Source organism: Methanomassiliicoccales archaeon, from assembly GCA_013415695.1.
Taxonomy (GTDB): Archaea; Thermoplasmatota; Thermoplasmata; order Methanomassiliicoccales; family JAAEEP01; genus JAAEEP01.
The window spans coordinates 1-109001 of sequence record JAAEEP010000006.1; the positions used below are offsets into that span (position 1 = coordinate 1).

A 109001-nucleotide genomic window follows, 5' to 3' on the forward strand; every position below is an offset into this window, starting at 1 on the left:
GCGGATCGATTCCGGTTGATCCTGCCGGCGGCCACCGCTATTGGAATCCGATTAAGACATGCGAGTCGAGAGTCTTCGGGACTCGGCAGACTGCTCAGTAACACGTGGATAACATGCCCTTAGGTGGGGGATAACCTCGGGAAACTGAGAATAATACCCCATAGATCTAGGATACTGGAATGCTTCTAGGTCGAAAGCTCCGGCGCCTAAGGATTGGTCTGCGGCCTATCAGGTTGTAGTGGGTGTAACGGACCCACTAGCCAGTGACGGGTATGGGCCTTGGGAGAGGGAGCCCAGAGATGGACTCTGAGACACGAGTCCAGGCCCTACGGGGCGCAGCAGTCGCGAAAACTTCACAATGGGGGAAACCCCGATGAGGGGATTCCAAGTGCCAGCACACAGTGTTGGCTGTTCTCTCGTCTAAAAAGCGGGAGGAGTAAGGGCCGGGTAAGACGGGTGCCAGCCGCCGCGGTAATACCCGCGGCCCGAGTGGTGGTCGATTTTATTGAGCCTAAAACGTCCGTAGCCGGCCTAGTAAATCCTTGGGTAAATCGGCCAGCTTAACTGTCCGAATTCCGAGGAGACTGCTAGGCTTGGGACCGGGAGAGGTCAGAGGTACTTCTGGGGTAGGGGTAAAATCCTGTAATCCTGGAAGGACCACCGGTGGCGAAGGCGTCTGACTAGAACGGATCCGACGGTGAGGGACGAAGCCCTGGGGCGCAAACGGGATTAGATACCCCGGTAGTCCAGGGTGTAAACGCTGCGGGCTTGGTGTTGGGGGTCCTTTGGGGGCGCCCAGTGCCGGAGAGAAGTTGTTAAGCCTGCTGCTTGGGGAGTACGTCCGCAAGGATGAAACTTAAAGGAATTGGCGGGGGAGCACCGCAACGGGAGGAGCGTGCGGTTCAATTGGATTCAACGCCGGAAAACTCACCAGGAGCGACGGTTACATGAAGGCCAGGCTGATGACCTTGCCTGATTTTCCGAGAGGTGGTGCATGGCCGTCGTCAGTTCGTACCGTAAGGCGTTCTCTTAAGTGAGATAACGAACGAGACCCTCACCATTAGTTGCTAGTGGCCCCTCCGGGGGACGCGCACACTAATGGAACCGCTGGCGCTAAGTCAGAGGAAGGAGAGGTCAACGGTAGGTCCGTATGCCCCGAATCTCCTGGGCTACACGCGCGCTACAAAGGGCGGGACAATGGGCTCCAACACCGAAAGGTGAAGGCAATCCCGAAACCCGTCCGTAGTTCGGATTGAGGGCTGTAACTCGCCCTCATGAAGCTGGATTCCGTAGTAATCGCGAGTCAACATCTCGCGGTGAATATGCCCCTGCTCCTTGCACACACCGCCCGTCAAACCACCCGAGTTGGGTTTCAGTGAGGGTGCCTCTCTTTGGGGCGCTCGAACTGAGATTCAGCAAGGAGGGTTAAGTCGTAACAAGGTATCTGTAGGGGAACCTGCAGATGGATCACCTCCTACGCAAGGGGGGCTTCGGCCCCCCTAATAAAATTCCAATTCCATGTGGTATGCCAGGCACCAAAATGCACATCGAACGTCCATTCATTTTCATAGACACTCTGGCATTTCCACCTCTGCAATCTATGAACAATACTGAAATATCCCAAAACCTCAATTGCTTGGACCGTAACTATTCTTGAGGAATGGTTTGGAGGAGAGATCTTGTTGACTGGGAAAGGCGCGACCAAGGCATTGATCGCACTGCTAATAGCCGCTGTGGTGATTTCTTCTGGGTGTCTCTCGAGTTCTGATCGAGATGAAACCGGGGACTCAATTTTCACCTCGGCGATGAACGAGTATCTTAAAGCCAACTACCGAACCGCTTCCGCACTCTTCGAGGATGCAAGCCAAGCATATTCCCTGGAAGGAGAGGTGACCAGATCCATTCGGGCCACAAATTGGAAATTCATCTGCCAGCGAATGACGCTGGAGTTCCCCTTCACCAGGGCCGAGGCTGAAGTCCTGCTGGAAGAGGCTTTTCCCAACATGCCTCGAGAAACGCGGAACGCCTGGCTTGATAACGATTCGACGGAGAAGCTGATCTCAGATGGAGAGGTTCTGTACTACGAGCAGTTCATCCAGAACATCAGATTCCGGAACCTTGAATTGATAAGGGAGATGATGGAAGGGATCGGGCACACGCCCATATACGATTCGGAGGCCATCAGGAACATTGTCTGGAATGCCACCCCTTTACATGAAGGTCCCTACCTGAATCCTATCCAATTCCACGGATGGGGAAATCTATCGGTTCCCAGAGATGAACTTCCTGAGAACGGAACCCTGGAACTCTGGATACCGCATCCGGTGACCACCTCAAGTCAGGTCAATGTGAAAATCGTTTCAATAGAGCCATGGGAGTACATCGTCCATCAGCCGGACGTTTACGCGGACCTAGGTCTGGCCTACTTGGAGATACCCCTAAACGAGATAAAGGGAGACCTTGAGGTCACCATCGAGTTCACATTCACCGAGTATGAGATGCGATTCAGCGTAGATCCCGAAGAAGTGGGAGAATACGATGAGGGATCGTCCGAGTACATCCACTACACTCGCACTTCTGAGAACATTGTCGTAGATCAAGAAATCAGAGAACTGGCGCTTTCGATCGTGGGTAACGAGACGAATCCATACCTGCAGGCCCAGAAGATCTACTGGTACGTCGTCGACAATATACCATACAGTCTCGTACCACACCTCTATCTGTCGACCGCGGGAATCCCGGAATCACAATACGTTCATGAGATGGGACATGGAGACTGCGGCGCCCAGAGCTCCTATTTCTGCGCTCTTTGCAGATCCATAGGCATTCCAGCCAGGGACATTGGGGGCAACCAACTGGTTCCGGGAACTGCCGGTAACCACTTCTGGGCGGAGTTCTTAGTACCGAATTATGGTTGGGTTCCAGCGGATGTTACCATTGCCGAGATCGCTGACTGGTCGTTTGATGCCACCGATGAAGAGAGGACTACTTTCAAGGAGTTCTACTTCGACAACCTCGATCCCTACAGGTTCATCATACAGAAGGACTTCGACATTCCGATGAACCCGGACCCTGTTAACGCCATCCTGTTCAGAACAGTGCATCAGGCACCATCGGCGGTCTGCTTGACCTCTCAGACTGATGTTGAACTGACAATGTACTATCATTGGGAATTCGATATCGACCCTATCGGAGGGGAGTATACTCAGTAGGCTTTCACAGATCGATCCATTGTGATTTGACCGATTTCGATGCGAACCATACCTCAAGGTTTAGAACCTTGTTACCCAGTGTTGAGGCAACCTTGAAATATGATTGAACGCTATCGGAGATTCCCGTGAATGCGATGAAATATATCTTTGTCACGGGAGGTGTGCTTTCCGGATTGGGAAAGGGCATCACTGCTTCTTCTATCGGGCGACTTCTGAAATCCAGAGGTCTGAAGGTCACTGCCATAAAGATCGACCCCTACCTGAATATTGATGCGGGCACGATGAACCCCTTCGAACACGGAGAGGTATTTGTCCTGGAGGATGGCGGTGAGGTCGATCTGGACCTGGGTAACTACGAGAGATTCCTGAATGTGAACCTTACCAGCGATCACAATATCACCACAGGCAAGGTCTACCAATCGGTCATCGAGAAAGAGAGGCAGGGAGAGTTCTTGGGGAAGACCGTTCAGATCATCCCCCATATCACCAATGAGATCAAGGGTCAGATCGAGTCTGTGGCTGATGGCTCCGGGGCGGATGTGTGCATCGTGGAGCTCGGTGGTACGGTAGGAGACATCGAGAGTATGCCCTTCCTCGAGGCAGTAAGGCAGATGAAGACCGAGCTGGGCAAGGGGGAGAACTGTGTTTTCATACACACCACTCTGGTTCCTGTCCTTGGAACAGTTGGTGAGCAGAAAACCAAACCTACACAGCACTCCGTGAAGGAGCTCAGGTCCATTGGTATCCAGCCAGACATCATCGTCGCCAGAGGCACCAAACCGATCGATTACTCCATCAAGCGGAAGATATCGCTGTTCTGTGACGTTCCATTGGAGGCGGTAATATCTGCTCCGGATGCTAGATCCATATACGAGGTCCCCTTGATTCTTGAAGAACAGGGCCTGACCGAATTCCTCATCAAGAAGCTCAATCTCAAAGCCTTCCAGAAGGATCTGGATGAATGGAAGGCTTTTCTTGAAAGAGTGATAAACCCTCCGAATACTATCACGATCGCCTGCGTCGGCAAGTATACACATCTGGCAGATTCGTACATCAGTCACAAGGAGGCCTTCAACCATGCTGGAGCCGAGGCTGGTACGACCGTGGAGATAGTGTTCTTTGACTCGGAGGATTTCGAAAGCGAGGGGATACCCCATGGACTTGGTGAGGTGAACGGCATCCTTATCCCAGGGGGCTTCGGTGAACGAGGTATAGAAGGAAAGATCATGGCATCCCGGTTCGCGAGGGAGAAAGAGATACCTTTCCTCGGCGTCTGTCTTGGGTTCCAGATCGCGACCATTAGCATTGCCAGAGACCTGCTGGATCTGGAAGGAGCACATTCCACGGAGTTCAATCCCTCCACGAGACATCCTGTCGTTGATCTGCTACCAGAGCAGAGGGTGGTCAAGAAAATGGGAGCGACCATGAGATTGGGAGCTCAGCCAGTTATCCTTGATGAGAATAGCCTGGCCCAACAAGTTTACGATAAGAACCTGATAATGGAGAGACACCGCCACCGGTACGAGGTCAACCCCAAGTACATTGAGCAGTTCGAATCGAGCGGTTGGCGCTTTAGCGGTCGCTCGCCCGACGGCATACGAATGGAGATCGGGGAGCTTGAAGATCATCCATTCTTCGTCGCCTCGCAGTTCCATCCCGAATTCAAATCCAGGCCTGAGAGGCCTTCACCCCTCCATCTAGCACTGGTCAGAGCCGCTCTGGAGCACAAGACCCACTGAGCTTGGAAGGTAACTGAGGGAAGCTTTATAAGAGGGAAGGTGTTTGAGAGCCTGATACGATGGCGGAAGACGATTACCTCGCATTACTAGAGAAGGCAAAGGACGAGTTGCCAGATACCATAGAGAAGCACGAGAGGTTCAACGTTCCTGAGGTGGACGTGTTACAGGAGGGAAAGCAGACCGTCATCAGGAATTTCGGGGACATAGTGGAAGCCCTAAGGCGGGATCCCGAACATCTACTTCACTTCCTTCTGCGAGAGCTCGGAGCACCCGGATTCATCGAGGGTCGGAGGGTCATAATCAAGGCTAAAATCTCACCGAGCCAGGTTACCGACAGGATAAACAGCTACACCGAGACATGGGTGATCTGCTCGGAGTGCGGCAGGCCTGATACTCACATCAACAAGGAGGGACGGATCCTGGTCCTCGAGTGCGAGGCGTGCGGCGCCCACAGACCGGTCCATGTGAGCAAGACGATACGCCCACTGGAGACCAAAGGGGTGAAAGCTGGTGAGACCTATGAGCTGGTCATCGAGGACGTTGGAAAGAAGGGAGATGGACTGGCCAAGCGTGGCAACGTGGTCATCTATGTGCCTGGTACCATCAAAGGATCCCGAGTAAAGGTCAAGGTGGAGAAGGTAGACGGAAACATCGCCTTCGGAAAGATCTCAAACGAGTGATCCCAACCAAGAGGTTGATTACAATTCTCAGTTACGATTATCTAGTTCCTTTCTCATGGCATAGCTGATGAGGGACAAGCTCCCCATTATCGGGACCGCATTCATTTTTCTGTTCATTCAGTTCGCAGCCCTCACCCTGGCTCCGCTGTTTCCTGCAGAATACCAAGCCTTCGAGGACGCTGACAACCCGGTGAATCCACTTGTCTACATCGTGATGATCCTGCTTATCACCGGGATCGTGCTCATCCTCATCAAGTACGGAAAGGGTCGCATAATCCAGGCTATATTCCTCACATCGGTCTTCATCACCATATTCATCATGTTCATTCCCCTCATCTATCTGGTTTTCCCTAACGTGAACGCCGCCCTTCTCGGTTCTTTGGCGATGGCAGTTGCCATGGTGTCAGCCCTCATCATTCATCCTGAATGGTACGTGATCGATATCGTGGGAATAACAGTGGCGGCTGGAGTAACCGCGATACTTGGGATGTCCTTGGGAATACTTCCGGCAATGATCTTCCTCATCGTACTGGCATTGTATGACGCCATCTCGGTCTACAAGACCAAACACATGCTCACTCTAGCTGAGGGGGTGTCGCCTCTCGGACTCCCGGTTCTGTTCGTAGTACCGAAGAAGGGAGGATTCAAGATGGATTCACTGAAGGGCAAGAACATCACGGCCGAGGGGGAGGAAAGGGAAGCGGTTTTCATGGGCTTAGGTGATTCGGTGATCCCTGGAATATTGGTGGTATCGGCATTCATGTTCCTGCCAAGTTCATCAGGTTCCATGGACTTCCCAAACCTGATCGTGGCGCTGGGAACGATCATCGGAAGCTTCATCGGTTACCTTCTACTGATGAGGCTGGTCTACAGGGGAAAACCTCAGGCTGGCCTCCCTCTCCTGAATGGTGGGGCGCTTCTGGGTTTCGCCCTCACCTATATCATCGTGTTCCAGGAATTGAGCCTAGGGATCATATGAGCTTAGAAAGAATCATAACCGGTAACGCATTTCAGATTCTTGATCTAAAATGAGATTCCTGGTTCTCACCGACATTCACATGAGGGATAGGGTCATTGGATGGGCGAACGGGCTGGTAGAGACACACGACGCCGATGCCCTGATGGTTCTCGGGGACATTACTCAATTTGGGCCTCCGGAATGGGCCGGAGAGTTCCTCTCGGCATTCGAAGTACCGATCTACGCGGTACATGGCAATTGCGACCCACCGCTGGTCCTTGGTTGGATCGAGAAGACTGCGGTGTCATTGCACAAGGCCAAAATCCAGCTGGAAGGGGAGACCTTGATTGGTCTTGGGGGCTCCAATCCTACCATCTTCGACACTCCGAACGAGCAGAGCGAGGTTGAGATCTACGAGTCACTTCTACCTATCATGGAGAAGGGGGCGATAATGGTTACTCACTGCCCACCATATGGCATCAACGACAAGACACGTCACGGTCATCACGCCGGCAGCCATTCTCTTCTCAGGATCTCAAATGAGTTCAGACCCAAGGCTTGGCTGGCTGGACACATTCATGAGGCCAGAGGAATCGTGGAGGTGGATGGCACCAAGTATATGAATCCCGGAGCCGCCAAGGACGGCTTCTCGGGCCTCTTAGAGATAGGTGGATCGATAGTCATGGAACTCCTGGATCGAGTGGATTGAAACGGGCTTTATGCCAACTTCATAAATCCCACTTGGCACAAACCTTTTATATCACTCCTCTTTTCTCTCCTCCAGAGGATTGACATGGCACTCTGGCAGGGAAAGTCACGACGGAAGGCCACTGGTGGTAGGCGCCGCCCTCAGAGGAAGAAGAGACGCTTCGAAATCGGAAGGGAGATGCAGTTCACCTTCGTGGGAGCGGAGAGGCACAAGATGTACCGAACCAAGGGTGGCAACAGGAAGGTCCGCATGCTCAGCGCAGAATACGCGAACGTGGTGGATCCTAATGATAATTCGGTCAAGAAGGTCAAGATCCTGACTGTGAGGGAGAACCCTGCCAACCCCAACTACGTCCAGAGAAACATTATCAATAAGGGTGCCAAGATCCAGACGGACGCTGGGATGGCAAGAGTTACTTCAAGGCCAGGTCAGGACGGTACCGTGAACGCTGTGCTCATAGAGTGAGCACCAGTATTTTATATTCATTTTCTAATCGGTGTACCATGGCCCTTGATGAGGAGACAGCATGGGTCGTTTGGCCCGAATACTTTGATGCTAAAAGGAGCAGGTCTCAGGGTCGAAAGGTGAGCAAGAAGCTCGCAATCCCCAACCCAACCACGGAGGCCATTGCTAAGGTCCTGATCCGTATGGAGATGGATTTCAGGATCGAGGAAGACAAGTCTTACCCTGGTAATTGGCACCATCACAAAGGAAGGATTCTGGTCGAGAACTCGCTCCCAAAGACCGAGCTCATTCAGGAGATAGCCGAGAAACTCGCCCGGGACTAGCGGTCCTGGGGTGTCTCAACTTCCTCCACCAACTTCTTTCCGGCGGATACACTATCAACTGAGTGTATGACAGCCCCGGATTCAGCGATCGCTTGCTGAATCACGTCGAAGTCGATGGCATTGCCCTCGATGGTTATTTTGATTGACTCGGTTTCCTGATCCACCTCGTCAAGTGTGAGATTGACCCCTGAAACTCCTTCGAGCACGCTAAGACGTGTCGATAACTCCACTATGGAAGGATGGTGGGGCTTCAGGACATCCAGAACTAAACGCTTGATATCGCTCAAGGTACTTACCTATCCGTTCCTTCAGATTGATGAACGTGTATAAAATCATTTTCCGTGAAGTCCCAGACAAAGGGAAAGGTTATGGTATCCCGAGTCGATTTTGAATTGATGATGCCTTTCAGCGAGGTCAGGGTCTTGGATATCAACTCGGAATACTTGGGCGTCACCCCGGAGTACATGATGGAAGAGGCGGGGAAGGGAGTGGCCCAGTTGGTTAGAGAGCTTGCCGGGGAAGGTAGCAGTATTGGTATGATCTGCGGTACAGGTAACAATGCTGGTGATGCTTTCGTCGCTGCCAGGTATCTCAGCGACATCATGGAAGTGACAGTCGTTCTTGCCCGTCCATCTGAGAGGATAAGGACCGAGCTGGCCTTGAAGAACTACGAGAGAGTCCGTGACCTCTCGGTGGAGCCGGATGAGGTGGACTTTTCGACCTTCGACCTACTGGTCGATGCTCTATATGGAACCGGCATGAAGGGAGAGGTCAACGAGCCTTACAGGACACTCATAACCCGGATCAACGAGTTCGAAAAGACTGTCCTATCTATTGACGTGCCGTCGGGCTTGGAGGCCGACATCAAGGTAATTCCTGATTATACAATCACATTCCACGAACTCAAGGAAGGCATGACTGAGGACGACTGCGGCAAGATCGTGGTACATGACATCGGCATTCCGCCTGAGGCCAAGGAGTTCGTCGGGCCTGGGGAATTCATCTATTACCCTTTGCCTGAGGAGGAATCCTATAGGGGAGACAACGGTAAGGTGCTCATAGTCAGTGGAGGGTTCTTCCCTGGAGCGACAACCCTAGCTGGCCTTTCTTCGTACCGTATAGGTGTTGATCTGGTGCACATCGCCGCCCCCCTTTTGGCTTACGGCCCCATTGCTGGGCACTCGCCCAACTTCATTGTTCATAGGCTCAGTTCACCTGAGCTGGCGATGGAGGATGTCCCGATCGTGAAGGAGCTTATTGAAAAGGTCGACTCAGTCCTACTCGGTACGGGTCTCTGCGAATCCGAATCCAGCCAGAGGGTCATCCTGAGAATATTGGAGGATTGCGAGACGCCGATGGTGGTGAACGCTGATAATCTCGAGACAATAGGGAAAGATCTCTCTATCCTGGAAGACAAGACTGGAGTTCTCACCGTTCATCATCCTGGATTCAAAGCCATCACCGGTCGATTGCCTGGAGGCGATGTGGATTTCGACAAGTCCTCGGTAAAGGATTTCGCAAAGGAGATTGACTTCACGGTGATCCTGAAGGGAAGGGTGGACATAATCTCCGATGGCAAGAGGGTCCGGAGAAACAGGACCGGGAACCCTTCGATGAGTGTCGGTGGCACGGGGGATACGTTGGCTGGCATAATGGTGGGTCTACTAGCAAAGGGTGTAGAGCCTTTCGATGCTGCGAGGATCGCCTCATTCACGAACGGTTACGCCGGGGATATGGCATTCGAATCGCATGGCTTTGGGATGATGGCAAGCGATCTGGTTGAGAAGATACCCGATGTGCTCAAAATCTGCCTTGAGAAGGTTTTATAAGACCATCACCCAATTGAAACCATGTGATAGTGGCTATCATTTCGGATGTCCACTCCAATGTCGTGGCGCTTGAGGCGGTTCTGGAAGATATCGATACTCTTGGGGCCGATAGGATATTCTGCGCCGGGGATATAGTCGGCTACTATCCATTCCCCAATGAGACTATAGACCTTCTAAAGGAATGGAATGTGACCGCAATACAAGGGAACCACGACAGGGCGGTGATCCACTTCAATACCGTGGGAATGAATAGACTGGCTGCCGATGCGGCCAGATGGACCTCTGAAAACATCATCGCTGAGAATGTGGACTACCTCAAGTCTCTCAGATCAAACCTGAGGACCAAGGTCAATAGACGCATCATCGCGATGTACCACGGCTCACCCAGGGACGATGACGAATACCTTTACGAGATTGATACGGGACCGGAGCTGATTGAGATGTGCGCATGCGATTTCATGATATCTGGTCATACCCACATCCCATTCGTCCGGAAGTTCACCGACGGTACCCTCATAAACCCTGGATCAGTTGGACAACCCAGAGATGGCGATAGGAAGGCCAGCTATGCGATCTTGGATACAGAGCACGGCGATGTGACGATATGCAGAAAGTCATACAATATCGATAAGGTCTTCCGCAAGGTCAACGAGGTGGGTCTACCCCATTTTCTGGCTGAAAGACTGGAGTACGGTTTCTGAGCGTTTATCCCACAGCATAAAATATCGCCGAGGTGGTGTAGGGAGTTATGGATCCTCAGCCTCCTGCCATTCCCATCATTGATTATCCAATACTGAGGCTTGAGGGCATTCTCTGCGCTGGTGATCTCCACATAGGTATCGAAGCCGAGTACTCGGACAAGGGCATTCACCTGCCAAGCCTCACCCATAGAATGGAGCAGGAGCTCCTGGAGGTCAGGGAGAACGAGAAGGAGCTGATCCTTCTAGGGGACATAAAGCACATGGTCCCCGGGTCGACCCGTCAGGAACAAACGGAGGTCCCCAGGTTCCTCATGAGGGTGGGAGACAGCTTCGATGAGGTACACCTTGTGAGGGGCAATCACGATGGAGGCATCGAGGAGTTCCTTCCAGAAAGGGGGGTGAAGGTCCATTCATCGACGGGGTTCCGGGTAGGCGATGTTGGCTTCGTGCACGGGCATACTTGGCCCTCGAACGAGGTCATGGCCTCGAGCCTTCTAGTAATGGCTCACACCCATCCTGCCATCATGTTCAAGGATAACCTCGGACGGACGACCACCGAACCCTGCTGGCTTCGCTGCGGGTTCAAGGAGAACAACGGTCGCTATGTTGAGCTACCAGACGAATTGATAGTGATGCCCGCACTCAATCGCAGCATGGGCGGTTCACCTGTCAACCTCGAAGGGAAGAAATTGCTAGGACCTCTGCTCCAGAGCGATCTGGTGGACCTTGACAATGCCCGCGTCTACCTCTTGGACGGCATTTTCCTGGGCAGGTTGAAGGATCTTCGGCTTCAGCGGTCGAAGTAAATGCTCTTGCAGGTAGCGCTCAGCGGAATTCCCATTACAATCTGGGAGTCCATCATTCCAGTCTGCTTCGCCGCCACTCCTATCCGGTACATCACCCGGTTATCGACATTCATGAGCGAAGCGGTCTTGACCGCCGATCCGATCGCGATGCCAAGGTCGAGAACCCTGTAGACACAATTGGGCCCTTCAAAGTCTATGGTCTTCTCCTGCTTGTTGAATTCCTTGCAGTCGAAACCGCAGGCGCCGCAGTTCAGACCTAGGGCTGGATGATCCCTGAGGCCCAGGAGCAGCGCTGCATCCGATTTCAGGATGTTGTTTCCATCGCGTTCGAAGTGGGGGGCTTCCCTTTCCTTCGCGAGTTCGAGCATCCTCTCACCCAGCATCTTAAGATCATCCCCGTCAACGACCTTGATGTCGATAAAGTCCTTGCCCATGGCCTTCGGCGCCGTCCGGGCTGAAATGGCCATAAGCTCGGCCACCAACTTGACTGCATCCTCCATGTAGTTCACCTTTCGCACAAATGAGCAGGCGGCTTCATATCGCTTTCGCTGGGGGTTAGAGAAAAAATGAAAAGGGGAAGAAAGGGGTTTTAGAAGTTCTTGACGACCTTGTACACCGAGCCATCGACCTTGCGGATGACGGCCTTGATCGGCATCTCGCCCGGCAGGGTGTGAGTGGCGCAGGAGTTGCACGGGTCGTACGCCCTGTATGCCATCTCCACCATGTTCAGGAGTCCTGGTGAGACCATCCAGTTTTTTATCAGAGCGCTGGCGGCCTTCTTCACCGACATGTTGATCGGGCCGTTGTTGTTGGTCGTGCCCACGATAAGGTTCACATCGGTGGTGATGCCGTTGGGGTCCGACTTGTAGTGGTGTATGAGCACTCCCCTTGGAGCCTCTATGCAACCAATACCTTCATCGGGCTTCTCGGTCACCGGAGCGCGGATGTCCTTGTTTGTGATCTGCGGGTCCTGTGCCAGCTCAAGCAGTTTCTCCGAAGCGTACAGAAGCTCTATGAGCCTCGCCCAATGAAATGCCTGGGTGAAGTGAATAGGTCCCTTCACGCCGAGATCCCTGAAGACCCCGAAGTAGTTCTCGAACTGCTCCTGGGCAAGCGGGGTTGTGAATCCCTTTGAGGCGTTCAGCCTTGCAAGCGGGGCAGAGCGGTAGATACCTGAGTCCGCTCCGTCCACCAATCCCTTGAACCCGATCTTCTTCATGAAGGGGAACTTCTCGTAGCTCCAGGGGTACACCGCTTCGGCGATGTAGTCCAGGTAGTTGTCAGGGTGGAACTTGAATATCTCCTCTCCAGAGGGGTTCACGACCCTCAGCTCGCCATCGTAGAAGTTGATCTTGTCATCCTTGTCCACCAGACTGATGTAGTTGGTCTCGTGGTAAAAGATATCGGGGTTGGTGATTATGGCCATGTAATCCTCGTTCTTCAGGACCACATCGCTCAGAACGTTCAATGAGAACTTGGAGAATTCCACCATCTCGGTGGCCCAATCCTCGATCTGCTTGCGCTCGTCCTCGTTGAGTCCTTTGGTCATGCCACCGGGCATGCCGCAGACGGGGTGGGTCGCCTTTCCACCAAGCATTTCCTGGATCTTCTGCGCCCGGGATCTGTTCTTAATGACCTCTGCACCGATGTCCACTCCCACGGCTCCAACCACCCCGATGATGTTCCTCTGGGCAACGGGTGCCGCTGGCCCCAGAACGAAGTCCGGTGCCGCCAGAGCGTAGAAGTGCGCAATGTGGCTGTGGACGTAGTGGGCCTGGTAGAACAGCTCCCTAAGCTTGTGACCGGTTTCCGTAGGCTCGACGTTATAGACGCCATCAAGCGCCTTGGTCGAAGCTATGTGATGGGCGCCAGGGCACACCCCGCAAAGCCTTGAGGTGATCTTGTTGAGCTCTTCAACCGATCTGCCGATGCAGAATCGCTCGAATCCCCTCAGTTCAGGGATCTGCCAGTAAGCGTTCTCAACATTGCCGTCGTCGTTGAGGAAGATCTCTATCTTCCCGTGACCCTCGAGCCTGGTTAGAGGATCGACAGTGATCCTCTTGGACTCGGACTTGGTTGGTGTATCGAAAATCTCGGGGCTCATGCCTTCGACCTCCTCTTCTCACGGACCGCCCGTTTAATCAGACCCACTGGCATAGTGTACTCATAGAAGGTACCCAGCGGGTCCTTGATATGGGACATCAGCTCCACGATCTGCTCCTCGGAGAGTTTGGTCTCCGACTCGTCGACCTTGAAAATCGAGGCAAGGGCCGAGAGCATGCTGCCTCCGTGGTCCAGTGCCGCACTGGTAGGCCCAAAGCAGCCCCTGCAGGGTTGGCTCACGTTGACGCACTTCGCCCCGCATCCCGCCCTAGTGGCCGGGCCCATGCATATGATGCCCTGATCCAGCAGGCAGAGTTCGGGATCGATCTCATCTAGCTCGTGTGGAAGGTAGACCCTCTCGAGCTTCCTGTACTCCTTCTTTCGGCCGCACTCATCGCACAGGGTCTTCTCCGAGGCGATGACCGCTCCCTTTGGAGGAAGTGGTGCGCCCTCCTTCACATGCTTCTCCACCGCGTCAAGGAATTCGTTGATCCTGTCAACGGTCGGAGGACAGCCTGGCATGAAGTAATCTACTTCAACAAAGTCCTCGAGCGTCTTCACGGTGTCATACATCTCAGGGAGTTCCAGATCGCCCTCAGGGGCGTGGTACTCGACCAGGGGGAGTATTCCTTCAGGATTGTCCATCGATGGCGTCTTGTTGTAGACATAGTCCATGATGTCGTCCGCATAGGTGATGTTGGCCAGTCCAGGTATGCCGCCGAAGCAGGCACATGAACCGAAGGCCACCATGATCTTTGACTTCTGTCTGAGCAGCTTGGCCACGTACTCGTTCTCGCTGTTCCTGATGGCGCCGTTGAACAATGTGGCGGTTATATAACCGTCAGGCAGGGCCTCCACATCCTTCAATTTAGTGTCCACCGCAATCGGCCAAAACACAATGTCGGCTAGTTCCGCGACACCAAGGATACGCTCATCTATGTCGAGTAGTGCGACGTCGCAGCCGCCGCAGCTGGCCGCCCAGTACTGTGCTATCTTAATTTTGTCGCTCATTCATCTCACCTCCGAGCGGATCACTCCTCCTTGATGGGGTTCGGGCCGATATCCTTGATGGTCTCGGTGAACTCCACCATCGTCTTCTGGAACTTCTCGCCCTCTGAAGCGGAAATCCACTCAAGTCTAAGTCTTTCTGGATCAAATCCGTACTGTTCCAACAGCATCCTGAGTAGCGCTATCCTTCTCCTGGTACGGTAGTTCCCGCCAATATAGTGGCAGTCTGCGGGGTGGCACCCAGCCACCAGCACACCGTCAGCACCCTTAGCGAAAGCCTCCAGGACGAACTCAACGTCTACCCTGGCGGAGCACATGGTACGGATTACCAGAAAGTTGGGGGGCATCTGCAATCTGCTGACCCCCGCAAGGTCCGCGCCGGCGTAGGAGCACCAGTTGCAACAGAAGACCAATATCCTGGGCTCCCACGCATCCTGCTCCTGTGCGGCCACGGCTGTTTGTGTGCTCATGTTCAGTCACCTCCCTCAAGAGCCGCGTCGATCATTGCGATCATCTGTTCGGTCTTGAAGCCGCGCTGTTCCATGGCCGCGGACGGGCAGGCCGCAACACAGCAACCGCAGCCCTTGCACAGACCTTCGTTGATCACCGCTATCTTCTCATCCTCCTTGCCTTGGACATTGACGATCTCGATGGCCTTATACTCGCACTGGCCTTCGCAGATGCCACAGCCGTCGCAGAGGTCCTCGTTGACAGCCGCGATTATACCCTCGGTCTCCAAAGTGTCCTTGGAGATCACGGTCATGGCCCTAGCGGCCGCACCTGCAGCCTGAGCGATGGTCTCATCGACGAACTTAGGCCAATGTGCCAAACCGGCCAGGTAAATACCCTCGGTGGCGAAGTCCACCGGCCTGAGCTTCATGTGAGCCTCCAGGAAGAATCCGTCCTTGGAGTTGGGGACCTTCAGCATCATTGCCAAGGCCTCATTCTCGTGAAGCGGTCTTATTCCGGTGCTCAGCACCACCATGTCCGTTGGTACCGAGATGTCCTCATCGAGGATGATGTCGTGTCCCGTGACGACCAGCTTGTCGCCCTCCTTTGTCACCTCAGGCATCTCGGTGTCCTTGATGCGGATGAACTTGACTCCAAGCTCGCTCGCCTCCTTGTAGAGGTCCTCGCGGAACCCGTAGGTCCGGATGTCCCTGAAGAAGACATACACCTCTGTGTCGAGGTTCTGCTTCTTCACGTTCACCGCGTTGTTCATGGCGCTGGAACAGCAGATGCGGCTGCACATCGGGTTATCCTCGGTGCGGGAGCCGACACACTGTATCATGACAACGGTCTTGGCATCCAGAGGCTTCTCGGCCAGGTTCTTGGCCAGCTGACGCTGGGTGACCACGCGGTCATCCTCACCGTAGAAGTACTCGGTGGGCTTGTATTCCTCAGCTCCGGTCGCGACCACTATCGCTCCAGTGTCGATCTCGCCCTGAGTGGTGGTCACCTTGAAGTTGCCCACGAACCCGTTGACGTCCTGGACCTTGGTGTTCAGGTGCACGGTGATCTTGTCACTCGCCATGACCTTGGAGATCAGTCCATCCACGACCTCTGGCCCAGTCTTGCCGTCTTGGCGGATGTAGACCTGCTTGAGGTTTCCTCCCAGAGAGTCCGTCTGCTCAAGGAGATCCACCGGGAATCCCTGAGCCGCGAACTCAAGAGCCGCGGTCATTCCAGCCAGGCCGCCTCCGATGACGAGGGCGGACTGGTTGACGGGGAGCTCTGACTTGGTCAGGGGCTCCAACAGTCGAACCTTGGCAACGGCCATTCGGACAAGGTCCTTGGCCTTCTTGGTCGCCTTCTCGGGCTCGTGCATGTGAATCCAGGAGCACTGGTCACGGATGTTGGCCAGCTCGAACAGGTATGGGTTGAGTCCGGCCTCCTTGATGGTGTTCTGGAACAAAGGCTCATGCGTTCTTGGTGTGCAGGAGGCGACCAGGACCCTGTTCAGGTTGTGCTCCTTGATCATGTCCTTGATCTTCTCCTGAGTGTCGGCCGAGCATGTGTAGAGGTTCTCCTCAACGTACACTACATTGGGCAGGGACTTGCAGTATTCCACTACCTCAGGTACTTTGACCACGCCTCCGATGTTGATTCCGCAGTGGCAGATGAACGCCCCGATACGGGCTTCCTCCTCCGAAATATCGATCTCATCGGGGTATGTCTTAACGGTAGCCAGCTTGCCCCTCTCACTGGAGATGATCGCAGCTGCCTTTGCCGCTGCACCGGACGCCTCCGCCACGCTCGTTGGAATGTCCTTGGGCGCTCCGAAAGCACCAGTGACGAAGATGCCGTCCTTGGTCGTGGACAGCGGATCCCAAACGGTCGTCGAGCAGAAGCCGTGCTTGTTCAGGGCGAAACCAATGCGCTTGCTCATTGTCTTGGCGTCCCTTGGGGGACAGAGGCCGACAGAAAGGACAACCATGTCGAACTCCTCCCTGTGGATCTCTGTACCCTGGGAATAGCTGACGACGAGATTCTTGGTTATTGGGTCCTCCTCCACGCTAGCCGCACGCGTTCCGCGGTAAATGGTTATCCCATATTCCTCCTCAGCGCGCTTGCGGTAGTCCTCGAACTCCTTTCCGACCGCTCTCACATCCATGAAGAAGATGTGCGGTTCCAGTCCCTCCGTGTGTTCACCTGCAATGATCGCCTCCTTGATAGCGTACATGCAGCAGACGGACGAACAGTAGGTGTTACCCACCTTCTCGTCCCTTGAACCTACACACTGCAGGAACGCGACCTTCCTAGGTATCTCACCGTCAGATGGACGGAGCACTAGACCGAAGTAGGGGCCCGTTGCAGACAGCATTCTCTCGAACTCTATGCTGGTCACCACGTTCTTGAACTCCCCATAGCCGTACTCCTTCTTCTGCGTGGCGTCGAACTCGTCGAATCCGGTTGCAAGGATCACTGCGCCCACGCTGATCTCCAAGGCCTCGTCCTTGGCCTCATAGACCACCGCTTTAGCGCGGCATTCCTCCGCACAGATTCCACAGCCGATGCACTTGTCCTTGTCTATAGCGTAGACCAGAGGCACGGCTTGAGGATACATGACGTAGATTGCCTTCCTCTTCTTCATGTACTCGTTGTACTCGTCGGTGGTCTCCACTGGACACTTCTCCGCGCAGACTCCGCAGCCGGTACACTTGTCGAGGTCAACTCTTAGCGTCCTCTTCTTGAGGGTGACCAGGTAGTCGCCTGGCTTGCCGTTGATTATCTGTACCTCAGCGTTATTTATTATCTCTATATTGTGATGTCTTCCAGCGGCGACGAGCTTGGGCGCCATGATGCACATGGAGCAGTCGTTGGTAGGGAATGTCTTGTCCAGCTGGGCCATTACGCCTCCGATGCTGGGTTTCTTCTCAACCATGTAGACTTTGAAGCCAGAGTCCGCTAGATCCAGTGCGGTCTGGACGCCGGAAATACCGCCTCCGACGACCATCACCGCTCCTACCTTCTCAGACATTTCAGGCACCTCCTATCAAGATGGCCTTGTACCGCGGGGTCATGTCATCGATGCGGTCAAGTGCCAGAAGGTTCTTGGACCTCAGTGAGACAACATGCTCCAGCGTTTCCTCGGTGGACTTCCCTATATCCTTGGCGATCTCCTTCACTGAGAAAGCCTCGGTCTTGGTTAGCTGGAGAATAAGGCTCCGCAGGTACTCGTCCTCGGTAGCATTCTCCATCATTTTGTCGAATTCTCCACAGTCTAGGACATCACCATACACGTTGCCCTTTTCAGTCAGTTTGATATCCTTGCCGTTCAGCACCCTTAGCCTGAAGTATTTGGCTGCTTCCGTGGCCGCTTCCAGACGATCCATGAGCTTGTCATCTTTTCCCACGGGTGAAGGTCCCATCTCCTTGAGCTGGTTGACGAAGTCAGTAACCACGTTGGCGAACTTCTCACCTTCCGAGGCTGAGACCCATTCCAACCTGACCCGGTTTGGATCCATTCCCGAGAGCTCGACGAGTTTCTTCATCATGGCTACGCGCTTCTCGGTGTAGTAATTGCCACTTATGTAATGGCAGTCGCCAATGTGACAGCCTGTTATCATCACGCCGTCCGCCCCTTCCTTCAGCAATTCCAGGACGATATGCGGAGAGATTCTGGTACTGCACATTACCCTTACTGGCCTGATGTTGGTGGGATATTGATACCTGCTCACTCCCGCCAGGTCAGCACCGGCGTAAGAACACCAGTTGCAAAGGAACGCCACGATCTTTGGCTCGAAATCACTCATAGTAGCACCTCTTGAAGGGCTGCCTTTGCCTCTGCAAGCAACTGCTCGTCGGTATAGTGTGACATCATGATCGCGCCCTCTGGACATGTCGCTCCACAGCAGCCACATCCCTTGCACGCCGCCACTATGACCTCAGCGATGTCGTCCTCGTTCTTCCTTATCGCGGAATAAGGACAGACCTCGATGCAGGTTCCGCAGCCAGTGCAGATGTCCTCCTGGACGAAAGCTGTGAGTGTCTCGGGCTGGACAAATCCTCTGGCAAGTGGTATGGCTGCTCTGGATGCTGCGGCCAGACCCTGGGAAACTGCTTCTGGGATGTCGGCTGGACCACGACAGGTGCCTGCCAAATAGATACCATCGGTAGCGAAGTCAACGGGCCTTAGCTTGACATGTGCCTCCAAGAAGAATCCCTCCTGTCCAATGGGGACCTTCAGCATCTTGGAGAGAACGGTAGAATCGGGTTGACCGATGAGAGGAGTTGACAGAACTACCATGTCCACCGGCATCTTCCTCTGCAGCTGCAGGGTCTCGTGCCAGTAATCGACGACCAGCTTTCCGTCCTCGAGCGAGACCTTTGGCATGTTCTTAGGAGTGTATCTGACGAAGCGAATGTGCTTCTCCCTCGCCTTGTTGAAGTTCAGCTCGTGCTCAACACCATAGGACATGATGTCACGGTTGAATATGGCGATGTCCAGCTTCTCCTTTCGAGCTTCCGGGGCTTCCTCGCCCTCCTCTTCGCGGCCTCCTCTGCGACCACGGCGCCTGCTGCGCCTGCGTTCCAACACCTCTTCTGGCGCCTTCTTCTCCACGGGGACGGTCTCGACCGCTTTTCCCTCTTCGTCTTCAAGGCCCAGCATGTTCTTCCAGTTATCCGCAAGGTTGATCGCGTTCTTGATGGCAACGTTACAGCAGATCCTTGAGCAGTAGGTCTTGTCCTGCCCCCTCGATCCAACGCACTGGATGAAAGCAATGCTGCTCATCTTGGGGAGTTTCTTGTTCTTTGCGAGAATCTCGAACTCGGTCAGCGTGACCACGTTGTCGTACATCTCGTAGCCGTAGAACCCCTCGGGCAGGTACTCAAGAGCGCCGGTGGCCATCACAATGGTACCGACCTTCTTGGAGACCTGACCATCCTTTGTGTCGATCGTGATGTCGTAGTTACCAATGAAACCTTCAGCGGTCAGCATCTCTGAGTTGAGGTGAAGATCGATGTTCCTGTGTTCCTTGACCTTCGAGATAATAGGCTGGAGTGCCTCTATAGGATCCTGTCGCCCTTGCCAGAGACATCCTAGGTTCCTCACGAAACCCCCGAGTTCCGCTTCCCGCTCGACCAAGGTGACCGGGAATCCCATGTCCGCGAGGGAGATGGCTGCAGACATGCCTGCAACGCCACCACCGATGACGAGTGCCGAAGGCTCGACCTCGATGCGCGCCTCTTCTTGAGGCTTCAGAAGTCTAGCCCTGGCAACTCCCATCCGAACCAGTTCTTCGGCTTTCACGGTTGCCTTGTCCTTCTCCTTCATGTGCACCCAGGAGCAATGCTCCCTGAGGTTGACGAAGGTGAACAGGTACTTGTTCAGTCCCGCGGACTCACAGGTGCTCTGGAACAGCGGCGCATGCGTTCTTGGAGTGCATGAAGCCACGACGACCCTGTTCAGATTGTGCTCCTTGATAGCATCTCTTATTGTCGCCAGGCCGTCCTCGGCACAGGTGTAGAGGTTGTTCGTGACAAAAACCACGTCGGGCAGGGTCTTGGTATACTCGGTCACTGCGGGGACATCAACGAATCCGCCGATGTTGGTCCCACAATGGCAAATGAACACTCCTATTCTGATCTCCTCATCGCTCATGCAAACATCCTCCTACCCTCAACCAAAGCTTCCACCGCCTTGGCAGCAGCGGCCGAGCCCATGGCTACAGATTCTGGGATGTCAACAGGGCCAGCGCAATAACCCGCCAGGTAAACCCCTGGACGAGTTGATTCGACGGGCTGGAAAGTCCCTTCCTTCACCCTGAAGAAGCCGAACTTATCGAGATCCACGCCTATCGACTGGGCCAGCTTAGCGTTCTTATCAGTTGGCACCAGGGTTGTCGCGAGGACAACCATATCGAACTCCTTCTGTTGTGACTTGCCGCCAACGTCGTAGGAGACGATGGGGTTTCCATTATCGGTTTCTCCCTGGACAGTGGCATCAGAATTTATGTACTCGACGTTGTAGTCGGCCTTGGCCCTCTCGACATACTCGTTGAATCCCTTGGCACAGGCCCTCATATCCTTGTAGAATATGGTGGTCTTGATTCCCTCAATGTGCTCGCTAGCCAGCATAGCTTCCTTGGTGGCGTGCATGCAGCATACGGCGCAGCAGTAGGGGTGACCGGTCTGTATGTTCCTCGATCCAACGCACTGGATGAACGCGATGCGATCGGGTTCCTTGCCGTCGGATCTCCTCTGGATGTGTCCGTGGGTCGGTCCTGCGGCGTTGATTATGCGCTCGTACTCCATGGCTGTGAATACATTCGCATATCGTCCATAACCGTACTCCGTCGAGGTGGACGGATTCCAGACATCGAAACCTGTGGCTACAACCACCGCCCCGACATCGAACTCCAGCATGACATCGTTCATCTCGTAGTCGATCGCTTCCCTCTTGCAGACCTTCTTGCAGACCCCGCACTTTCCTTCCTTGAGGTACCTGCAGTTCTCAGGGTCTATGATCGCCGCTCTGGGAACAGCCTGCATGAAGGGCATATAGATGGCCCTCCTTGTCGACAAACCTTGCTCCCACTCATTGGGTATATTCTTCGTGGGGCACTTTTCCAAGCATTCTCCACACCCCGTACATTTGTATTCATCAACGTATCTAGCCTTCTTCAGTACCCTGACATTGAATTTGCCCTTCTCACCTTCGAGGCCGACCAATTCAGAACAGGTCATCACGTTAATGTTGGGGTGTCCATAGCAATCAGCCATCTTCGGGGCGAGTATACAGATCGAGCAGTCATTGGTGGGGAAGGTCTTGTCCAGCTGTGCCATTCGGCCACCTATGCTGGGCTCCTTTTCCACCAGGTGCACGATGACTCCCTTGTCCGCTAGGTCCAAGGAGGCCTGTATGCCCGCGATGCCGCCGCCAATTACCAGCACCGTTTTTTCCATTTTTCTTTCCTCCGTCCAGTAAAACCACAGTATTTTCTTTTGGAAAGTGGATTCTTTTCCACGTCATGGGTACCTGGTGCCTGACCGCTTCAACGATCATTTGCACGCACTTAAGGTACCCATCCTGAAAATGGCTCCTACTCCCCTCCCTCGAAGATCCCTGAAAGATCTCCAGATTTTTTCAATTCCACAGTCTTAACCTTGAATTTCTTCTTGTCCAGGACTTCCCTCTTGTATCTTTGACAATTGGGATAGGTGCATGGATCGCACTGCTTCTCTGAACAAGCCAGTTCAACAAACATGTACCATTGTCGGTACCCATCCTTGCTTACAGGTGGACCCTCTACCTCAAACGCTTTGGTGGTCACTTTGGGCTTCTCTGTCAAACGAACGTAACGCTGACAGTCTGGATAAGTGCATGGGTTGCACTTGAAGTCCTTGCAGGAGAGTTCCACCATTAGATATCTCTTGTCCGGATTATCCATTTCTTCGGTCGCCGTCTCAATCACCTCACTTCATATGTTCTGCCACGAAGTTGCTGAAATCCTTTACTTTAATATCAATCTTCTCTCTCTCAATGGGCATTTTTTCCATCGAAAGCAGACAGTTGTAATGTATCACGCACTTGGGACAAAAGGCCAACATCGTTTCCGCTCCTGTCTGCTTGGCCTCGAGCAGCCTCATCATCTGGAGCTGTCTTGAGGCTTCGTTGCAGTTGGTGAACGCATTGACCCCGCAGCACAAGGCTTTCTCCTGAGAGCTAGCCATCTCAACAAACTCGACCCCCATGGCGTCGAGCAGATCCCTTGGCGTATCGTAGATGCCAGCGTGCCTCCCCAACCGACAGGAGTCGTGGTAGGTGACCGTTTCATCGGTCTCCTTGAACTCCAGCTTCCCCTCGTCTATCAGATTCATGAGGAACTCGGAGATATGCAGAATCTCAAAGTCCAAGTCTCCCAGGAACCCCTGATAGTCGATGTTGAAGGTTCTGAAACCTTCTGGGCATGAAAAGACCACTTTCTTTGCTCCGGTCTCCTTGATCATTTCCACGTTCTGCTCCATCAGGTCAATGAAGCCTACCTCATCCCCAGACCACAGCTGATCATGACCGCAACAGACCTCCTTATTGGACACTACCGGTTCGATTCCCGCGGCGTTCATTATCCTCACCACGTTCGCGGGGATCTCCTTCAGTTCGGGTGCCTTATCGTTGAAAAGGATACCGAGTTGGTAGGCGCAGCCCGTGAAGTAGTAGACATCGCCCTTATCACTCACCTTTAGATCATCTGTGAGCCATGCGAGCCGGTTCTGCTTCTGTCCCATACCTGTGATCCTCTGCATGGTCTGGACCGCCCCTGCCTCCGAGCAAACGGGAACATTGCCCATTCCCACTGCCTCTACCCTCATCCTCTGGATGAAGCCGGAGAAATCCACCTCATAGGGGCACATGTCGTTGCAGATCTCACAGGTTATGCATGACCATATGTCCTTGTCACGCTTGATCTCCGATTCCAGACCCTCCTGGGCCTTGACCACTATCAATCTAGGGGCGAAATCGGAATTAATATTCGCTACTGGACAAAGGCTGGTGCACTTACCGCACTCCACGCAGTCGAAGGCTCCAGTTTCTTCGATGAACTCCTCGATCTTGGTCATTAGATCACCTCCTTCAAGGGGCTTGGACCGAGTTCCTCCAACTCTTTGGTGAAATTATTCATGGTATCGGCGAATTTGGTACCTTCCCCCGCGGAAATCCACTCCAGCCTCAATCTCCTGCTGTCCACGCCAAGAACGTCAAGAAGCTCCTTGGTCATTTCAACTCTCACTTTTGCCTTCTCGTTGCCCGCGATGTAATGACAGTCACCTATGTGGCACCCAGCCACCAGCACACCATCCGCCCCCAATTCAAAGGCTTTCAGAATGAACTGCGGTTCCAGTCTTCCACTGCACATCACCTTAATGATCCTAGCACTGGGAGGATACTGCAGTCTGCTGACCCCCGCAAGGTCCGCGCCGGCGTAGGAGCACCAATTGCAGCAGAAGGCCACGATCCTCGGTTCGAAGGCAGTCAATATCTCACCCCCTCTAGGCAGGACTCGACCATTGCAAGTATCTGCTCGTTGGTGAAATGTTTGCTGATGATAGCCCCGTTGCAGCATGTCACTGCACATGTACCGCATCCTTTGCAGAGCGCGGGGTTGATGCTGGCCTTGAAAACTCCTGGCTCAACTTCCTGCACTGTGATGGCGGAGAACTCACAGACTGCCTCGCATCTAGCGCAGCCCCGACATTTCACCTCCTCCACATAGCTTATTGTGGCCTCACCCTCCACGGTGTCCTTGGATATCACCATTATTGATCTTGATGCGGCTCCCGCCGCCTGGGCGATGCTCTCGTCCGCGAGCTTAGGCCAATGGGCAAGGCCTGCAAGGAACACCCCCTCGGTGGCGAAGTCCACCGGCCTGAGCTTCATGTGAGCCTCCAGGAAAAAGCCATCCTTGCTAAGGGGAACTTTGAGCATCTTCGCCAATTCCTCGTTGTCGGGATTGGGCTTAATGCCTGTGGAGAGTACCACCATATCCGGTTGTACCGACACCTTGTCCCCAAGAATCACATCCTGGGCGGAAATATCGATGATGCCTCCATCCACCGTCATGTCTGGCATGGTGTCGTCCGGCATCCTTATGAACTTCACGCCAAGCTCGCCTGCCTCCCTGTAGAGATCTTCCTTGAAGCCGTAGGTCCGGATGTCTTTGTAGAACATGTATACCTCGGCCTCAGGGTTGGCCTTCTTGATGCTGATCGCATTGTTCATGGCAGTCGAGCAGCAGATGCGGCTGCACATCGGATTATCCTTAGTGCGGGAGCCAACACACTGGATCATGACCACATTCTTGGCCTCGAGAGGTTTCTCGGCCATCATCTCTGCCAACTCCAGCTGTGTGACCACGCGGTCATCCTCACCGTAGAAGTACTCGGTGGGCTGGTATTCCTGTGCTCCCGTGGTCAGTATTATCGTGCCTGCCTCAATCTCTTCCTCCGGAAGTGATATCCTAAAGTTGCCCACGAAACCCGAGATGTTCTCAATCTCAGCGTTCAGATGTACGGTAATCTTCTCGTTTCTAGAGATCTTAGCAATGAGCTCATCGGATACCTGCTTGCCGGTCTTTCCATCCTTGTAAATGTGGACCCGCTTCAGATTGCCTCCAAGGCCATCCGATCTTTCGATGATGTCCACATCGAAGCCTTGGGCGGCGATCTCGAGGGCGGTAATCATCCCAGAGAGGCCACCTCCAATGATGGCGGCTGAGTGATAGACTTCAAGTTTAGTCCTCTCCAAAGGTGAGATGAGCCTTGCCTTCGCCACCGCCATTCTCACAAGGTCCTTGGCTTTCTCCGTGGCTTTCTTTGGCTCGTGAGAGTGCACCCATGAGCATTGGTCGCGTATGTTGGCCATCTCGAAGAGATACGGGTTCAGGCCGGCTTCCCTGATGGTACTCTGGAATAGAGTCTCGTGAGTCCTCGGTGTGCATGATGCCACGATCACCCTGTTGAGGTTGTTCACATTGATCATCCTCTTGATGATCTCCTGAGTATCCTGGGAGCAGGTGTACAGGTTCGCCTCGGCGTGAACGACATTTGGCAGGGTCTTTGCATACTCCACCACCTCCGGGACGTTGATCACCCCGCCGATGTTGATGCCGCAGTGGCATACGAACACCCCTATTCTGGGCTCTTGAGTCCTTATGTCGACCTCATGAGGATACTCCTTTGGTTTGGCAAGTGTATTCCTCCTATCCGAAATGATTGCCGATGCCTTAACCGCTGCTCCCGAAGCCTCGGCCACCGTGGTCGGGATGTCCATGGGAGCAGCGAATGACCCGCTTACGAATATGCCCTCCTTGGATGTACTCAGCGGATCCCAAGCACCGGTTTCACAGAAGCCGTACTTGTTCAGCTCAATGCCGAAGACCTCCTGCAATTTCCCGGCGCTGTTCGAAGGGCAGAGACCTACCGAAAGGACTGCCATTTCGAACTCTTCCTCGTAAACATCGCCCCCTTCGCTGTACCTGACGATAATGTTCTTGGTCTCAGGGTCTTCCTCGAGAGAGGCCACCCTAACTCCCCGGTGAATAATAACGCCACGTTCAAGCTCAGCGCGCTTGCGGTAGTCCTCGAACTCCTTTCCGACCGCTCTCACATCCATGAAGAAGATGTGCGGTTCCAGTCCCTTGGCGTGTTCCCCAGCGATGATGGCCTGCTTGAGCGCGTACATGCAGCAGACTGATGAGCAGTAGGTGTTTCCTACCTTCTCATCCCTGGACCCAACGCATTGCAAGAACGCTATCTTGGAGGGTATGTCACCATCTGAAGGTCTAAGCACATGCCCGAGATATGGGCCAGTGGCGCTGAGAATCCTTTCAAATTCTATGCTGCTCACCACATTCAGGTATTCTCCATAGCCATACTCCTTCTTCACCGAAGGCTCAAATTCCTCCGAACCAGGCGAAAGAATGATAGAACCCACCTCGACCGCTACGGACCTGTCCGCCAGCTCGAAATCGATGGCTCCGGTATTGCATGAGAGCTTGCAGGCACCGCACCCTATGCAGAGTTCGGGATCAATGCTGTATACCAGGGGAACCGCTTGAAGGTAAAGCACAGATATCGCTTTCCTCCTCATGAGCCCCTCGTTGAACTCATCTACGTACTCGACGGGACAGTTCTCTGCACAGGTTCCGCAGCCTATGCATTTCTCTGGGTTGACCTTGGGTACCCTCTGTTTGAGCGTCACCTTGAAATTTCCGGGCTCACCCTCGCATTTTTCAAGATCCGCATTGTTTATTATTGTGATGTTGTGATGCCTTCCCGCCTGCACGAGTTTTGGGGCGAGTATGCACATCGCGCAATCGTTGGTGGGGAAGGTCTTGTCCAGCTGGGCCATCACGCCCCCGATGCTTGGCTTCTTCTCCACCAAGTAGACTCTGAAGCCTGAGTCGGCAAGATCCAGGGCTGACTGTATTCCAGAGATGCCGCCCCCGACGACCATTACTGCGCCGATCTTTTCGCCCATCTCAGGCACCTCCCCTCAACAGAGCCTTGTATTTCGGTGTAGGGCCCTCAATGGAGTCCATGCCTATGAGATTCCTCGACCTCAGAACGACTACTTGCTTCAGTATTTCTTGAGGGGGAGCACCTATCTCTTCCGCCAATTCCTTTACTGAGAGGGGATTGGTCTTAGTCAATTGGAGGATAAGATTTCTTTCATAGTCCTCCTTTACCACCACTTCGGTCAGCTCATCCAGTTCATCAACGTTGATGAGGTCGCCGTAGACATTCCCTCTCTGAGTAAGATCCAATTCCTTGCCGCTGAGAAGCCTCAGCCTGTACTCTCGGGCAGTCCCAATAGCGGCGTCGAGCTTCACTTGAAGCTCCTCATTGTCCTTGACCGGGGATGGTCCAAGCTTCTTCAGGTACTTGACGAAATCGTCGACAACCTCGGCGAACCTCTCGCCTTCCGAGGCTGAGACAGGTTCTAACCTCAGCCTCCCTGGGTCAAGACCAACGAATTCCATCAACTGCCATGCCATCTCCACCCTCTTCTGCGTGTATATGTGAGCGGAGAGATTGCAGCAGTCCTCGATGTGACAACCCCCGATCAACACCCCATCAGCTCCCTCGCTGAACACTTCGAGGATTATGTGAGCGGTAATCCTGGTGCTGCAAAGCACCCTGATAGAGCGTATATTGGTTGAATACTGGAAATGACTCACGCCTGCCAGGTCAGCACCGGCATAGGCGCAGAAGTTGCATAGGAAACCAATGATCTTTGGTTCAAAGTTGCTCACTCCATCACCTCCTTGAGGGCCACACAGGCCTCGGCCAGGAGCTGAGAATCTGTGTAATGCATGAGGACGATTGCCCCCACTGGGCAGGCTGCTCCGCAGGAGCCGCACCCCTTGCATAGGGCAGGGTTCACAGACGCTTTCAGAGCACCTGTGGAGTCTTCTTTCATATCTACCGCACTGAAAGCACAGACCTCCTGGCAAATGCCGCAAGCCCTGCACTTCAATTCATCGATCACTGGAACCGGGGCCATCCCCTCTAACTCGCTCTTCGCGATTATGGTCATGGCCTTCGAAGCAACGGCCGCGCCCTGGGCGATGCTCTCGTTGGCAAGCTTCGGCCAATGGGCAAGACCTGCCATGTAAATACCTTCAGTGGAAAATTCCACAGGTCTTAACTTCATATGAGCCTCCTGGAAGAAGCCATCTTTGCTAAGGTGAATCTTTAGCATCCTTGCCAGCTTGCTCGAATCTTCCCTGGGTCTAATACCAGTGGAAAGGACCAAGAGGTCCGCATTGACAACCACCTCATCTCCGAGAATGAAGTCATTGGCGCTGACCAATAATCTACCATCTTCCATCTTGACCTCAGGCATTTCGGCATCAGGCATCCTTATGAACTTCACACCCAACTCGCAAGCTTCCCGATAGAGATCCTCCCTGAGGCCGTAGGTCCTTATGTCCTTACAGAAAACAAAGACATTTGAACCTGGGTTGCTCCTCATTACATTAATTGCATTGTTCATAGCTGTCGTGCAGCAGATACAGCTGCACATCGGATTGTCCTCGGTCCGGGAGCCAACACACTGGATCATGACCACATTCTTGGCCTCGAGAGGTTTCTCGGCCATCATCTCTGCCAACTCCAGCTGTGTGACCACACGGTCATCCTCGCCGTAGAAGTATTCCTGTGGTTGATACTCCTCAGCGCCTGTGGCCACAATGATGGCCCCAGCCTTTATCGGTCCACCATTGGTATTGAGCACGAAGTTGCCCACGAAACCCGCTACTTCCTCTATCTCTGTCTCAAGATGGACGGTCACCCTATCATTTGACATGACTCTGGAAATCATCTCATCCGCAGCTTCCCTTCCGGTTTTGCCGTCTTGCTTAAAAAGCACTCTATTCAAATGACCTCCAAGCCTGTCTGATCTCTCGATCAGATCGACCTCGTAGCCATTACTGGCGATCTCCAGGGCGGATGTCATTCCGGCGAGACCGCCTCCTATGACCGTGACGGAATGGCCAATTGGGAATGTGGGTGTTGTCAAAGGCTCAACCAGTCTTACCTTGGCCACTGCCATCTTAACCAGATCATTTGCCTTAGCGGTGGCCTTTCTCTTCTCATTCATGTGAACCCACGAGCATTGATCGCGTATGTTTGCCATCTCCAGGAGATACTGGTTCAGGCCAGCTTCCCTGATGCAATTCTGGAATAGCAGTTCGTGTGTCCTTGGAGAACACGAAGCGATCACTATCCTGTTCAATCTGTGTTCTTCGATCTTCTCCTTCATCAATTCAAGTGCGTCCTGTGAGCACGCATAAAGGAAGTCGGAAACGCTGATCACATCGGGCAGTTCCTTCGTGGCCTGTACAACCTTCTTCACATTGACCACACCACCGATGTTTCTACCACAGTGACATACGAATACCCCTATTCTGGGCTTCTCACCCTGCACATCCTTTTCTGAGGGGTAGTCCTTTCGAAGGATGGAGACTTTCTCCCGTTCGGTGACGGTCGAAAGCGCTTTAGAAGCTGTTCCAGACGCCTCAGCGACAGAGGCTGGTATGTCCTTTGGTGCTGAGAAGGTCCCACACACGTAGATACCATCCCTGGAAGTGGATAAAGGATCCCAGACGCTTGTGGAGCAGAATCCGTCCTTGTTGAGCTCGACGCCGAAAACCTTGGAGATTTCCCCGGCCGATGTGGTAGGGCAGACACCCACTGACAGAACCACAAGATCGAAGGTCTCCTCGACCAGTCTTTCACCATCGCTGTAGTGAACAATAAGGTTCTCGTCGTCATCCTCATCAATGGAGGCGACTCGAGTCCCTCGATGGATCACAACTCCTTCTTCCTGCTCCGCCCGGATACGATAGTCCTCGAACTCCTTGCCAACCGTCCTTACGTCCATGAAGAATATGTGCGGCTCCACCTTATTGAGGCGGTTCTTGGCGATCATGGCTGCCTTGAGTGCATGCATGCAACAGACAGATGAACAGTAGGTGTTTCCTACCTTATCATCTCTGGAACCCACACATTGGAGGAATGCAATTCTATTTGGCGCCTTCTTGTCAGATGGCCTTAGTAATTGGCCTTCATAGGGTCCAGCAGTGCTGAGGATCCTTTCAAATTCTCTGCTCGACACAACATTCTTGAAGAACTCATAGCCGTACTCCGTCTTCATTGAGGCATTGCATTCATCAAAACCAGGACAGAGTATCACTGAGTTGACTTCGAACTCGATCTCCTCGTCCTCCATATCAAAATTGATGGCGTCGTACTCACAGACCTTTGCGCATATTCCGCACTTCCCCTGTGTCAGATATAGACAGGTCTCTGGATCTATGACCGCGGTCTTCGGAACCGCTTGTGGAAATGGAATATATATCGCCTTTCTCGTAGATAGTCCAAGTTCCCAGTAATCTAGGACTCCTTTCACAGGACACTTCTCAATGCAGTCCCCACGACCCATGCATTTTTCCTGATCGATGTATGTGGCCTTCCTGAGAACCTTCACCTTGAAGTCTCCCTTGTCGCCCTCAAGCCCAATCACCTTGGAATGGGTTAGAACATTGATGTTTGGATGGCCATAGCAGTCAACCATTTTCGGAGCCAGTATGCATATCGAGTAATCATTAGTTGGGAAAGTCTTGTCCAATTGGGCCATCTTCCCACCAATGCTTGGATCTTCTTCTACCAGATACACTTTGACACCGACCTCGGCTAGGTCTAATGCCGCTTGAATTCCTGCTATTCCTCCACCAACAACAAGTACTGAGTTAGGCTCGTTGTCGGTCAAGCTCTTCCTCCCTTTTCTGCAATCTAGGTCCTCCCTGATTTCGTCCCAATAGCCCAATTGTGAGGGTCATGATGTTGAATCTCGCCCTCCCGTCTCAGATGGATGATGCTTCGTAAGAAGGCAAAATCCATCCGATAAGGTTTTAAAAGCCCATTTTTAAATTCCCAAAAAAGAACGAAGCTTCGTAGACATGTTGAAAGGAGCGACCTCCGGCTAGAGCGTGTGTCGTTTTCCCAACACGAGCCAGAGTTGAGTTTTCTCGTGGTCTCCATTCTCATTCCTCGACTCTTCGACTGGTCCTTGGAAGCTTGCCCAAAGGTCGAATTCCTCAGAAGGAATACGATTATGTCAGCAGTTCCGTCCAATTCCCATCACACCATAACCATCCTTACGATAAGCGGCAATGTTGGAACCGTGGGGCTTCCGTTGACATCTTCAAATTCCCGACTGGATATTAACCCAAAAGGGGATTCGATTTTCATAGGTGAAGCGTAACTCGGCTATTTGATATTTACTCCGAACTAGTTTCAGATTTTCATCCCGTATATTTTATTTCTCGTTTTCAAGCAACGAATATTTTCTATTAATTACACAATTGTTATGATATTCGTAATCATAAAGATAAAAATCAAGAAATCAAAGATTCGAATCAAGAATAAAACATAGGTGATGATTGATGATGTTTCTTGCTTTTTTCGAAATCATTTGCCCTTGACCTCGGATCTGATTTCTTGAAATGCGTATCAATCATATGTAATATGAAAAACGTAGAAAGAGATTTAATTCAAATAACCCTGCCGTTCCCTGTGATCATTCTCCTGGTTACCGCAACGGTTCTCGGGGCAATGGCCGCTGTGACGATCATCAGTCTAAGGAGTTACATGAATTCCAAGGAAGGATGCGACCAGGGGTCAATGGTCCCAAAACTCGACGGTATCACAAAGATCATTTGGAGGGGCAGGATCAGTAATCAAAGGCCAAGGGTGTTGGTAAACGGGCCCGAGGTGAAATCCCAAGTCTGCCAGATCTGTCTGGGAAGGATCAAAGAGGGTTCAAACCATCTGGAGTGTAATTGCGGCAGAACTTTTCACATCATCTGCCTCTCGCGCACGGGCTTCTGCCCTTATTGTCATGAACCCTATGAGAACCTGATACCTCAAACGGGAAACATTCAATCATTTCTGACATGCCCCCTATGTGGCATCAATCTAGAACCAGGATCAAGAAGATGTGAATGTGGTGCAATATTCCAGGAGGAAGGAGTTGACTTCTGCTGCCCCATCTGCGGGACCCATATCTCCGAGGAAAACACAGTCTGTCCCTATTGCGGGGAGATATTCGATTGCTATCGTCTCATCAATTGCCCTGTCTGCGGACTTATGATCGATGAGGATACAGAGGTCTGCGATTGCGGGGCGGTCCTTATTGATCGCTGCCCTGGGTGTGATGCCCCCCTGGGAGCGGAGGATAGGTACTGCATAAGTTGTGGCGCAGAATTCGAGTTCATTTGAATACCCTTCCTGAGCATTGTGGCGAAGAGAATGGATTTAAGTATTTCCAACCGTATTCGCCAACCCGAATTCTAAACATCTGGGATGGGAAATCATGAAATCCATCATTGACAGGGCATTGGAGGCTCACGAGGAATCTGTGGACGAAGAGGGAATTGAGCAACCTGGCCTTCCTATGGAGTCAGACGAAGAGCTAAGGAAGCTGGTAGAGTCTCTTCAGGTGAGCATAACAATCATGGGTTGCGGAGGTGGCGGTTCAAACACCATCCGCAGGATCAACGAAGCGGGAATAATAGGCGCCACGCTAGTAGCTGCAAACAGTGATGCCAAGCACCTACTTTCCATTCAGGCACCGAACAAGATACTTCTAGGCAGGACGATCACAAGAGGGCTTGGAGCAGGGGCGCAGCCGGACGTAGGTAGAAGAGCCACTGACGAGGCCAGAACTGACATCATGAGATTCATCCAGAACCAGGACATCGTGTTCATCACCGCGGGAATGGGCGGCGGTACGGGAACTGGCTCCGCTCCCTACGTTGCAGAGCTTTCCAAACGAACCAGCAGGCTTGTGATGGGTATTGTCACTCTCCCTTTCAGGGCTGAGGGGAAACTAAGAAGGGAAAATGCCCTCAGAGGTCTGGACCTCATGAAAGAATTCTGCGATACCACCATTGTTGTGGAGAACGACAAGTTGTTGGAACTGGTGCCGAAGCTCCCAATCGAAGCCGCTTTCAGGGTAGCTGATGAGGTTTTAATGCAGTCCATCAAGGGCATAACCGAGATCATCACCAAGCCCGCACTGGTCAATGTCGACTTCAACGACATGATGACCATCATGGAGAACGGCGGCGTGGCAATGATAGGTATCGGTGAATCAGATTCCAGCAATGGAAGGGTGGAGGAAGCGGTGTCAGAGGCCATGTCTTCACCACTCCTGGGTGACATCGATGTGAAATCAGCGAAAGGCGCGTTGATCCGTGTTGTTGGTGGACCTGATATGACCGTTTCCGAGGCGGAGAAGGCTGCCAGGCTCATAGGAGATCAGATCAACCCGATGTCAAGGATCATCTGGGGATGCGCTGTGGAGCCAGAGGTTGAGGGCACTATCAAGGTGCTGGTGGTCATCACAGGCGTAAAGTCACCCCAGTTCATAGAAAAAGGTACTATCCTTTAAGACCGGTGAATAGAGGACATGGTAGTCAAGGACAAGAGGGGTAGAAGGCGGTACATTGCCTTCGTCCTAACCCAAGGTGGCCCGATTACTAAGAGCGGGCTCATCACGCTCCTGAGGGAAGCATCCAGAGAGTATAGGATTGAAGAACCGAGGGTGATCGAATTCGATGGGACGAAGGGCATAGTGAGATGCGGCCACCTTCTAAAGGAAGAGACTCTGGCGATCCTCGGTTCCTTCAGTGAACGAAAGGATGGCATTGAGGTCAAGACATTGAGCACTTCGGGGACGTTGAGGAAACTGAGAGAGCAATACTTCAATTCAGAAAATTGACGAACCAGTTGCTAGCTGCTCTATCCATGGCATTACTTGGACAGGATAACGGGGGCTAATGCACCCTAGGAACTCAATCCAGCTACCCCACCGCAAGTAGCTGAGTCATTTTCTTTTATGTAAACCATGGACCTAATCTGGATTTCATTCAACCTCGTGATTAATAATATATAGCTAGTAAAGTAGATATTAACAATGTTCACAACACGAATGATACCTTCTTGTAATGGAGGAACGAAGGAATGGCACAAAGCAAGGAAGGGACGATAGCGATCTATATTTGCTCTGAACAGGACAAAATGTGTGATTTCATTGATCTTGAAAGCATCAGGGATATGCTCCTCCGTGAGAAGGACGTGGTCGATGTTCTCATACATCACCAACTCTGTGCCGTGGATGAGATCATCAAGATCGTGGAGAGATATCGAGAGCACAAGCCTGAGAGAGTCCTGTTGGGTTGCTGCCAGACCGCAACAAGTGAACGATTAAGGGAGTCATTGATAGAAGCTGGCCTGAACAAGTACCTCTATGAGAGGGTGAACCTCAAGGAGCTTGTCATGCTAGTCCATATAGACAGGGAGAGGTCGACTAGAAGGGCAAAATCCCTGCTGCTGAGCGGTTTGGCCCGCTTGCGGCGGGCCAAGCCGTTGGATGATATTGTCATGCCCATACGGGACAGCGTCCTCATCATTGGAGGCGGCATAGCCGGAATGGCATCCGCGAAGGCCATTGCTGACGAGGGTTTCAAGGTCTATCTGGTGGAGAAGGAAAAACGACTTGGAGGGAGAGCGTATCAACTATCTACCACCTTCCCAACCCATGAATGCGGAATATGCTGCATGAGGTACTGCAAGGAGTGTGTTCTTACTCCAAAGATACCAGAAATCGCAACACATCCTAATATCGAGGTTATGCTGAATAGTAATGTCACGCATATATCTGGGCGCTTTGGAGAGAGGCATATCGAGGTTGAATCGAATGGTGACATGCAAGAATTCGATGTTGGGATCATCATAGTGGCGACTGGCTCCAAAACCTTCGACCCCATTTCACTCCCAGAGTACAATTACGATAGGTTGGAGAATGTGGTGACCTCCATGGAGTTCTGCGACATCATGGCCAAAGCAAGCACCGCAGATTTCAGAAGGCCTTCCGACAACAAGATTCCCAAGGTTGTGAACTTCGTACTCTGCGTAGGATCCCGCGACTGCCATCGAGCCAACAACTACTGCTCCATAGTATGCTGCACATACGCGATCGGTTCGGCCAAGGAGTTTAAATTGGCCCACCCGGAGACAGAAGTCTACATACACTTCATCGATCTCAGAGGCCCATACAGGGGGTTCGAAACACTTCTTCTCGAGGCCAGGGAAGCAGGCGTGATATTCATCAGGGGACGTGTGGCAGAGATAATCGATGATGACGGCGAGATACTGCTCAGGGTGGAGGATGCAGACGCTGGAGAGCTCTTGAACATCCATAGCGATCTCGTGATCCTCGCCGTGGGTCAGGAGCCAAGCGTTGGTTCGGAGGAGCTGGGGAAGATGCTCCGACTGCAGGTTGACATTGACGGATTCTTGAAGGACTTCAACCCGATGTATCCTGAGGAGATTAGGAAGGGGATCTATGTGGTGGGTTGTGCCCAGGGTCCCAAGGGAATAAGATACTCCATCGACGACGCTAAGAGGACAGCATTCGAAGTCATTAACCTCCTGAACAAGGGTGAGATATCAATTGATAATCTTGTCGCTGAGGTCAATGAGCATACCTGCCGTGGGTGCGGTCGATGCGTGGAGAACTGTCCCTTCGAAGCCGTTGAGCTGGTGGAAAAGGGTGACGAGAAGATCGCCCAAGTCGATGAAATGGTCTGCGAAGGATGTGGTATCTGCTCGGTGGTCTGCTGCAACAAATCGATAACCATGAGACATTATACGAGAGACAGCCTGCTTTCCCAGGTTCGCTCGGTGATCAAGGAGGTCAGCTAATGGAGGGGGAGGCTTTCGATCCGGTCGTGGTCACATTCGCCTGCAACTGGTGCGGTTATCCCGCAGCGAGATTGACCGGAGTTCAGAACATCGATTATCCATCGGGAATCAAGATCGTTCGGGTGATGTGTACTGGGAGGGTCGATCCGGCCATGATAATGAAGGCCTTCGAGTACGGCGCGGACGGTGTGGCCCTCGTCGGTTGCCGCATGGACGAGTGCCACTTCCTTGAGGGAAACAAGAAGGCCAAAGAGAGAGTGGAAGCGATAAAGAAGATCCTCGATTACATCGGTCTTGATGGGGGTCGTCTGGAAGCTGAGTGGTTGGCCGCAGCCGAGACAAAGAAATTCGCAAAGCTCACTAACGACCTCGTCTCGAAGATAAAGGAACTCGGTCCAAACCCCATTCCGCGAATCGGTGAGATGGGTGAGGAGGAGGCTGTCTTCGACAAGGACGCGATCGATGATATTATCTCGAGCACCAGCGCCCACGACTGCGTGGAGTGCGGTAAGTGCACTAGCGTATGCCCGGTGGCCAGGTTCGATGAGGAGTTCGCTCCCAGGAGAATAGTGCTTCGAGCCCTTGAGGGAGTGTCCGACAAACTTGCCGAAGACAAGGACATATGGTCCTGCATCACCTGCGAGATGTGCAATGCTATGTGCCCCTACGAGGTCGATTACTCCGAGTTCATCAGGAGAATGAGATCGGAGGCCGTGCTGTTAGGGGGAAGGCATGATTCGATAATCAAGGAATGCCCCCAAGGTGGGATGCTGCAGAGCATGATGAGGATCATGGCATATACCGAGAAGCAGAATAGGCTCTCCTGGATACCTGAGGATGTGAGGATCCAGACAACGGGAGATGTCTTCTACTTCACAGGTTGTCTTCCCCACATGGACTTGGTGTTCAGAGACCGGGAATTGGACCTTACCCAGACCGCAGTGAGCGCTATCAAGCTTCTGAACCACGCTGGTATCGAGCCCGTGGTGAGCAACAACGAGGTCTGCTGTGGTCACGATCTCAATTGGGTAGGTGATGAGGATAGTTTCGAGCTGCTGATGAACAAGAACATCGAGGCCATTAAGGAGAGTGGGGCAAAGACGGTGGTCTTCACCTGCCCCGAGGGACTTAGAACCTTCGATATTGATTACAGGGACATACTTGGGGATCTGGATTTCGAAGTGATGCACATCTCGGAGTTCCTTCTGGAGCTTGCGGATGAAGGCGATATCGACCTCTCCTCGGACAACAGTGGAACAGTGACCCTTCACGAGTCCTGTAGGCTGGGCAGGCATCTGGGCATCTACGATCCGCCGCGAGAGCTACTGGAAAGAGCGGGGATCGAGATCAAGGAAATGGAGAACGTAAGGGACAAGGCCATCTGTTGTGGTGTCAGCTCTTTCGTGGCATGCAGCGAATCGGCTCAAAAAATGCAGCTCGAGAGAATAATGGAGGCCAAGAGGACTGAAGCAGAGACCCTTCTGACAGTCTGCCCCAAGTGCAGGATACACCTGAGCTGCGCGATCTCAAAGGAGATCCCTTGTGACCGCGAGTTGGTGGACATTCCTATCGAGGATTATACTGTGTACCTTGCTAGGCACTTGAACCTATGATGGACGAGGATTAGGACATCATGAGTTTAGAGACCCGTGAGAATTCACAATCCCTCCTCCAACCCTTTGTTCTAGGGAAATGTTCAACAATGATGTTATTCAATCAAATTGGAAATTCAGAAAGAATCGAATGACCCGATCGAACTCAATTGCTGCCCTTTTATTTGTGAAATAGTTGAGCGAAAACTCGGTCAATGGGATGCATCCCAGAGGGATGTCGAGACAATAGCTATATATTTAAGTAGTTGTTTAGGCAGATAGCGTAGCGAAGCCTATATGTGTAATTAATAAGGAGTGATGAAATGCAGCCAGGACAGATGGCATACGACAGGGCCATAACCGTCTTCTCACCTGATGGAAGGTTGTTCCAGGTTGAATACGCTAGAGAGGCGGTGAAGAGGGGTACCACGACTGTCGGCCTCAAATTCAAGGACGGCGTGGTCCTGATCGTAGACAAGAGAATTGCCAGTCGCCTTATGGAACCTAAATCCATTGAGAAGATATTCCGCATCGATGAGCATATTGGATGCGCCACTTCAGGATTGGTGGCCGATGCAAGGATCCTCGTAGACCAGGCCAGGGTGATCGCCCAAATAAGCAAGATCACCTATGACGAAAAGATGGGAGTGGAGGCCTTGGTAAAAAGGATCTGTGATTTCAAGCAGAACTACACGCAGTACGGTGGAGTTCGTCCTTTTGGCACGGCACTATTAGTGGCCGGAGTGGATGAACAAGGCGAGCACCTTTTCGAGACCGATCCAAGCGGCGCCCTCGTATCATACAAGGCAGGGAGCATTGGTGCTGGCCGAAACTCGGTCATGGAGGTCTTCGAGGAGGACTATCAGGAGAACATAGAGATGGAAGAGGCCATACTTCTCGGTCTAAAGGCTCTTCTGAAGGCGACCGATGAGGACAAGCTCAACCCTAAGGCGGTAGAGATCGGCATCGTGAGGAGAGACGAGAACTTCAGGCAGCTTGAGGAGTCTGAGGTAGAGTCCTACATCTCGAAGCTCGGCTCAGAATAAGGTGAAAATGGTCAGCATAGAGGACGCGATCATAGCCAGGTTGGACACACACGGTGAGACCTTCGAGGTGCTCATCGATCCTGATGTGGCTAGGGCATTGCGTGAGGGGGAGGATGTAAACCTCTCTGAACACATGGCCATCGAGGAGATATTTAGAGACTCCAAGAAGGGTGACCGAGCCTCCGATGAGAAGATGATGGAGATTTTCGGGACTTCTGATGTGCTAGCGGTGGCCAGAGAAATCATACTGAATGGAGATGTTCAGCTAACCACCGAACAAAGAAGGGAGATGCTGGAGGTGAAGCGGAGGCGCATCATCAACGAGATCGCCCGCAACGCGATCAACCCCCAGAACAATACTCCCCACCCCCCTCAGAGGATTGAACTTGCGATGGAGGAGGCAAAGGTTCACATTGATCCCTTCAAGTCGGTCGATGCCCAGGTCCCTATCGTGCTCAGTAAACTCCGACCGATAATTCCAATTCGATTCGAGAAGTCGAAAATCGCCGTGAAGTTACACGGTGATGACTACGGGCGTTGCTACGAGGACATAATCTTCTTCGGGACCATCCTGAAGGAGGAGTGGCAACCCAGCGGAGACTGGATAGGTGTGGTGGAGATACCAGCAGGCACGAGGGACGAATTCATCAGCAAGCTCAAGAATAAGACCAAAGGGAGTGTGGAGACCAAACTCCTGACCTGATCGCGACCAATGTTAAAATGAGGTTTACTCATGACTAATGATAATATGAACAGGGAGGTCCAGAGGCCCGTGAGGGAATTAGTTGTCCCCGGTGACCTACTGGACACAGGAAAGCTCAAGGCGGGCAATGGGACCTACGTCGTGGATGGGAACATCTACGCGTCCCAGCTAGGCATAAAGAGTGTTCGATCCAATTATGTGAACGTGATCCCCCTTGGAGGGAGATACATCCCCCATCAAGGAGACACAGTGATAGGCAAGGTAATCGATCTGGGACCATCCAACTGGCTGGTGGACATCAACTCCCCCTACCCGGCGCCCCTACATGTAAACGAGGTGCCCTGGAGGGTGGAGTTCGGGGACACGGCTAGATACCTCAATGTGGGTGATGTGCTTCTTTCCAAGATACTGATAGTGGACGAGACAAAAAGGGTGCAGGTCACCATGAAGGAGCCCGGACTTAGGAAGCTCCAGGGTGGCCAGATAATCGAGATCACCCACAGCAAGGTTCCCAGGGTAATCGGCAAGGGTGGATCAATGATCCAGATGATCAAGAGCTACACGAATTGCAGGATCTTCGTGGGCCAGAATGGTAGAATCTGGTTGGATGGGGAAATCGACAACATCGTGTACGCAATAAGGGCCATAAAGATGATAGAGGAAGAGGCCCAGACCATGAGACTCACCGAGAGAGTGAAGGAATATCTGGAATCCGTTTTTGGTTCTGAATGATTTGGTGATTTAAATGGGTGGAAATTCGGATATTAAAATGATAGATGAGAACGGGCTTAGACTTGATGGTAGAAAATTCAACGAGCTCAGACCTATTAAGATTGAAGCGGGCGTCCTCAAGAGAGCAGACGGCTCCGCCTACGTTGAGTGGGGCAAGAACAAGGTTATGGCGGCTGTCTATGGACCAAGGGAGTGTCATCCCAGGCACCTTCAGGATCCCGCCAAGGGACTGGTAAGATGCAAGTACAACATGATCGCATTCTCAGTCTCAGATCGAAAGAGACCGGGGCCTGACAGAAGGTCTGTGGAGATATCAAAGATAATCTCTGAGGCTCTGGAATACGTGGTTTTCACGGAGCATTTCCCTAGGACCTCTATCGACGTGTATGTCGAGGTCTTGCAAGCCAACGCGGGCACGAGATGTGCTGGCCTTACGGCTGCATCTGTAGCGTTGGCCGATGCGGGCATTCCGATGAGAGACATAGTTCCCTCAGTGGCAGTGGGAAAAGTCAACGATACCGTTATTCTGGATCTCAACAAAGAGGAGGACAACTTCGGGCAGGCGGATGTCCCCATGGCCATCATGCCCCGTACCGGCGAGGTCTTACTCCTGCAGATGGATGGTCATATGACATACGATGAGCTTCAGCAAGCCATTGACATGGGATTTGAGGCTTCACAGACCATCTACGAGCTCCAGAAAGACGCGCTCAGGCGCAGATACGCGGTGGAAGATGTTGCTGATGACGATGAGAACGGAGAGGAGGAGTAGAAATGGCACGCTCTATCATATCGGACATCAAAAGGGATCACATTCACAAGCTGATAGCCAAGGGCAAGCGCATCGACGGTCGTTCTTGGGATGAGTTCAGGGAGATCAGCATAGAGACCAACTTCGGCGAGAACGCCGAGGGCTCTGCCCGCGTGAAGTTGGGCAACACGGATGTGCTGGTTGGAGTCAAGATGGACCTTGGAACACCCTTCCCGGATACACCTGACAAGGGAGTGCTCACGACCAGCGCCGAGCTTATTCCACTTGCTTCGCCCTCATTCGAACCAGGTCCCCCGGACGAGAACGCGATCGAGCTCGCCAGGGTCGTGGACAGGGGAATAAGGGAGAGTGGCATGATCGATGTCAAGTCTCTATGCGTGACCGAGGGTGAACAGGTCTGGATTTGCTTCCTGGACATTTATGTCCTGGACTTTGATGGCAACCTTTTCGACGCCTGCATGCTAGGAGCAGTGGCGGCTCTGAAGTCTGCAATGGTACCGGCTTCCAGGCACGACAAGGGAGATGATTACCCGCTTCCTACAACCTGCACGCCCATCTCTTGCACCGCAGTACAAATCGAAAACTCTTTATTGCTCGATCCGACTCTCGACGAAGAAAAGGTCGCTGCGGCTCGTCTCACCGTGACCACTGACGAGAACGGTGACATTAGGGCCATGCAGAAGGGCCTAATGGGGTCCCTTACCCGCGATCAGATAACGACCATAATTGAGACATCCCAAAGATTGGGAAATGAACTTAGGAAGCTCATTGGGTGAGCGAAATGGCAAAGAGAACTGCGAAGGTAGGAAGTGCTGGAAAGTTCGGACCTAGGTACGGTGTCCGTGTCAGAAAGAGGGTAAGAGACATAGGCAATGTCAAGAGCGGGCCGCACGAGTGCCCCAACTGCCACCACCGGAGCGTGAAGCGCGTCTCCGTTGGAATTTGGGAGTGCAGGCATTGCGAGACAAAGTTCGCCGCGTCCGCCTACAACCCCAAGACAGTACGCCTTGTGGGTGCCGAGAGAAAGACCAGAGGAGGCGCCTGAATTGTATAAGTGCGGGAAATGTGAAAGGCCCATCCGCTCCAACGTGAACACTGTGGGGATGCAGTGCGAGAACTGTTCATCCAAGATATTCTACAAGGAGCGGCCAAATGTCAAGAAGGTAATCACGGGTAGATGAGTCGATGCCCTCGGCAGAGCTCAGCGTTGACTCCAAGATCCCCGAGACCCTGCTAAGAGCCCTAGGGCCTGAGCTGGGGAGGGATATTCCCAAGACAAATGTGGACGGCCGCATAGAGAACGGCCGTCTGGTGCTGAGCATCGAGGCGACGGACATATCGGCCCTAAGGGCCGCCCTAAACTCGTACCTCAGGTGGATAAAGATCACCAAGGACATGATCGAAATCGCAGGTGGATGATATGAACGAGATAAGTCCCAAACTCCAGAATCAGATCGCACAGTTCCAGCAGCTCCAGCAGCAGCTTCAGACGATCCTATCACAGAAATTGCAGATGGAAGCCCAACTCCGAGAGGTTGAGAATACCCTTGAGGAGCTCGGCAAGGTGACGGACGATGCCCCCATTTACAAGAATGTGGGTTCACTCCTGATCAAGGCCACCGACAAGGATTCTGTGGTCAAGGAGATCGAGGATGACAAGGAGACCCTAGAGGTCCGTGTCAAGACCCTGAACCGACAGGAAAAGCAGATGAGGGAGCGCTACCAGTCTATGCAGGACCAGCTCCAGAAGGCTCTCGGCGGTGCAGGTGCTCCTCCTGGTATGAACTGAGACCGGAACGGCTCAAACATCTTACCTTCCTTTTCATGATTTTCTATTGAAAGGCCCCGGTGCTGAACGGTTCGAAGTAGTACGAAAGGCGATTCTTCGCTGACCGCTTCCGACATAACTTCATCCGTTCAATTATATAGAGTTAAAGAGAATCTCTATCAAGGGAGAACAATGGCACTAGAGGATCTTCTACCCTGGATAATACTGGGAATAGTGGTCATTATTGTGGTTGTAGTCATCCTCTACTTTGTTGGGATCTACAACCGTTTTCAAAGCCTCAAGAACTCTTCAGAGGCTACCTTGGGACAGATCAGGGTGGCTATGAAGAAGAGATTGGATATGATCGATCAGCTCTTGGGAGCGGTGAAGAGCTACGCTAAGTTCGAAAAGGAGACCCTGGAGAAGGTGACTGCCATGAGAGCCATGGTGGCCACGGCGGACGCTGGTGACCTCAACGAGATAGAGAGAGAATCACGTTCCCTTCTAGGAAGGCTCTTCGCCGTCGCGGAGGCATATCCAGATCTCAAGACGAACACGACAGTTATGGACCTGATGGGTGCTGTCAGGAGCGTGGAGGAGGAGATTGCCCGGCAGAGGTACACTTACAACAACATCTCACAGCAGTTCAACACTATGAGGGATGTCATTCCATCGAACATCATAGCCAACATGTTAGGATTTGAGAAGCTCGACTACCTTGAATTTGAAGAAGAGATTGAGACTCCACCTAAGATCGAGTTCTGAAGGGAAATCAATTGATTGAGAAGAGGCAGCTGGCAATACTGTTGGTGGTGACATTCGCCATTTCGTTGGCGGGGGTTGGTCTCACCTCACTGATACCGCCTGCGCTTGAAGGTGACCTGGTCATTGACGAATACGGGGCGTCATTCAGTGAGAATGGATCGCTGATCGAATCTTACGCATACGAAGTGAAGAACTCAGGACAGTACCGGATGCTCTTTCGTTACTGGGAAGAGGAGCTCTCCCTCACCAACCTAGACCGCCCATACATCGAGTTCTTGAACATGGCGATACCTTCAGGGTCGATTGGATACATCAAGGACCATAACGGGGAGGTCACCCTCTTTGGGTCGAGCGATCCTTCGATAAGATGGACCATCCAGAACCTTGCGTTCAACAATGAAGTGGGAATATTTGATCCGGGTTATTTCCAGGCCGGCACCTATTCAGTAGAGTACAGCTACATGCTCCATCCCACCATCGAGTATGATGACCAGTATGCCCACCTCAACATTCGACTTCTGGATGAGCACATACCCTTCCGGACCCTTACCATAGAATATCCAAGCCATTATGTTCAGGACGTGTTTCCTCATCCCCCAAGTCTCAGCGTCAAGGAGAGCGGGGGAGAGGTCGTTCTATCTGGGAGCCTGGGCGGTAATGAGGGTCTTGGAATCGAACTGCTTCTCTCCCTGGAGGCCGTTGACGAGATGAGCGGTTATCCGACGTTCGTTGAGGACGTTAGGGGAAAGACGGTGGCGGCAAACCCCTGGTACGACATACTCCCTTACTACGCCGCATGGATTCTTTATCCCCTGTCAATCGCACTTGTCATTCTAACCCCATTTCTATTCCTGGTGATCTACTACATCTTCGGACGGGAGAAGTCATTCACGGTCCCCGAATACCTAAGCTTCACCCCTAATCCCAAAATGAAACCCTGGGCGGTGAATCTGCTGTTCAAGAAAGATCCCATGGTATTCGACCAAGATGGTTACTACGCCACTCTGCTTGACCTGCACAGGAAGAAGTTGATAACCATCACAGAGACGGCGGATGGTCAGGGAGTGAGGATCAAACTGAACAATAATGCATCTGATGATTCCTATGAGCAGAGGGTCCTCGACTTTCTCCAGGATGTTTCCCAGGAAGGAGTGGTCGATTCAGAGGAAATCAAGTATCTGGCGACCATCGCAAAGAGCAATCATTACGCCGAATCAAGGATACTCCGCTATCAGAGTGTGCTCTCCGATGTCACCAGGAAATCCGATCCTGTGCTCATCGATAAGTATGTGGTAAATGGCAGGAAGCATGTGATCCCCCTTCTGGCGGTCGGGGTAATCATGCTAATCGCATCAATCGTGGTCATTGCGCTGATACCTCCCCAGATCGGACTCCTGATTCCGGCCATAGTATTATGGATATTCATGATAGTCCAAACCGGAATTGCGTTGTCATTCCCTTCAACTCTCTTCGGACACTGGAAGGGAGATGGTTACAAGGAGAAGCTGGAGTGGAGCGCTTTCTCCTATTTCCTTACCGATCTCGCATTGATCAAACAGTACGCCCCCTCCGACATCTCAATGTGGGGAGAATGGTTAGTGTACGGTACAGCGCTAGGGGTGGGTGACAAGGTGGAAAAGGTGATGAAGGACCTGAACATCAGCACTCCCGAAGCTGGAGTTCCCCTAGGAGTAAGGGCCGTATTTGTGCCAATATTCTTCTACTCCCCGGCCTCCCCTGGAGGATTAGCGGGTGGATTTGGCGGGGGAGGATTTGGCGGGGGAGGAGGATTCGGAGGCGGCGGAGTGGGAGGAAGATAGCACCCCTCCACAGCATCCAGAGAAGAAGGTGCTGAATTTAGAAACCTGGAAGGGGTTTCATTCGATTGAATCCACCAATAGGACAGGAAGTGATGCAGAGGGAGCACTGCTCCTTGGTGAATCTTGTTATTCGATTGACCGTCTCCTCCTGCATGATCACCATGTTATCATCGGGATCGAACTCTGCGATGCATTTGCTACGGTCGAAGATCGCCCTGTCCAGAGCCCCGGTGGGGCATTCCCTTATGCAAACAGTGCACATGTTGCACAGCTCGATATTCAATGGAGCATCGACCTCCACATCGATATCCGCGAAGACCGCCGTGAACCGCAACCGTGGTCCCCACTCCCGATTGAGTACGAGGTTGTTCTCACCAAGTAACCCGAGGCCTCCAGCAACAGCCGCCCGTTTGAGGTCGATCTTATGCCACGAATCGGTGAACTCCAAAGGCTCTGCCCTTATTCCCTTCTCTCTTAGATCCCAAGCTAACTTCCTAGCCTTGTTCTCGAGCACCTCGTAAATCCACTTGCTCCATCTTTCCTTACCAGCAATATTCGCCTTGAAGGTGAACTCGGTGGACTCATCCGGAGTGACCATTCCAAGTACGATGACCCTGGAAAAATCTGTGTTGGCATCGATATCAGACGGATCGACGATCGCGGTCATGTCAAAGCCGACTTCGATACCAAGATCCCTTATCCAATCTGGAGGCACGCTATATGAATTTGGATCGATTTCGATAATACTTTGCCATCGACTAGTTAATTCTATAACATCAATATGAGAATGTAATAGCGGTAGTTGGGAATAACTTGTAACTCAGGCAAATAGGCACCATATTCAATGGTTTGAGAGATACACCTAAGGATTGGAATGAGGTAGAATCAAGGCTGGACTTTGATGATGATTGCTAGTATGGATTGTCAATTTTTTAAATATAGGTTTCCCAAGCACCCATGGAGATGCTGCCAACCACCTTCATCTGCATCAACTCCTCATGGAACTTGATGCACTCGGTGCTGTTCTTGAGTCTTTTGTCAAGATTTTCCTTCTCGGCCCAGCTTTCAAACTCAACTACTTGCACGATCGCTCCTGAGACATTACCAAAAGTCTGAGAGTAGAGATTCATCGATTTGATTTCTTTAAATAGCTCCGGGTTCTTCCTCATGTATTCGAGGAATTCCTTCCATAGCTGCTTGTGTTCAATATCGTATTCTGGTTTGACCACCCATGTCTCCACCATTGACACGCTCATTTTCAATCCCCCATTTACTTAGCATTCATTCTAATCCTGAGGATTTGTATATTGCTGCTTCTACCAAGATCTCTCCACTGCTTCGAGGTTCTGAATTATCCGAATGAGATACTCTTCCAATTCATTCCTTTCCTCCATGGAGAACCCCTCATAGAATAATTCGGTCATATCCTTCGATACATCCATATAGTCACGTCTGAGGTTCTGTGCCTTGTCTCCAAGAGATAGGAGTACTGCCCTACGATCGCCATGTGATCTTCGTCTCATCACCAGACCGTCCTCCTCCATCCGATCTAGCATGCTGGTCAGTGTAGAAGGGCTGAGAGAAGCCCTCTCCGCGAGTTGCTGTATTGGTATGTCATCTTCCTTCAGAAGCACAAATAGTATCCTTCCTTGCCCAGAATTGATTGGGATCCCCCTCTCCACCAACAGGTGATTGAATACCCTTCCCGATAACTGGTGTGCCTTTGAGAGTAGGAAGCCTCCCTGACTTGGCATTTGGGTCATCTCAACCTCACTTCGAACTTGCGAGGAGTCGCCCATCCCCTGGCGAGCGTAGGTTTCATTGATATGACCGTGTAATCGGGGTCCTCCGCTCCCTTAGGGTAGTACCTTTCCCACCAGTCCACCCAGAGACGATGCTTGAATTCTTTATCATCCACAATCTCAGCCGTGCCGCTGAGCTGTACTCCGTTGGACTCTCCGGGTTTGCAGTAGTATACCGAAATCCTGGGATCATTTCTGATCTCCTCGACCTTCCTGGAAGAGGTGTTGGTTGAGACTGTAATGGTAATATCATCGGGATCCTGATTGAGGAATGATAGTGTGGGGAACTGCTTCTCGTTCCGTAGGTTGAACATCGCCCGTATTTGAGGGTGACCGTCTGCACCTTTTGTAGCGAGGTACATGATCTCGGCCTCCCTTAGAAGCCGAGTTATCAATTCCATAAGCTCGTTGTCGAGCATATCATCAATAAATACTATATAAAATATTACTATATAGTAATTTCTTTTCATTCTTCAAAAAACTGCAAATAGTTGGGTTTCGTTCTGGAAACCATCATGCTCCAGTCAATCTCTTCCAAGCTCGAAAAGGGCAGGAAGCTCATACTCATCCACGGAAATGCAGACCCCGATGCACTGGGATGTGCCTATGCTATCGCAAAGGCTTTCCCAGAAGGAGATATCGTGGCACCTGGTGGCCTGGACAGAATATCAAAGATCATCACTGACAAGCTAGGGATTGAAGTAGGTGAGAATGCAGATTTCTCTGATTATGATCTGGTTGTAGTCGTTGACACCTCATCCCCCGACCAGCTTGAGAATCTCAGCGATGTCCCTCTGGGTAGTGTAATAATAGATCATCATGCCCGTACCGAAAAGTGGAATGGTTGCGTCTATTACTGCGATGAATCGAAACGGAGCTGTGCAGAGATCGTTCTCGAGCTGGTCCGAATCGATGGAAAGGAACTGGATAGGGATGTTGGCCTAGTCTTACTCGCTGGAATGATCACCGATAGCGGTCACTTCAGGTACGCGAACCAAGAACTGTTGACCACCTTCGCCGAGTTATTGAGGGAAAACGAACTGGAGATCGACGAGGTATTCGCACTTACCGATATGGAGCAGGTCATATCAGAGAGGATAGCCCAGCTGAAGGGCGGTCAGAGACTCAAATTTGATAGGATAGGGCGATACATAGTGGCGATCTCCCATGGTTCATCCTTCGAAAGCTCCGTCTCAAAATCGCTGTTGTCACTTGGCGCAGACGTGGCGTTCGTAGGTTCCCAGCGCGAAGATCGGTTCAGAGTAAGCGCAAGGGCCAGGCAGGAGATGGTAAGGATGGGATTGCACCTTGGAAGAATGTTGGAGGATATCGGTTTCGAGACCTCCAACGATGGTGGAGGACATCCCGGAGCTGCTGGTCTTATCGGGGAAGGTGATGTTGAAGCAATGCTCAACATGTGCATGAGGCGCACGATGGACTTCTTTAGAAAGATCAGAGATTCAGAACCTATCAGGAATTGAGAAAGATAAAAGAAATGGGATCGAGGAAGATCACTTGTCTAGGATCTCCCTGATCTTTTCCAGGTTCTCCGGGTGTTTTTCGAAGAACTCCCGCACGGGAGCGAGCATCTCCACAAGGGCGGAGGAGGTCCCGTTCTTGAGGTCCATTGGATGCAGTTGTCCTGCTACGTATGATTCCTCGAGTGCCGAATAGCTCTCAAAGACCAAGGGACCGCCGAACTTCTCCGGACGATCGATCTTCAGGAAGTCCATTCTTTGGAATATTATGAAACGGCAAATATCCAGTATTGGATTTCCCTCTGCCTCTGGAGGGCAGAATGCCTTCTTTATCTTCCTCCTGATGTCCTCGGGAGAGTCGTGAATCATGATCCCACTGTCGGGGTCGCTCTTGGACATCTTGGCTGCAAGAGGATCCATTCGATCACCTCCCTTGAGCCCCGATAACAAGGGCGTATGCAACGCTACTGGCTTCTTCCAGCCGAGTTTATCAGCGGCTTCCCTGGCCAGCATGTGCGCCCTTCTCTGATCCATGCCTGCGTAGGCCACATCAACATCCAGGGCAAAAATGTCAGCCGCCTGCATCAGGGGATACATGACCTTGGAGGTGTCCACCTCGGCCTCATCACCCTCTCTTCCCATGATGGTCATGGCTCTCTTCACCCTGGATAGGGTTGAGTTCTTCCCGATGCTGATGACCTTAGACCAATAATCGATGTTATCCATTAGTTCAAAGGCATAGACGAAATTGACCTTGTCCCTGGGCACACCGAGTGCCTCGAAACAGTCCTCCATATACCTGGCACATATCCTGATGGTGCCGATGTTTCCACCGAGCTTGTCGTTGATATAGGCGTGCCAGTCTGCGAAGAACACCGTGAAGTCGAATCCTGCGTCGACGAAGTCTCTCACCTTGTTGGATATGATAACCCAGCCAAGGTGCACCAGGCCCGAAGGCTCGAAACCGACGTAGCCCTTCGGTCGGTCGTTTGTCTCCAAGAGCTTCCTCAGCTCTTCCGGGGTAACGACCTCCTCGGCATTCCTGGTCAGTAGGTCAAATCGTTCCTCTGAGTCCATGGAAATCAAGGTCGAATCACCAGCCGCTTATTAAATACTTCTGGGAATTAAGAGGAAGATCGTTCATATTCTCCGAAAAGCCGAATCAGAGTTATGATGATTCTAATATGAATCACTTAATCATTATTATACATATGTATAGTAATTTTGATTCATATTATACATATATCTATTCTAATAATACATTATATACAATTATAGTGTTTAACAACCTTTAAGTAGATATTTGTTTATAAACTAATTCATGTCTCCAATAAATGTCTATCAAAATGGAATTGTTGATTCACAGTATTCCATTTTTATGGGCTTCGAGTGTACAAATATAGGAGAATATTCGGTGTCATTAGTCAAATATTATTCTCCAAGAAGGCAGAAATCGATTGAGATTGGGGCAAGTACCAACTCCCCTGATTCATCTCCGGAATGCTTTCCCCTAGCACTCATCAGGAGGCACAGCGAGGGGTCAAGACCTCGTGACATAAACGGCTCATCGAGCTACAAACACCAATGGGACGGTCGTCAAACACCACACCTTTCTGACGCGACCGTCCCTTCACCCAGTATGATCAACTGCGCCTACGGAGAGTTGGGTCTTCAGGTGCGCACACGCTCTAAGAAAGGTAAAGTGAGGTGAATAAGAAGTGAGGAAAACGACGCTGGTTCTAGTGGCAATCCTATTGGTAGGAGTGTTCCTCTTCATTCCATCGACAGTCATGGCAGCCGATCCCTCGGGAGCGGAAACCATCGCCACGGAGGGAGAAGGAATTGCTCTCGACTTCATCTGGATACTGCTATGTGCTTTCTTGGTCTTCAGCATGCACGCCGGGTTCGCAATGTTGGAATCCGGATTCTCCAGATCGAAGAACGTGACCAATGTGCTTATGAAGAACATCATGGCCTTTTCTGTAGGCACTATCTCGTTCTTCGTCGTTGGATATGTCTTTCTAATGGGCACTGATTTCGCTGGCTTTTTCGGCACGGACGGATTCATGCTGCTAGGGGACTTCTACGATGTCAACACGTTGCTGCTGTGGTTCTTCATGCTTGTCTTCGCCGCTACCTCCGCCACAATCGTGAGTGGGGCTATCGCGGAGAGGACTAAATTCAGCACATTCATCATAGTAACTGTTGCGATTACCGCTGTCATCTATCCCATATACGGACATTGGATCTGGGGCGGTGGGTGGCTCTCTTCGGCAAATTTCCTTGTAGATCTGGGTGGCGGCTATGGGGCTCTCGATTTTGCGGGATCTGGTGTAGTCCACGCGGTGGGCGGTTTCATCGCCCTCGCGGGCTGTCTGATCATTGGTCCGAGGATAGGGAAGTACAGCTCTGACGGAAAACCAAATCCCATTCCAGGCCACAGCATGACCCTGGCAGTACTGGGTGCATTCATACTCTGGTTTGGATGGTTCGGATTCAACGCTGGGAGTACCCTCTCCGCATACGAGCTTAGGATATCAGTAATTGCAGTCAACACCAATATGGCGGCCGCAGCAGGCGCCATCACGGCAATGGGGATCACATGGCAGAAATTCGGCAAACCAGATATCGCCATGACCGTAAACGGTGCGATAGGTGGTCTTGTAGGAATAACCGCGGGTTGTGCTTGGGTAGCCCCCTGGGCTTCATTGGTCATTGGAGTGGCAGCCGGAGCAATCGTATGCTATGCATATTGGTATCTTGAGAGCAAAGGAGTGGATGATGTGGTGGGAGCCATCTCGGTGCACGCTTTCGGCGGAATCTGGGGGCTCATCGCCCTTGGCCTGTTCGCTGATGGCACCTATGGCAACTACACCACAGAGGGGCCTCTAGTTACCGGTCTTCTATACGGCAACCCCGGATTCTTCGTGGTCCAACTGATCAGCGTTTTGGTTGTCATATTGTGGGCGTTTGGACTCGGTCTGGCCTTATTCTATACGCTCAAGAAGACCACTGGTGTCAGGGTCGAGCCCGTGGAGGAAATTGAGGGTCTTGACCTTGCAGAGCACGGTTCTCTAGCATATCCAGAGTTCGTATCAATGGACCTTGTCGTCAAGAGGAGGCGGTAGCGATGAAGAAAATCGAGGCTATCATAAGGCATGAGAAGCTGGATGAGGTGAAGAGCTCCCTCGATGAGGCAGGCATAGTGGGCATGACAATCTCCGAGGTCATGGGACGCGGCCGGCAGAAAGGTTTCGAACGCCAGTGGAGGGGCATGGTCTATGTAGCGGATCTTGTCCCCAAGATCAAGCTCGAGATCATTGTCGACGACAAGGACGTCGAGTTGGCGATCGATACCATCCTGAAATCCGCATGGACTGGGGACACCGGAGACGGCAAGATCTTCGTGACCGACGTCGAGGAGGTCATCAGAGTTCGCACCGGAGAGCGGGGAAGGGATGCGATATGAGCTTCCCTGTTGAGGTGCGTAAGAATCAGGAATACCACACGGGGGACGAGAAACCCCGTTACTTCCTGGAGGTCGATCTGAATATGGTCGCTCCGGGAAGGAAGGCTTCCCTCCCCATCTATTGGAGATCCAACAGTTCTCACCCGGTGCTCAAGGAGATATATCACACCGAGATCGGTGGCTTCGCGATCGAGAGGGGGAACCTTCCCTCTCTCCTTGATTCGGTCAAGAACGCCATGGGCGGAATGATGGAGAACGGGACTTTGCCCTACTATTCGATCGTGCTTCCCAATGGCAACCGGCTATCGATATTTCTGGTTAAGGACAAGCTTCAGGCGAGAATCGGTCGAACGAAGATCGAGGGGAAGGACATTGCAGACGTCTACAAGCAGCTGAGAGAGGCTCTGAAGGGGATAGGGATGATCACGAATGGTTCCCAGCTTAAGGTGAATATCTTCCTCTGGCACGATTTGAGATTGTACCCGCCCGCCTTCATTCTCAGAGATATTAGAGAAAGGGTTTGGACCCCCATCTTCTGCTCCCTGAAGGAGGGGGAGGCGATGCTGAACTACGATGAGGTCAACCGGCCTTCGGAGATGATCGAGATTAAAAATGTTCTCAATTTGCGCGACCAGATGGCATACAGGATCGCGTCCTACGGGACCGTAAGGTCAGCCAATCAGATATTCATGGATCAGACCCACGATGCGGTCTGGAAGACCATCAGAGAACAGGTCGATAGAACCGATGAAGTTCTCAGCTACGAGAAGAGTGATTTGAGATTTGAGATACCAATCTACACGGCGAGGACCGGGCTGATTGCAGCTGACAGGCCCAAGGTGTTCTTCGGCAAGGATCCGTCTAGCCTGGCTTCGGTAGTGGCCGAGGTCCTCAAGGCGAACGGCACCATTGCCAGCTCCGTTTCGCTGAGATTGGATACCAAGAGGAGGTAGTTGAATGTATGAAATAATCGGAGCAGTGATAGGTGGAGCAGTACTCCTATTCCTGATCTGGGCAGTGAGATACACCAAATGCGGGCCCAACGAGGTGCTTATCATCTCGGGTCGGAAGCGCAAGGATGCGACGAGCAAGAAGAGCGCCGGTTTCCGGATAATCAGAGGGGGCGGTACATTTGTCTGGCCTTTCAAAGAAACTGTCAAGCGGATGTCGCTGGAGATCATGAACCTTGATGTGCGCACCAGCGATGTGTACACTAAGCCAGGTGTTCCCATATCCGTGGAGGCGGCCTCGCAAGTGAAGGTGAAGGGTGATGACGAGTCCATCATCCTGGCGGCGGAGAACTTCCTCTCCAGGCCTAAGGACGACGTTATGAAGACCGCCCTTCAGGTACTTGAGGGCCACACCCGCGCGGCAATATCTATGATGACCCCGGAGGAGGCCTACCAGATGAGGCGTGAGCTCGCCAACAGATCCAAGGAGGAGGCCTCCGCTGACCTCAACAGGATGGGGCTGGAGATCGTCTCCCTGACCATAAGGAACGTTTACGACAACCAGGGCTACCTGGAGGCCGTTGGCAGGCCCCGGACAGCCCAGGTTAAGAGGGATGCGCTTATCGGTGAGGCTCTTGCTGACGAGGAGGCCAAGAAGGTCCAGTACGATGCCGAGACCAAGATAGAGGAGTCCCGTAGGAACTACGAGATACAAAAGGCCGGTTACGACGCTTCCGTTGCTGAGAGGAAGGCGGAGTCCGATCTCGCCTACGATCTGCAGAGGTTCAAGACCGAGCAGAAGGTGAAGGAAGAGGAGATCAAGGTCGGCATTGTCGAGAAACAGATGGCGACCGAGCTCGCCGAGAAGGAAATCGCCAGGAAAGAGAAGGAACTCTACGCTGAGGTGGTGAAACCTGCGGAGGCCGAGAAGCTCAAGATCGAGAGGTTGGCTGAAGCTGAGAAGTTCAAGCTGACGACCGAGGCCGATGGAGAGTCCATGGCCATCAAGCGCAGGGGATTCGCTGAGGCTGATGTGATCAAGCAGAAAGGTGTCGCGGAGGCGGAGACCATGACGCTAAAAGCTGAGGCCTGGAGCAACTATAACGAGGCGGCCGTCACCGAGATGTTCGTGGACGTCCTTCCCAAGATGGCTGAGGCAGTCGCACAGCCTCTGGCTCAGACAGATAAGATCACCATCATTTCGCAGGACGGTCAGTCTACTGGGGCGGATCGCATAGTGGGCGACATAACCGGCGTGATAGCAAAGCTCCCCACAATCGTCGAATCCCTTACAGGAACCAAGCTAAGCGATCTGATCAAGAAGATCCCTGGCCTGGGGGAGGCTTTCGAGGACGATGATATGGAGACAAGTGAAACCCACACGGAGAGTGAGAGCGGATGGTCAGAAAAAGCCTTCTGAGATCAAAGAAGGAGGCAAAGTCAAAAGACCCGAAGGACCTCAAGAAGGAAGCGAAGCGGAGGGATAAGGATGATCCCTTCACCCGCTTCATATCCGGAGAGATCAAGATGGTGGACTTCAAGTTCACCGACCTCCCTGGAGGCCTGCAGCACATCACCATCCCTGCCGAGCGGTTCAACCCAGAAGTGCTTGCTGAGGGGATAGGTTTCGATGGTTCCAGCATCAGGGGGTTTGCGGAGATACAGGAGAGCGACATGCAGCTCGTCCCCGATCGAACGACGGCTTTCGTCGATCCCGTCTGTAAGCTCCCAACCCTTTCATTTCTATGCAACGTGTTCGATCCCGTCACAAAGGAAAGGTTCTGGAACGACCCGAGGTACATCGCCCAGAAAGCTGAGGAATATTTGGTATCCTCGGGAATCGCAGACACTGTGAATATGGGGCCAGAGGCAGAGTTCTTCATCTTCGACTCGGTAAGGTTCGACCAGAACGAGCACAGCAGCTATTACTTCGTGGATTCGGATGAGGGTATATGGAACTCTGGTTCTGACGACGGCCCTAACCTGGCCCACAGACCTAGGTACAAGGGTGGATACTTCCCCGTCCCACCCACCGACTCACTCAATGATATCAGGTCCGAGGCGATGCTGAAGATGGCTGAGGTTGGGATCGAGACAGAGGTGCACCACCACGAGGTCGCAACTGCGGGACAGGGAGAGATCGGCATCAAGTACTCGACCCTAACCAAAGCCGCTGACAACATAATACTCTACAAGTACATCGTGAAGAACACTGCACTGGAATTCGGGAAAACGGTGACATTCATGCCAAAGCCCCTTTTCGGGGACAACGGGACCGGGATGCACGTCCACATATCACTGGCCAAGGAAGGTGACAACCTCTTCTACGGATCAGAGGGATATGCGCAGCTTAGCATCAGTGCCATGCACTTCATGGGCGGTTTGCTTGAGCATGCGGCCTCAGTACTTGCGTTCACCAATCCGACCACGAACTCATATCGCAGACTCGTTCCAGGGTTCGAAGCCCCTGTCAACCTCGTGTACTCGCAGAGGAATAGGAGCGCAGCGATTAGAATTCCAGTCGTTTCTTCTCCCAAGGCCAAGAGGATGGAGTTCCGTCCCCCTGACCCATCCAGCAATCCATACCTAGCGTTTGCGGCCATTCTAATGGCTGGACTCGATGGCGTGAAGCGCAGGATAGATCCGGGTGACCCCATGGATGTCGATATATTCGAGCTCCCGAGGGACAAGATCGCCAACATCAGAACGGTGCCTGGATCACTTGAGAAAGTGCTTGAGGCGCTTGAGTCAGATCACGAATACCTGCTCAAAGGAGGGGTATTCACCAAGGGGCTGATAGAAACATGGATAGAATATAAGAGGAAGAGAGAGAACGACCCTATGAGGCTTCGGCCACATCCTTACGAGTTCTACCTCTACTTCGATGTGTGATCGATGAAACTCCGTGAGCTTTGACACTTTGATGGCAAGGGTTGCCATCCTTTTTTCTATTTTCTTATAATTTCCAAATCTGCCCTGGAGAAACGATATTTGTAGGAAAAATCGAGAAAGGGAAAGGGTTTCACTGGTAGTCTGACGGATAGTAGGGTGCTAGCCGCCCACGTTCATGTGCATGACGTTGACCACGTCACCATCCTCAAGCTCCGTATCAAGGCCGTCCAGGAGGGTGATGTTCTTGCCATTCTTCAGGATGGTCACCACATCATTGAGGTTGCCCCGGGGATAGACGAACTTGCCGTAGCTTTCGTCGGTCTGCTTGAACACCTCCATCAGGAAATCCCTTATAGTAGAGCCTTCCATCTCGATGTCCAACTCCTTGACTCCAGCCATCTGGGCGAGATGTCCTACTGTCTTGAACTTCACCCTTTTCATCGAACCACCTTTGGGTCCATGGATTATTCAGATGTTGCCAATCTACAGCCTGTTCATGGCCACTTCCGCAGCGGTGTGTGCTGGGTCTCTTACCATGCTGGTCGGCGGGCAGTAGGCGTTCTCGAACTGAATGACGAACTCCTCGATGGTCACTCCCTTCTCGAGGGCTGCTGTGATCCAGTTGACACGCCCGTTCATCTGTGGATCCTTGCCAACCATCTGGGCTCCCAGTACTTTATGGCTTCCCTTCTCCACCAGGATTTTCACGGTCACGGGCTCGTGACCTGGATAATACCTAGCACAGGAAAGGCCAGTGTACTTGCCCTCCACCAAATCGATTCCGTAATAGGCGGCGAGTCCAAGAGAGATGCCTGTACCGGCACACTGCAGGTCCCCGATCACACTTACCCAAGGGCTCGTGACCCCTGGATATATCATGCTCCCACCGGCTGCGTTCGTGCCTGCCACGATACCCTGTCTGACCGCGCTTGAGCCAAGTTGGCTCATTGTTGGTCCGGGGACTATGCAACTCTCTACCTGGATGACATCACCTGCTAGGTATATGTCAGGTACAAGCCGGCCTTTCTTGTATGGCTGCATGGTGGGGCTAACTCTTATCGCACCCAGCTCACCAACATCCAGTCCGATCTTGCTTGGAAGCTCCAGATTAGCGCGAACTCCCGTGGCCATGATGATCACCTCAGCGGGGTACTCCTTTTCCCCAGCGATCACGGATACTGCCTTGCCATTCTCCCCCTTGATGGAACCTATTGGAGTACCCATGACGAATTTGATGCCCTCTCCCTCGAGGTAATCCTGGACCATGTCTGCCATGTCCTTGTCGAATATCCTGGGGATGACCTGAGGGAACATCTCGATCACGGTAACATCGAGACCGACCTTCTTCAAAGCCAAAGCCATCTCGAGACCGATGACACCAGCACCTGCTATGACCGCTGACTTGGCTCCAACCATAGAGGCTTGTATCTTCTTGCCATCGTTGATGGTCCTGACCGTGAAGACCCCATCAAGGTCCTTGCCCTCGATCGGCGGAACCCAGACATATCCACCTGTGGCTAGGATGAGGGAGTCATACTCCCACAACTTGCCGTCTGCGGTGGTGATCTTCTTATTGTCCGCGTCCACATCAGTGACTTTTGTCTTGGTGTACACGTTGATGTTCCTCTCCTCCTTATAGAACTCAGGATCGTGCATCACCATGTAATCCCAGTCTATGAGGCCCTCAAGGACCCATGGTATCACGCATGGAGAGTAAGCAATGTACTCGTCATCCGTGAAAACATTGATCTCGGCGTCCTTGTCCGTCCTTCGCGCAGCGGATGCGGCTGGCATTCCAGCGGCCCCGGTACCGATAACGATTATCTTGCGAGCCATAAGATCTACCTTTCCTTTGGAAGTATAGAATAGCATATTAATAAATTTGTGAGTTCGGGTCAAGGATACTCCGGTTATGCCCAAGGTTCATTGAAATTGGATTGAGAATGATATCGAGCCTTTCGATATCCGTAGGATGCACTGAAAATCAATTGATTGTCCTGTTCGAACCAGCATATCGCGTCACTGGCATCATGAGAAGATATATAGCCTTCCCGCGATGTTCTGAGCCAAGAACAAGAGGATTAGATGATGGGAAAGAAGAAAGATCCCAAGAGGAATCAGAGGCCCGAGGCTCTCTGGAAAGAGAAGGATCAGATCGATGGTGGGACCGTGGATGCCATGGTCCTCATCTTGAGGACCTCAGGTTGCAGATGGTATCGTGATGGAGGCTGTCTGATGTGTGGATATCACTCTGCCAGCGAGGAGGGGATTGGCATCGAAGATCTCAGAATGCAGATTGACTCTTCGTTAGAGAGATATGATGGGGAAGAAATGGTAAAGATATACACCTCGGGAAGCTTTCTTGACACGGGGGAAATACCAGTCGGGTTGAGAAGGGAGGTCTTCGAGGCATTCTCGGAATCTCAAAGGATTCTCTTCGAAAGCAGACCTGAATTTGTAAGCATTAACAACCTGGAGGGAATTGAAGTGGGAAAGGCGCATGTCGCCATTGGACTGGAGACCTCCAGCGATCTCGTCAGGGAGACGTGCGTTAATAAAGGCTTCACATTTCAAGATTATGAGAAGGCAGCCTCGCTCCTACTCGAAAAGGGTATCCCACTCAGGACATACCTACTACTCAAACCTCCATTCCTTTCAGAAAGGGAGGCCATAAGGGACGTAATCTCATCGATAGAAGATTCATCCCCGTACTCGGAGAGCATTTCCATCAATCCCGTGAATGTTCAGAGAGATACATTGGTGGAGAGGCTCTGGCGAAGAGGTGACTATAGGCCGCCATGGTGGTGGTCATTGAATGAGGTTCTCTCCAAGGGTCTTGAAGCCAGCGATGCAAGGATCCTATCGGCGCCCAGCGGGGCAGGGACTCCCCGAGGGATTCACAACTGCGGAGACTGCGAGGATAAGTTTATTGAAGCGGTGCGGCGTTTTTCCTTCGAGCAGGACCTCGGAGTATTGCGGGGTCTGCGGTGCGACTGCAGAGAGGAATGGGAGACCCTCATAGATGTTCAGGACATCATGGGCACTTCTGTGGATGTCTCCCGCTACTTGAGCTCAAGTAAAGATTGAACGGATGTGATCATGATGGAATACGATATCAAGAGAGGACACTTCAAGAATATAGAGAGCGACGGCCTCAAGGATATGCTCACCGAGTTTTTCGGGGGATACCAAGAGGACGGGGATACTCTGATTGCTAACTACGGGGCAATGATAGAGATGAGGGTGAAGGTCCTTAGCAAGTCCTCGCTGGTCGTTGAGACAAAAACAGATACCAATGTATCTGACGATGTCGCCATGGATACCATCAGGAAGTTTAATAAGTTCCTGGAGAGTGCCACTGGACTCAACTCTAAGCAGCGCAGGGATCGCCTGAGCAAGAAGGCGAAGGAAGGCAAGTTGTAGAAGTCTTCAATACAAAAATTGAATCGAGAAAGGACTCCTTGCCTTCATTCATTCTCAATCAGCCAATCGCTGGTCTGGGAGTGCATATCATGCTGGAATTCAGCCCATGTCTCTGAATGCCTCTGCGGGGGGAATGCGCGATGCCATCCTGGATGGTGCAACAGTGCAAAGGATTGCGGCGAGATAGACGATACCGACGATTATGAGAAGGGTTTCCCAAGGAAACACGAATGGCACATCAAGTTCAGCCATGGCAGTGTACCAGATGCCGTAGGCACAGGTGAATCCAACAAAGATGCCCAGTAGCACTCCGAGCGAAGTGATGAAAAGCACCTCCACCAGGAATGATTTCGATATCATTGACCTCTGATATCCTATCGATCGCAGCATTCCTATGATTCTCTTTCGTTCAAAGACCGCCCGATATGCAAGCACTCCAAGTGAGGCTACACCTATGAGCAGGCCAAGAGAAAGGAAAATGGAGAACATCTGCATGATATCCTCCATCTGCTTCTTTGAATCGATTAGCACCTTCTCAATTGACTGGGCCTCCATTCCGATCGACCTGAAATCGGTGTTCATCTTTTCCACTGATGATTCCAGTAGAACTCCATCTTTGAGATTGACCAGGAACAGGTTGTTGTCGATAAGATGAGGGAATATCGTCCCCATGCTGCTCTTTGCGATGAACAGTCCGTTGAGAAGTGTCTCTTTAACGATTCCAATCACTCTCAGTTCAACAGAGGAGTCCACCACGTGGGAAGGAAGCGTCACAATGTCACCTACTAAGATGGGTATGTGAGTGCTGGCAGTACCGGAGCTTATGATGACAAGTGAGTCATCCTCTTGGAGTGCCGCCCAGACCTCGTCCTCGGTACTGTATTCTGGATGGATGCTCTCCAAGTTCCATTTCGTATGATCCTTGAAATCGTCCTCTATACCAAATATTCCATAATACGGTGGACCGTAGGATGGTACGTCCTCACCGTTCTTCTGCAGATTTCCCATGAAATAAAAGCTTCTGATCGACTCTATGTACTCGACATCATTCCTGATCACCTCGGAATCGATCTCCTCGACCTCCCCTTCCCGGATCACAGTGACATTCTCAAGATTCTCAACACTCAATGATGTGGTGGAAACGATATCGTACCCGCCTGCCTCCTCGGTAATATCGGAAACAACGAAGGACGAGGTGAAAATCGAAGTCATGGTGACGAGGAATAGGACCAATGTGAACATAGCGATGGTCATACCAGTCCTGAACCGCTTCTGGAGCGAGTAACCGACAGCTATCTGCGAGATGGCCTTGGAACTGGGGCTGAAGGAGAACAACCTTGAGACCCCAGAAACGATGATCCGTGAGTTGAAAACGAGAATTACTACTGCGCTGAAGCATAGGATGAGCCCAATAAAGACGAATGCCAGTATTGCATCTGTTCCTTCGTAAGTAACGTTGAAAAGTGTCCAAAGTGCATAGAGGAAGATCAATACACCTGCGATGGAATAGACAATCTCCGGACGGACCTCCCTCCTCACTATCATTGCGGCCCCAGCAATGACCAGTATGGAGCCTGTTATGAGGAGGAGATAATAGTCGTAATGGAAATAGTACACATAGGTGATCAGATTTCCCAGTATTGCGAGGAACAGACCATAACCAATTGTGGTGTTGGTCCCCTTCTTCAAGACTGGTTCCTCTATCTCCCTTATCGCCCTCACGATATTCAGTTTCGATATTTTTCGTGAAACCAACAATATGGTGGCGATTGATACCAGGGTACCCAGCACTATGGAAAGTACTAGACTCGAGAGGAAGAAGTAGAACGGAAGGCTTTCGCCGCCCTCGACCCCCATTATGGAGTTCATAGAGGTGATGAGCATGTATGCTATCAGGATGCCCAGCAGTGCTCCGATGATCGACGCCGGGAAGGTGTAACCCAGACCTTCAAAGGTGAAGATCCTGGTGAGATGGATTCTCTTCAGACCGATGGCCCTTGATATTCCGAGTTCACGCTTGCGCTCCTCGGCAAGCATCACGAAGATGTTCACGATCAGTATGACGCCTGCGGTAACGGCGAACATAGACATGAGTAGAAGAAAATCACCGAAGTTCTCGGCGGCAAAATCGGCAAGATCCAGCTGGTTTCTCTTGTAGTCAGTTATGACGAGTGATCCAAGAACCGCGTTTACGGGATCGTTCTCTATGAAGTTGTCGAGCACTCTCTCGATCTCAGTGGTAACCTGGTCGGTCAGAACAACTGAGTCAATCATGCCCCCGTTGTTGGAGACCTTGATGAAGTTGTATTCGAAGTCATTGGTCTGGTACATTTCCCAAGCCGATTCTATCTTGAGGAATAGATTGGGAGTTCCAAACATGGCCGCCTTACCTGCATCAGATGATATGGATTTGACATTGAACTGGATCGACCTTATCTCGGCCATCCCCTCCTGCATCGATGTCTCTTCCTCTGATGGGGTTTGCCTTCCTGGCAAGGTGGGAATGATCCCATTGATCTCCGGAATGCCGTCCAAGCTCGGAGGGATGATGTAGTAGACCTCAAGAGAGTCACCTACCTGAGCGCCGATCCGCTCCGACAGCATTGAATTGATTATGATCTCATCATCACCGAGGTCTTCCCCGTAGCGATCACCCGATGGAATGGCAAACTCACCGAATTCCTGGTCCAAGGCGGAATCGAATCCCACCACGGTCGAAGAGGGACTAGTCAACCCGGTCCTTGGATTGAAAACAGAGATGCCTTGGAACATGATCTGGGGAGAGATGCCATCGGTCAACGCCCTGATCTCTTGGTCCTGCGAGATGCCATTGTAGACCCCGAAATCGAAGAAACCACCTCCTGGAGAGGAGATGTACTCGTCCATCAGATCCGAGTTCAGATAGCTAGTCTCCCTGATGTAGAAATCAAGAGAATCGCTGGTTACCAGGGAGCTAGAGATCATGGCTGTTGCAATCATGAGCGCCCCAATCACCAGGGCAGTGTGAGCCTTTCTCCGGGTGATGTTGTGTAGGCCCATTCTAATGAAGATGCTGGGTCGAAGGCTAGCGATCAGGATGATCAGCACTACGACGATGAGAACCGCCAGAAGTGGAAGAGCCCTGTCCCAGCCAGTATCAGGTATCTCGATATCATCATCTCCTGCTCATCCTCATTCCACTATCCTGCCATTCTCCATGCGCACTATCCGGTCCGCCATTCCGCTCACCAGAGGATCATGGGTCACCACCACGTACGTCTGATTCTTCTCTTTGTTGAGGGTGGAGAGTAATTTCATGATCTGCACGGTATTTTCCTTGTCAAGGTTCCCAGTTGGCTCGTCTGCCCATACTATCACTGGGTCGTTGACGAGAGAGCGGGCAATTGCCACCCTCTGCTGTTGACCCCCTGAGAGCTCGCTGGGCTTGTGCTTGGCCCAATCTTTGAGACCGACTACTTCTAGGGCATTCATGGCCTTCTCCTTTGAAGCCTTGACATTGACCCCTGATACCAGTAGAGGAAGCTGGACATTCTCAAGGGCTGAGAGTACGGGAAGAAGATTATACGATTGGAAAATGAACCCCATCTTCTTTGCCCTATACTCTGTCCTCTCCCTATCGCTCATCTTGGATATATCCTTGTCCTCGATCAGTATCTTTCCATCATCGATCTCGTCGATCCCGGAAAGGCAGTTGAGGAGGGTTGTCTTTCCGCATCCAGATGGTCCCATCACTGCAACCATCTCCCCCCTACTTATCTCGAGGTCCAAACCTCTCAGGGCGTGAACCCTTACCTCGCCCGTGTCGTAGATCTTCTCGACACCTATTGAGCGTATGATGGGGCTGTTTTCCACTAAATCGGTTGGTTTGGGTTTCTCCTCGTCGGGGTCCATTTCTCTCCGTATTAAAATACCTGAAGAACCTTTTAATTTAATCTACGTTAAAATAAATCAAACTCGGCCTGAACCTAGGTGGCCTTTGATGATTAGGAGAACGATTCGGCAAGGACGCCTTTATTCTCAGAATTCGTGATGTCTCTCATCAAGACGCTCCAGGGTGTCCATTAGATCGCGTCTGGTAATGATTCCGACGATCTTCTTGTTATCCATGGGTGACACGACTATCATTCTCGAAATCTGCTTGGAGTTCATGATGTCAAACGCTTCCAGAGCCTCCTTGTCCGAAGGAATGGTGTCGTAATGAGTCTGGATGACTTTCCTCAGGGACGATTCAGGTGAACTCGAGAATTCTTTTTCGATGAGGTCCATGGGAGCCATCCCCACCATTTTTCCATTTGAATCGATTGCCGGGTAAAGATAATGAGGATTGTCCCTCACTTTGGCTATGATCTCTGCCAGATTTTCATCCTCTTGAATTATGATCACGTTTCCTTCCATGACATCTCCCACCCTCACCTTGCTAAGCATTGAGATGTCCAGAGTGAAGGAATGCTGCGTTATCTGGCTCTCGTATATGGTGCGAGAGCCAGTGACCGTGTAGCTTATGATGGAGGATATCATGAGCGGAATGAGGACCGACACCCCGCCAACCATCTCCGTCAACATTATCGAGGAGGCGATTGGTGTCTTAGTCACACCTGCCATCATCGATCCCATGCCCACAACGACCAGGATGGGTGTGATGTCTAAACCTGAAAGGACACCGATCGCTCCCCCAACCGTACCACCTATGACCAGCGAGGGAAAGAATACGCCCCCGCTACCGCCAGAGCCGACGGTGAGGGAGGTTGCCACGATCTTCCCCACAAGGATAGCCAATAGTACCAATATCGATGTGATGGCGCCGTCTATCAGATCCTGTATTATACCCTCGCTAAGTCCAAGCACACCGGGGATCGATAAACCGATGATGCCGACCATCAGGCCCCCCAGACCCGCTCGGAAGTACAGGGGAAGTGTCAATTCCTTGAAGAATCTGCTCATCCGGTTTCGGAGCTGGATGAATCCCAATCCTACCAATCCCAAAACGAAACCGGTGAGTATCGTTAGCGGGAAGACCTCTGCGGAAAGGAATATATTGACATCTGGGAAGCTAAAAAGAGGCTCCACGCCATAGAATGGAACGAACACCAGGTATGCAACCGCACTGGAGACCATCGCAGGAACCACTGCACTACTCTCCAAGTCGTTCTTATAGGGTATCTCTATGGCGAAAATTGCAGCCCCAAGCGGTGCCTTGAACACGGCGGACATTCCCGCCGCCATTCCGCTGATAACCAGTATCCTGAGGTCCGAACGGCTTAGTTTGAACCTGTCGGCCACGAAGTTTGCCAGACCCGCAGTGATCTGGGATATTGGACCCTCTCTTCCAGCGCTCCCTCCGGTTCCGATCGTCAAGGCTGAAGCCACCAACTTTACCGGAGCCACAATTGGCCGCACCTTGCCCCCAGTATGATGTAGAGCGTTGACCACGTTATCCTGACCAGGGCCTTCAGCCTCAGGTGCCATATAGGAGACCAAGAAGCCCATGATTACCCCTCCGACAGCGGGAATAAACACGATCAGGTACCAAGGCACCGCAACGGTCTCGTAAAAGGAGGACCAGATCAATTCCAGAAGGAACTCGAAGGCCATCGCCCCCAGTCCTCCCACCAGTCCCATCATTATGCCCAACGGAATCCATTTCTTGAAATAGTCGCGAATATCCAATGAGAAGATGCGGGTCAACCTTCTCTCTATACTCTCGATACGAGCCCTGCTTCTTGGGATATCATTGCTCATTGGAGATCGCCAGGGAGTCATACATTTGGGCGTGAGAATCATAGGGAAATCAACAGACTTAAGCAATCCGGATGATGGCTGAAGGAGAATTACGACCTCGACATTCTTTCCAGATCGGTTGTAGAAAGGACCTTTATTTGAAGAAATGTGGGCAAATTTGTCTATTATTCTAATAAGGCAGTTTGTGATGCTAGGAGAGGTCAAAACTCATCAACGAATTCCTGTTCATGGACTTATTCGTGGCTCTGATATGCACATGACTCCCTAGGCTGTATTCGAGCCTCTGATTAAGAATCCCTTCGCCATTCTGTGCATGAGAAAGTTTGCCGAGGATAAAGTATGAGGTGGAGCCTGTCGGCAAATTCACCGATCGAGTATCTGGTGATCTTTTCCGAGTTCTCCTGATCGGCGTAATAAGGCGCAGGAAGTGGGCTCCTGTCCATGGCCTGTTTGCCATCGGGGCTCTGGACAGGGCGCGGGGATTACCGCACATCTTATATACCATAATCCTAATGCAAGGCTTAGCTGAACGCATGAGGACGTTCGACCAGACGCCTTGGGCAATGCATATGGCACCCCTCAATCGCTGCCCCACTGATTCTGGGCAGTGACAACAGCGTCACGGTCGAAGGTACTGACCTCGACACAGTTGAACGACTCGCGTAAGCGGAGAGAGAGGATTCTCTCCCAAACAGAGGGAGAATCATGCCGAACAAGAGACGTCCACGAAGAGGATCTAAAGCTTATTCACCTCGCAAGAGGGCCAAGAAGGAGACCCCGAGGCTGGATGCTTGGCCTGAGATCAGCGATGGACCCAAGGTCCAGGGATTCGCCGGCTATAAGGCTGGAATGACCCATGCACTGATCGTAGACTACAGGCCTAAGAGCACCACTACTGGCCAGGAGGTTCAGGTACCTGTCACCGTTCTTGAGGTACCCCCCATGAGGGTTGCCGCCGTCAGATTCTATGTGAATTCGACGTACGGTCTACAGACCCTTGGGGAAGTCTGGGCAAAGAACATCGATTCGATGCTTTCCAGGCGGCTACCCATACCCAAGAACTATGACCCAGGCAATGCCTGGAGGAAGATCGAGGGAAGGGATCTTGAAGATGTGAGGATCCTGGCCTACACCCAGCCCAAGCTGGTCAAGGGCGTACCCAAGAAGGTCCCGGATCTCATGGAACTCCGCATCGGCGGAGGGACCATGGAGGAGAGGACCGCATACTCCAAGGAACTCCTTGGTAAACAACTGACATTCAACGACTTCGCAAAGGAGGGAGATATGATCGATGTCTCCGCCGTGACCAAAGGCAAGGGATTCCAGGGAGCGGTCAAGAGGTGGGGCGTGAAGCTGCTGTCCCATAAGAACAGCAAACACCGCCGCCTTTACGGTAACCTCGGACCCAAGCGACCTGGATATGTTAGGCCCACAGTTCCGATGGCCGGTCAGGTCGGATACCATCAGAGGACTGAGTTCAACAAGCGAGTCCTGCGCTTCGGGGAGAACGGAGATGATGTGACCCCCAAGGGCGGATTCGTCAGGTACGGTCAGGTAGTGAATCCATACGTGCTCATCCACGGCTCTGTACCGGGTCCTTCCAAGAGGCTCATAAGGCTCAGGGATCCGGTAAGAAAGGGCGGAGTCAAGCTCACAGAGGCACCCAACTTCGCATATATATCGACTGAATCAAAGCAGGGGGCCTAGAGATGACTGGTAACAATTCATCCGTTAATGTATACTCGCTCGGAGGCGATGTGGTGAAGACCATTTCGCTACCCTCGGCCTTCGGAACGACCTTTAGGCCAGATATCATAAGGAAGGCGGTCGTCGCCCAGGAGGCCAACAAGAGGCAGCCCTACGGGCCCTCCAAGACGGCCGGGATGAGACATGCGGTCTCGACCTGGGGCAAGGGAAGAGGCGTTGCAAGGGTCCAGAGGCTGACCCAGGGTAGAAAGGCGGCCGAGTCGCCTAACAATGTTGGAGGGCGAAGAGCTCATCCCCCCGTACCCGAGAAGGATCTCTCTAAGAAAATGAACCGAAAGGAGAGGAGACTGGCAAAGCTTTCAGCACTGGCCGCCACCGCAGATCCCGACATCGTCAAGGGTCGAGGGCACTGGTTCGAGGAGGATGTGACCCTTCCCGTGGTAGTGGAGGATGACATCGAGACTCTGGAGACCGTCAAGGAGGTCCTGGATGCGTTGGAGAGCCTTGGCATCAGAGATGATATCATAAGGGCCAAGGAGGGAAAACACATCCGAGCTGGTCGAGGAAAGATGCGCGGCAGGAAGTATCGGAGACCCCGCAGCATACTGATCGTTGTATCCGGGGAGGACGTTCCCCTGGTAAAAAGCGCTGGCAACCTGCCCGGTGTTGAGATAGTCCCACCAAGCAGGCTGAACGCTGGTGTTCTGGCACCTGGTGGGGACGCAGGCAGGCTGGCTTTGTTCACCGAGTCCGCTCTGGGCAAGATAGGAGAGTGGTGATATGGTCGAGAAGAGGAAGATACTGCTTCATCCCTATGTCACAGAGAAGACCATGAACCAGATGACTGGGACTCCAACACAGGATTTCACTGACGGCAACAAGCTTGAGTTCATAGTTCATAAGAGCGCCTCCAAGAAGGAGATCAAGGAGGTCTTCGAAGAGCACTTTGAGGTCAAGGTGGATAAGGTTTCCACCAAGATCTCCAAGCATGGCAAGCACGCCATAATTAAGCTCGCCGAGGGATACTCGGCGGAAGAAGTCGGGATGAGGATCGGCGTGTTCTGAGGTGGTGTGAATGGGTAAGAATCTTAGACAGCAGAGGAGGGGTCGCGGAACTCCTACGTACCGATCCCCTAGCCACAAGCATGTGGCGGAGATAAAGCACCCCGCCTTCGACCACGGTACGGGCAAGGTTCTCGATCTGATACATGCGCCGGGGAGGAACAGCCCCCTGGCCGAGGTTGAATTTGACGGTGAGGTAATACCGATGATCGCGGCCGAGGGAATGCAGGTTGGCCAGGAAGTGGAGTTGGGCCCAGGAGCGTCCATCTACTCCGGCAATACCATGCCTCTCTCAGGCATCCCTGAGGGTACTCCCATCTACAATGTTGAGGGACGCCCGGGTGACGGAGGCAAGTTCATCCGCACTGCCGGGACATCCGCGAGCATCGTCAGCAGAGGAAAGAAGGTGGTTATCCTCATGCCTTCAGGCGAGTTCAAGACACTCGATCCGAGGTGCAAGGCTACCATCGGAGTTGTGGCAGGCGGTGGGCAGAAGGAGAAGCCTTTCGGCAAGGCGGGTGCGAAGTACCATGCCTACAAGAGCAAGGCCAAGGCAAACTTCTCAGTGCGTGGCGTGGCCATGAACGCTGTGGACCATCCACATGGTGGAGGATCACACCAGCATGTCGGTAAGCCCAGCACGGTAGGCAGAAATGCTCCCCCTGGCAGAAAGGTAGGTCACCTCTCACCAAAGAAGAGGAGCAAGAGGAAGTGATGTAGATGGCAGTAAAGATGGGTGGAACCAAGGCCTCTAGAAGGAGAGCCAGGAAGAAGAAAGGGGCGATAACGGCCCGAAGAAAGAAGGAGTTCACTTATCGCGGGTTCACCATGGAAGAGCTGCTCGAAATGCCCTTCGATGAGGTGGTGACCCTGATGCCGGCAAGGATTAGGCGCACGCTGATCCGCGGGCTCAACGATGAGCAGCGGACAACCTTCGATAAGATCAGGGATTCCGATGGGAACACTATAAGGACCCACCGGAGGGACATTCCTATCATCCCGCAGTTCGTGGGAAAGAGCGTGTCGGTGTACACTGGTAAAGAATTCAGGGATTTCGAGATCAAGCCCGAAATGATAGGGCACTACTTGGGAGAATTCGCCCCCACCAGGGGAAATGTAAGACACTCTGGTCCTGGTGTAGGTGCGACAAGGTCATCCAAGTTCCTGCCGCTTAAGTGAGGTGAAATGGCATGGTAGGATACACAATGGAAACTGACCCTGACAGCACCTCTCGGGCAATAGGCAAGGAGCTCCCGATCTCACCCAAGCACTCGAGGGAGATATGCAGCATGGTCCGGGGCATGGAGGTCAGCGTAGCCGTCGATGTTCTCAACGAGATCATCGAGTTGAAGCGAGCCGTTCCCTTCAAGCGATACAAGAAGTGCGTGTCCCACAAGAAGGGCACGGGACCTGGACGCTATCCCCAGAAGGCCGCCAAGGCCATACTGGGCGTCATAGAGAGCGCGATGAGCAACGCCGAGTACAAAGGCCTGGGCGTGGATTCCATGCGCATTAAGGTCATAGCCGCCCACTTGGGGCGGACTCAGCAGGGGTGGATGCCCCGAGCTTATGGAAGGGCGACTCCTTTCGATCATCAGACAGTAAACGTCGAAGTAATCCTAGAGGAGATGGAGTAGATGGCTAGTGAGAGGAAATTCATAGCTGAGAACATTAGGAGAGTGCTCCTCAAGGAGTACCTCATGAAGGAGGTCAACCGCGCTGGCTTCGGCGGCGTGGAGGTCCAGAGGACTCCAATGGGAACTCGCGTGACCCTTACGACCGAGCGACCTGGCATCGTCATCGGAAGGAGGGGTTCAGCCATCAAGAACCTGACTCGTGCCATCGAGGAGGATTTCAATTTCGATAATCCTCAGATCGAGGTGCAGGAGGTACAGGATCCTAACCTTAACCCCCAGATTATGGCAGAGAAGCTCGCCTTCGCTCTGGAGAGGGGATGGCACTTCAGGCGTGCTGGTCACTCCACTGTGCGACGCATCATGGAGTCTGGTGCCAAGGGTTGTCAGGTGGTGCTAGCTGGGAAGCTCACTGGCCAAAGACACCGGACCGAGAAGTTCAAGGCCGGTTACATCAAGTTCTGCGGTGAGCCAAGATTACAGTTCATTAAGACCGGTTTCGCCGTGGCGACCCTTAAGAGGGGCGTCATAGGTGTGAAGGTCGAAATCATGGACCCCGAGGCAAGGCTGCCCGACGAGGTGTCCGTGCTCACTCCTGCCCAGGCAAAGGACCTTCTGCCAGACCTCTTCGCCGAGATAGAGGCAAGAGAGGCTGCGGAGAGAGTTACCGCCTATGAAACCTCCGAGGCCAAGACCACGGAGGAGGATGTGGAGGAAGCACCATCGGAGGATGCCGAGGAGCCTCAGTCCGAAGACGCTCCAGTTGAGAGTGTTGAGGTTGAGCCCGCGGAAGAAGCCAATGTTGAAGGGGACAAGGAAGAAGAACCCGAGACGGTAGAGGAGGCCGAGTCTGAAGGCTCCGAAGAGGTGAAGGAGTAATGCCTCTGATGAAGACCTCCGAGATACGGGGCATGAGCGCTGATGAGCGCAAGGGAGTGCTACTGGAGCTCGAGGACGAACTGATGCATGAAAGGGGAGCCGCGGCTATGGGCGGAGCACCGCCCAACCCCGGTCGCATCAGAGCCCTTAGGACAAATATCGCAAGGATCCTAACCGTCCAGAAGGAGGAGGAAGAGAAGTAATGGCGGACATTTGCCCTGTGTGTGGATTGCCCGAAGAACTCTGCATGTGCGAGGAGATAGCTCGCGAGCAGCAGAAGGTGAGGATATCGACCGACAGCCGACGATACGGTAAGACAGTTACCGTCATCGAAGGAATAGACGCGAACGACATCGACATTGATGACCTGGCCCGGACGCTTAAAACCAAGTGCGCGGCAGGCGGCACAGCCAAGGATGGCCGCATCGAGCTCCAGGGCGAACACAGGAAGAAGGTCAAAAAGGCCCTTGAAGAGATGGGCTTCAAGACCGAGGTTCGGTGAGGTCATCCGTTGGGCAATATGAAGAGAAGGGATTTCATGAAACAGGAATTCATCGGCTTGAATGTAGAGGTCATCGGTTCCGCCCACCCCGGATACCGCGATATCAGCGGAATAGTGGTGGACGAGACAAGAAATACCCTGACCATCGAGGTTAACGGCAGGGAGAAGATGATACCCAAGCCCGGAAATGATTTCCAGTTCACATTCCAGGGTAAGAAGATCGCTATCAAGGGCGATGAGATCAGACATCGACCCGAGGACCGGATCAAGAAGTGTAGGTGATCTCATGGATCATGCTAAGGATATTGGTATTGACGTCAAGCCTCCCGAATCCGCCTGTGACGATGGCAACTGCCCCTTTCATGGCACCCTGTCCGTCAGGGGCCAGATAATCGATGGGGTGGTTGTTTCCACGAAGATGAACAATACAGCGGTAGTGGAGCGCAATTACCTGAAGTATCAGAATAAGTACGAGCGTTTCGAAAAGAGGACCAGTCGCTACTCCGTACACAATCCCCCATGCCTCCAGATCGGAGTTGGGGATGAGGTGAGGATCATGGAGTGCAAACCCATCAGCAAGACCGTCTCGTTCGTCATAATCGAAAAGAGGTGAACGGGATGAAGGGCGTTGCAGGCAATCAAACTAGAGGACTGGTCACAGGCTCCGAGCTCGATGTGATCGATAACACCGGGGCCAAGATGATCAAGATCATTTCCGTACCGGGGTACCACGGCGTAGCTCGCCGTTACCCAGCAGCGGGTATTGGTGACATAGTGGTCGCGTCCGTCAAGAAGGGCACTCCAGAGATGAGGAGACAGGTCGTCTACGCTGTAATAGTGAGGCAGAGGCGACCATTCAGGAGACCCGACGGGACCATGGTGTCCTTCGAGGACAACGCCGCGGTCATCACCACCGATACAGGTGAGACCAAGGGAACCGATATCAAGGGACCGGTAGCCCGCGAGGCGGCTGAAAGATGGCCCCGTATAGCGGCGACCGCTTCAGTGATAGTGTGAGGTGATGTGAATGGTTAAGAGCACCAAGGCAAGAAAGCAGAGGAAGGCCCTATTCAATGCACCCTCCCATTTGAGGCGCAAGAACGTGGCCTCCCATCTGAGTGAGAACTTACGCAGAGAGTATGGCAGGCGCTCGGCCCACGTCATCAAGGGCGATACCGTCATGGTCATGAGGGGCAACGAGGACCTTATTGGGACGGAGGGCAAGGTGGCTGAAGTAAACACAAGGACTGGCCGCCTCACCATAGAGGGTGTCACCATCCCCAAGGCTGACGGCACCGAGGTCAGCAGACCGATTCACGCCTCCAATGTGATCATTACTAAGCTTGACACTTCAGACTCCTGGCGCAGAGATATACTGACCAGGAAAGAGGAGGGAGCGCAATGAGCAAGAGTATGAAGAGGCTAACGGCTCCCCGCAGCTGGCCCGTCCCAAGGAAGACGGACCAGTGGATCACGAAGCCATCCCCCGGACCGCACCCCATTCAGAGGAGCATGCCGGTATTGACAGTGGTCAGGGACCTGCTCCAGGCGTGTGATACCGCGGCAGAGGCCAAGCGTATCATCGGGAACCGCGACATCATCGTCGACGGCCGCCCTGTCAAAGAGCATAAGTTCCCGGTGGGCCTCATGGACGTGGTCTCCATACCCAAACTTGAGCAGAACTTTAGGATGCTCGTGGACAGGAGGGGCAAGTTCCGCCTGGTCACCATCAGAGAGGGTGAGGAGAGCTGGAAGCTATGCAGGATTGAGAACAAGACCACCGTGAGGGGTGGAAGGATACAACTGAATCTTCACGATGGTAGGAACATCATAGTCAAAGAGAACAAGTACAAGACGGGCGACGTGCTCAAGGTCGAGGTACCCTCTCAGAAGATACTAGAAGTGTACCCCATGGCTAAGGGCAACATAGCCATGGTCATCAGCGGGGCGCACGCGGGAGAGATCTCGGTCATCGAGGAGTACGAGGTCAGCAGGACCCCTTCCTCCAACATCGTCCGCTTCAGGGACGGAAAATCCACCGTCAAGGACAACGTGTTCGTGGTAGGCACGAGCGCGCCCGTCATCGAGCTGCCGGAGGCGAGTGTGATATGAGCGAGGCTATGAGGCAGCTCAGGATAGAGAAGGTGGTCGTTAACATAGGAGTCGGAGAGGCTGGAGAGCGCCTGGTCAAAGCCCAGAAGGTTCTGGAGATGCTTACCGGGCAGACCCCATTGGTCACCGTCTCCAAGACCACCAACCGAGATCTCGGGATCCGTGAGGGGATGCCTATTGGGTGCAAGGTCACTCTGAGGCACGACATCGCGGATAACTTCCTCAAGCGCGCCCTGTGGATCAGGGAGAACCGCATAGCGGAGTACTCATTCGATCCCGAAGGGAACCTGTCCTTTGGTATATCGGACTACACGGACTTCGAGGGTATGAGGTATGATCCCGAGATCGGCATATTTGGAATGGATGTGAACGTGGTAATCCAACGCCCTGGTTACAGGGTGACGAAGCGAAGGATAATGACGCGCAGGCTGCCCCACAGGCACCGAGTCACCCGACAGGAGGCGATGGATTTCATGAAGGAGCAATTCGCAGTTGAGGTGGTGGAATGAAACCCAAGAAGGAATTCGGCAGGAAGAAGGGCTGCCAGCGCTGCGGAAGGAAGGCGGGCATCGTACGCCGTTACGGCATTCATCTATGCCGTCAGTGCTTTCGCGAGATCGCTCCCGAGATAGGTTTCAAGAAGTACTCGTGAGGTGAGAGAATGCAGAGCGATCCATTGAACGACGCTATGTCGATAATAAAAAACGCCGCGTTGGTCGGTAAGAGCAACTGCCTGATCACTCCATCCTCCAAGCTCATTGGAAGGGTGCTCAAGGTGATGCAGGAGAGCGGCTACATCAATGCCTTTGAGTTCATCGAGGACGGCCGAGCTGGTGTGTTCAAGGTTGACATGAAAGGCACCATTAACAACTGCGGCGTGATCAAGCCCCGATACTCGATCAAGCGTACCGAGCTGGACAAATGGGAGTCAAGGTATCTTCCCGCCCAGGACTTCGGGGTGCTCATACTCACCACCACCGAGGGCGTGGTCAGCCATATGAAAGCAAAAGAACTGGGAGTCGGAGGCAAGCTCCTGGCATTCGTATATTGAGGGATCAAGATGACAATTACCGGGATGCTGGAGCAGGAGATAGAGATTCCAAAGGGAGTCTCGGTTCAGATCAACGGCCCCCAAGTCATAGTGAAGGGTCCCAACGGACAGCTGTCGAGAAGGCTATCCCATCCCAGGGTGAAGATCAGGAAGACCGACAGCAAGGTGCTGGTTTACTGCGAGTTCCCCCGGGTCAAGGAAAAGGCTCTGGTGGGGACCTTCGCTGCCCACGTTCGTAACATGGTCTACGGGGCTGAAAGTGATTTCGAGTACCACATGAAGATCGTTTATTCCCACTTTCCCATGAAGGTCAATGTTCGCGGCAACAGGTTTGTCATAGAGAACTTCATGGGAGAACGTTCTCCAAGGGGTGCAGACATACTAGAAGGCGTGAAGGTCGCCGTGAAGGGTAGCGATGTTACCTTAACTGGGGCTGACATCGAGGCTGTGGGACAAACAGCAGCCAACATCGAGAAGGCAACCCGCATAAGGGGATACGACCCCAGGGTGTTCCAGGATGGTATATACATCGTCGTGAAAGGAAGGAGGGCTGCGGCATGAAGAAGCAGCAAGAGATACGCAAGATCTCAGACCTCCCTTACTACAAGGAGGAACATGCCCAGGTCCTCGAGGACAAGGGCATCAAGAACCTTGATGATTTGCTGGACACCCTCTACGACGAGGAGAGGTCCAAAGAACTCATCGACGGCCTTAAGGGAGTCGGTCCGAAGATAGCGGACCAGTGGGTCGAGCTCATCGAGGACCTCGGCGTCTTCGAGCATGAAGAGGAGGCCGAGGAAGAGGTTGAAACCGTCGATCAAGAGGTCGAGGAGGAAACAATCATCGAAGAGCCCGAGGCCCTCATCGAAGAGGGAGGACCTGAAGTGGTCGAGGCGGGCGGATACTTTGCCGCCCCCAAACCCGTAATGGACGACGAGACCCGCAGGCTGTTCGAGCAGAGGAAGACCTACAAGATGCCCAAGTTCAAGAGGCAGGAATGGTTCCGATACAAGAAACTGGGCGAGAAGTGGAGGAGGCCCAAGGGCATCCACAGCAAGCTGAGGCGAAATTACAAGTACCGCCCTCCCATGGCTTCCATCGGATACGGGACGCCAAAGAAAGTGAGAGGACTCCACTCCTCTGGCTTTGAGGAAGTGCTTATACATAACCCCACACAGCTTGAGGGTTTGAACCCCAAGACCCAGGCTGCCAGAGTCGGTGCTACCGTGGGTTACAGGAAGCGCCTTGATATCGAGAAGAAAGCCTCAGAGCTTGGGATTCACATACTCAACAGGACGGGATGATCATGGATCTCAAGAATCAGAAGCGAATGGCGGCTGAACTCCTCGGATGCGGCTTGGGGCGTGTGTGGATAGATCCCAACAGGATCGAGGATGTCGCCGACGCAATCACCAGGGCGGACATTAGAACCGCTATCGACTCGGGCACTATCAAGGCCCTCCCCAAGAAGGGCATTTCCAAGGCGAGGACCAGGTACGCCCATGATCAAAGGAGCAAGGGAAGGAGGCGCGGTCCCGGCAGCCGTAAGGGCGCAGCTGGGGCAAGGCAGCCACGCAAGAGGAGATGGATCCAGACAATCCGGCCCATCAGGGAAGAGTTGAGAAATCTCCGCGACGAGGAGAAGATCACCCGATCAGTTTACAGGGAGTTCTATCTCAAGGCGAAGGGCGGGATGTTCAAGAGCAGGAACCATCTGATCAGCCACCTCAGGTCAGAGGGGCATCTCAAGGAGGATAACTGATGGCTCAGGGTCCAAGATATAAGGTACCATTCCGTCGACGCCGCGAGGGTCGCACGGATTATCGATACAGGGCAAGGCTCCTCAGGGCAAGGGTGCCCAGGGCCGTGGTTAGGCTGTCCAACAAACATGCCTCGATCCAATTCATCGAATACAACGCAGAAGGCGACAGAGTAATAATCTCAGCCCACTCCAAGGACCTCAAGGACTATGGATGGGAGACGGTGACCAACAACATACCTTCGGCATACCTGACAGGCTACCTGGCCGGCAAACGTGCTCTCCAGAAGGGCATCGAGGAGGCTGTCCTGGACATCGGTCTCAAGGTTCCAGCGAAAGGTGCGACATGCTTCGCCGCCCTTAGGGGAATGGTGGACGCCGGCATGTACATCCCTCATGGAGAAGAGATCATCCCAGATGAGGATAGACTCAAAGGGGGTCACATCAGTGAGGAGCTGAAGAACCAGGTAGATAAGATCAAAGAAGAGATGGAGGGTGAGTGAAATGGAATGGAACCCTAAAACCAGGCTGGGGAAGAAAGTGCTCGACGGTGAGGTAACCACTATGAGCGATGTCCTGGCCACCAAGCTCCCCCTAAGGGAGCCCGAGATAGTGGACATCCTGCTGCCCGAGATGGCCGATGAGGTCATAGATCTCAACATGGTACAGAGGATGACCGACTCCGGTAGGAGGGTGAAGTTCGGGGTCACCTGCGCCGTGGGCAACGGTGATGGTTTCGTCGGCATCGGGCGCGCCAAAGGGAAGGAGGTCGGGCCCTCCATCAGGAAGGGTATCGACAACGCTAAGCTGAACATCATAGAGATCAAGAGGGGCTGTGGCTCATGGGAATGCGGGTGTGGAACCCCACACACCCTGCCTTTCGAGGTCAGGGGAAAGGCCGGTTCCGTGGAGGTCATTCTAAGACCAGCACCCCGGGGTATCGGGCTCGCGGTAGGCGACGTTTCCAAGAGCATTCTTACCCTGGCCGGTATCAAGGATGCATGGGGATTCGCAAAGGGCCACACCAAGACCACTGTGAACTACGCTCTGGCCACATTCGATGCCCTCATCAAGACATCAGAGATCAGGGTCAGCGATGCCCAAGCGAAGCGCCTCAGAATAATCAGCGGTCCGACCATGGTCCACATAGCGGAGCAGCAGTTCACCGAAGAGGCGGCCGATGATGCCGCTGCAAAGGAAGAGTGAGGGAAATGGCGTACGCAGTCATTAGAATTCGCGGCACGGTCAATGTGAACCGCAAGATCGAGGATACCATGAATATGCTCAACCTTACTCGGGTGAACCACTGCGTCATCTTGCCGGAAAACAACATAATGAAGGGCATGCTTGACAAGGCCAAGGATTACATCACCTGGGGAGAGGTCAGCGAGCAGAACCTCGCCCGCCTAATTAAGTTCAAAGGTAGGCTGATGGGCGACAAGCCCATCGATGACAACTACATCATAGAGAACTCGGAGTTCACTTCGATAATGTCCCTTTCAAAGGGCATTTCGAACAATGAGTTCAGTTACAAGGACCTTAAGAACGTGAAGCCCGTTTTCAGGCTCAGTCCTCCCCGGAAGGGGTACGAAGGAATCAAACGCTCCTTCCGTAACGGTGGAGCGCTGGGATACCGCGGGGAGGACATCAACGACCTCTTGGAGAGGATGTTGTAGGAGGGACCACAGATGCCAAGTAGAACAAAGAAGCTCAGAGGTAGTCGCACCCACGGCCGCGGTAAGAAGGCCGGTAGAGGAGCCGGTAAAAGAGGCGGTCGCGGTAACGCTGGATTGTGGAAACACAAAAAAATGAGCATTTATAAATACAACCCTGAGCATTTCGGCAGACGAGGTTTCAAGCGGCCCCAGAAGGTCGTTTCCGCCAAGATAACAATGAATGTGGGGTATCTCGAGGAGAACCTCGAGTCCCTGAAGAGGGATGGGTTTGCGACCGAGAAGAGTGGCATGACGACAATTGACCTTACCAAAATGGGCGTCGATAAGCTCCTCGGATTCGGCAGAGTGGGAACACCGCTGCAAATCGTTGTCCCTGAGACCTCCGAGCGCGCGAGGAACAAGGTAGAGGAAGCGGGCGGAACGATCATGGAGCCACAGTGACTACTCTGTGATTCCCATGGCTACCGAGGAAAAAAGTCTGCTTTACAGGTTGAAACCCATTACTGACAGGTTACCCGCCGTCAGCAGGCCTGAGGGCCACGTGCACTTCAGGTCCAAGATGATGTGGGTAGTCCTGATCCTCGTTTTCTATTTCGTCATGACGAATGTCTTCCTATACGGTCTGGATCAGCAACAGACCGTTGACCTCTTTGCCCAGTACCGAGCCATACTGGCAGGGGCGCAGGGGTCCTTGATGCACCTGGGCATAGGCCCGATCGTCACCGCATCGATTATCATGCAGCTCTTCGTCGGAGCGAAGATCATCAAGCTCGATCTGAACGATGACGATGACAAGGCGGTGTATCAGAGCAGCCAGAAATTCCTAGTGATCGTGATGATCGTCGTGGAGGCAGCTCCCCAGGTGTTCGGTTACCTGGTGCCATCCGAGGCTTTCATTGGAAATCTGGATGGAGTATTCGGAGCTACGGGAATATTAAACGGCCTAAATATGGCCAGATTGATAATCGTACTTCAACTATTCATAGGATCATACTTAGTCTTCTTGATGGATGAGGTTGTATCCAAATGGGGTATAGGTAGCGGTATATCGCTGTTCATCGCGGCCGGTGTAGCGCAAGCGATATTCACTGGAACTCTTAACTGGCAGGCGGTCGATGGTACCCTCCCGATCAGTCTGGACAACCCACCTTCGGGAACGCTCCCAAAGACCGTCTTCATCATGCAGAACATGTCCGCATCGGAGATGGCCAGCGGGGGCTATGAGCAAATATTGCTTTCGAATCCAAATCCAATGATAGCTCTAGTGGGAACTATAGCAATATTCTTGTTCGTCGCCTATGCTGAAAGTTCCCGTATAGAACTTCCATTGGCCCATGGTTCGGCAAGGGGCGCACGTGGAAGATACCCCATCAAGCTCATCTACGCGTCGAACATACCCGTCATCCTGATGGCCGCTCTGCTGGCTAACATCTCGATGATCACCCTGATCCTCTACAATAGCGGTGTACCCCTGATTGGTAACAACCCCCTATTGGGTTATTATCCGCCGGGTACCAGCCAAGCGGCTGGAGGTTTAGCGTGGTATCTCAGCGCACCTATGGGTCTAGGCGAATGGTTGCTTCCCATGCTAGATCCAACGAGATATGGATATCTGGTCTACGACCATAGTCCATTGCAGACGGGAATTCGGGTGACAACTTACTTCACCATCATGGTACTCGGTTCGGTAATGTTCGCGAAATTCTGGATCAATACGACCAATATGGGACCAGACGCAGTCGCGAGACAGATCGAGAGCAGCGGTCTCCAGATACCTGGATTCAGAAGGGATCCGAGGGTATTGAGAAGGGTTCTCCAACGATACATACCAGTGGTAACTGTACTCAGCGGTGCGATAGTGGGAGCTCTGGCAGCAGGCGCAGACCTCATCGGAACTGTCGGAAATGCGTCCGGTACAGGTGTACTGCTAGCTGTAGGAATATTGATACAGTTCTACGAGGCTATGGGTAGGGAACAGATGATGGAAATGCACCCGGTCTTGAGGCAGTTCTTCGGAGGTGAGTAGCGATGCCTAGTGAATCCCAACAGGCGATGAGCTGGTCAAGGATGGCAACGATATTCGTTCTCATACTTGCAGTCTTTATCCTCTTCGACCAGAACCTGAGGAATGGATTAGGGCAATTGGTGGGTTACGGCCTAGAACCCCTAGTAGGATTCGGGGGCGCATATCCCGTCGTCACCCTTTTCCTGACTGGCATGATCATGACATCGATCACCATCATCGTCAGGCACTTCTTCACGGATTATGTGGACCAGATTAGGAGCCAGAAGATCGTATCAGCGTTCAACAAGGATCTTCGAGAGGCAAGGATGGAGAACAACACCTACAAGATCAAGAAGCTCACGGAGATGCAGCAGGACATCCTGCAGAAGTCGATGAAGGCATCTACTGCCCAGCTGAAACTCCTGCCCATCACCATGATTGTCATCATACCCATCTTCGCCTGGCTGGCGGTGTTCATGGGACAGGTCCCTAACACCATCATATCCGTTCCGTGGGCACTCAATGTCAATCTCATAGACACGATATTACTACCCATTTGGGTAATACTGTACTCGCTAATCAGCGTTCCTTTCGGCCAGATACTGATGCGTTCACTCCGCTTCTTCGAGTTCCGGAAGCGCCTCAGAGAGCTGGAAGCTGGTGAATAATGAGAATAACCATAAGCGGACCCCCGGGCTCCGGTAAGACCACGGTGTGCCGACGACTCTCGGAAATGCTTTCCATAGAGTGCGTAATATCCGGAGAGGTATTCAGGCAGATGGCGAAGAACCACGACCTGAGCTTGGCGGAGTTCGGTGAGCTAGCGAAGAACGACCCCTCCTACGATCGAATGCTCGACGATAGAATGCTGGAGATCGCCAGGAAGAATGATACAATAATTCTTGAGGGACGCCTGACCGCTTACATGCTGACACGGAACGGGCTTGAGGCCTTCAAGATTTACCTCGATGCCGACATACAGGAGAGGGCCAGCAGGATATCGAAAAGGGAGGAAATTCCCATGAAAATCGCCCTTGAGCGCATAAAGGAGCGTGAAAGGTGCGAGGCTGCCAGATACTTGGAGTACTACGGCATAGATATCTCTGACCAATCGGTCTACGACCTGGTTTTGGATACAACCAACATCCCGGCGGAGAAGGTCGCGGACCTCATCCTGGACAAGGTGACCCCATGACCAAGATGCTGGTACGTGAAAAAACACCTATGTCCTTCAAGTGGGGGAAGGAACCCTCCAAGAGGAGTCTGGAAGAACTCCTCCAAGCCTCGGTCATCAATCTTGACAAACCTCAGGGACCAACCTCTCATCAGGTATCCGCCTGGGTAAGGGATATCTTCGACATCAGCAAGGTAGGCCACGGCGGCACGCTTGACCCCAAGGTGAGCGGGGTCCTGCCCATTGCCCTAGGGAAGGCGACCCGCGCCATGGACCTTGTTCTGCAATCCGATAAGGAGTACGTGTGCGTGATGCGCCTCCACCGTGACGCGGATGAGGAGAAGGTTCGATCGGTGATAGACACCTTCGTCGGGGAGATCTACCAAATGCCCCCTGTCAGGGCAGCTGTGAAACGCCAGCTGAGGACCCGGAGGGTGCACTTCATTGACGTCCTCGAGATCGAAGGCAGGGATGTCCTTTTCCGGGTAGGGACTGATGCGGGAACCTACATCCGCACCCTGTGTGTAGACATTGGGGAGGCTCTTGGCATAGGGGCACACATGGAGGACCTCCGTAGAGCGCGATCAGGTTCCATGATCGAGGACCACTCCGTGACACTTCAGGACATCAAGGACGCTCATGTCTTCTGGAAGGAGGATGGTGATGAGCGCCCTCTGAGGGGAATGCTCATGCCATGGGAGGTCCTTCTGGAGCCCATTCCCAAGATCACGCTGAAAGGTACTGCCGTCGACGCCATATGTCACGGCGCGGACCTCGCCGCGGTGGGAGTCCAAGAGGTCGAATCCACCGTGGAGAAGAAGCAGCTGGTCGCCCTTCTAACGGACAAGGGGGAGGGTGTTGCTTTGGCTATAGCCGAGATGACTGCTCAACAGATGGTTGATGCCGAAGAGGGGCTGGCCGCTCGAACCAACCGAGTGTTCATGGATCCGGGCACATACCCAAAGATGTGGTGATTAGAATTCTAGTAGGGACCGCTGGTCCTTTGCCAGGGGATAGGAATCGATACTCAGCCTGGTTTGGATTTGAGATGCAAGATCTCTCTCGAAGCCATGATGAGTATACACCACGGAAGGCTCGCATTTTTCAGTGAACCACAGAAGGTCGTTGAAATCGGCATGGTCTGAAAGTATGAATGCCTCGTCCACGCCCATCCTTTGCCTGAACGAGGAATCAACGGCCCACCCCGAAATCGAGATGGTGAGCATACCCTTCTTGCGCAGGTTCTCGATGAAGCTCGCCCTTCTTACCCCCGTGGGGCATATCATTAGGAACGGCTCCTCCATTCTTCTAAGATCAAATGGCCGATAGGAGAACTCCACTCCGACATCCTCTATCAGCTGGGTCATGAGCAGTGAGGATCCGTAGAGATAGGGATCCATATCCTTGAACAGCATGAGCATCTCCTGGGACTTGCCCAGGGGATATGCAAGAACCGCAACTGACCTTCCTGAGGCGAGCTTGTCCTCGACCCAGTCCAATATGGTCCGCTCCATCTCCTCCCTTGGGGGAAAGATGTAGCGCGGCAGCCCAAAGGTGGATTCCAGGATCAGGATATCGGTCTTGACGGGCTTCGCCCCCATCAATCCCAGACGATCCCTGGAACACATATCTCCGGTGTAAAGGACCCTCTGTTCGCCCTCGAACAGGAACATGTTCGACCCGAGTATATGACCGGAGTCCAGTACCTTGACCTGGGGATGTTCCTTGATCTTCAGTTTCCGCTTGAGCCGGTCCTGAGCACATCTTTGGGTAATGGGAGAGCATATCACTTCATCACCCAGCATCTTACTGGGCAGGTGATCGAAGTGAGCGTGGGATATGCAGTAGATCCCGCTGTGACCTATGTCGACGGGGTCGAAGTAGCATTTCACCTCTCCTAGGAGTTCAACGCCGTTCCCAAGTCGAACATTCGGACCCTCCACCATGCGCACCCCATATTGCCCCATGGCTATATTTGACTTGACCCGAACTCGGTTGATTTGCCCGCCCATTCAATGGAAATGGAATCGAGGGATCCAGGCTTGCTGGTTCGAGCGGGATGGCACCCATCCTGACACTTTCGGGCATCTCTCACGCTCATTCTTTTTAGAATAGCTTGAGGTAGTGAAGTTCAGAGGAAGATGAGATGTTCACCGTCCACGAGAACCTGTCATCACTGGGTACAGTCGAGGGCGAGATGTACCTTCCCCCCGAGCGCAGGGTGCGGACATCACTGCCCGCGATCGACTCCTTCTTTCCTGGGTTCAGATCATCCCAGATCGCCCTGATAGACAGCTCGGACAAGTTCCTCTTTGATCTCACCCACCTCCTCTGCGTAAACGCCATCAGTGACCTGGGGGAGGAGGTAGTGTGGGTGGACGGGGGAAACTCCATCAATCCCTACGAAATCGCCTCCCTTTGCAGGAGATTCCGCCTGGACATGAGAGAGACCCTGGACAGCGTCAACATCGCCCGGGCATTCACCGCTTACCAGATGACCTCTCTCATCGTGGACAAGCTGGAGAGAGAGGTGGAGCGCACGAGAAGCGGCACGGTGATCGTCTCCTGCTTCACCGACCTGTTCCACGACAAGGACATGTGGTGGTCGGAATCGTTCCAGCTCATCAAACGCTGCCTCTCATCCCTGAGGGAGATGACCGAAAGACATTCGTTGGTGACCATAGTGACCAACTACGGCCTCACTAAGATCGGTCACAAGCGGAGCCTTAGCACCTTGATGGAGGAGAGCGCCGACTCCATACTGCGCATCGAGAATAGAAAAAGGGTGCTGGAGCTGTCCCTGGTGAAGGAGGGGAGGATAATGCTCTACCACCCCGTGCCCTACTATCAGACCACGCTTGACGAGTTCCTGAGGTGATGTAATGGGCAGGACAGTTCCCACCTATCGCAGGACGCTAGAATCCATAATTCGAGAGTGGGGAGATTTTCGAAGAGCCTTGGACCGTGAGGACAGAGAAGCCTTCGATAAGGTAATGGCGAGGGCTAGAAAGCACTCGTCCGCTTCCTCCTACGCCGCGCTCTGCGATCCCCTGGAGGCGGTGCTGTTGTCCATCCTTCTGGAGCAGGAGAAGGAGATCGAGTCCCTGAGGAAGGGGAACGAATGAGAGGCTGGATCCTAGATTGCCACCCGGACTACGGGCTCAACTCCATGGTGATGTGGGTCAGGACCGCCGAGAGAGCGGAGCGCCTGGTCCATGATTATCGACCTGATATCTACGTCTGGGCACCAGCGGTGGAGATGCAATCCCTGCCCAGGAGGCTGGAGATGATCGACTTCCCGGACACCTCGATCGAGAGGAAGCGATTGTGGCTGGGCGAGCGCGAGAGGGAGGCGTTGAGGGTGGGAATCCCCCGATACTCGGACATCCAGAACCTGGCGCGGACGATCGACAGCTGGGGCCATCATGACCGCTACCGTCTGTTCAACGTGGACCTCCGCCTGGAGCAGCGCTTCCTCCTGGAGAGGGGACTGTTCCCCCTGGCCCTCACCGACATGAACAACTTGCGGGCACTTGACTCCCCGTGGAGACATGACTACCCCCTCCCACAGTTCAGGGAGGCCATTCTAGACATCGCGGTCAGGGCGGAGAACGGCATCCCCACCTTCGACGATCGGCTGAAGAAGGTGACCGTAAACGACATTGAGCTGGACGGTCCCGAGGACCACATCCTCGAGGAACTCAACCGGGTGATAGCGGAGCTGGATCCCGACATCGTGTACACCGGACGAGGAGATGATTTCTACATGCACTACCTCGCCCGGAGGGCGGAGGAACACGGAATGGTAATGGAGCTGGGAAGGGGAGAAGGCGCCCGGATGTCAAAGGGAAAGAGCTACTTCACCTACGGTCGCATACTTTACAAACCACCCGCTTACAAATTACGGGGCCGAATCCACATAGACCGGGAGCAATCCTTCATGTACGTGGAGGCCGGCGGGATGTACGGCCTCATCGACCTCTCGAGGATGTCGCTCATCCCGGTGCAGGACCTCTCCCGCCTGTCACCGGGGAGCGCCATAAGCGCCATGCAGGTGAACGAGGCCCTGCGCACGGGCCACCTCATTCTGTGGAAGAAGAACATTCCCGAGGAGTTCAAGACCGCCAGGGAGCTGCTGATCTGCGACCGTGGGGGTTTCATCCACAACCCGGTGGTGGGCATTCACGACTCCGTCACCGAGTTGGACTTCTGCTCTCTGTACCCCAACATCATGGTGAGGTACAACATCTCCCCCGAGACCCTGATGTGCGACTGCTGCCCCCGATCATCCATCAGGGTGCCCGAGATCGGGTACCACTTCTGCGAGCGGGAGAGGGGCCTGATACCTCGGGTGATCGAACCCGTGATAAGAAGAAGGATGGCTTGCAAACGCCTCGCCAGGGAGGCCCCAAGACACAACGACATCTACGCCCAGAGGGCCAAGGTGCTCAAGTGGATCCTGGTCACCTGCTTCGGCTACACCGGGTACCGCAACGCCCGCTTCGGACGCATCGAGTGCCACGAGTCGATCACCGCCTACGGAAGGGAGATCCTATTGCGGAGTTCGGAGATCGCCGAGCGCAGGGGATTCAGGGTGCTCCACGGTATAGTGGACTCGCTGTGGCTCTCTGGCGATGGGGACTGCGAATCGTTCTGCGAGGAGATCGACAGGGAGTTCGATATACCCCTGGAGGTGGAAGGCCACTACAGTTGGATCGTGTTTCTCCCCTGCGTCACCACTGACATCGGTGCGCTCAACCGATACTACGGGCTCTTCGACGACGGAGAGCTGAAGACCCGAGGGATAGCGGTCAGGAAGAGGGACACGCCCCCGTTGATAAAGGATGTGCAGCACGAAATGCTCCACGAGCTTTCGAAGGCCTCCTGCTCCAGTGAGTTCCAAGACCGGATAGCCGGGGTGCTGGACCTCTTGTGTATCCACGCAGGAAAGCTTCTCGACGGCTCAGTACCGCTGGAGAAGCTCATCCTCACCAAGAGGGTGTCCAGACGGCTCGAGGACTACCGCCAGTTCAATGACTCTGTTGCGGCGCTCATGCAGCTGCGGGAGAGGGGGTTCGAGGTGCCGCCGGGCAAGGTGGTGCGGTTCATCGTTTGCGATTCCTCCACCAAGGACTTCAGGAGACGGGTCAAGGTTGACCACTTCATTCGCGGGGACGAGGAGTACGATGCTTGGAGCTACATGAATCTGGTAGTGAGGGCCACCGCCGAGCTGATATCCCCCTTCGGATGGGACTTCGACTCCCTTCGGGACCTGATCGATCCCGATCAAGAGACTAACCCAGGAAGAACAGCATTACCGGGATGAGCAGACATCCTGTGAGATGGACCCGTCCCACTCCCACCCTGGGAGGGATCAGCCCAAGAAGCGTTGCCACTCCGAGTAGTAATAGGCCTTGGGGCCCGTTGAATATGAGGACGAGAACGAGAACCAGGATAATGATCAGTTTCCCCACCTTTCCCATGTCGTGTCTTGAGATCGCTCTGGCGAAAATACCGCCCATCTTCAGCGTGAGAAGATATCCCACTCCTGCGGACATGAGAACGGAAAGCAGCAGTAGACCAAACTGGGCGGAAGGAACCTGTGCTAGAAGGTCGAGATCCTCTCCGAGCAGGTCTGCGACCGCGAGCATGGCGCCGGTCCTTCCCCTTCCCGTTACCGACAGGGCGATTAGGCTGAAGACAGTGGCGGATGAGCCTACGGCCGAAACTGTGGTGATGAAGTTCGGCGCAGATTCTTCGATTACCGTTCTACGGGAAATGAAGGAAGCCATTACCGCCCCCGATGTGGAGGTTATTCCTGGGAACCAACCAACCATGCTCCCGGCAAGCACCCCCTTTATCGAGGGTTTGATACGTGATACTTGTTCCAGAGATTCTGTTTGCTCAGGAATGGAGGGGTTGTCCAAAGAAAGTAAGAGAGTGGGCAATCCGAAAAGGCCGGTGAGTAGAGGGAAGAGCGGGCTTTGCTCCATTCCGATCATTTCTCCCAGGGGAAGATTTGCGTTCAGCACTATGAAACCGAGAAGGCCCGATGAGAGGGAGAGCGCGACAGCCCAGGACATTGCCCTCCAGCCGCCTCGCCTTTCCGAGATGATAAGGAAGGTCACAACCCCTAGGAGAATCAGGGGAATCCATGGAGCCAACACATCATAAATTTCGAAAGGAGGGCCCATGACTAGCTGCGATGGCGTGGCAATGAGCACCGCCAATAATGCTCCTACAAGGCTTCCTTTGGCCGAGCAGAGCACAGCTTCTAGACCTTTTCCGGACATAAGCATCCTGTGCCCCGGCAGAACAGATAGCGCCTGTGAGGAATCAGGCGCTCCCAGGAAGATGGATGGAATGAAATCCAGGAAGGAGTGGACCACAGCCGCAGAGACTATGATGGAAGAGATTATCAGAGGCATGACGCCCGGTCCCATACCGGATGATGAGAGCACTCCTACCATGAGATCCTCAAGCCAGGGTTCCATGGCCAAGAGAACAAGTGCCAGTGTGTTCACGTGGATTCCAGGAATCAAACCGCTGACAGATCCAAGTATGGAGCCCAGTAGCGTGGAGTACACGATCATCAGCAGGAGAGGAATATCCACCCAGTTTCCAATCGTTGCGAAGCGTTCTAAATGAGGGTTACAGTCACTTTGCATCGCACCTCGGAAAAGTAGTTAAATATAGAGTTACTAGCCGGAAATCATGACCGGGGTCATCTCTGCCAGGGGACTCACAAAAAGATACAATTCGTTCACTGCAGTGGATGATATATCCTTCGATATCGAGGAGGGGATATGCTTCGGCTTCCTGGGACCCAATGGGGCGGGTAAGACCACGGCCATGAAGATGATCCACTGTGTCTCACCCGTCACCAAGGGGAAGCTGAATGTCCTGGGAATGGATGTCAACTCTCGCCCGAGGGAGATCAAGGCCTTGATAGGAGTGGCATCGCAGGAGGATAACCTTGATCCGGACTTCACCGTCTTCCAGAACCTTATCGTCTACGCCAGGTACTACGACATCGAGAAGGAATTGGCCAAGAAGAGGGCGGAGGAGCAGCTGGAGTTCATGCAGCTGGAGGAGAAGAAGGACGTCAAGATTACTCAACTCTCAGGCGGGATGAAGAGAAGGCTCATTATCGCCAGGGCGTTGATGAACGACCCCCATATCATCATTCTGGACGAGCCCACTACCGGTCTGGACCCTCAGGCCCGTCACTTGATTTGGGAGAAAGTGAGGGAGCTCAAGAAACAGGGCGTGACCGTCCTACTGACCACCCACTACATGGACGAGGCGGAGCAGCTCTGTGACCGCCTGGTAATCATGGAGAGGGGAAAGATCCTGGTGGAGGACAAGCCAAGGAACCTCATAGACAGCGTGGTCGGAACCGGGGTCATTGGGATCTTCCAACCCCTGGGTGAACTGGTGCAGTTCATTAAACAGAAAGGATTTGAATACGAGAGGACGGTGGACGCCCTATACATCTACACTGATGATGCAGAGGAGGTGGTGAACGACGTAGTCGATCGGTTCGATGTCAAAGACTACATTGTACGTAATGCGACGCTAGAGGATGTGTTCCTCAGGTTAACTGGTAGGGGTCTGAGGGAATGAGTCTGATTTCCAATATCAGCTGGAAGTCCCTCCATGTCTGGAGGAGAAACAGGGACGTGTTCTTCATCACTTGGAAGACGAACTTCATCCCGCCTTTCCTGGAGCCTATCCTCTATCTCACGGCAATGGGACTCGGATTTGGCGTACTCGTCGGACAGGTAGAATATCAGGGGAATTTCTACGACTACATCAAATTCCTAGCTCCTGGCCTAATTGCGATATCGATCATGTATTCCGCATTCTTCGAATGCACGTACGGCTCATTCGTCAGGATGCACTACCAGAAGACCTTCGATGCGATAATAGCTACTCCACTAAGCATTGAAGATGTCATAGTAGGCGAGATACTGTGGGGTGCGACCAAAGCCTTCCTCAACTCCACCATAGTGCTCGCTGTGGTTGTGGTGGCGGGACTGGCAGATTTCCCGGGATTTCTCTTAGTGCCAGTAATAGCATTCCTTGGCGGGCTGATGTTCGCCTCCATAGCCATGCTGTTCACGGCTCTGGTTCCGAACATCGATTCGTTCAATTACCCGTTCTTCCTGCTTATCACGCCCATGTTCCTGTTCAGCGGGACCTTCTTTCCACTGACCGTGCTACCGATTTGGGGGCAGAATCTAGCCCAGCTACTGCCCCTGACACACGTGACCACCATGATCCGGGACTTCTCGCTCGATACCTTCGGAGTGATTGATCTTGTCGGTCTATTGTACATAGCTGTGCTCACCGCGATAACCTTCCTGGCAGCGGTGATGATGATGAAGAGACGACTCATCAGCTGAGCACGATCACCTCACCATCACGGATCTCGATCTTCACCAAAGTCTTTATCCTGACGTTAAGTTCCTGTTCCAGGGCGGCCTTCTCATCGGTCTTCTCCACGACGATGATTATGTCCTCGATCCTGGCACCGATCCCTCTCAGAGCGGTGACCAGGGCTCTCATCGTGCCTCCGGTGCTGATCACGTCGTCAACAATCACAACCCTGTTCCCCCTGGAGATGCCGTTGATGTACAGGTCCAATTTTGAATAGCCCGTCACCTGCTTGACGCTGACCTCCCCCGGCAGCCCGTACCTCCTCTTCCGGATGATATTGTATGGGACGCCAGTCTTCAGGGATAGCGGTGCCATAAGTGGGATGGCCATGGCCTCTGCCCCGATGATCAGGTCGCATTCGAAATCGCAGACGGAGCAGATGTGATCGATCACCTCCTCAAGTAGGTCGGGCTCCATGAACGGGATCCCATCCGTCACTGGATGAATGAAGTAATCATATTCGCCAAAGCGAACCACGGGGGAGTCTTTCAGGCTCTCCCTCAGTTTTTCCAACATGAAACAGACGCTCTGAATGGAGAATAGATTTGCGAGGACTTCAAAATTGACATGTCAAACTTGAGGCGAGATGCGAGATCGTTGATTATCTTTTGATAAGAAACTTCTAGTCACATTGCGATATGGTATCGATGGAAGGTGGGGGGCCAGAAAATTCCATCATGAAATGTCCCAAATGCGGGAAGATGATGGATATTGGATACATCGAAACCGAGAGCCTCATAAGTGGTATCAAATGGAGAGATGATATCAGCAGCATATGGTCCATAGTGGGTGTAGGAGGGGAGGCCGTCTCAGGCATCTATCCACTTGGATTGATAAGAATGAGGGCATTGAGATGCAGAGATTGCCGTATAATCACCTTCATGTATTGAAATGATCTTGAACTGCCTCAGAGTCCAGATCAGGTATATCACCTGAAATATCGGGTGTGATGATATTCAAACTCTCAGTTTTGCTTCCCTCCCAAAGGTTCTAATACTAGTATCTGCTGACTGAGTTAACTAGATAGGATTTTTCACTGGTGTCCTAGCTCCTTCATCAGGTAGTCGGGTAATCTAGAAGAATTATCAGTATTTAGGTGAAAGTGAAGGAGGTGAAATAAGATGTCATACGACAGGGCACCCAGGGAGATGCACAAGGCCATCTGTGGGGACTGCAACCAAGAATGCGAAGTCCCATTTAAGCCGACAGAGGGCAGGCCAGTTTATTGCCGCGATTGCTACCAGAAGCACCGCCCGGCTCGAAGCAGCAGGTACTGAGTTATTCTCAGTTCCTAGTAATTTTTTCCTTTTCATAATTTTATTTTGTTCTTATTAATTGTGGATAAAGTCTCCAATGGCTATTAAATCATGATCAAGAAAGCCATGACTTAGGATTATCTCATAGAATTTCCAATAGAAGATTCAATATCGATTCGGTGCTTTCTCTCTTCAATATGAAATGTCATGATGGAGCCTCAATCACACTTGATCCACTTGGCCCCCTTCTTCTGGACCTTTTCCGAAGCCCTTAGTATTCTAAGGGTCCTGCGGATCATCTCCTCAGACACATCGATCTGGAACTGATCCTTGAACCCCTGTCTTATGCCAAGTACGGTCTTAGGTTCATAGAGAATCTTGGGTAATAGTGTTCTCAGATCCTCGTGGAAGTTCCAGGGGAATATGAACCATGTCCAATCATCCTCAGGAACCTCTACTTCGTAGTAATCGGGTTCGATCTGTGAGTGTGCGATGTGGAGCAAGGTCGCCGATCTGATCTCCGAGGGGTCGAGTTCTGCAATATGCTTTGCAGCAAGCGAAAGGCTCTCTCCGGTGTCCGTGATATCGTCCACGATGAGCACCTTCTCCCCGCTGATGTTTGTGTTCAGTTCTTGGGTAAGAAGAGCCTTACCATCGTTGTTCGCGGTTATCCCCCAGTGCTCGGTCTTGACCGCGTAGAGCTTCTTGACCTTCAGATGGTCACAGATCAATCTAGCAGGGATCCATCCACCACGGGTGAGACCAACGACTACCGTAGGGGTGTAACCATCATCCTCTATATCGTTGGCTACGGCCTCGGTCCATGATGCAATCTCGCCCCATGTCAGTATCCTGCACTTGAAGCCCTCTATCTCATCCATTGGAACAACCTCATCCCAAACACCGAAAATATGCCGGTATACTGGTTGAAAAGGAGCACCGAATAGGAAGGTCAAAAAGATTTCCATATAATGCTGGATGTTGGTAACTGATTTTGAATGGAGGAGGAATGATTATCCTGCGGTTTTCTCTTGACCAATGACCGGATCAACGAACTGCAAGTGTCTGCTGTCGAACAGCCCCTTGTCACTGATCTTGAGCTCTGGGAGCACCAGCAGACACTGGAATGAGAGCGTCATGAAAGGCGATGGGAGGCCGCAGCCCATGTCCCGCACCAGATCGAATACCGCTGCGTCCTGATCGACCACGTCCTGTGAATATGAAGTGCTCATGAGCCCTGCAACATCCAGCTCCAATGAGGCGTCCCTCATGCCATCTGTGGCCATGTAGCCGCCGATCTTGGAGACACCGTTCACGGCACGAGCGAGAGAAGTGGGATCGACACCTACTGCCACGATGTTGTGCGAATCGTGGGCAATTGTAGAGGCTATAGCCCCTCTTTTCAAACCGAATCCCTGAACGAAACCTAGGGCTAGCGGCGCATTGTGATATCTGTTCGCTACCGCGATTATCGCGATGTCCCTAACCGGATCTGGACGCAGTTGTCCATTGATCGTGAACAATTCCGCTTCTGATGCCAGGCTCTCGATCTGCCTCTCCAGGACCTTGATTACTCGCACCTTGACTCTATCTTTATTGAAAGGAATAAGGAAGTCCTGAGGAGATCTGTCCTGATGCAGTATTGCCGGATGAACCTCCTTGGGTTTGACCTCGAAGAGAGGCTGGCCGTCCTTGGCGACCAATCTGCCGTCGATGTAGACCTCCTTGACCTCGAATGATTCCAGATCCTTCACGATGACGAAGTCCAGAGGACGCCCTATTTCCACCGTGCCTATTGGGAGTTCATAGTGTTTCGCGGGCCAGAGAGTAACGGCGCGTATCGCGTGAATGGGATCCATGCCGTATTCCACAGCCATTTTCAAGCGCTTGTCCATGTATCCCCTGATCAGCTCGTCGGCCTCCATATCGTCCGTTACCAGGAAACACTCATGTTCACGAGCGAATGGCATGAGGTCCTTCATGTTCCTGGAGGCGCTCCCTTCCCTGACCATGATGGTCAATCCCTTCTCATGCTTCTCTATTGCCTCGTCCAGCTTCGTGGACTCATGATCGGTTGATATTCCTGCAAAAATGTACTTGTCAAGGGGGGCGCCCGTCAGCTCAGGGCAGTGACCGTCTATGGGTTTGGCCAGCTGCCTAGCCACCTCTATCTTTCCCATGACATCGAAGTCCTCATTGATCACCCCCGGATAGTTCATGACCTCACCCAGAGCCACGAACTGCGGGTCCTCCAGCATCTGCCGGATGTCTCTCCAGTCAATTACTGCACCGGAGGTCTCCCATGGTGTAGCGGGTACACAGGAGGGCGCGGTGAAGAAGAAGCGCATTGGTACGCTAGCACCGTCGGCTAGCATGTAGTTGATACCCTCCATACCCATGACGTTGGCTATCTCATGCGGATCCGCGATGACCGATGTCACCCCGTGGGGTACGGCCATTTCCGCGAACCGCGACGGGCAAAGCTTCGTTGATTCGATATGGATGTGAGCATCTATCATTCCAGGAATGATGTAATGATTCTTGGAAACGGGCCTCTGAGTGATCCGAACGAGGTGGTTCTCATAGAGATTCAATCTTGCAGGGACTATGTCCCCGCTCACCACGTCTACGAAATTTCCCTCAATCATCCCTATTCCCCATTTCATATTGTCCGTTATCCAAGAAAAATCTTTCATAACGAGCAACTATGTGTAATGTATGGTGTTCCCGAGAGAGGTGCTCAACGAGCTGAGGTGGCATCCTACGAGGTCACTCGACAAGGCTGAGATAACCTACGAGCACAGAGGTGCACCTGGTGATGTTCAGGTCATTTCAGGAAGCGAGATCGTGGAACTTGGGAGGTCGTTCTTCGGAACGGAGGAATCAAAGATACCCTACCACAGGATACGAAAGATAAGGCTCCTGGGTGAGAAGGGAGAAACGGACAAGATCTGGGAGTTCTCGCCCTGATGACAAGAACCTTTTTCTAAGTGCTCCAATGATGTTAGAATGGTGAGAGCGTGAGGAGTCTCTGGACCATCGGATTGTTGGTCGTTATCGCGATCATCATCGTCCCTGTTCAGGCCCAGGCTTTCGATTTCGACGAGACGATCATTATTGAAGAGGGCAACTATCATGCAAGATCATTCGAGGTCGAGGGGGCCACGCTTCTCCGCTTGAGGGTAATATCCGACACCGGACAGATGGTCGATCTGCTCTTCCTCACACCTGAGAACTTCGAGACATACCAAAGTGAACAACCCTTTGATTATGAGTCCGTATCAGAAATCGGTGCAGTCATAGTGGAGAAGGACTTCATGCTCTTTCCAGGAGACTACTATCTCGTCATAGACAACTCGGAAAGGGTCGGCACTACCCCGGAAGGTGATGTGCAGGTCTCATTTCAATTCGAGGATTACTTTCCCTTGGACGATCTCTTCGATATCATACTCCCAATAACGATCACGGCAATCCTGACCATTGTCATTATCATCATAGTCCTATTCGTCTTCCTGGGAAGGAACGACAAAGAGGAGAGAGATATGTTCCAGGATCGATCGGGTGATAACCGTCGCAAGAAGCAGTAAATAGAATTTGGAACAAGCGCCTTCATTCTCAATCAGATTGGAAGAAGAAAAAGAGGGTTTTCGGGAAGTTATACTCCCATCTGTCGAATCACCTTGGTTCTCCGCAGTTCGGACAGGTCCTCATGAAGGCCGGATACTGGACACCGCACTTCTTGCACTTGACCATCTCATGCTTGGGTTTCTGCGCTTGCTGGGTCTGCTGAGGTGTGGCTGGTTGAGGCTGTTGCGGCACCTGCGCCCTTGGCGGTTCCTGTTGGGGTCTTGCCGGCGCTGGTGGCTGCTGGTACTGCTGTGGCTGTGTTTGAGATGGCTGCTGGTACTGTGGAGGCTGTTGGTACTGACCGGGCTGCTGGGGCGGATAGGGTTGGTACTGAGGCTGAAAAACATCTTGTATCCTCAGAAAGGCGATGATCATGAATATTCCTGGAATAATGCCGAAGATGATACCCAGTATTCCCCATATCAGTAGCCTGTCACTCGCTTCGTTGAACCTCCCCTGGTCAATGGACTCGAAGACCGTTGTATTCAACAAGAAAACGATAATTATGTTGACAGCTGCCGAAGTCAGGAGATATGCACCAAAAGACCATGAACTAAAGAACAGCATGATGACTCCAAAGACCAACCATATGAAGAAGAATACTAAATAGATCAACTGGCCCCAAAAAGCGAACTTCCTTGCTTCAGCTACACTGGCTGGAAGCCATGGTGGTCCAGTGTTGTTTGCTAGGAATGGAAAATCTGCCATACTACTCACTTCACTCCAATCTTATTTGGATAAGCGTTAGAGCATCCCCATGGGAAAAAACCCTCCAAGGTATTTAATCATATCTCCGACTCTTTCAAAATCACTACTGGAAAGGATCTTGAAAGCGGTCTTAAGTGGAAAGATGAGACAGTTGCCGAGACTCTCGAGAGCCCAACCCCGAATACTGGAAAGCGCACAGGATTTTCTACGGCCAGATATTCTTGGAACATGGACGCTTTTCCATTAAATATATATAATCGTTAAGACTACAAACGGACTATCAGTGAGCAAAGAGTGAAAGGATGAAGTATAACGATTACAGAGCTATCTACGACAATTTGAGAAGGCCAAAGGATATTTATGATCTATCGGAGAAATTAGGTCTCGATGAGGAGTTGCTTGATGTTCTATATACCCAGCGCACGGTGAGGGAGACCACCAAGATTTTCTACAGGGTGAAGAACCAGGGACACCGACTCATCAAGGAATGGAAGGGTGGGCAGAGTTTGCTGAATATTGCCAAGAAGTGGCGTTTCTCGCCTATTCTGACCGGCCTCTTCATCTTTCAGGAGATGGGGCATTCTAAGAAAGAATTCTGGAAGTATGTAAGGGACCCCGAGAAAATTGACAACGTACGCCTGAGGAAGGAGATAATCCAGATCACCAATGCTGATTTCGTTTATTCTCCATGGGCTTCGGAGAAGCAGTATCAGAGGGGCGTTTGGGGGGAAGACCTTCTCCAAGAATGGCTGGATGAACAGGATATCAACTACCGAACTGAGAAGGATCTCAGGGGAGAGTTCCCCAAGACACCCGACTGCCTGTTTGACAAGCCCATGGAACTCAATGGCTGGGAGATCCACTGGATCGAGTCTAAAGCCACATTCGGGGACAATATCGAGATAAAAAAGAACATCAAGAGGCAGCTGGCACCATATGTCTCCCTTTTCGGAAGGGGATTGGTCGTCTACTGGTTCGGCTTCCTGGACGACTTTCAGGGTCCTGAGGACATCATCATCACTGATGATAGAATACTCAAATGGAAATTCTGTACAAAGTCATAAGTAGTGAGTATTCCACAATACCCACCGAATGGAGTACATCTCGGCCAGTGACCTTGAGCGATACGGCTATTGCCCCCTGAGCTGGTGGCTGAACAGGACCAGTGAAGTCACCTCTGAAGCTCTAAGAGAGGGAGAGCGCAAGCACGAGAAGATCTCGGAGGAGCTGACCGCAATCCGACAACAGGAACACGCGGCCAACCGGTGGGAACTGCTGGTCATCTCCTTCTCCGTCATCGCTACAGCACTGGCGGTCATAGGCCTCTCTCTCATGCCCATAGAGCAGGCCGCGAGCCTGAGCACTTTCCTAGGAATAGTCTCCATCGTGTGGATTGTAGCGGCCATATTCATGTTGGTCCGCGCTAACCGATTGGAAGAGTCAAGCGACGTCTCGTTCTACCGCAACATGATAGTGGTCTTCGCCATTATTGCCACCTTGGTTGCCATCAACTCCATCACTGTTCTGGGAGTTGATCCAGAAGCGGCCACCGCCTATGAGATAATCGCTCTTCTATGGCTGATAGCGGCCTGCGTAGCCCTTTATTTCCATATCCGAGCCTCCCGAAAGGCAAGAACCAGGAGGGATGAGATCAATGTCGAAGGGGAGATCCATTATGTGGGTGAGGACAACTCACGTCTTCTGAAATCAGAGAAGTACGGGCTATCGGGAAGGCCAGATTACATTCTGAAAATCGATGGCGAGGAGATCCCGGTGGAGGTCAAGACCGGACGAATACCTATGGGTCCGCTGTTCTCTCACATACTGCAGGTGGCAACCTACTGCCTACTCATGAGTGAGGAGAACGGTAAGAGGGTACCCTACGGGATACTCCGCTACGAACACATCGAACACGAGATCGATTACGGTGATGAGCTTGAGACTCTACTTCTCTCCAAACTGAGAGAGATGAGAAACCTCATGGAATCCGGTGAGGTGCACAGGAACCACAATCGAGAGGGCAAGTGCCAAAACTGCTCCCGTAGGTTCATCTGTCCGGAGAAGCTGGTTTGATTATTCTACGGTCACGCTCTTCGCGAGATTCCTGGGCTTGTCGATGGTGCAACCCTTCTTCCTTGCCGTATGATACGCTAGCAGTTGAAGCGCCACTGAGATTAGTATGGGTGTGAGATATGCGCTCACCTTAGGTATGCTGATCATCCTGTCTGCTATCGCTTCCAACTCATCATCGCCCTCAAATCCCACAGCGATCACTGGGCCATCCCTGGCGATGACCTCGGAGATGTTGTGCATCATCTTATCGTAGGTATGGTCCTTAACGCAGGCTGCGATGATGGGTGTACTAGAATCTATGAGAGCCAGAGGCCCATGCTTGAGCTCACCAGCGGCGTAGCCTTCGGCATGCAAGTAGGATATCTCCTTGAGCTTGAGAGCACCCTCCAGGACCGTTGGATAGTTTATGTGCCTACCAATGAAGAATACGTCCCTAGCACCGACCAACATGCTGGCTGCATCTTCGATATCATCCGCCTTATCCAGCATCGCGCGAATGTAGACCGGAAGTGACCTCACCTCACCCATTCTTGCCCGTAGGGTAGATGGGGTCAGGTTTCCCTTCTTTATTCCAATGCGCATCGCCAACAGCATCATGGCGACCACTTGGGTGGTGAATGTCTTTGTAGCCGCTACCCCTATTTCAGGTCCCGCTCTTGTGTAGAAGACCTCATCCGCCTCCCTGGTGATCGTGCTTCCAACTACATTGGTTATGGCGAGGGTTGGACAACCTCTCTGCTGGGCTTCCCGGAGGGCGGCAAGTGTATCGGCGGTCTCCCCGCTCTGGGAGATGACCACGGTCAACGGGTTCTGGCTCACACAACTCGAGTATCGATACTCGGAGGCCAGGTCCACTGTTACAGGCATCTTGGCCATCTCCTCTATGAGGTACTTACCGATCATACCGGCGTGATATGAGGTGCCGCATGCGATGATCTTGACGGTATCGAACTCAACGTCCCTCAGTATCGTGCCATTCTCAATGCTTTCGCTGGCACCAATCAGGGTATTGTGTACAGCAGTTGGCTGCTCGAAGATCTCCTTGAGCATGAAATGCTCGAAGCCTCCCTTCTGGGCGTCCTCTACTGTCCAATCGATACGGTGGACCTCCCTATCCACGGGGTTGTTATCGGAGTCGTATACCTTCACGCTCTCTGAAGTTACCTTGGCGGTGTCTCCGTCCAGAAGGTAGATGACCATAGAAGTGTAATCGAGTAGGGCTGTCACGTCGGAGGCGATGAAATTCTCACCGACCCCTAGACCAATGACCAGGGGATTCTCCTTTCTAGCCACGACAATCTCCTCAGAGCCTTCGACCATTGCCGCAATGGCATAGGTACCCATAACATCATCCATGGTCGATCTCAGAGCATCGTGGAGGTCTCCTTTGAAGTGCTTCTCAAGCAGATGTACGAGAACTTCAGTGTCGGTATCGGAGGTAAATAGATGACCCTCAGACTCCAGCTGCCTCCTCAGGTGGGAGCTGTTCTCGATGATGCCGTTGTGGACCAGAGCGATGCGGCCAGAACAATCAGCGAATGGATGGGCATTCCTCTGAGAAGGTCGGCCGCAGGTGGCCCACCTGGTGTGTCCGATGCCAACAGTTCCCTCCATGCGGGGGAGCGAGCTCTCAAGGTTACTGATCTCACCCTGGTCCTTGTGGATGAATATCGCATCGCCGTTGACCGCGACACCCGCAGAATCATAACCCCGGTACTCGAGGCGTTTGAGGCCGTCGATGATAACATCCGCCGCTCTACGTTGACCCGAGTATCCTATGATCCCACACATCAGTAAACGACACTCCTGTTCTCCAAATTGTCCCTGATCCGCGTTTGGGGGGATATCCGGCAGCCGGCTCCGATGATGCAGCCGGGATAGAGGACCGTTCCAGAGCCAACGGCGGTGTTCTCGCCTACCAGAGCCCCGATCTCATCCAACTTGAACATTTCGTTCTCAACCTTGGTGAACGCCTGGCCACTTGGGGCAGAGCATCCGGGCCCCAACCTTACGCCGTCGTCGATCACTGAGTGTGAAACGTGGACATGAGAGTTCAGAATTACATTGTCCATTATGACGCTCTGTGAAATGAAGGTGAAGGGCTCGATCTGAGATCCATCACCAATCCTTGTTGACGGGAATATGGTGACATTGGGGCCGATATCACATCCTTCACCTATGAACACCGGTCCCTGTATGTAAGTTCCAGAGCGCACCCTGGTCCCTTCGCCGATCTCCACGGCACCCTTGAGGGTTACCCCCGATTCGACGTTACCCGCAATTGATTGTCCTCCAGATCCGAGAGCAACGGCATTGAGACCGATCAGGTCCCACGGGTAGACGGCGTCGATCCACCGTCCAGTGCTTGAGATAGCCCTAAGCTGCAGCTTGGGGAGCATCCTCTGCAACACATTGGTGATTCCCAATCCACCGTCTGAGGCAAGGTTACCCATGTCATCCATCATGTCGGGATTGAAACGGTACATTCCGGTATTGATGACGTTCCCTATGTCCTCCTCCGGTTTCTCCACGATGGAGACCACATTCCCCTTAGTGACCTGGATGACCCCATACTTGGACGGAATATCGCTCTTGGTCACGAGCATCGCTGGTGCGCTGCCCAGGACGAGATCCCGGACGGTACGGCCATCGATGATGTTGTCTCCTGCAACGAGCAGGAATTCATCGTCTATGTAATCCGCTGCGGCCAGCAGCGCGTGGGCGGTTCCCAGCTGTCTTTCCTGAAAGGCATACTGTATCCGAGCCCCAAAACGATGTCCGTCCTCGAAGTGGGACATGATCCGCTCCTTCTTGTAGCCAACGACGATCACGATGTCTGTGATGTCATTCTCAACAAGTGCCCTCACTACATACTCAAGAATCGGCCTCTTTCCCACGGGTATCATGACCTTGGGGCGGGAGACCGTGAACGGACGAAGTCTTGTTCCCTCACCAGCTGCCAGCACAACTGCCTTCAAAGCCTCTCCTCCAGCGATTTCTATTCAAGCGGACGATATTAAATCTTTGCCTGCAAATCCACCCTGAACTTCCAGTTATTGGTTCTCTTCCTTAAAAGATGTCCTCAATGATATCAGTGCCGAGAATTACCCACAAAGCTTTATTGGACACCTTCAATATTTTTCGACTGGTCGTGATAGGCGACCATCTAATGGGGTGGTGGAATGGAACCCAGACCTTCGCTGAGAATCCCTCAGGAAATCTATAGCTTCTTCATGAACCCAGGGGGTCACTCTTTGATCCTTAGAGGCAACGCCGGTACGGGGAAGACCACCTTCGCTCTCCAGACCATGGAGGACCTATCGGATCTAGAGAGAAGCTACTATGTCTCCACCAGGGTGTCCGATGCCTCCCTCTTCACCCAGTTCCCCTGGTTGAAGAAAAGAATGAGCAAGGAAGGCATCGGTGCGGAAGACAATGATAAGGAGTGGCCAAACAGGTCGGGACTGAACGAACTTAAAGGCTACGGGGAGAACCCGGTGGGCATAACCACCGGAGAGATGTCCATCTCCATTGGCAGAGAGCTGAGGGACATTGAAGCGATCTATGAAGCAGTTGAGGTCAACCTTCCCAAGAGATCGCTGGTAGTCATCGACAGCATCGATGCTATGGCCGAGAAGTACGAAATGTCCTGCGCCAAGCTCATGAATACAATGCAGAAGGACATCGTAGAGAAAAACGGCGCTAACACACTCTTCGTTCTTGAGAACGCCGATTCCCAGCTTGACTATCTAGGAGATGGAGTCGTCAAACTGACAGTGAATGAATACCAGCGGAGGAGGATCAGGGAGATAGAAATCCTGAAATTGCGAGGATGCGAGATCTTCCAGCCGAAGTATCTCTATACACTGAAGGGTGGCAAGATCATGAGCTTTGGACAAAACGGCTCGAGCACGGCGATCACACCCAAGCGATGGTCACCCATTCAGGATTCTGATGGGAGGGTCTCAAGTGGCATCGTGGACCTCGATCGACTTTTTGAAGGAGGTCTTGAGAGGGGATCCATCATACTCATCGAGCTCGGCGAGGGAATATCCACATCCTTCACCAGGATCCTTGAAGCTTCCCTGGTATCCAACTTCGTATCGATGGGCAGGGGAGTTCTATGGGTGCCCATCCGGAAGGTCAGTGCGGATGCCGCTAAGGCCCAGATCGTGAAGGCAATAGACGAAGAGAACTTCGACCGCCTAGTACGCATTCCCGTCTCGGCCAATCAGTTTGGGATGTACGAGGCCAAACACATCATGGCTGTCGAAGGATCCGACGCGTCCGCCGATCTCAACTGGAAGACCATAGAGTACAGCCTTCAGGGAGCGGACATGCCTATCCTGTCCTTGATTGGCTTTGATACCATGGAGTCCATATACGGCAGCGGCTTGATGGACCAGATAATGGGACACCTGGCATCGATCAAGGCCAACCAGGGCATATTCGTGGGCATAACCTCACCGTCGGCCCGGTCGACAGAGAGGCTTGCCGACCTTGCCAACCTGCACATCAAGATCGACAGAATTGGTGGGACCATTCTCATCTATGGCGAGGAACCATTCACCGGGTGCAATGCAATCACTTACGATGATAGGGACAAGGGAGCCTGCGTTTCGCTGACGCAGATCGTCTGAGGGATTTCAAGTGATCAAGGCTAAATTCCCCGATTGGTGCTCGATCCTCATGCTGGGGAGCCCTGGTATTGGTTCGCTGGAATTCAATGTTAGCTTGGCAAAGAGTTACATCGAGGAGGGCCAGACCGTTGTTTTTGTCAGCGCCGATATGCATGCTGACAACCTGCTCTATCTCATGGAGAAGTTCGGGATGAACGTGAAAGAGAACCTCGGCAAGAAACTGTTCCTCATTGATTACCATACCTCCCTGCTAGGCACCTTCGAGAACGACGGCCATCACAATGATTCCGTGAGGTATGTTGTAGATCTTGAGGGGATCATGTTCAACATCGATTCCATTGCAAACCAGGTTGGTACCCCGATCAAGATCTTTCTCCAATCACTCTCGACGTTGTTCCTCTACAACCAATCAAACGTGGTGCTCAAGTTCTTCCAAATCTCTAGCTCGAAGATTAGGTCGGAGTTCGGTTCGGTCATTTTCACGCTTCACGACGGGGTGCACGATGGTGCCACCGTGAACCACCTAATGGCCATAGCCGATGGAGTGATTGAACTGAAGTTCGACGACGATCTCAAGAAGAGAATGAGGATAAGGAACATGAGAGGATTCGCGACATCCACCCAATGGATTCCCTATGAGATCAAGCAGGTCCAGCAAATGAACACAAAGCCCTTGCTCGAATGGATATAGATTCATTCATTCCAGAAGGGCTTCCAGGAATGTGACGAATTCTTTCACGCTGGAATTCCCGACCCTCTCAAGGTTGAGGACGCAGAAGGGACATGGAGCCAGGAGAAGGTCGGCTCCTGAATCCGAGAAACTAGACATCTTCTCTTTTGCCAGATCTAGGGCCACGTCTGGATAACCTGCAACGACTCCACCTCCACCTCCGCAGCACATATCGGCATTCTCGAGTTCTAAGACCTCCAGACCAGGAACCTCCTGAAGGAGGGCGAGGGCATAATCCATTGAATGACGCCCTATCGTACGGGAAAGGTGGCACGGCTGGTGAAACGCCACCTTGATATCACCTGCATGCCTGAAACTCAGTCTATTCAATCCAACTGATTCATAAAGGTACTCGATTGTGTGAAGTGGTTCAACACCATAATGGTTGAACAGTTGGGTTGTGCAACCGGGACAGGAAGTGATTATGGTCTCGAACCCATCGAATGTTCGCAGGTTATCCTCCACCAGAGAGTCCATTCTATCCCGGTCTCCCAACTTCTCCAGAGGGGCACCGCAGCAGACCCATCCTTTGGGCACACCGAAGTCCGCCCCAACCTTCTCCAGGGTACTCACAGTACCTCTGTATATGGAGGGGATCCTCTCCCTGCTTATGCAACCCGGGAAGTACATCACTTCCCCCTTTTCACCGGCAGGAGCGGGGGGAGCCTCTCCCTCGGGCTCGATGGACATTCGGAATCGGTCCACGTTCTCAACTATCCTTCGGTGTCCCGGTAGCATCTTCAAAGGATCGAACATCAACTTGCGGATCTCAAGTATTGCCTGAGGTAGGTCGATCCGGGAGGGGCAGACCTCCTCGCACTTCCAGCAGGTAGTGCATTTCATGATATGATCTCTTAAGTGGTCAATCTCCGCAGAGAACCTGGGACCGTCCACGGCCAAGGTTCGGGGACCCGAGAACGACTGGATCCCTTCGATGCAGACAACGGGGCAGGACTGCTCACATCCCCCACATTTTATGCACCGGTCAGTTGTCATCCCACAACCTCCATGATGGTCTGGGCAGCGAGCCATGAGGTGAGCATTGCCGCTCCCATTCCCCCTCCAGAGGGATAAGAGAATCCGGATATTATCGATCCAGCTGCGGCGGCATTTGCTATTATCTCACCAGAACATCTGGGGCGGAGCACGGAATCGACTTCGATACCAGCATTCGAAAGTCCAACTAGGTCCTCAGCGTGAAGCGTCCTGAGATCTTCCCCCATGAATGTGCAGGAAGCGCCCATTATGGGCTCGAGCACAGATTGACCCTTCAAGGTGAGACCTCCTCCCACCGAATCACCGGTGGCGAGTACTATGGAGGAAAGGTCTACCCTCACTTCCCGGGACCGGGAACCCAGGACAACTCCAGTGACCTCGCCATTGAAGATTTCCACATCGACCGCTCTCCAGCCGAGCAGCATGGTGCATCCCTTCGCCCTTGCCATGGATTCCATGGCTGACTGCAACCTTCTTCCCGGGATGGACAGGGGTGTGACCAGCTCGAAGACCTCCTTTCCAGAGCTTCTCTCTAGAAAGCTCATCCCCTCTTGGTAGCCCGAAAGATCGAACACTGGCGGGATACCCACGAGTTCACCCTCTATCTCGGATATGGCCTCTGCCAACTCATTCGTCAGATCGCTTCGCTTGGCCAACCTCGACACTTCACTTGCGGTGAGGTCAGTCCGTCCCTCAAGGGAAGAGGGTTTCGTCCAGAAGGGACGTATCTCCATGTCCAGCGTGGATTTGATCATCCTTGAGGCTAGATCTGAATCCGAATCGCGATGTCCCATTATGCCAAGTAACGAAGCTCCTTTCTCCAAGATGTGCTCCAATCTTCCTCTTAGGCTGTACATCTGAGGAATTGAGCATTGGTAAGGTGTTCCCAAGCTGGTGAGCATTCTCCGTATGGAAAGTGGGTTTCCCCTCATGGGCAATCCCTGCATCTCCAGGTCCGGTATGAGGAAAGAGTACAGGTCCTCCAGGACCATAATCACCTCATCACGATCATCGCCTGCAAGTGAATACGGGAACTGGGAGGAGAGAACATTGGGATCTATGAGATCGCCTTCGATCTTCTCCACCATGCTGATGCAACCGGTGGAAAGGGATGTCGACGTCTCTCCAGTTCCTACCACCGCTACCCTGATACCCCGGGATGCCAAGCGGGAGGCACAGAGCAATCCCGCAGCTCCATGGCCCACCACCAGACAGTCGAAGTCCATCGGAGGAGCGGGTCTAATGGCCCTCACCCCCTTTCCATTCCAATGACAATGATTTGAAGAGTTGAACCTTGAGAAGTTCTTGCCTCAACTGTGTGTCGAAAAGAACTGGTTGAATACCCTTCCACCTTTCTTCCAAGAAGTCCTGGACTAGAGGCAAAGGATCACCCCCCGATTCCTCCAGGACGGAAAGGGACCTGGTCACACACATGCCGGACTGGCAGTATCCCATGCCGGCCCTGGTCCTTCTTAGAAGATCTGCTATGTTCAACACATCCTCCGTCTGGGCGAAATATTCGGCTTCCCCCCTCAGTACCTGCTCGCAGGAGCAAAGCAGCTCCCTGCCCCTCAGGGTGCGGGAGCACATAACGGCTATGTCCCTGCATGCGGCTCCATACTTGGCGGCCATCCTTCCCGCCTGGAGATCCGAGATGAGATCGAATTCGTGATCGGAGCACTCTCCTCCGATTTCTTGAGATGCGGTCCGGCACTTTCCCCTGTTCCCCAGTTTTTCTATCACCAGGTCGGATGCCTTCTCTGCCATCAGTCGGTACGTGGTCAGTTTCCCACCGATGATGCTCACCATGTTGACCACCCCGTCCTGGGAGTGATCGATGAGCTTGAAGGTGCGGCTGATGTCCCTTCCCTCATCCGCTTCGGCAGGAAGAGGCCTGATGCCTGCGTATGCCCTGACCGCCCTGGCCTCTCCAATTGATGGTACCATCTCGGCCGCCTGATGGATCAGGAGCTTGACCTCATCGATGGTGGCCACACAATCATCAGGACTTGGCACCTCATCACAGGTTGTACCGACGATACTGCTGGAGTGACTTGGGACGATGATGTCACCATCGGAGGGAAGACGGAGCCTGTTGACCAACCCGTTCACCTTCCTGCCGTCCATTATGACCAGGGATCCCTTGTCCACCCGGATCGGTATCTCCAGGCCGGCCATGGATGCGATGCGGGAGCTCCAGGCTCCAGTGGCGTTGACCACCATCTCGGGTTTTATCACGTTTAACGAGGTTGACCTTCTGTCCCTGATCCGGACCTCCATCACGGTATCCTCCCAGAGATCCATACCCGCCACCTCACAGTGGTTGCGAACCTCTGCGCCCATGGCCCGCGCCTCCGCCACATTCGCTTGTGTGAGGAAGAACGGGTCAATGTATGCGTCCAGAACAGATACGGCCACCCGGGTGCTGGGAGAGATCAGGGGCTCTCTCTCCATAGCCTCCCTGACAGTGATCTCCTCAGCCTTCACACCAGTGTTCGAACAGCCCTTCATGAAGGTGTCCAAGTAGCTCGCATAGGAGTCGTCGATACCCAGGAAAATTCCCCCGGTATCCTCAATGCAGAAAGGAGCGATCCGTTTCAGTACCTCATTCTCAATGGCACACTCCCTTGCGGAATCGGGGTCCTTTACCGCATAACGAGCGCCGCTGTGGAGCATGCCGTGACTTCGACCCGTGGCGCCGGCTGAGAAGTCCCCTCTCTCTAGCAATATGACCTCTACTCCTCTCATGGAAAGGTCACGGGCAATTCCCGCGCCTGTGGCGCCGCCACCGATCACCAGTGCCTCACACCGCAATGAAACACCTCAACGCTCTTCCTTGGGAACCCAGTCCCCAGCACGCTTGACGGCCCTCTTCCAATTCTCGTACAGAAACTCCCTTTTTCCGAATTTCATGGAGGGCTCGAAAGTGCGGTCTATTATCCAATTGTCCTTGAGCTCGTCCAGATCCTCCCAGAATCCAGACGCGAGCCCGGCGGCATAGGCCGCTCCGAGAGCCGTGGTCTCCTGGATCGTCGGGCGCAATACTTGTACACCAAGTATATCAGACTGAAGCTGGCAGAGGAAGTTGTTCTTTGTGGCCCCTCCATCAACGCGGAGTGATCTTAGCTCGATACCAGAATCGGCCTGCATGGTTTCGGCCACGTCCCTGGTCTGGAAACAAATGGATTCCAAGGTAGCTCGGACGATATGCTCCCTTTGTGTTCCGCGTGTAATTCCCACTATGGTTCCCCGGGCATAGGGATCCCAGTAGGGCGCTCCCAATCCGACGAACGCTGGGACGAAGTAAACTCCTCCCGAATCCTGAACACAGCTGGCCATCTTCTCGGTCTCGGCTGCGTTGACGATGATCCGCAGGCCGTCCCTCAGCCACTGGACCGCCGCTCCGGTGATGAAGATCGAACCCTCAAGGGCGTAGCATACCCTCTGGTCACCGATCTTGTAAGCCACAGTCGTAAGAAGACCCTTGGAGGAGCTGACTCTCTCCGTCCCGGTGTTCTCAAGCATGAAGCTGCCCGTCCCGTAGGTGTTCTTGGCCTCACCTGGCTCGAAGCAGGTCTGCCCGAAGAGAGCAGCTTGCTGGTCGCCGAGATCACCGCAAACCGGCATAGAGAACCCTTCCACTTCCTCCAGCACATTTCCGTAGGTCTCAGGGTCGCTTGACGGCCTCACTTCAGGAAGTATGGCCTCGGGAATGCCCAATACCTCCAGAAGCTCCTGATCCCACTCGCAGACAGATATGTCAAAAAGCAGGGTTCTGGAGGCATTCGATGGGTCCGTCACATGCTGACCGGTCAAATTCCATATCAACCATGTGTCCATGTTACCGAACATCAGCTCGCCGTTGATCGCCCTCTTCATCGCCCCGGGAACATTCTGCAAGATCCATTTGATCTTGGTACCAGAGAAGTAGGGATCCAGTATCAATCCCGTTTTCTCAGAGAAGACCTCTGAGTGGCCATCGGCTACTAGAGACTCACATATATCGGCGGTTCGCCTGCACTGCCAGACTATTGCGTTGTATATTGGATTGCCGGTTTTCCTATCCCAGATTACAGTGGTCTCCCTCTGGTTCGTTACCCCCAGGGCGGAGAGCTGTGAGGCTTCAAGTCGCCTGGCATCAAGGGCTTCCCTCATTACCTTTCGGGTCTTCTGCCAGATCTCCACCGGATTATGTTCGACCCATCCCGGCCTTGGGAAAATCTGGGTGTGCTCCTCGTAGGCGGAGGATATCATCTCACCCTCCTTATTGAAGACCACGAACCTGGTCCCGGTTGTCCCCTGGTCTATGGCACCTACATAATCGGCCATAATACCCTCCCTTTCGAATGTATGAAGGTATCAGTATTTCCAATTTCCCGGGCTCGATAAGTATTGGATTTGAGATCGCTTTCTGCTCAATTCGTTTGCTCGAATTTCTCTATCTCACTAGCCTCTTTGATCAATGAAAGGGTAAGAGCTATCCTAATGGCCACTACCACTGCCAGTATGCTGACCTCTTCGAGGCTACCCTTGACCACCGTAAGGATTATGTCTGCCCCGATGAGGAAGTCAAGCCCGAGGATCATCCTATGAGTGAAATCATGCCTTATCGTTCGGTCACTGTGTTTGGTCCTTCTCGTCGACTCCTTCAGCAAGAAAAGGATGAACGCCATGATTCCAGCATAGAATATTAGAAGAACCCCCGCCACCGCAAGGATGTCCGAGAGAATGGTCATCAGTTCGAAGAGCAGAGAATCCATTGGTAAAACAAGTGTATGTTGACATATTAATATATTTCAGAGATTGTAAATGGGTCAGAGAAAATTTAGTAGAAGTAGCGGGGGGTCGATTTGAACGACCGATCTCCGGGTTATGAGCCCGACGGGATTTCCTGGCTACCCCACCCCGCTGTGCGATTCTCTATAAAATCGACCTAGATAAGGTTTTGGGTCAGAAGAACTTTTTGAAACGCATTAGGTCCTCGATATCACCCTTCACCCTAAGCTTCCGGAGTGCAAGCGCCTTCATGGGTTTTATCTTTCGGGAAATGACCCCCTCCATGGTCTCTGGGTCGGATATCAACTTGATATCCGCATCATCCAGCAATCCATCTTGGAATGAATGGACCCTCCCATTATCCAGTATGAAGGAGTATTTCTCACTCCCAAGGTCGATGTTCACCTTCTTGACGATTCCAGACAGTTCCTCCCTCATCTTCTCGTCCTTCTCGACCTTTGAGTGGAACTTGTCGATCATCTGCTGAATAGATTCCTTTACTACCATGATTAGTCCGTCCAGTCGGTAAGCCTGTGCGTCCGCGAGAGGTTCAGGAGCCTTCTGGATGTGTCCCAGGACCTCCTGGCGTAGGGGGGTAAATCTCCCTTCTCACTTATCCAGTTTTCTAGGAATGCTATGGTGACTGGATCACTGGCATATCCGCTCCCAACAGGTTGATCGAGCTCCTCGCTGATTCGATCCATAATGCTGTCACGGGTCTCTTTAGCCACGATCGAGGCCGCCGATACCACTGGATATTGCTCGTCGGCTTTATGTTCGCAGATCATCTGGACATCGAAGTCCAGATGGCTGCAGACCATCCTTTTGAACCTGTGGGGATCAACATCTGCCGCATCGGCGAAGATCGTGCTCCCCCTGAACCTTGAGAGGGCGGTCGCGAATGCGCGGGCCTCGATGCTATTCAGAGAATCACTAGCCCGCTGCTTGTCGATATCATCGTGGGTGATGATCACAACCTCGATATCCGCCACCTGATGGATCGCTGAGTGAAGGTCGATCCTCCTGGCCCGGGTAAGCTTCTTGGAATCCCTGACCCCCATTTCGATTAGGGGAGTATCGTCCTCCACCATCACGGCGGCCACAACCAGCGGTCCAAGCACCGGACCCCTTCCCGCCTCGTCAACTCCGCACTTCCTAGACAACCTAAGATCACTCATTGCAACCCTTTCAGATGGCCTGGATTATCCATCTTACCCCGTATTAGATTTTTGGCTCGAAGAATTCAATTCAAGCCAATTAGAAAATCCTACCATTTTCCCTGTTCGACGGCTAATCTTTAAGTCATGCGTTCCAATGCCGGTTCCGGTGAGAGCATTCCCACCTCGGACGTCCAAAACAGATACCTAAACAATGGTTACAAGCTGACCAAGGTCGGCGTTACAGGAGTGAAGAAACCGGTCACGGTAAG

Annotated in this window: 117 protein-coding genes, 1 tRNA gene and 1 rRNA gene; 78 read left to right on the forward strand and 41 right to left on the reverse strand. The window is 52.7% G+C overall.

The genetic code is table 11. The features are described 5' to 3' along the window. The first annotated feature begins 2 nt into the window (after nt 1-2). The 8 genes from GKC03_04060 (at nt 3) to GKC03_04095 (ending at nt 8086) form a co-directional block, all read left to right on the forward strand. A 16S ribosomal RNA gene (locus tag GKC03_04060) occupies nt 3-1482 on the forward strand. Nucleotides 1483-1682: 200 nt separating this feature from the next. Then, nucleotides 1683-3212, forward strand: a complete 1530-nt coding sequence (locus tag GKC03_04065; GenBank protein ID NYT11710.1) for a transglutaminase domain-containing protein — start codon at nt 1683-1685, stop codon at nt 3210-3212. 134 nt (nt 3213-3346) lie between these two features. Further along, nucleotides 3347-4951: a CTP synthase (glutamine hydrolyzing) gene (gene pyrG, locus GKC03_04070; GenBank protein ID NYT11711.1), complete on the forward strand. Its 1605-nt coding sequence runs from the start codon at nt 3347-3349 to the stop codon at nt 4949-4951. Between the two features lie 59 nt (nt 4952-5010). Further along, nucleotides 5011-5631: a translation initiation factor IF-2 subunit beta gene (locus GKC03_04075; GenBank protein ID NYT11712.1), complete on the forward strand. Its 621-nt coding sequence runs from the start codon at nt 5011-5013 to the stop codon at nt 5629-5631. Nucleotides 5632-5698: 67 nt separating this feature from the next. Continuing rightward, nucleotides 5699-6610, forward strand: coding sequence for a hypothetical protein (locus GKC03_04080; protein ID NYT11713.1), 912 nt, complete (start codon nt 5699-5701; stop codon nt 6608-6610). Nucleotides 6611-6659: 49 nt separating this feature from the next. Beyond that, complete coding sequence (locus GKC03_04085; GenBank protein NYT11714.1) at nt 6660-7298, forward strand: phosphoesterase; 639 nt, start codon at nt 6660-6662, stop codon at nt 7296-7298. Nucleotides 7299-7382: 84 nt separating this feature from the next. Next, nucleotides 7383-7763: a 30S ribosomal protein S8e gene (locus tag GKC03_04090; protein NYT11715.1), complete on the forward strand. Its 381-nt coding sequence runs from the start codon at nt 7383-7385 to the stop codon at nt 7761-7763. Nucleotides 7764-7801: 38 nt separating this feature from the next. Further along, on the forward strand, nt 7802-8086 hold the full coding sequence (locus tag GKC03_04095; GenBank protein NYT11716.1) for a signal recognition particle protein Srp19: 285 nt from the start codon (nt 7802-7804) through the stop codon (nt 8084-8086). On the opposite strand, the gene GKC03_04100 is transcribed toward GKC03_04095, so the two are convergent. After that, on the reverse strand, nt 8083-8373 hold the full coding sequence (locus GKC03_04100) for a DUF211 domain-containing protein (GenBank protein ID NYT11717.1): 291 nt from the start codon (nt 8371-8373) through the stop codon (nt 8083-8085). The two genes, GKC03_04095 and GKC03_04100, sit on opposite strands and share 4 nt — an antisense overlap. An 81-nt stretch (nt 8374-8454) precedes the next feature. Between GKC03_04100 and GKC03_04105 the strand changes: the two genes are divergently transcribed. From GKC03_04105 to GKC03_04115, 3 genes are read left to right on the forward strand one after another with little or no spacing between them, the layout of a single operon-like run. After that, nucleotides 8455-9915, forward strand: a complete 1461-nt coding sequence (locus tag GKC03_04105) for an NAD(P)H-hydrate dehydratase (GenBank protein ID NYT11718.1) — start codon at nt 8455-8457, stop codon at nt 9913-9915. 23 nt (nt 9916-9938) lie between these two features. Further along, nucleotides 9939-10616: a metallophosphoesterase family protein gene (locus GKC03_04110; protein ID NYT11719.1), complete on the forward strand. Its 678-nt coding sequence runs from the start codon at nt 9939-9941 to the stop codon at nt 10614-10616. A 47-nt stretch (nt 10617-10663) separates the two neighbouring features. Continuing rightward, complete coding sequence (locus GKC03_04115; protein ID NYT11720.1) at nt 10664-11422, forward strand: metallophosphoesterase; 759 nt, start codon at nt 10664-10666, stop codon at nt 11420-11422. Here GKC03_04115 and GKC03_04120 read toward each other — a convergent pair. The 14 genes from GKC03_04120 to GKC03_04185 form a co-directional block, all read right to left on the reverse strand. Beyond that, complete coding sequence (locus GKC03_04120) at nt 11407-11922, reverse strand: hypothetical protein (GenBank protein ID NYT11721.1); 516 nt, start codon at nt 11920-11922, stop codon at nt 11407-11409. The two genes, GKC03_04115 and GKC03_04120, sit on opposite strands and share 16 nt — an antisense overlap. Nucleotides 11923-12011: 89 nt before the next feature. Beyond that, the gene (locus GKC03_04125) at nt 12012-13526 is read right to left on the reverse strand and encodes a Ni/Fe hydrogenase subunit alpha (GenBank protein NYT11722.1); all 1515 of its coding nucleotides are present in this window, start codon (nt 13524-13526) and stop codon (nt 12012-12014) included. Continuing rightward, on the reverse strand, nt 13523-14536 hold the full coding sequence (locus GKC03_04130) for an oxidoreductase (GenBank protein ID NYT11723.1): 1014 nt from the start codon (nt 14534-14536) through the stop codon (nt 13523-13525). The genes GKC03_04125 and GKC03_04130 overlap by 4 nt, the downstream gene beginning before the upstream one ends. Before the next feature lie 20 nt (nt 14537-14556). After that, nucleotides 14557-15003 (reverse strand): hydrogenase iron-sulfur subunit, encoded by a 447-nt coding sequence (locus tag GKC03_04135; GenBank protein ID NYT11724.1) that lies wholly within the window; start codon nt 15001-15003, stop codon nt 14557-14559. Nucleotides 15004-15005: 2 nt separating this feature from the next. After that, nucleotides 15006-18014 carry a CoB--CoM heterodisulfide reductase iron-sulfur subunit A family protein gene (locus tag GKC03_04140; protein ID NYT11725.1) on the reverse strand — a complete coding sequence of 1003 codons (3009 nt, stop codon included), beginning with the start codon at nt 18012-18014 and terminating at the stop codon, nt 15006-15008. Between the two features lies 1 nt (nt 18015). After that, entirely contained in the window at nt 18016-18789 is a 774-nt protein-coding gene (locus tag GKC03_04145; GenBank protein NYT11726.1) for a hydrogenase iron-sulfur subunit, read from the reverse strand. After that, complete coding sequence (locus GKC03_04150) at nt 18786-20639, reverse strand: CoB--CoM heterodisulfide reductase iron-sulfur subunit A family protein (GenBank protein NYT11727.1); 1854 nt, start codon at nt 20637-20639, stop codon at nt 18786-18788. Before GKC03_04150 ends, GKC03_04145 begins: the two co-directional genes overlap by 4 nt. Further along, nucleotides 20636-21943 (reverse strand): CoB--CoM heterodisulfide reductase iron-sulfur subunit A family protein, encoded by a 1308-nt coding sequence (locus tag GKC03_04155; GenBank protein ID NYT11728.1) that lies wholly within the window; start codon nt 21941-21943, stop codon nt 20636-20638. Before GKC03_04155 ends, GKC03_04150 begins: the two co-directional genes overlap by 4 nt. A 137-nt stretch (nt 21944-22080) precedes the next feature. After that, nucleotides 22081-22452: a hypothetical protein gene (locus GKC03_04160; protein NYT11729.1), complete on the reverse strand. Its 372-nt coding sequence runs from the start codon at nt 22450-22452 to the stop codon at nt 22081-22083. A gap of 1 nt (nt 22453) precedes the next feature. Next, nucleotides 22454-23599, reverse strand: coding sequence for a (Fe-S)-binding protein (locus GKC03_04165; GenBank protein NYT11730.1), 1146 nt, complete (start codon nt 23597-23599; stop codon nt 22454-22456). Beyond that, nucleotides 23599-24102 carry a hydrogenase iron-sulfur subunit gene (locus GKC03_04170; protein ID NYT11731.1) on the reverse strand — a complete coding sequence of 168 codons (504 nt, stop codon included), beginning with the start codon at nt 24100-24102 and terminating at the stop codon, nt 23599-23601. Before GKC03_04170 ends, GKC03_04165 begins: the two co-directional genes overlap by 1 nt. Beyond that, nucleotides 24012-26993: a CoB--CoM heterodisulfide reductase iron-sulfur subunit A family protein gene (locus tag GKC03_04175; protein NYT11732.1), complete on the reverse strand. Its 2982-nt coding sequence runs from the start codon at nt 26991-26993 to the stop codon at nt 24012-24014. Before GKC03_04175 ends, GKC03_04170 begins: the two co-directional genes overlap by 91 nt. 25 nt (nt 26994-27018) lie before the next feature. After that, a complete protein-coding gene (locus tag GKC03_04180; GenBank protein ID NYT11733.1) occupies nt 27019-27909 on the reverse strand; it encodes a hydrogenase iron-sulfur subunit in 891 nt (296 codons plus the stop codon). Then, complete coding sequence (locus tag GKC03_04185) at nt 27789-30812, reverse strand: CoB--CoM heterodisulfide reductase iron-sulfur subunit A family protein (protein NYT11734.1); 3024 nt, start codon at nt 30810-30812, stop codon at nt 27789-27791. The genes GKC03_04180 and GKC03_04185 overlap by 121 nt, the downstream gene beginning before the upstream one ends. 806 nt (nt 30813-31618) lie before the next feature. Here GKC03_04185 and GKC03_04190 point away from each other — a divergent pair. The 16 genes from GKC03_04190 to GKC03_04265 all read left to right on the forward strand — a co-directional run bounded on the left by GKC03_04190 (nt 31619) and on the right by GKC03_04265 (nt 45010). Then, nucleotides 31619-32323, forward strand: a complete 705-nt coding sequence (locus GKC03_04190) for a hypothetical protein (GenBank protein NYT11735.1) — start codon at nt 31619-31621, stop codon at nt 32321-32323. Between the two features lie 94 nt (nt 32324-32417). Beyond that, nucleotides 32418-33497 (forward strand): cell division protein FtsZ, encoded by a 1080-nt coding sequence (gene ftsZ / locus GKC03_04195; GenBank protein ID NYT11736.1) that lies wholly within the window; start codon nt 32418-32420, stop codon nt 33495-33497. An 18-nt stretch (nt 33498-33515) separates the two neighbouring features. After that, on the forward strand, nt 33516-33827 hold the full coding sequence (locus tag GKC03_04200) for a hypothetical protein (GenBank protein ID NYT11737.1): 312 nt from the start codon (nt 33516-33518) through the stop codon (nt 33825-33827). A 242-nt stretch (nt 33828-34069) separates the two neighbouring features. Continuing rightward, nucleotides 34070-35812, forward strand: a complete 1743-nt coding sequence (locus tag GKC03_04205) for a CoB--CoM heterodisulfide reductase iron-sulfur subunit A family protein (GenBank protein ID NYT11738.1) — start codon at nt 34070-34072, stop codon at nt 35810-35812. Next, a complete protein-coding gene (locus tag GKC03_04210; GenBank protein ID NYT11739.1) occupies nt 35812-37425 on the forward strand; it encodes a hydrogenase iron-sulfur subunit in 1614 nt (537 codons plus the stop codon). Before GKC03_04205 ends, GKC03_04210 begins: the two co-directional genes overlap by 1 nt. 302 nt (nt 37426-37727) lie before the next feature. After that, a complete protein-coding gene (gene psmA / locus GKC03_04215; protein NYT11740.1) occupies nt 37728-38450 on the forward strand; it encodes an archaeal proteasome endopeptidase complex subunit alpha in 723 nt (240 codons plus the stop codon). Between the two features lie 7 nt (nt 38451-38457). After that, the gene (locus GKC03_04220; protein ID NYT11741.1) at nt 38458-39153 is read left to right on the forward strand and encodes a ribosome assembly factor SBDS; all 696 of its coding nucleotides are present in this window, start codon (nt 38458-38460) and stop codon (nt 39151-39153) included. Nucleotides 39154-39198: 45 nt separating this feature from the next. Next, nucleotides 39199-39885, forward strand: coding sequence for an RNA-binding protein (locus GKC03_04225; GenBank protein ID NYT11742.1), 687 nt, complete (start codon nt 39199-39201; stop codon nt 39883-39885). Nucleotides 39886-39898: 13 nt separating this feature from the next. After that, the gene (locus tag GKC03_04230; GenBank protein NYT11743.1) at nt 39899-40657 is read left to right on the forward strand and encodes an exosome complex exonuclease Rrp41; all 759 of its coding nucleotides are present in this window, start codon (nt 39899-39901) and stop codon (nt 40655-40657) included. A gap of 2 nt (nt 40658-40659) precedes the next feature. After that, nucleotides 40660-41433 (forward strand): exosome complex protein Rrp42, encoded by a 774-nt coding sequence (locus tag GKC03_04235; protein NYT11744.1) that lies wholly within the window; start codon nt 40660-40662, stop codon nt 41431-41433. A gap of 5 nt (nt 41434-41438) precedes the next feature. Next, on the forward strand, nt 41439-41702 hold the full coding sequence (locus GKC03_04240; protein NYT11745.1) for a 50S ribosomal protein L37ae: 264 nt from the start codon (nt 41439-41441) through the stop codon (nt 41700-41702). 1 nt (nt 41703) lies between these two features. Next, nucleotides 41704-41838, forward strand: coding sequence for a DNA-directed RNA polymerase subunit P (locus GKC03_04245; protein NYT11746.1), 135 nt, complete (start codon nt 41704-41706; stop codon nt 41836-41838). A 4-nt stretch (nt 41839-41842) separates the two neighbouring features. Then, nucleotides 41843-42076 (forward strand): hypothetical protein, encoded by a 234-nt coding sequence (locus tag GKC03_04250; protein ID NYT11747.1) that lies wholly within the window; start codon nt 41843-41845, stop codon nt 42074-42076. Between the two features lies 1 nt (nt 42077). Beyond that, nucleotides 42078-42446 carry a prefoldin subunit beta gene (locus GKC03_04255; protein NYT11748.1) on the forward strand — a complete coding sequence of 123 codons (369 nt, stop codon included), beginning with the start codon at nt 42078-42080 and terminating at the stop codon, nt 42444-42446. A 171-nt stretch (nt 42447-42617) separates the two neighbouring features. Beyond that, nucleotides 42618-43190, forward strand: coding sequence for a LemA family protein (locus GKC03_04260; GenBank protein NYT11749.1), 573 nt, complete (start codon nt 42618-42620; stop codon nt 43188-43190). After that, nucleotides 43187-45010, forward strand: coding sequence for a DUF2207 domain-containing protein (locus GKC03_04265; protein ID NYT11750.1), 1824 nt, complete (start codon nt 43187-43189; stop codon nt 45008-45010). The genes GKC03_04260 and GKC03_04265 overlap by 4 nt, the downstream gene beginning before the upstream one ends. A 37-nt stretch (nt 45011-45047) precedes the next feature. Here the strand turns inward: GKC03_04265 and GKC03_04270 are convergent, their stop codons facing one another. The 4 genes from GKC03_04270 to GKC03_04285 form a co-directional block, all read right to left on the reverse strand. After that, nucleotides 45048-45725 carry a hypothetical protein gene (locus tag GKC03_04270; protein NYT11751.1) on the reverse strand — a complete coding sequence of 226 codons (678 nt, stop codon included), beginning with the start codon at nt 45723-45725 and terminating at the stop codon, nt 45048-45050. A 217-nt stretch (nt 45726-45942) separates the two neighbouring features. After that, entirely contained in the window at nt 45943-46266 is a 324-nt protein-coding gene (locus GKC03_04275) for a hypothetical protein (GenBank protein ID NYT11752.1), read from the reverse strand. A gap of 60 nt (nt 46267-46326) precedes the next feature. Further along, nucleotides 46327-46764 carry a MarR family transcriptional regulator gene (locus GKC03_04280; GenBank protein NYT11753.1) on the reverse strand — a complete coding sequence of 146 codons (438 nt, stop codon included), beginning with the start codon at nt 46762-46764 and terminating at the stop codon, nt 46327-46329. 5 nt (nt 46765-46769) lie between these two features. Beyond that, nucleotides 46770-47231 carry a pyridoxamine 5'-phosphate oxidase family protein gene (locus GKC03_04285; GenBank protein ID NYT11754.1) on the reverse strand — a complete coding sequence of 154 codons (462 nt, stop codon included), beginning with the start codon at nt 47229-47231 and terminating at the stop codon, nt 46770-46772. Between the two features lie 96 nt (nt 47232-47327). Here GKC03_04285 and GKC03_04290 point away from each other — a divergent pair, with 96 nt between their 5' ends. After that, entirely contained in the window at nt 47328-48293 is a 966-nt protein-coding gene (locus tag GKC03_04290; protein NYT11755.1) for an exopolyphosphatase, read from the forward strand. A 30-nt stretch (nt 48294-48323) separates the two neighbouring features. Here the strand turns inward: GKC03_04290 and GKC03_04295 are convergent, their stop codons facing one another. Next, nucleotides 48324-49367 (reverse strand): tyrosine--tRNA ligase, encoded by a 1044-nt coding sequence (locus tag GKC03_04295; GenBank protein ID NYT11756.1) that lies wholly within the window; start codon nt 49365-49367, stop codon nt 48324-48326. 713 nt (nt 49368-50080) lie between these two features. On the opposite strand from GKC03_04295, the gene GKC03_04300 reads away from it, so the two are divergent. The 5 genes from GKC03_04300 to glnA are packed head-to-tail and all read left to right on the forward strand — an operon-like array spanning nt 50081 to nt 55601. Then, nucleotides 50081-51418 carry an ammonium transporter gene (locus GKC03_04300; GenBank protein ID NYT11757.1) on the forward strand — a complete coding sequence of 446 codons (1338 nt, stop codon included), beginning with the start codon at nt 50081-50083 and terminating at the stop codon, nt 51416-51418. A gap of 2 nt (nt 51419-51420) precedes the next feature. After that, nucleotides 51421-51759 carry a P-II family nitrogen regulator gene (locus GKC03_04305; protein ID NYT11758.1) on the forward strand — a complete coding sequence of 113 codons (339 nt, stop codon included), beginning with the start codon at nt 51421-51423 and terminating at the stop codon, nt 51757-51759. Continuing rightward, nucleotides 51756-52712 (forward strand): hypothetical protein, encoded by a 957-nt coding sequence (locus GKC03_04310; protein NYT11759.1) that lies wholly within the window; start codon nt 51756-51758, stop codon nt 52710-52712. Before GKC03_04305 ends, GKC03_04310 begins: the two co-directional genes overlap by 4 nt. Nucleotides 52713-52716: 4 nt before the next feature. Next, entirely contained in the window at nt 52717-54129 is a 1413-nt protein-coding gene (locus GKC03_04315) for a flotillin family protein (GenBank protein NYT11760.1), read from the forward strand. Continuing rightward, the gene (glnA, locus tag GKC03_04320; protein NYT11761.1) at nt 54108-55601 is read left to right on the forward strand and encodes a type I glutamate--ammonia ligase; all 1494 of its coding nucleotides are present in this window, start codon (nt 54108-54110) and stop codon (nt 55599-55601) included. The genes GKC03_04315 and glnA overlap by 22 nt, the downstream gene beginning before the upstream one ends. A 159-nt stretch (nt 55602-55760) precedes the next feature. Here glnA and GKC03_04325 read toward each other — a convergent pair whose 3' ends face one another. Next, nucleotides 55761-56042 carry a MoaD/ThiS family protein gene (locus tag GKC03_04325; GenBank protein NYT11762.1) on the reverse strand — a complete coding sequence of 94 codons (282 nt, stop codon included), beginning with the start codon at nt 56040-56042 and terminating at the stop codon, nt 55761-55763. A gap of 42 nt (nt 56043-56084) precedes the next feature. Next, nucleotides 56085-57437 carry an FAD-dependent oxidoreductase gene (locus GKC03_04330; GenBank protein NYT11763.1) on the reverse strand — a complete coding sequence of 451 codons (1353 nt, stop codon included), beginning with the start codon at nt 57435-57437 and terminating at the stop codon, nt 56085-56087. A 252-nt stretch (nt 57438-57689) separates the two neighbouring features. Here GKC03_04330 and GKC03_04335 point away from each other — a divergent pair, with 252 nt between their 5' ends. Beyond that, nucleotides 57690-58688 (forward strand): archaeosine biosynthesis radical SAM protein RaSEA, encoded by a 999-nt coding sequence (locus GKC03_04335; GenBank protein ID NYT11764.1) that lies wholly within the window; start codon nt 57690-57692, stop codon nt 58686-58688. 15 nt (nt 58689-58703) lie between these two features. Continuing rightward, nucleotides 58704-59024 (forward strand): hypothetical protein, encoded by a 321-nt coding sequence (locus tag GKC03_04340; GenBank protein ID NYT11765.1) that lies wholly within the window; start codon nt 58704-58706, stop codon nt 59022-59024. A gap of 99 nt (nt 59025-59123) precedes the next feature. Here GKC03_04340 and GKC03_04345 read toward each other — a convergent pair whose 3' ends face one another. The 3 genes from GKC03_04345 to GKC03_04355 form a co-directional block, all read right to left on the reverse strand. Next, complete coding sequence (locus GKC03_04345) at nt 59124-62111, reverse strand: FtsX-like permease family protein (GenBank protein NYT11766.1); 2988 nt, start codon at nt 62109-62111, stop codon at nt 59124-59126. Between the two features lie 84 nt (nt 62112-62195). Next, entirely contained in the window at nt 62196-62915 is a 720-nt protein-coding gene (locus GKC03_04350) for an ABC transporter ATP-binding protein (GenBank protein ID NYT11767.1), read from the reverse strand. A 126-nt stretch (nt 62916-63041) separates the two neighbouring features. Further along, nucleotides 63042-64763 carry a CBS domain-containing protein gene (locus tag GKC03_04355; protein ID NYT11768.1) on the reverse strand — a complete coding sequence of 574 codons (1722 nt, stop codon included), beginning with the start codon at nt 64761-64763 and terminating at the stop codon, nt 63042-63044. Between the two features lie 323 nt (nt 64764-65086). Here GKC03_04355 and GKC03_04360 point away from each other — a divergent pair, with 323 nt between their 5' ends. The 29 genes from GKC03_04360 to GKC03_04500 all read left to right on the forward strand — a co-directional run bounded on the left by GKC03_04360 (nt 65087) and on the right by GKC03_04500 (nt 81298). After that, on the forward strand, nt 65087-65374 hold the full coding sequence (locus GKC03_04360; protein ID NYT11769.1) for a hypothetical protein: 288 nt from the start codon (nt 65087-65089) through the stop codon (nt 65372-65374). A 94-nt stretch (nt 65375-65468) separates the two neighbouring features. Further along, nucleotides 65469-66470, forward strand: coding sequence for a 50S ribosomal protein L3 (locus tag GKC03_04365; GenBank protein NYT11770.1), 1002 nt, complete (start codon nt 65469-65471; stop codon nt 66468-66470). A 2-nt stretch (nt 66471-66472) separates the two neighbouring features. Further along, entirely contained in the window at nt 66473-67249 is a 777-nt protein-coding gene (locus tag GKC03_04370; GenBank protein ID NYT11771.1) for a 50S ribosomal protein L4, read from the forward strand. A gap of 1 nt (nt 67250) precedes the next feature. Next, on the forward strand, nt 67251-67535 hold the full coding sequence (locus GKC03_04375; protein NYT11772.1) for a 50S ribosomal protein L23: 285 nt from the start codon (nt 67251-67253) through the stop codon (nt 67533-67535). 10 nt (nt 67536-67545) lie between these two features. After that, on the forward strand, nt 67546-68247 hold the full coding sequence (locus GKC03_04380) for a 50S ribosomal protein L2 (protein NYT11773.1): 702 nt from the start codon (nt 67546-67548) through the stop codon (nt 68245-68247). Nucleotides 68248-68252: 5 nt separating this feature from the next. Further along, nucleotides 68253-68711 carry a 30S ribosomal protein S19 gene (locus tag GKC03_04385; GenBank protein ID NYT11774.1) on the forward strand — a complete coding sequence of 153 codons (459 nt, stop codon included), beginning with the start codon at nt 68253-68255 and terminating at the stop codon, nt 68709-68711. Between the two features lie 11 nt (nt 68712-68722). Next, nucleotides 68723-69169 (forward strand): 50S ribosomal protein L22, encoded by a 447-nt coding sequence (locus GKC03_04390; protein NYT11775.1) that lies wholly within the window; start codon nt 68723-68725, stop codon nt 69167-69169. Then, nucleotides 69170-70045, forward strand: coding sequence for a 30S ribosomal protein S3 (locus tag GKC03_04395; GenBank protein ID NYT11776.1), 876 nt, complete (start codon nt 69170-69172; stop codon nt 70043-70045). Then, a complete protein-coding gene (gene rpmC / locus GKC03_04400) occupies nt 70045-70248 on the forward strand; it encodes a 50S ribosomal protein L29 (protein NYT11777.1) in 204 nt (67 codons plus the stop codon). Before GKC03_04395 ends, rpmC begins: the two co-directional genes overlap by 1 nt. Further along, complete coding sequence (yciH, locus tag GKC03_04405; protein ID NYT11778.1) at nt 70248-70547, forward strand: stress response translation initiation inhibitor YciH; 300 nt, start codon at nt 70248-70250, stop codon at nt 70545-70547. The genes rpmC and yciH overlap by 1 nt, the downstream gene beginning before the upstream one ends. 18 nt (nt 70548-70565) lie before the next feature. Then, complete coding sequence (locus tag GKC03_04410) at nt 70566-70829, forward strand: ribonuclease P protein subunit (protein NYT11779.1); 264 nt, start codon at nt 70566-70568, stop codon at nt 70827-70829. 4 nt (nt 70830-70833) lie between these two features. After that, nucleotides 70834-71160, forward strand: a complete 327-nt coding sequence (locus GKC03_04415) for a 30S ribosomal protein S17 (protein ID NYT11780.1) — start codon at nt 70834-70836, stop codon at nt 71158-71160. Nucleotides 71161-71165: 5 nt separating this feature from the next. Next, a complete protein-coding gene (locus GKC03_04420; protein ID NYT11781.1) occupies nt 71166-71564 on the forward strand; it encodes a 50S ribosomal protein L14 in 399 nt (132 codons plus the stop codon). Nucleotides 71565-71574: 10 nt separating this feature from the next. Then, a complete protein-coding gene (locus GKC03_04425) occupies nt 71575-71952 on the forward strand; it encodes a 50S ribosomal protein L24 (GenBank protein NYT11782.1) in 378 nt (125 codons plus the stop codon). Continuing rightward, on the forward strand, nt 71949-72659 hold the full coding sequence (locus GKC03_04430) for a 30S ribosomal protein S4e (protein ID NYT11783.1): 711 nt from the start codon (nt 71949-71951) through the stop codon (nt 72657-72659). The genes GKC03_04425 and GKC03_04430 overlap by 4 nt, the downstream gene beginning before the upstream one ends. An 8-nt stretch (nt 72660-72667) precedes the next feature. Continuing rightward, nucleotides 72668-73168: a 50S ribosomal protein L5 gene (locus GKC03_04435; protein NYT11784.1), complete on the forward strand. Its 501-nt coding sequence runs from the start codon at nt 72668-72670 to the stop codon at nt 73166-73168. Then, complete coding sequence (locus GKC03_04440) at nt 73165-73311, forward strand: 30S ribosomal protein S14 (GenBank protein ID NYT11785.1); 147 nt, start codon at nt 73165-73167, stop codon at nt 73309-73311. Before GKC03_04435 ends, GKC03_04440 begins: the two co-directional genes overlap by 4 nt. A 9-nt stretch (nt 73312-73320) precedes the next feature. Then, nucleotides 73321-73710: a 30S ribosomal protein S8 gene (locus tag GKC03_04445; GenBank protein ID NYT11786.1), complete on the forward strand. Its 390-nt coding sequence runs from the start codon at nt 73321-73323 to the stop codon at nt 73708-73710. 9 nt (nt 73711-73719) lie between these two features. Continuing rightward, the gene (locus GKC03_04450) at nt 73720-74271 is read left to right on the forward strand and encodes a 50S ribosomal protein L6 (GenBank protein NYT11787.1); all 552 of its coding nucleotides are present in this window, start codon (nt 73720-73722) and stop codon (nt 74269-74271) included. A 365-nt stretch (nt 74272-74636) separates the two neighbouring features. Next, nucleotides 74637-75014: a 50S ribosomal protein L32e gene (locus GKC03_04455; GenBank protein NYT11788.1), complete on the forward strand. Its 378-nt coding sequence runs from the start codon at nt 74637-74639 to the stop codon at nt 75012-75014. 2 nt (nt 75015-75016) lie between these two features. Then, a complete protein-coding gene (locus GKC03_04460) occupies nt 75017-75472 on the forward strand; it encodes a 50S ribosomal protein L19e (GenBank protein ID NYT11789.1) in 456 nt (151 codons plus the stop codon). Next, the gene (locus tag GKC03_04465) at nt 75472-75972 is read left to right on the forward strand and encodes a 50S ribosomal protein L18 (protein ID NYT11790.1); all 501 of its coding nucleotides are present in this window, start codon (nt 75472-75474) and stop codon (nt 75970-75972) included. The genes GKC03_04460 and GKC03_04465 overlap by 1 nt, the downstream gene beginning before the upstream one ends. Before the next feature lies 1 nt (nt 75973). Further along, nucleotides 75974-76675 carry a 30S ribosomal protein S5 gene (locus GKC03_04470; protein NYT11791.1) on the forward strand — a complete coding sequence of 234 codons (702 nt, stop codon included), beginning with the start codon at nt 75974-75976 and terminating at the stop codon, nt 76673-76675. A gap of 5 nt (nt 76676-76680) precedes the next feature. Next, the gene (locus tag GKC03_04475; protein ID NYT11792.1) at nt 76681-77145 is read left to right on the forward strand and encodes a 50S ribosomal protein L30; all 465 of its coding nucleotides are present in this window, start codon (nt 76681-76683) and stop codon (nt 77143-77145) included. A 12-nt stretch (nt 77146-77157) separates the two neighbouring features. After that, nucleotides 77158-77586 carry a 50S ribosomal protein L15 gene (locus tag GKC03_04480; GenBank protein ID NYT11793.1) on the forward strand — a complete coding sequence of 143 codons (429 nt, stop codon included), beginning with the start codon at nt 77158-77160 and terminating at the stop codon, nt 77584-77586. Nucleotides 77587-77602: 16 nt separating this feature from the next. Then, nucleotides 77603-79171 (forward strand): preprotein translocase subunit SecY, encoded by a 1569-nt coding sequence (gene secY / locus GKC03_04485; protein NYT11794.1) that lies wholly within the window; start codon nt 77603-77605, stop codon nt 79169-79171. Nucleotides 79172-79173: 2 nt separating this feature from the next. Continuing rightward, nucleotides 79174-79818, forward strand: coding sequence for a DUF106 domain-containing protein (locus tag GKC03_04490; GenBank protein NYT11795.1), 645 nt, complete (start codon nt 79174-79176; stop codon nt 79816-79818). Beyond that, nucleotides 79818-80345, forward strand: a complete 528-nt coding sequence (locus GKC03_04495) for an AAA family ATPase (GenBank protein ID NYT11796.1) — start codon at nt 79818-79820, stop codon at nt 80343-80345. Before GKC03_04490 ends, GKC03_04495 begins: the two co-directional genes overlap by 1 nt. Then, a complete protein-coding gene (locus GKC03_04500) occupies nt 80342-81298 on the forward strand; it encodes an RNA-guided pseudouridylation complex pseudouridine synthase subunit Cbf5 (GenBank protein ID NYT11797.1) in 957 nt (318 codons plus the stop codon). Before GKC03_04495 ends, GKC03_04500 begins: the two co-directional genes overlap by 4 nt. On the opposite strand, the gene GKC03_04505 is transcribed toward GKC03_04500, so the two are convergent. After that, nucleotides 81299-82270, reverse strand: coding sequence for a hypothetical protein (locus tag GKC03_04505; protein ID NYT11798.1), 972 nt, complete (start codon nt 82268-82270; stop codon nt 81299-81301). It abuts the gene before it with no gap. A gap of 200 nt (nt 82271-82470) precedes the next feature. Between GKC03_04505 and GKC03_04510 the strand changes: the two genes are divergently transcribed. The 3 genes from GKC03_04510 to GKC03_04520 are packed head-to-tail and all read left to right on the forward strand — an operon-like array spanning nt 82471 to nt 85650. Continuing rightward, the gene (locus GKC03_04510) at nt 82471-83202 is read left to right on the forward strand and encodes a hypothetical protein (GenBank protein NYT11799.1); all 732 of its coding nucleotides are present in this window, start codon (nt 82471-82473) and stop codon (nt 83200-83202) included. A 4-nt stretch (nt 83203-83206) separates the two neighbouring features. Next, entirely contained in the window at nt 83207-83449 is a 243-nt protein-coding gene (locus tag GKC03_04515; GenBank protein NYT11800.1) for a hypothetical protein, read from the forward strand. Further along, complete coding sequence (locus GKC03_04520) at nt 83446-85650, forward strand: hypothetical protein (GenBank protein NYT11801.1); 2205 nt, start codon at nt 83446-83448, stop codon at nt 85648-85650. Before GKC03_04515 ends, GKC03_04520 begins: the two co-directional genes overlap by 4 nt. On the opposite strand, the gene GKC03_04525 is transcribed toward GKC03_04520, so the two are convergent. Then, entirely contained in the window at nt 85619-86992 is a 1374-nt protein-coding gene (locus tag GKC03_04525) for a hypothetical protein (GenBank protein ID NYT11802.1), read from the reverse strand. The genes GKC03_04520 and GKC03_04525 overlap by 32 nt on opposite strands. A gap of 46 nt (nt 86993-87038) precedes the next feature. Here GKC03_04525 and GKC03_04530 point away from each other — a divergent pair, with 46 nt between their 5' ends. After that, on the forward strand, nt 87039-87950 hold the full coding sequence (locus GKC03_04530) for an ATP-binding cassette domain-containing protein (GenBank protein ID NYT11803.1): 912 nt from the start codon (nt 87039-87041) through the stop codon (nt 87948-87950). Continuing rightward, entirely contained in the window at nt 87947-88732 is a 786-nt protein-coding gene (locus GKC03_04535) for an ABC transporter permease (protein ID NYT11804.1), read from the forward strand. The genes GKC03_04530 and GKC03_04535 overlap by 4 nt, the downstream gene beginning before the upstream one ends. On the opposite strand, the gene GKC03_04540 is transcribed toward GKC03_04535, so the two are convergent. Further along, entirely contained in the window at nt 88725-89282 is a 558-nt protein-coding gene (locus GKC03_04540; protein NYT11805.1) for a purine phosphoribosyltransferase family protein, read from the reverse strand. The genes GKC03_04535 and GKC03_04540 overlap by 8 nt on opposite strands. Nucleotides 89283-89413: 131 nt before the next feature. Between GKC03_04540 and GKC03_04545 the strand changes: the two genes are divergently transcribed. Further along, nucleotides 89414-89656: a hypothetical protein gene (locus GKC03_04545; GenBank protein ID NYT11806.1), complete on the forward strand. Its 243-nt coding sequence runs from the start codon at nt 89414-89416 to the stop codon at nt 89654-89656. A 231-nt stretch (nt 89657-89887) separates the two neighbouring features. Continuing rightward, complete coding sequence (locus GKC03_04550) at nt 89888-90043, forward strand: DNA-directed RNA polymerase (GenBank protein NYT11807.1); 156 nt, start codon at nt 89888-89890, stop codon at nt 90041-90043. A 197-nt stretch (nt 90044-90240) separates the two neighbouring features. Here the strand turns inward: GKC03_04550 and GKC03_04555 are convergent, their stop codons facing one another. Continuing rightward, nucleotides 90241-90903, reverse strand: coding sequence for a phosphoribosyltransferase (locus tag GKC03_04555; protein ID NYT11808.1), 663 nt, complete (start codon nt 90901-90903; stop codon nt 90241-90243). A gap of 132 nt (nt 90904-91035) precedes the next feature. Then, nucleotides 91036-92670: an adenine deaminase gene (gene ade, locus GKC03_04560; protein NYT11809.1), complete on the reverse strand. Its 1635-nt coding sequence runs from the start codon at nt 92668-92670 to the stop codon at nt 91036-91038. A gap of 70 nt (nt 92671-92740) precedes the next feature. Between ade and GKC03_04565 the strand changes: the two genes are divergently transcribed. Together GKC03_04565 and GKC03_04570 are read left to right on the forward strand one after the other, a co-directional pair. Beyond that, nucleotides 92741-92992 carry a DUF504 domain-containing protein gene (locus tag GKC03_04565; protein NYT11810.1) on the forward strand — a complete coding sequence of 84 codons (252 nt, stop codon included), beginning with the start codon at nt 92741-92743 and terminating at the stop codon, nt 92990-92992. A 50-nt stretch (nt 92993-93042) separates the two neighbouring features. Then, complete coding sequence (locus tag GKC03_04570) at nt 93043-93609, forward strand: hypothetical protein (protein ID NYT11811.1); 567 nt, start codon at nt 93043-93045, stop codon at nt 93607-93609. A gap of 88 nt (nt 93610-93697) precedes the next feature. Here the strand turns inward: GKC03_04570 and GKC03_04575 are convergent, their stop codons facing one another. Beyond that, the gene (locus tag GKC03_04575; protein NYT11812.1) at nt 93698-94357 is read right to left on the reverse strand and encodes a zinc ribbon domain-containing protein; all 660 of its coding nucleotides are present in this window, start codon (nt 94355-94357) and stop codon (nt 93698-93700) included. A 302-nt stretch (nt 94358-94659) separates the two neighbouring features. Between GKC03_04575 and GKC03_04580 the strand changes: the two genes are divergently transcribed. Next, the gene (locus tag GKC03_04580; GenBank protein ID NYT11813.1) at nt 94660-95421 is read left to right on the forward strand and encodes a hypothetical protein; all 762 of its coding nucleotides are present in this window, start codon (nt 94660-94662) and stop codon (nt 95419-95421) included. 28 nt (nt 95422-95449) lie between these two features. Beyond that, on the forward strand, nt 95450-96430 hold the full coding sequence (cas4, locus tag GKC03_04585) for a CRISPR-associated protein Cas4 (protein NYT11814.1): 981 nt from the start codon (nt 95450-95452) through the stop codon (nt 96428-96430). Here the strand turns inward: cas4 and glmS are convergent, their stop codons facing one another. Both glmS and GKC03_04595 read right to left on the reverse strand, forming a co-directional pair. Beyond that, a complete protein-coding gene (glmS, locus tag GKC03_04590; GenBank protein ID NYT11815.1) occupies nt 96431-98221 on the reverse strand; it encodes a glutamine--fructose-6-phosphate transaminase (isomerizing) in 1791 nt (596 codons plus the stop codon). Further along, nucleotides 98221-99408 (reverse strand): NTP transferase domain-containing protein, encoded by a 1188-nt coding sequence (locus tag GKC03_04595; protein ID NYT11816.1) that lies wholly within the window; start codon nt 99406-99408, stop codon nt 98221-98223. The genes glmS and GKC03_04595 overlap by 1 nt, the downstream gene beginning before the upstream one ends. 204 nt (nt 99409-99612) lie before the next feature. Between GKC03_04595 and GKC03_04600 the strand changes: the two genes are divergently transcribed. Beyond that, nucleotides 99613-101070: an AAA family ATPase gene (locus tag GKC03_04600; protein ID NYT11817.1), complete on the forward strand. Its 1458-nt coding sequence runs from the start codon at nt 99613-99615 to the stop codon at nt 101068-101070. 10 nt (nt 101071-101080) lie between these two features. Further along, a complete protein-coding gene (locus GKC03_04605) occupies nt 101081-101761 on the forward strand; it encodes a hypothetical protein (protein NYT11818.1) in 681 nt (226 codons plus the stop codon). Nucleotides 101762-101767: 6 nt separating this feature from the next. Here GKC03_04605 and GKC03_04610 read toward each other — a convergent pair whose 3' ends face one another. The 8 genes from GKC03_04610 to GKC03_04645 all read right to left on the reverse strand — a co-directional run bounded on the left by GKC03_04610 (nt 101768) and on the right by GKC03_04645 (nt 108750). Further along, complete coding sequence (locus GKC03_04610; GenBank protein ID NYT11819.1) at nt 101768-102796, reverse strand: 4Fe-4S dicluster domain-containing protein; 1029 nt, start codon at nt 102794-102796, stop codon at nt 101768-101770. After that, nucleotides 102793-104049: an FAD-binding protein gene (locus GKC03_04615; protein ID NYT11820.1), complete on the reverse strand. Its 1257-nt coding sequence runs from the start codon at nt 104047-104049 to the stop codon at nt 102793-102795. The genes GKC03_04610 and GKC03_04615 overlap by 4 nt, the downstream gene beginning before the upstream one ends. Further along, complete coding sequence (gene glpA, locus GKC03_04620) at nt 104036-105610, reverse strand: anaerobic glycerol-3-phosphate dehydrogenase subunit A (GenBank protein ID NYT11821.1); 1575 nt, start codon at nt 105608-105610, stop codon at nt 104036-104038. Before glpA ends, GKC03_04615 begins: the two co-directional genes overlap by 14 nt. Before the next feature lie 9 nt (nt 105611-105619). Then, nucleotides 105620-107125 (reverse strand): glycerol kinase GlpK, encoded by a 1506-nt coding sequence (glpK, locus tag GKC03_04625; GenBank protein NYT11822.1) that lies wholly within the window; start codon nt 107123-107125, stop codon nt 105620-105622. A gap of 86 nt (nt 107126-107211) precedes the next feature. After that, on the reverse strand, nt 107212-107556 hold the full coding sequence (locus GKC03_04630; protein ID NYT11823.1) for a DUF1622 domain-containing protein: 345 nt from the start codon (nt 107554-107556) through the stop codon (nt 107212-107214). A gap of 75 nt (nt 107557-107631) precedes the next feature. Beyond that, nucleotides 107632-107706: transfer RNA gene (locus tag GKC03_04635), tRNA-Met, on the reverse strand. 40 nt (nt 107707-107746) lie between these two features. Continuing rightward, on the reverse strand, nt 107747-108079 hold the full coding sequence (locus GKC03_04640; GenBank protein NYT11824.1) for an SCP2 sterol-binding domain-containing protein: 333 nt from the start codon (nt 108077-108079) through the stop codon (nt 107747-107749). Between the two features lie 2 nt (nt 108080-108081). After that, on the reverse strand, nt 108082-108750 hold the full coding sequence (locus GKC03_04645; GenBank protein NYT11825.1) for a ribonuclease HII: 669 nt from the start codon (nt 108748-108750) through the stop codon (nt 108082-108084). A 126-nt stretch (nt 108751-108876) separates the two neighbouring features. Between GKC03_04645 and GKC03_04650 the strand changes: the two genes are divergently transcribed. Further along, a partial coding sequence (locus tag GKC03_04650) for a GTP cyclohydrolase I FolE2 (GenBank protein NYT11826.1) occupies nt 108877-109001 on the forward strand: 125 nt, incomplete at its 3' end.

Excerpts from the sequence above, each read along its gene's own strand:
- pyrG (NYT11711.1), top strand. The coding sequence starts at position 3,347 with ATGAAATATATCTTTGTCACGGGAGGTGTGCTTTCCGGATTGGGAAAG.
- GKC03_04075 (NYT11712.1), top strand. The coding sequence starts at position 5,011 with ATGGCGGAAGACGATTACCTCGCATTACTAGAGAAGGCAAAGGACGAG.
- GKC03_04080 (NYT11713.1), top strand. The coding sequence starts at position 5,699 with ATGAGGGACAAGCTCCCCATTATCGGGACCGCATTCATTTTTCTGTTC.
- GKC03_04085 (NYT11714.1), top strand. The coding sequence starts at position 6,660 with ATGAGATTCCTGGTTCTCACCGACATTCACATGAGGGATAGGGTCATT.
- GKC03_04090 (NYT11715.1), top strand. The coding sequence starts at position 7,383 with ATGGCACTCTGGCAGGGAAAGTCACGACGGAAGGCCACTGGTGGTAGG.
- GKC03_04095 (NYT11716.1), top strand. The coding sequence starts at position 7,802 with ATGGCCCTTGATGAGGAGACAGCATGGGTCGTTTGGCCCGAATACTTT.
- GKC03_04105 (NYT11718.1), top strand. The coding sequence starts at position 8,455 with ATGGTATCCCGAGTCGATTTTGAATTGATGATGCCTTTCAGCGAGGTC.
- GKC03_04115 (NYT11720.1), top strand. The coding sequence starts at position 10,664 with ATGGATCCTCAGCCTCCTGCCATTCCCATCATTGATTATCCAATACTG.
- GKC03_04120 (NYT11721.1), bottom strand. The coding sequence starts at position 11,922 with ATGGAGGATGCAGTCAAGTTGGTGGCCGAGCTTATGGCCATTTCAGCC.
- GKC03_04125 (NYT11722.1), bottom strand. The coding sequence starts at position 13,526 with ATGAGCCCCGAGATTTTCGATACACCAACCAAGTCCGAGTCCAAGAGG.
- GKC03_04130 (NYT11723.1), bottom strand. The coding sequence starts at position 14,536 with ATGAGCGACAAAATTAAGATAGCACAGTACTGGGCGGCCAGCTGCGGC.
- GKC03_04135 (NYT11724.1), bottom strand. The coding sequence starts at position 15,003 with ATGAGCACACAAACAGCCGTGGCCGCACAGGAGCAGGATGCGTGGGAG.
- GKC03_04140 (NYT11725.1), bottom strand. The coding sequence starts at position 18,014 with ATGTCTGAGAAGGTAGGAGCGGTGATGGTCGTCGGAGGCGGTATTTCC.
- GKC03_04145 (NYT11726.1), bottom strand. The coding sequence starts at position 18,789 with ATGAGTGATTTCGAGCCAAAGATCGTGGCGTTCCTTTGCAACTGGTGT.
- GKC03_04150 (NYT11727.1), bottom strand. The coding sequence starts at position 20,639 with ATGAGCGATGAGGAGATCAGAATAGGAGTGTTCATTTGCCATTGTGGG.
- GKC03_04155 (NYT11728.1), bottom strand. The coding sequence starts at position 21,943 with ATGGAAAAAACGGTGCTGGTAATTGGCGGCGGCATCGCGGGCATACAG.
- GKC03_04165 (NYT11730.1), bottom strand. The coding sequence starts at position 23,599 with ATGACCAAGATCGAGGAGTTCATCGAAGAAACTGGAGCCTTCGACTGC.
- GKC03_04170 (NYT11731.1), bottom strand. The coding sequence starts at position 24,102 with ATGCTGCAACGGGGCTATCATCAGCAAACATTTCACCAACGAGCAGAT.
- GKC03_04175 (NYT11732.1), bottom strand. The coding sequence starts at position 26,993 with ATGGTCGTCGGGGGCGGCATCTCTGGAATACAGTCAGCCCTGGATCTT.
- GKC03_04180 (NYT11733.1), bottom strand. The coding sequence starts at position 27,909 with ATGCAAGGGGTGCGGCTCCTGCGGAGCAGCCTGCCCAGTGGGGGCAAT.
- ftsZ (NYT11736.1), top strand. The coding sequence starts at position 32,418 with ATGAAATCCATCATTGACAGGGCATTGGAGGCTCACGAGGAATCTGTG.
- GKC03_04200 (NYT11737.1), top strand. The coding sequence starts at position 33,516 with ATGGTAGTCAAGGACAAGAGGGGTAGAAGGCGGTACATTGCCTTCGTC.
- GKC03_04205 (NYT11738.1), top strand. The coding sequence starts at position 34,070 with ATGGCACAAAGCAAGGAAGGGACGATAGCGATCTATATTTGCTCTGAA.
- GKC03_04210 (NYT11739.1), top strand. The coding sequence starts at position 35,812 with ATGGAGGGGGAGGCTTTCGATCCGGTCGTGGTCACATTCGCCTGCAAC.
- psmA (NYT11740.1), top strand. The coding sequence starts at position 37,728 with ATGCAGCCAGGACAGATGGCATACGACAGGGCCATAACCGTCTTCTCA.
- GKC03_04220 (NYT11741.1), top strand. The coding sequence starts at position 38,458 with ATGGTCAGCATAGAGGACGCGATCATAGCCAGGTTGGACACACACGGT.
- GKC03_04225 (NYT11742.1), top strand. The coding sequence starts at position 39,199 with ATGAACAGGGAGGTCCAGAGGCCCGTGAGGGAATTAGTTGTCCCCGGT.
- GKC03_04230 (NYT11743.1), top strand. The coding sequence starts at position 39,899 with ATGGGTGGAAATTCGGATATTAAAATGATAGATGAGAACGGGCTTAGA.
- GKC03_04235 (NYT11744.1), top strand. The coding sequence starts at position 40,660 with ATGGCACGCTCTATCATATCGGACATCAAAAGGGATCACATTCACAAG.
- GKC03_04240 (NYT11745.1), top strand. The coding sequence starts at position 41,439 with ATGGCAAAGAGAACTGCGAAGGTAGGAAGTGCTGGAAAGTTCGGACCT.
- GKC03_04250 (NYT11747.1), top strand. The coding sequence starts at position 41,843 with ATGCCCTCGGCAGAGCTCAGCGTTGACTCCAAGATCCCCGAGACCCTG.
- GKC03_04255 (NYT11748.1), top strand. The coding sequence starts at position 42,078 with ATGAACGAGATAAGTCCCAAACTCCAGAATCAGATCGCACAGTTCCAG.
- GKC03_04260 (NYT11749.1), top strand. The coding sequence starts at position 42,618 with ATGGCACTAGAGGATCTTCTACCCTGGATAATACTGGGAATAGTGGTC.
- GKC03_04275 (NYT11752.1), bottom strand. The coding sequence starts at position 46,266 with ATGAGCGTGTCAATGGTGGAGACATGGGTGGTCAAACCAGAATACGAT.
- GKC03_04280 (NYT11753.1), bottom strand. The coding sequence starts at position 46,764 with ATGCCAAGTCAGGGAGGCTTCCTACTCTCAAAGGCACACCAGTTATCG.
- GKC03_04285 (NYT11754.1), bottom strand. The coding sequence starts at position 47,231 with ATGCTCGACAACGAGCTTATGGAATTGATAACTCGGCTTCTAAGGGAG.
- GKC03_04290 (NYT11755.1), top strand. The coding sequence starts at position 47,328 with ATGCTCCAGTCAATCTCTTCCAAGCTCGAAAAGGGCAGGAAGCTCATA.
- GKC03_04295 (NYT11756.1), bottom strand. The coding sequence starts at position 49,367 with ATGGACTCAGAGGAACGATTTGACCTACTGACCAGGAATGCCGAGGAG.
- GKC03_04300 (NYT11757.1), top strand. The coding sequence starts at position 50,081 with ATGGCAGCCGATCCCTCGGGAGCGGAAACCATCGCCACGGAGGGAGAA.
- GKC03_04305 (NYT11758.1), top strand. The coding sequence starts at position 51,421 with ATGAAGAAAATCGAGGCTATCATAAGGCATGAGAAGCTGGATGAGGTG.
- GKC03_04310 (NYT11759.1), top strand. The coding sequence starts at position 51,756 with ATGAGCTTCCCTGTTGAGGTGCGTAAGAATCAGGAATACCACACGGGG.
- GKC03_04315 (NYT11760.1), top strand. The coding sequence starts at position 52,717 with ATGTATGAAATAATCGGAGCAGTGATAGGTGGAGCAGTACTCCTATTC.
- glnA (NYT11761.1), top strand. The coding sequence starts at position 54,108 with ATGGTCAGAAAAAGCCTTCTGAGATCAAAGAAGGAGGCAAAGTCAAAA.
- GKC03_04325 (NYT11762.1), bottom strand. The coding sequence starts at position 56,042 with ATGAAAAGGGTGAAGTTCAAGACAGTAGGACATCTCGCCCAGATGGCT.
- GKC03_04330 (NYT11763.1), bottom strand. The coding sequence starts at position 57,437 with ATGGCTCGCAAGATAATCGTTATCGGTACCGGGGCCGCTGGAATGCCA.
- GKC03_04335 (NYT11764.1), top strand. The coding sequence starts at position 57,690 with ATGGGAAAGAAGAAAGATCCCAAGAGGAATCAGAGGCCCGAGGCTCTC.
- GKC03_04340 (NYT11765.1), top strand. The coding sequence starts at position 58,704 with ATGGAATACGATATCAAGAGAGGACACTTCAAGAATATAGAGAGCGAC.
- GKC03_04350 (NYT11767.1), bottom strand. The coding sequence starts at position 62,915 with ATGGACCCCGACGAGGAGAAACCCAAACCAACCGATTTAGTGGAAAAC.
- GKC03_04355 (NYT11768.1), bottom strand. The coding sequence starts at position 64,763 with ATGAGCAATGATATCCCAAGAAGCAGGGCTCGTATCGAGAGTATAGAG.
- GKC03_04365 (NYT11770.1), top strand. The coding sequence starts at position 65,469 with ATGCCGAACAAGAGACGTCCACGAAGAGGATCTAAAGCTTATTCACCT.
- GKC03_04370 (NYT11771.1), top strand. The coding sequence starts at position 66,473 with ATGACTGGTAACAATTCATCCGTTAATGTATACTCGCTCGGAGGCGAT.
- GKC03_04375 (NYT11772.1), top strand. The coding sequence starts at position 67,251 with ATGGTCGAGAAGAGGAAGATACTGCTTCATCCCTATGTCACAGAGAAG.
- GKC03_04380 (NYT11773.1), top strand. The coding sequence starts at position 67,546 with ATGGGTAAGAATCTTAGACAGCAGAGGAGGGGTCGCGGAACTCCTACG.
- GKC03_04385 (NYT11774.1), top strand. The coding sequence starts at position 68,253 with ATGGCAGTAAAGATGGGTGGAACCAAGGCCTCTAGAAGGAGAGCCAGG.
- GKC03_04390 (NYT11775.1), top strand. The coding sequence starts at position 68,723 with ATGGTAGGATACACAATGGAAACTGACCCTGACAGCACCTCTCGGGCA.
- GKC03_04395 (NYT11776.1), top strand. The coding sequence starts at position 69,170 with ATGGCTAGTGAGAGGAAATTCATAGCTGAGAACATTAGGAGAGTGCTC.
- rpmC (NYT11777.1), top strand. The coding sequence starts at position 70,045 with ATGCCTCTGATGAAGACCTCCGAGATACGGGGCATGAGCGCTGATGAG.
- yciH (NYT11778.1), top strand. The coding sequence starts at position 70,248 with ATGGCGGACATTTGCCCTGTGTGTGGATTGCCCGAAGAACTCTGCATG.
- GKC03_04410 (NYT11779.1), top strand. The coding sequence starts at position 70,566 with ATGAAGAGAAGGGATTTCATGAAACAGGAATTCATCGGCTTGAATGTA.
- GKC03_04415 (NYT11780.1), top strand. The coding sequence starts at position 70,834 with ATGGATCATGCTAAGGATATTGGTATTGACGTCAAGCCTCCCGAATCC.
- GKC03_04420 (NYT11781.1), top strand. The coding sequence starts at position 71,166 with ATGAAGGGCGTTGCAGGCAATCAAACTAGAGGACTGGTCACAGGCTCC.
- GKC03_04425 (NYT11782.1), top strand. The coding sequence starts at position 71,575 with ATGGTTAAGAGCACCAAGGCAAGAAAGCAGAGGAAGGCCCTATTCAAT.
- GKC03_04430 (NYT11783.1), top strand. The coding sequence starts at position 71,949 with ATGAGCAAGAGTATGAAGAGGCTAACGGCTCCCCGCAGCTGGCCCGTC.
- GKC03_04435 (NYT11784.1), top strand. The coding sequence starts at position 72,668 with ATGAGGCAGCTCAGGATAGAGAAGGTGGTCGTTAACATAGGAGTCGGA.
- GKC03_04440 (NYT11785.1), top strand. The coding sequence starts at position 73,165 with ATGAAACCCAAGAAGGAATTCGGCAGGAAGAAGGGCTGCCAGCGCTGC.
- GKC03_04445 (NYT11786.1), top strand. The coding sequence starts at position 73,321 with ATGCAGAGCGATCCATTGAACGACGCTATGTCGATAATAAAAAACGCC.
- GKC03_04450 (NYT11787.1), top strand. The coding sequence starts at position 73,720 with ATGACAATTACCGGGATGCTGGAGCAGGAGATAGAGATTCCAAAGGGA.
- GKC03_04455 (NYT11788.1), top strand. The coding sequence starts at position 74,637 with ATGGACGACGAGACCCGCAGGCTGTTCGAGCAGAGGAAGACCTACAAG.
- GKC03_04460 (NYT11789.1), top strand. The coding sequence starts at position 75,017 with ATGGATCTCAAGAATCAGAAGCGAATGGCGGCTGAACTCCTCGGATGC.
- GKC03_04465 (NYT11790.1), top strand. The coding sequence starts at position 75,472 with ATGGCTCAGGGTCCAAGATATAAGGTACCATTCCGTCGACGCCGCGAG.
- GKC03_04470 (NYT11791.1), top strand. The coding sequence starts at position 75,974 with ATGGAATGGAACCCTAAAACCAGGCTGGGGAAGAAAGTGCTCGACGGT.
- GKC03_04475 (NYT11792.1), top strand. The coding sequence starts at position 76,681 with ATGGCGTACGCAGTCATTAGAATTCGCGGCACGGTCAATGTGAACCGC.
- GKC03_04480 (NYT11793.1), top strand. The coding sequence starts at position 77,158 with ATGCCAAGTAGAACAAAGAAGCTCAGAGGTAGTCGCACCCACGGCCGC.
- secY (NYT11794.1), top strand. The coding sequence starts at position 77,603 with ATGGCTACCGAGGAAAAAAGTCTGCTTTACAGGTTGAAACCCATTACT.
- GKC03_04490 (NYT11795.1), top strand. The coding sequence starts at position 79,174 with ATGCCTAGTGAATCCCAACAGGCGATGAGCTGGTCAAGGATGGCAACG.
- GKC03_04495 (NYT11796.1), top strand. The coding sequence starts at position 79,818 with ATGAGAATAACCATAAGCGGACCCCCGGGCTCCGGTAAGACCACGGTG.
- GKC03_04500 (NYT11797.1), top strand. The coding sequence starts at position 80,342 with ATGACCAAGATGCTGGTACGTGAAAAAACACCTATGTCCTTCAAGTGG.
- GKC03_04505 (NYT11798.1), bottom strand. The coding sequence starts at position 82,270 with ATGGTGGAGGGTCCGAATGTTCGACTTGGGAACGGCGTTGAACTCCTA.
- GKC03_04510 (NYT11799.1), top strand. The coding sequence starts at position 82,471 with ATGTTCACCGTCCACGAGAACCTGTCATCACTGGGTACAGTCGAGGGC.
- GKC03_04515 (NYT11800.1), top strand. The coding sequence starts at position 83,207 with ATGGGCAGGACAGTTCCCACCTATCGCAGGACGCTAGAATCCATAATT.
- GKC03_04520 (NYT11801.1), top strand. The coding sequence starts at position 83,446 with ATGAGAGGCTGGATCCTAGATTGCCACCCGGACTACGGGCTCAACTCC.
- GKC03_04525 (NYT11802.1), bottom strand. The coding sequence starts at position 86,992 with ATGCAAAGTGACTGTAACCCTCATTTAGAACGCTTCGCAACGATTGGA.
- GKC03_04530 (NYT11803.1), top strand. The coding sequence starts at position 87,039 with ATGACCGGGGTCATCTCTGCCAGGGGACTCACAAAAAGATACAATTCG.
- GKC03_04535 (NYT11804.1), top strand. The coding sequence starts at position 87,947 with ATGAGTCTGATTTCCAATATCAGCTGGAAGTCCCTCCATGTCTGGAGG.
- GKC03_04540 (NYT11805.1), bottom strand. The coding sequence starts at position 89,282 with ATGTTGGAAAAACTGAGGGAGAGCCTGAAAGACTCCCCCGTGGTTCGC.
- GKC03_04545 (NYT11806.1), top strand. The coding sequence starts at position 89,414 with ATGGAAGGTGGGGGGCCAGAAAATTCCATCATGAAATGTCCCAAATGC.
- GKC03_04550 (NYT11807.1), top strand. The coding sequence starts at position 89,888 with ATGTCATACGACAGGGCACCCAGGGAGATGCACAAGGCCATCTGTGGG.
- GKC03_04555 (NYT11808.1), bottom strand. The coding sequence starts at position 90,903 with ATGGATGAGATAGAGGGCTTCAAGTGCAGGATACTGACATGGGGCGAG.
- ade (NYT11809.1), bottom strand. The coding sequence starts at position 92,670 with ATGATTGAGGGAAATTTCGTAGACGTGGTGAGCGGGGACATAGTCCCT.
- GKC03_04565 (NYT11810.1), top strand. The coding sequence starts at position 92,741 with ATGGTGTTCCCGAGAGAGGTGCTCAACGAGCTGAGGTGGCATCCTACG.
- GKC03_04575 (NYT11812.1), bottom strand. The coding sequence starts at position 94,357 with ATGGCAGATTTTCCATTCCTAGCAAACAACACTGGACCACCATGGCTT.
- GKC03_04580 (NYT11813.1), top strand. The coding sequence starts at position 94,660 with ATGAAGTATAACGATTACAGAGCTATCTACGACAATTTGAGAAGGCCA.
- cas4 (NYT11814.1), top strand. The coding sequence starts at position 95,450 with ATGGAGTACATCTCGGCCAGTGACCTTGAGCGATACGGCTATTGCCCC.
- glmS (NYT11815.1), bottom strand. The coding sequence starts at position 98,221 with ATGTGTGGGATCATAGGATACTCGGGTCAACGTAGAGCGGCGGATGTT.
- GKC03_04600 (NYT11817.1), top strand. The coding sequence starts at position 99,613 with ATGGAACCCAGACCTTCGCTGAGAATCCCTCAGGAAATCTATAGCTTC.
- GKC03_04610 (NYT11819.1), bottom strand. The coding sequence starts at position 102,796 with ATGACAACTGACCGGTGCATAAAATGTGGGGGATGTGAGCAGTCCTGC.
- glpK (NYT11822.1), bottom strand. The coding sequence starts at position 107,125 with ATGGCCGATTATGTAGGTGCCATAGACCAGGGGACAACCGGGACCAGG.
- GKC03_04630 (NYT11823.1), bottom strand. The coding sequence starts at position 107,556 with ATGGATTCTCTGCTCTTCGAACTGATGACCATTCTCTCGGACATCCTT.
- GKC03_04640 (NYT11824.1), bottom strand. The coding sequence starts at position 108,079 with ATGGTAGTAAAGGAATCTATTCAGCAGATGATCGACAAGTTCCACTCA.
- GKC03_04645 (NYT11825.1), bottom strand. The coding sequence starts at position 108,750 with ATGAGTGATCTTAGGTTGTCTAGGAAGTGCGGAGTTGACGAGGCGGGA.